We start from the raw sequence: 111,099 nt of genomic DNA on the forward strand, positions 1-111,099 counted from the left end.
CGGCGAGCGGTACCGATGCGGCACGCCGGCCGCGCGGCGTCCGCGCGTGGCCGCCGTCTCGTCCGAGGGTACGGATTGCTCGGCCGAAGCTGAGGCAAGATGAGGACATGCCCACCCTGCGTCTCGCCCTGTCACAGGTCAACCCGAGCGTCGGCGACCTCGCCGGCAACGCCGACCTGGTCCGCAGCTGGACCCGCCAGGCCGCCAACGCCGGCGCCCAGTTGGTGCTCTTCCCGGAGATGATGTTGACCGGCTACCCGGTCGAGGACCTGGTCTTCCGGCGGTCCTTCGTCGCCGCGTCCCAGGCCGCCCTACGGCAGCTCGCGGCCGACCTCGCCGGGGACGGTCTCGGTGACCTGCCGGTCGTGGTCGGCTACCTGGACGCCGACGGGCCCCCGCAGGTCAGCGGGGACGCCGAGCCGGGGCGGGGGGCCCGCAACGCCGCCGCGCTGCTGCACCGGGGCGAGGTGGTGGCCCGGTACTTCAAGCACCACCTGCCCAACTACGGCGTGTTCGACGAGGACCGCTACTTCGTCTCCGGGGACGAGCTGACCGTCGTGCGGATCGGCGGGGTGGACGTCGCGCTGACCATCTGCGAGGACCTGTGGCAGGCCGGCGGGCCGTTCACCGCCGCCCGGCAGGCCGGCGTCGGCCTCGTGGTCAACATCAACGGCTCGCCGTACGAGTTGAACAAGGACGACATCCGGCTGCCGCTGGTCCGCCGCCGGGCGGCCGAGGCGAACGCCACCATCGCGTACGTCAACATGATCGGCGGCCAGGACGAGCTGGTCTTCGAGGGCGACTCGATGATCGTCACCGCCGACGGCGACCTGCTCACCCGCGCGCCACAATTCGTCGAGCACCTGCTCGTGCACGACGTCGAGCTGCCGGCCGCCACCACGACCCCGGGCGGCGACAGCGTCGCCGACGGCATGCGGGTGTCGTACCACGCGGTGGAGGCGGCCCCGCCAGCGCCGTCCGGCCCGGCCGTCACCGGCGGGCTGATCGAGCCGGTCGCCGACGAGGCCGAGGTCTGGCACGCGCTGGTGCTGGGTCTGCGCGACTACGTCAACAAGAACCGGTTCGCGTCGGTGGTGCTCGGCCTCTCCGGTGGCATCGACTCGGCGGTGGTGGCCGCCATCGCCGTCGACGCGCTCGGCCCGGACCGGGTGGTCGGCGTGTCACTGCCCAGCCAGCACTCCTCCGAGCACTCCCGGGAGGACGCCGCCGACCTGGCCAAGCGCACCGGGCTCGACTACCGCGTCGAGCCGATCCAGCCGATGGTGGACGCCTTCCTGGCGAACCTGTCGCTGTCCGGGATCGCCGTGGAGAACCTCCAGGCCCGGGTACGCGGTGTCATCCTCATGGCGCTGTCGAACCAGGAGGGCCACCTGGTGTTGACCACCGGCAACAAGAGCGAGCTGGCGGTCGGCTACTCCACCCTGTACGGAGACTCGGTGGGCGGCTTCAACCCGATCAAGGACGTCTGGAAGACGCTGGTGTGGCGTCTGGCGAAGTGGCGCAACGCGGACGCGGCCCGCCGCGGCGAGACCGCCCCCATTCCGGAGAACTCGATCGGCAAGCCGCCGAGCGCCGAGTTGAGCCCGGGTCAGCTCGACAGCGACTCCCTGCCCGACTACGACGTGCTGGACCCGATCCTCATCGGCTACGTCGACGGCGACCTGGGGCGCGACGGGCTGGTCGAGTCGGGCCACGACCCGGCCGTGGTCGACAAGGTGCTGCGACTGGTGGATACCGCCGAGTACAAGCGACGCCAGTCCGCGCCGGGCACGAAGATCTCCATGAAGGCGTTCGGCCGGGACCGTCGACTGCCGATCACGAACCGGTGGCGCGAGCACGGCTGAGGTCCCGCGCCTCGCGAGTGACATCTTCCACTGGGCCCTGCCGCCAGGCTGTCGCGCGGTGCGACGATCGGCGGAGCCCGGGGACCGCGCAGGCGGCCTCGAGGAAGGGAGACAGTCATGATCGAGTCCACTCCGCATGAGGTGACCGCGCTGTACGGCGGACCGGCCACCCGTCGGGTCCGCACCCGCGACCTGATCGCCGCCAAGGAGCGCGGCGAACGGTGGCCGATGCTCACCTCGTACGACCAGTACACGGCGGGGATCTTCGACCGGGCCGGCGTACCGGTGCTGCTGGTCGGTGATTCGGCGGCGAACAACGTCTTCGGCTACGAGACGACCCTGCCGATCACCGCCGACGACCTGTTGCCGCTGGTACGGGCCGTGGTGCGCTCGACCCGGCAGGCCCTCGTCGTCGGTGACCTGCCGTTCGGCTCGTACGAGGAGGGCCCGGCCCAGGCGCTGCGCACCGCCGTCCGGTTCATGAAGGAGGGCGGCTGCCACGCGGTGAAGCTGGAGGGTGGCCGGCGCTGCGCCGCGCAGATCGCCGCGATCGTCGGCGCCGGCATCCCGGTGATGGCGCACATCGGCTTCACCCCGCAGAGCGAACACACCCTGGGCGGCTACCGGGTGCAGGGGCGGGGCGACACGGCCGACGAGGTGCTGGCGGACGCGCGGGCGGTGGCTGAGGCCGGGGCGTTCGCGGTGGTGCTGGAGATGGTGCCGGGCGTGGTGGCCAAGCAGATCACCCACGAGCTGCCCATCCCCACCGTCGGCATCGGCGCCGGCCCGGACACCGACGCCCAGGTGCTCGTCTGGCAGGACATGGCCGGCCTGCGCACCGGCAAGGCGCCACGCTTCGTGAAGCGGTACGCGGATCTCGCGGACGTCCTCACCGACGCCACCCGGCGCTTCGCCGAGGAGGTCCGGGGCGGCGAGTTCCCGGCCGCCGAGCACACCTTCTAGCCGTCCAGTGGCCTCGGTTGGCGGGGATGGGTCGCGCCCACCCCCGTCATCCGGCCCCCGCCCAGCCGGGAACGACGGTCCGAGCGCGGGTTACGGTCGGTGCGGGCCCCGGTGAGCGGTCGCGGCGGCCACCGCGTCACACGGTGACGACGATCTTTCCCGCCGGGTGCCCGTGCCGGAGGTGGCGGATCGCGTCCGCCGCCTGGGCCAGAGGATAGGTGCGGTCGACCGCCGGGGTGAGCGCCCCCGACTCGATGAGGTTCCCCAGCTCGCTCAGGTCCCTGGTGCGCTCGACCGCGCTCACGCTACGCAGGCGTTGACCGACGAACAGGGACAGCAGCGGCGCGCGGACCATCTGCCGGTCGTAGCCGCTGAGCACGGGGCCCTTGGTGTACGTGCCGCCGACCAGCGCCAGTGTCCCGTGTGGGGTGAGGGCGCGCCGCAGGAGAGACAGCGGGCGATCGCCGCCGGTGTCGATGACCACGTCGTGGATCGGGCCACGGCTGTCGACCTCCTCGCTGGTGTAGTCGAGGATGTCGTCGGCGCCGAGGCCGAGTACGAACGCCGCCCTGGCCGGCGCGCAGACGGCGGTGACCGTCGCGCCGTACGCCTTGGCGATCTGTACGGCGTGCGACCCGACGCCGCCGGATGCGCCGATGACCAGCACGCGCTGCCCTGGGCGTACCGCGCCGCTGTCGCGGACCGCACGCAGCGCCGTCATCCCGGAGACCGGCGCGGCGGCAGCCTGCGCGAACGACAGGTTGGCCGGTTTGCGGGCCAGCCGCGGCTCGGGCGCGCTCGCGAACTCGGCGTACGAGCCGCGCGGGCAGGTGCCGAACACCTCGTCGCCGGGCCGGAACCGGGTCACCCGGGCACCGACCGCGACCACCACCCCGGCCAGGTCCCGCCCCCGCACCGGAACCCGGGGCCGGCGCGGCCCTGCGGCCAGCCGTGCCAGGTAGGGGCGACCGGTCATGAAGATCCACACTCCGGGGTCGACCCCGGCGGCGCGGACCTGGACGAGGACCTCCTGGTCGTTCATGGCCGGTTGGTCGATGTCGCGGAGGTGGAGCACGTCGGCCGGGCCGTAGCTGTCCTGGACGATGGCCTTCACGGTGTCGCCTCCTCGGGGTACTGGAACACGTCGTCGAGACGTGCGTCGAACAAGCGCGCGATCTTGAACGCCATCTCCAGCGACGGCGAGTAGCGACTCTGCTCGATGGCGATGACGGTCTGTCGGGTCACGCCGATCCGCTCGGCGAGCTCGGCCTGGGTCATCTCGCCGTGCGCGAAGCGAAGTGCGCGGATGTTGTTCGTGACGCGGGTCGGCTTCACCACTGCGGGACACCCTTGCGGTAGACGATCACCTTCGCCAGGGCGCCAACCGCCGCCGACAGGACGAAGCACAGGTAGATGACGTTGGCGATCCAGAACCAGTCCCATTCGGCCAACGCCATCAGCATCGCCGACACCGCGCCGATGGCCACGAACGCCTGGCCGACGTGGTCACCGAGCCGTCCGATCTCCCGGTCCCGGACGTCCTTGGCCCGGGAGGCGCCCGGGCTCACCACACCCATCCCGATCTCGGCCACGATGCTCGCGACGACGGCTCCGCCGATGGTCCACAACAGCACCCCGACGTACGGGGTGGCGGTGAGCGGGCCACCATCGGCCCGGTTCAGGACCACGGCGGCGTAGGCGGCGTAGCCCACCACACTGACCACCAACATGATCCAGGCGCGTTTCTCCTCGTGCGTCACGACCGCCTCCTGCTGTAAAGAATTCTTGACACGCTCATGGTATGGCTTCTTTGACATCGTGTCTAGAAAGTTTTACATCGCCGCAGCGCGCCCCGCTCGGGCCGTGACGTCATCCTCATTGATCATGGTGACTAGTCTTGTCGTACACCTGTTCTAGTCTCGGGGTGTGATCGAGGAGTTGGCGCAGGCGCGGGGCGCGGTGGCGGATGCCGCCGCCGCGCCCGTCTGGGCCCTCGCGGACCATGACCTGGTGGCTGCGCTCGACGCCGCGCACCGGCTCGAGCAGCAGCTCGCGGCCGTCAAGCTGGCCCTCGTGCGCGAGCTGGACGGCCGGGGCACGGCTCAGGCGCAGGGCGCGTCGTCGACGGCGGTCTGGTTGCGCGACCGCCTACGGTTGACCGTTCCCGCGGCCCGCCGGTTGGTCGAGTCCGCTCACGCCCTCGACACGGGCGCTCCCGAGGTCCGCCGGGCGCTGGCCGACGGAGACGTCGGCCTGGAGCAGGCCCGCGTCATCGCCGACACCGTCGACACCGTGCGGGCCGCCGCCGGTACCGACGTCGCCAGCAGAGCGGTCGGCGTCCTCGTCGACTGGGCCGGCCAGTTCGACCCCACGCTGCTGCGCAAGCTCGCCACCCGCATCCTCGACCACGTCGCACCCGAGATCGCCGACGCCGCCGCCAAGGCCGCCCTCGACGCCGAAGCCCGCCGGGCCACCCGGGATCGTCACCTCACCCTGTCCGAGCTGACCGACGGCCGGCTGCGGTTGAGCGGCACCCTCGACGCGGAGACCGCCGGCCTGCTCCGCGCCGCCATCGACCCACTGACCGCACCCTCCGGTCAGGACGACCACCGGTCACCGGGGCAACGGCGGCACGACGCCCTCGGCGACCTCTGCCGACTCGCCCTGCGCACCGGTGAGCTGCCCGAGCACGGCGGCGAGCCGACCCAACTCGTCGTCACCACCAGCTTCGACGGCCTGGTCCGGCAGTTCGGCACCGGCACCCTCGACGCCGGCTTCGGGCTCACCGCCGAGACCGTGCGGCAGCTCGCCTGCGACGCCGCGATCCTGCCGGCCGTGCTCGGCAGCGCCGGCCAGCCACTCGACGTGGGCCGGCAACGCCGACTCGTCACCGGCCCCCTGCGCCGCGCCCTGGTCCTACGCGATCGCGGCTGCGCGTTCCCCGGCTGCGACCGACCACCCCGCTGGTGCGACGCCCACCACATCCGACACTGGGCCGACGGCGGCCACACCAGCCTGGCCAATTCGGTGCTGCTCTGCGGCCACCATCACCGACACGTCCACCGTGGCGAGTGGGCCGTCCAGTTGGGCGGCGACGGCCACCCCGAATTCGTCCCGCCGGCCTGGCTCGACCCGGAACAGCTCCCCCGCCGCAACCACTACCACCAGCGAACGTGACGGCAGCGGGTCAGCCACGCTCCCGATGACGGTGCCGTTCGACCTCTCCGATTCGTCGTGGCTGCGCCGCGCGTTCCGGAGCTGGCGAGCGGGGCACGGCCCGCACGGCGCACGGGCCGAGCCGCGGCGCGGTGCGCTCACCGCAGGCGTGCAGCCGTCGAGCGACGGTGCGGCGGGACACGGGTCGGCGAGCAGGGCCTCGGCTTGGTGCCGGTGTGCCCAGCGGTCGGCCCGTCCCCCGCGCAGGCTAGCTCTCGCGATTGTCGGGCAGGTCAAGGTACGCCAGCAGCCGCAGCAGCCCGCTCACGTGCGAAAGGTCGTGCCAAAGCGACACGAAGCCCTCTGGACCACCCCGCCGCAGGAGGCTCGTCAGCTCGGCGACATCGTCGCTGCTCTGCCCGCAGTCGATCTCCAACTCGGGACGCTGGACCATCCCGAACGCCGCACCCAGGTCCATGTCCCAGTAGTGGTCGACGCCGACCTGTGACAGCTGAATCTCCGGACCGAATCGGCGCTCGGCCGCATCCAACAACATCGAGCACGCTCGGCGCAGATCCGCGATCCGCAACACCGCGTCAGCATCGGTCATGCCCCATGATCCCCCCAGGGCACTGTCAGAGGTCGGTGACGCGGATGCCGGCGTGGGCCTTGTAACGCTTGTTGATGGCGATCAGGTTCGCGGTGAACGCCTCGATCTGGTGGGCGTTGCGCAGCCGACCGGCGTAGATGCCGCGCATGCCGGGGATCCGCGCGGCGAGCGCCCCGACGATGTCGACGAGTTCCCGGTCCTCGGTGCAGATCAGCACGTCGAGATCGATCCGGTCGACCTCCGGGTCGGCCAGCAGCGGGGCGCTCACGTGGTTGAACGCGGCGCAGACGCGGGAGTCGGGCAGCAGCGCGGCGGCCTGCTGGACGGCGCTGCCCTCGGCGACGGTCAGCGCGTACGGACCCTGCTTGTCGAAGCCCAGCGGGTTGACGCAGTCGACGACGATCGTGCCGGCCAGCGGCTCGGCGAGGGCGGCGACGGTGGCCGCGTGCCCGTCCCACGGCACCGCGATGATCACCACGTCGCTGCGGCGGGCCACCTCGTCGTTGGCCGCGCCGGTGATGCGCACGTCGGCCGGCATCCGGGGCAACGCGGCGATCTCGGCGGCGGACTCGGCGGCCCGCTCGGCCGACCGGGAGCCGATCAGCACCGTCTGGCCGGCCCGGGCGAGTCGGTAGGCGAGGCCGCGCCCCTGGTCGCCGGTGCCGCCGATGATGCCGACCGTCAGCCCGGAAACGTCGGGCAGCGTGCTCGCGTCGTATGCCATGGGCTCATCCTCGCAAATCGCTCGGCGCGCCAGAGTCGCCAGCCACTGTGACAATCCCCGCTGCCCGCGCGACCCGACCGCGCGGCCTCCTCAGGCCAGCTCGAACAGCACCGCGCGGGCCGCCGGGTCGGCGGTGACCAGGCGGACGCGGACCCGTTCGCCGAGGGAAGTTCACCGAGGCAGCGGCCGCGGACCGGCGGGGCGTCCAGGGCCACGGTTCCGCCGGGCGGGCGCGGCCGGGACTTGCCATTGGCGGGGGCGTCGACGTCGAGCACCGCCGCGTCGAAGGTCTCCCCCACCAGGTGTTCCAGGAGCACCGCCTCGGCCAGGTCGACCGCGCCCCGGCTGGCCGCCGAGGCGGTGCGGTCGGTGCTGGCCATCACCTCGGGCAGCCGGGGCAGCGCGGCGCGGGCCCAGTCGGGCACCTCCCGGCCCGCGTGCAGGGCCAGGCAGACCTCGGTGGCGTACCGGTCGGCCAGGCGCCGCAACGGCGCCGTGACATGGGCGTACGCGGCCGCGACCCCGCCGTGCTCCGGCTGCTCCGGGCGGCTGCCGTCGAAGGCGGTGTACGCGGCGCCGCGCATCAACTCGGCGGCCTGGTCGATGAACGCGGCGGCACGTGGCTGCGCGGGGTCCAGGCCGACGAGGACCTCGCCGGGGCTCACGCCGTCCGGCCAGCGCACACCCAGCGGGGCGGCGGCCGCCCGCAGGCGTTGCACCGCCTCCGGCTTCGGCGGGGGCATCGTCCGCAGCAGGCCGATCCCGCCGGCCAGCATGATGTCGGCGGCGGCCATCCCGGTCAGCAGCGAGATCTGCGCGTTGTGCTCCTCCATCGGCGCCGGCCCGCGTAGCACCAGCCGCCACCCGTCGCCCTCGGGCTCCACGTCCTGCTCGGGCAGCGGCAGATTGATGGCCCCCCTGCGCAGCCCCCGGGCGGTCAGCCGGTCGCCGATCTCGGGCAGCAGCGCGATCGGCTCGGGCAGCCGACCAGCGTCGGCCGCCGCCTGCACGCCGGTGTAGTCGAGTTTGGCCCGACTGCGGACCAGGGCGCGCTCCAGCTCGACGGCCACCGTGCCGCCGTCGGCGTCCAGGTCGATGGTCCACACCACGGCGGCACGGTCGTCGTCGGGCAGCAGGCTGGCCGCGCCCTCGCTGAGCGTCACCGGGTGCAGCGGCACGTTGCCGTCGGGCAGGTAGACCGTCTGCCCCCGCCGCCAGGTCTCCTCCTCGAGCGCGCCGCCCGGCTGGACGTGGGCGGCGACGTCCGCGATCGCGTACCGCACGCGGTAGCCACCGCCCGACCGGCGGGCCAGGTGCATCGCCTGGTCCAGGTCACGGGAGGTGGCCGGGTCGACCGTGACGAACGGTATGTCGGTGCGGTCGACGGCCGGCCGGGGCGGCGCGGCAGCCGCCGCGTCGGCCTCCCGCTGGGCGGCCACGGGGAAGCTCTCGGGCAGGCCGAGCTCGCGGCGCAGCGCGCCGAAGTCGATGCGGGGGCGAGTACGCGTCGGATGACCACGGGTCAATCCTGACAGCGCCGCCGGTGATCCGCTTCCGGTGACCGGCCGAGTCGGTACCGCGCCGCCCGGCCAGCCCGAGGCGACGACCAGCGCCAGCCCGGGCGACCAGCGTCAGACCCGGCGGCCCCGGGCAACCAGCGGTCAGCCCGGAGCGACCAGCGTCAGCCGGTCGCCCTACGCGCCGTGGTCCGCGTACCCCGGGGGCGGTTGCCCGTGCGGCGACCGGCGGCGACGGCGACTTGCGGGCGGTCACCTTGCGGGCCGGCGCCTTGGCGGCGGTGGTCTTCTTCGCCGGGGCCTTCTTCGCCGCCGCCTTACGGGCGGTCGTCGACGACGTGCCGGTCACCTTCGAGGCCGGGGCCTTCTTCGCCGCCGCCTTGCGGGCGCCGCCGGCCGGACGGGTCGCCGTCTTCTTCGCCGCCGTGGTCTTCTTGGCGGGAGCCTTCTTCGCGGGAGCCTTCTTCGCGGCCGTCTTCTTCACCGCCGACGCCTTGGTCGCGACCTTGCGGGCCGGCGCCTTCGTCGCGGCCGTGGTCCTCTTGGCCGCCGAGGCCGTGGTCTTCTTCGCCGCGCTGGTCGTCTTCTTCGCCGCGCTGGCCGCCTTGGTCGCGGTGGCGCTCTTGCGCGCCGTGGAGGCCGGGCTCCGCTTCGCGGCGGTGGCCGTCCCGCGGGCGGAGGCGGTCTTCGCGGGCGCCTTCCTGGCCGCCGTGGTCTTGGCCGCCGTGGTCCGGGCCGTGGTCGCGGTCTTCTTCGCGGGCGCCTTCTTGGCCGCCGTGGTCCGCTTGGCCGCCGCCGTGGTCTTCGTCGCCGTGGCCTTCTTGGCGGGGGCCTTCTTCGCCGCCGTGGTCGTCTTCGTCGCCGGGGCACGCCCCGCGCCGCCGGCCGCCTTGCGGGCCGGCGCCTTCGCCGCGCCCGTGGTGGACTTGCGCACGGGGGTGGTCCGGCTCGCCGACGTGCCACGCTCCGCCGCGGCGGTCTTCTTCGCGGTGGTCTTGCGGGCGGCCGGGCGGGTGGTGGCCTGCTGTGTAACGGCCATCGTGTTCCCTCCTTGGGGACGTGCTCTCGCGTGCGTCCTCGCGGAGCACGAACTACCGCGACGCGGGCCGTCCCGCGCCGTCTACCTGTCCTCCCCGGCCCAACGCGCGTCCTCGGCCTCCCACGCCTCGTTCCGCTCCTGCACTCGCTGCAGGGCGTTCTCCGCGTCGGCCGCCGAGTTGTACGGGCCGAGGACGTGCTTCGCCGGACACACGTCGGCGTCCGTCTCGACCCGGTGGTGTCGGGTGCACCAGTAGAACTGCCCACTACGTCCGCTGTCGCTCATGGGAAACACTGTGCACCGCGAACCGGTCGCCCGCCACCGGATCACGCAAGTCGCCTAACCCTCTCCACAGTAGAGACGCTCACCGCACCGCGGGCGAAAACGCCGAAAGAAGTGCAGGTGGGGGCATTGGAAAGCCGAACGGTTGATTCCCCGGTACGACGGCCCGGGGCAGGATTCGTGGCCGTGATCAACACGGTGACGGGCACGGGGGCGTGCCCGCGATGCGGCACGACCACCGCATCGCTGAGGGACGCGGCGCCGTGGTGCCCCGGCTGCGAGTGGAACCTGGACGCGTACGACCCCGGGCGGCGCGAGCGCGAGTTCGGCTGGACCTGGATCGACCGGCGGACCCACCGGTTGGCGTTCCGGGCGACCGGGCAGCAGTTCCGCCAGTTGCTCGGCCGTCCGCTCGGCGATGGCGGGTCGAACGCGGCACGGATGCTGACCGCGGTGGTGTCCCTGCTGCTGGTCACGGCCGTGCTCGCCCTCGCGGTCGTCGGCGGTTGGCTGATCGTGGCGTTCCCCTTTCCCAACCTGGCGATCGTGCTGGGTGTGGCGATGGTCGCCCTGGCGGTGGCTCTGCGGCCCCGCTTCGGCCGGGTCGACCCGGATCTGGAGGTGCTGTCCCGCGACCGGGCGCCGGAGCTGTTCGGGCTGATCGACGAGGTGGCCGCGGCGATCGGCGCGCCGGTGCCGGACGTGGTCGGCGTCGACAACGCCATCAACGCGTACGCGGGCGCGGTCGGGGTGCGACGCCGCAAGGTGTTGGCGCTCGGGCTGCCACTGTGGGGCTCGCTTCCCGCCGGCGAACGGGTGGCGCTGCTCGGGCACGAACTCGGCCACTTCGTCAACGGCGACCCGCGTCGGGGTCTGCTCACCCAACCCGCGTTCACCACGCTCGCGTCGGCGGCCGACCTGTTCCGGCCGGTACAGACCACCGTCGGGGCCGGGCTGGTGGAGATGGTGGGTGACGCGCTGGGCCGCGCGTTCCAGTGGGCGGTGTCCCGGCTGCTGTTCGGCGCGCACCTCGTGTTGGTGAGCGTGGCGCTGCGGGACAGCCAGCGCGCCGAGTACCTCGCCGACGACCTCGCCGCCCGGGTCGCCGGCACGACGGCCGCCGCCGACCTGCTCGACGCCCTGCTGGCCACCGAGTCGATGGCGCTGGCGGTACGCGTCCATGCCCGAGCGGGGCACGGCCCGGACCGTTGGCGGTCGGCGTTCGCCGAGGCCCGGGCGGCGAACACGGACCGGCTGCCGCTGCTGCGTCAACTGTCGGTCCGTGACGAGGCCTCGCTCTTCGCCGCCCACCCGCCGCTCGGGCTGCGTCGCCAGCTGCTCGCCGGACGGCCGTGGCAGGACCCGTCGGTGGTACTCACCCCCGCCCGGCTGGAGCGCATCGACGCCGAGCTGACCGCGGAGTACAAGCGCTTTCGTCGTACCGTCGAATGGTCGGGCTGAGCACGACGCGACCGCGACGGGACGGCGGTGGCCGCCGACGCGCGGCCTATGATCGCCCGATGGCGGTACCGGACTACATCGTGCGGATGCGCGAGCACATCGGCCACGAACTGCTCTGGCTGGCCAGCGTCAGCGCGATCGTCCGCAACGACGAGGGTGAGTTGCTGCTCGGCCAGCGCGCCGACGACGGCCGGTGGTCGATCATCAGCGGCTTCGTCGAGTCGGGCGAGCAGCCGGCCGCCGCCCTGGTCCGGGAAGTGCGGGAGGAGACGGGCCTGGTCGTGACGCCCATCCGGATGTCAAGTGCCGTCTCGCACCCGCACACCTACCCCAACGGGGACCGCTGCGAGATCCTCAACCTGGGCTTCCTCTGCCGGGTGGTGTCCGGCACCGCCCGGGTCAACGACGACGAGTCGATCGCGGTGCGCTGGTTCCCGGTGGACCGGCTGCCCGAGCTGACCCAGCATGACCTGCTCGTCATCGCCTACGCGTTGCGCGACAACCCGTCGGCCGGCTATCTACCGCCGGGCACCACCTGGGACGACGTACCCGACTGAGCCTCCGGCCGCGACGTCCTCAGACCGCGACCCGTTCGACGGGGATCCACAGCTCCGCGTCCGCCGTGGTTCCGTCCGCGGACACCCGCACCCGGGAGATCTCCGGTCCGGGCCGGCTGCGGTACGGGTTGGACGGGAACCACTGGGTGAACACGTCCCGCCACAGGAACTGCACCGCCTGTGGGAACGCGCCGGAGGTGGTGAACACCGCCCACGACCCGGCCGCCACGGGCAGCGCGTCCAGGTCGTCCGGTGGCGTGGCCCCGGTGACGGCCCCGTGCCAGTAGTCCAGCTCGCTGCCCTCGGCCCGGGTGTCGGCCAGGTTGTCGCTGACGTTGACGATCCCGGTCGGCTCCTGATCGGAGAGCGCCTCGATCCGGGCGGTCGTCTCCTTGTCGATGCTCCTGATGAACGCGACGATCGACGGGTTCATCCCCTCGTGCACCAGCGGAACCCGGGCCTTGCGCCCCACCAGCGCGAACGCGTCCTTACTGACGATTCGGTACTCCATGCTGCCGCTCCCTTCCACGGTGAGTCGGAAGGACATCCGGGGCTGGGAACGCAACGCCGCCCCCGTCCGCCGGGCTTCTCCGGGTCCCACGCCGTGCACGGCGTGAAACGCACGGGCGAACGCCTCGGCCGAGCCGTAGCCGTAGCGCACCGCGACGTCGAGCAGCGTCCGCTCCCCCGCCAGCACGTCCGCGCCGGCGACGGTGAGCCGACGTCGGCGGACGTACTCCGACAGCGGCATGCCGGCCAGCGCGGAGAACAGCCGCCGGAAGTGGTACTCCGACGTGAGCGCTATCCGCGCCAGGTCCGCCACCTCGATCTGCTGGTCGAGGTGCCGCTCGATGTGCGCCATGGCCTCGTTGAGCCGATCCAGCACCTGGGCCTCCTTCCCTTACGAGCAGCAACGCTAGGCGGCAGGGCAGGAGGCCCACCCGACATCCGATGCCCGCGATGATCGGGTGTCTCAGCGGGGCGGTTGCTGCATGATCCAGGTGGGGACCGGCTCCGGCAGGGTGCGGAGCACCTCCCAGCCGGCGCGGAGGTACAGCTCGACGTTCGCCGGGTTGCTGGTCTCCAGGATCGCCGGCACGCCGTCGGCGGCCGCGCGGGCCAGTCCGGCCCGCATGACCGCGCGGCCCCAGCCGCGTCCGGCGCTGTCCGGGTGGGTGCCCAGGACACCCAGATACCAGAAGGGGTACGTCGGCAGGGCCGCGTGTACGGCGTCGTCGTAGCCCTGGACGCGGGCCAGCACGTCGGCGGGGTATGCGGGAGCGGCACCGCCGTCCGGCGACGGGTGCCCAGCGGCGTGCGGCTCGGCCGGTGGGTCCCACAGGGCGACCGAGGCGCCCCCGCCGATCGCGTAGATCGACGACCGGTGTACCCGCTTGTCGAAGAGGTCCCCGAAGAAGGTCGCGGCGTGCCGCGGATAGGTCTCATCGTCGGGGAACAGGTGCCGCAGGATGGGGTCCGTCACGAAGGCGGCGACCAGCGTGCCGACGACGGCGTCCCGATCGGCGGCGGTGGCGACGGTGATGTCAGGCATGGTCACAGCGGTCGACACTATCGCCGGTGGGGTGCCCCGTGACCTACCCGAACGTGAAGGCGTACGCCTCGGTGCCCGGCGCGTCGAACCTGATCTCCACGGTCCGCTCACGGATCGCGCCGTCCTGCCGGATGAGCTGGTACAGACGCCCGTCCTGAAGGACGCCGTTGCCGTCGGCGTCGACGTCCACTCCGTGCGACGGGCCGGGCGGCCCGCCGTCGAGGAGCACCCGGTACGGGATCGGCCCCTGCCCGTCGGGCGACAGCACGAGGTGCGCGTCGCGGGCGTGGAAGCGGAAGGCGATGCTCCCGCCGGCCTGTGCGAGCACCGCCTTCTCGGGGCCGATCGTCCACTCTCCGGCGAGGGCCCACTGGTTGAGACCCAGGCTCTCCGGGAGGTCGTAGGCGCGGCGTTCGTCGAGGGCAGGTCCGTTCGGCGACGCGAAGTGCTCGCCGCGACCGAAGCCGAGGTACGTCTCGGGCGTGCGCACCTGGTCCCAGTCGGCCGCCGCCTCGACGCCGACCCCCTCGACGGGTACGAGGGCCCGCTCGATACCGAGCAGCCGCTGGATGACCCGTTCGGACTGCTCGTAGCGGCCCTCACCGAAGTGCTCGTCGCTGATCACGCCGTCGGCGTCGACGAAGTAGAGCGCCGGCCAGTACTGGTTGGCGAACGCGCCCCAGATCGCGTAGTCGCTGTCGACCGCGACCGGGTAGTCGATGTCGCGGGCCGCGACGGCGGCGCGTACCCCGTCGATCTGGCGCTCGAATCCAAACTCCGGCGTGTGCACCCCGACGACGAGCAGCCCGTCGTCCCGGTACGCCCGCGACCAGGCCCGCACGTACGGCTCCTGGCGCAGCCAGTTGATGCAGGTCAGCGTCCAGAAGTTCACGAGTACGACGCGTCCGCGCAGCTCGGCGGGGCCGAGCGGCGCGGAGTTGAGCCACTCGACCGCCCCGCCGAGCGGCGGCAGGTGCACCCGACCGAACGCCGCCATCTAGCGCAGCGACCGGAAGGCGGTGCGCAGCTCCTCGGAGAAGATCTTCGGCTGCTCCCAGGCCGCGAAGTGCCCACCCACGTCGAGCTTGTTGTAGTAGATGAGGTTCGGGTACGCCTGCTCGGCCCAGCTCTGCGGGGCCTCGTACAGCTCGTCGGGGAAGACGCTCACGGCGACGGGGACGTTGACGCCCTTGGTGGCGAAGAACGAGAGCTTGTTCTCCGCGTAGAGGCGGGACGCGGAGACCGCGGTGTTCGTCAGCCAGTAGAGCGAGATGTTGTCCAGGATGTCGTCGCGGGTCAGGCCCGCCTGGGCGCCGTCGAAGACCTTCGCGATCAGGGCGAGGCTCTTCGCGTCGTGGTCGAGCAGGAACGACGCCAGACCCACCGGGGAGTCCGCCAGGGCGGTCAGCGTCTGCGGGCGCGTCGCCATCATCAGGGCGTACGCGACGTGCTTCCAGACGTAGTCCAGCTCGGTGGCCGCGCGCATCTCGTCGTCGGACAGGCCCGCGGGCAGCGACCCCATGGCGTTGTTCGCCCCGGTGGTGTCGCCCTGGAACAGCAGGTCGATCTCGGGCGGGACCGCGCCGGGCATGTTGGTGTGGATGCCGAGCAGCTCCGGCGGGGCCTGCACGCCCATCTGGTCCACCACGACCGCTCCCCAGTCGCCGCCCTGGGCGACGAACCGGTCGTACCCGAGGCGCTTCATCAGCTCGGTCCAGGCGGTGGCGATCTTCTGCGGGTTCCAGCCCGTCGCGGTGGGCTTGCCCGAGAAGCCGTGCCCGGGCAGGGAGGGGATCACCAGGTGGAAGGCGTCCGACGCGCTCGCGCCGTGTGCCGTCGGGTCGGTCAACGGCTCGATGATCTTCATCTGCTCGATCACCGACCCGGGCCACCCGTGGGTGACGATGAGCGGGAGCGCGTCCTCGTGCTTGGAGCGCACGTGGATGAAGTGGATGTCCACCCCGTCGATGGTGGTCATGAACTGCGGTACGGCATTCAGCCGTGACTCGACCTTGCGCCAGTCGTACTCGTTTTCCCAGTAACGCGCGACGGCCTGGATGGTCGCGAGTGGCACGCCCTGCGACTGGTCGTCGACGATCTCCTTTTCCGGCCACCGGGTGGCGGCGATCCGCCGTTTCAGGTCGTCGAGGTCCGCCTGGGGGATTTCCACCGTGAACGGCCGGATCTCCGTGGTGCCGGGCCGCGTCTTCGTCTTGACCGCCATGCCTTCTTCCTCTCTGTCACCAGTTCGCGCCTCGCGAGGGGAATCATGGGGTGAGGGCACTGCCCGGATGTGTGCGCCAATTCGAGAAAGGCACGCCGCCGCCCTATCTCGGAGCCTAGAACGCAGCACCTCGCGGTCGTGGCGATACGAGCAGTCACGCGGTCGGCGGAGATTTCCTAGCGGGTGTCAAAGTCCTCGGTCGAGCCGAGGGCCTTGACCCACGCCCTAACTGCCCGTCCAGGTCACGGTGTTCAGCCGGGCACCGAGCAGCCGCCGCGCCCGGGTGACCTGACGGGCGTTCGCGTTGACCAGCACCGCCTGCTCCGCGGCGGCGAGGACGGGCAGATCCGACAGCGAGTCGCTGTAGGCCACCCGCCAGGGCGGCGTCACCCCGTGGGCGGCGAGTTGCACCATCTTCGTCGGCCCGTAGTTGTGCACGATCAGCTTCGGCCCACGGATGTGCGATGCCACCAGATCGACCTCGGCGAGGCCGATCGCGTCGAGCAAGGCGCGCGCCAGGGTGTGCTCGCACGCGGTCACCACGACGACGCGGTCTCCCGCCGCGAGGTGGGCACGAATCATCCGCAGACCCGGTCCGATGAGCCGACCTGGCTCGGCGCCGAGATCGGCGCCGAAACGCCGAAGCTCGGCCCGCAACCGATCCGCGTTCCGGCCCCACAGGCCGATCCGACTCATCCACCGCGCCGCCCGCACGCGGTAGGCGGGAACGGCGCTCATGGGCGCGAGGAGGACGAGCAGGCCGACGGTCAGCGGGAGCCGGGCACCCGTGAAGGCGACGCGCCGCATGAAGAGCCCGAACGCGTCCCCGCGCAGGAGCACGCCGTCGAGATCGAAGACGACGGTCGGGGTCGTTTCCTCGCGGTCCTGCCCCATCTCAGGTGGCGTTGGACGGTCGAGCTGGCCTGGTGCCGACGGCGGCGCTGGCGATCAGGAGCACGGCCGCCGGCAGGAACGCGGCGCCGATGCCCAGCCCGAGCAGCAGGCCCCACCCGCCGATGACCAGCGCGGCCACCAGGTCGACGACGCCGGCCAGCCGGCCGAACCGCTGCGCGAGAACCGGCAGTGACGCGGCGACGACCGGAACGCCGAGGAGGTAGCTGGCCGCGGGGCCGGAATCGTCCACGGTGAAGGGCGTCAGCGCGGCCGCCACCAGCACGGTGATCGCCAGGGTCGACCACCGCAGGACCCGCCGGGCGTCGACCGGCTTGCGGACCACGACCAGGACACCGACGAGCAGTACGCCCACAACCGCGCCGACCGTCACCAGACCAATCATCCGTACCTCCCTCGACAACACGGTACGGACCCGGAGCAACGCGGTCAGCCATGATCCACTCGCCCTCCGTGAAACCGGCCCATCCCAGGCCCCCGGACACCCCCGTTTCAGCGAAGTCGAGTGCACCTAGGGCGAGCCCGCGACCGACTGCGCACCCGCCGATCCGGCGCGTGACGGAATGCTTACGGGCTTTGCGCTGGCTGCGGATCATGCGGCAACATCAGGCGGCGTGACGGCACCAGGCACGGAACCGGCAAGCGAGAGCCCGGCCAGAACACCCCGGTCACGTCGGCTCCGGCACTGGTGGGCCGGTGCGGGGGTCGCCGCCCTGGCCGCCGTCCTCGGCATCACCCTCGCCGTACGCGGCGGCGCCACCCCGGCCTGCGCCGCGCCGCCCAGCGGCAGCACCGTCCACAGGGGAACGGCCAGCTTCTACGACGGGGGCCGCTCGGGCGGCACCTGTTCCTTCCCGGGCCCGCCGGCCGACTGGCTCTACGTGGCTGTCGGCTCGTCGCGGTACGCCAACTCGGCCGCCTGCGGCAGCTACCTGGACGTCACCGGCCCCAAGGGCACAGTCCGGGTGCTGGTCATGGACCAGTGCGGCGGCTGCGGAGGCAGCAAGATCGACCTGTCCGAGGAGGCGTTCGCCCGGATCGCCGACCGCTCGCAGGGCATCGCCTCCGTGACGTATCGGGCGGTCGTGAACCCGTCGCTCGACGGCGGCCTCACCTTCCGGATCAAGGGCGGGGCGTCGCAGTGGTGGTTCGCGGTGCAGGTCGGCAACCACGGCAACCCGCTGCGCTCGGTCGAGGCCAAGGGGCCGAGCGGCGGCTTCCGGAAGGCGGCCCGCCAGGTCGACAACTACTGGACCATCGACGACGGGATCGGCCCCGGCCCGTACACGATCCGGCTCACCGACGTGTACGGCCACCAGAGCACCGCCACCGGCATCCGCATGACACCGAGGAAGGTCCAGCGCACCACGGCGTCCCTCGTCGCCGTTCCGCCTCCGCCCTCGCCGACTCCCCCGCCGTCGCCGTCGGTCACGCCCTCGCTCTCGCCGACGCCGGCGGAGTCCGCCGCTCCCACGACGACAGTCGAGGCCCTGGCCGGCGCAGCCGCGCTGGCCGCCGCCGGCTGCTGACCCGCCAGCTGCGACGCTTGTAGTACCTGCGGCCAGCGCGCGGGCAGGCGGCTGTGATCGACTCCAGATCGCCGAAGTAGCGGCATCCGAGTGGCGCGACACCCCCACCTCGCCGACCTGGAGTGGATCACGTCGGCCGTTGGCGGGATCAGGTGTTGATGGCACCCATCACGGCGGCCGTGTTGCCGCGAGCGGCACGTTCACCGGCGGCCACCACCTCTTCCGGGGTGGCGCCGCGGGCCATCGCCTTGGCCATGGCCTCCTGACGCCGCTGCTCGATCTGCTCGCTACGCCTCTGTTTGAACCAGCTCCAGAAAGACATGCGTCCGACCATCCCCGCGCCCCGGCGGCGGCAAACCGGTCGAAGGTGTCGACCCGACGTCAGCCGCAGCCTACGCGGGCGCACAGGCGCAGCCTGGGGACCCGCGAAGGAGAGAAGAGAAACTCTCCGAGCCCGTTGACAGATGTTTCGGGCTAGTGACAGCGTTGTCATCGACTCATTTCCTCCATATGAGACGAGGAGCGCATCTTGCTCTATCGGAACTCACCCCGCCGCCGGGCGACAGCAGCCGCCGCGGCCGGCATTCTCGTCACGGGCCTGGCGCTCGCCCCCTCCGCGCCCGCCCAGGCCAAACCTCACGGTGCGCAGGACGACGCCGTACGCTCGGGCAACGCACGTTTCGAAGTGCTCTCCCCCACCCTGATCCGCACCGAGTACCAGAAGGACGGCCGGTTCACCGACGCCGCCACGTTCAACGCCATCGGGCGCGACGACTTCGCCCGTACGCGTTTCACCAAGCGCGTCGAGCACGGCTGGCTCACCATCGATACCGGCGCGATGACGCTGCGCTACCAGGTCGGCTCCGGTGCGTTCACCGCCGACAACCTGACCGTGCGGCTCACGACCGGCAAGCAGACCGTGCAGGGCCAGCCCTGGGCCGGCCACACCGCGCCGGCCTGCGCGTTCGGCGCGCTCTGCGAGGCCGAGTCGCTGCAACTCAACGGTCCCGGCGTGGCCACCGACCACCGGGGATACACCGGCCGCGGCTTCGCGGCGGGCTTCTCCGCGTCCGGCGACTCGGTCACGTTCGCGCTCGACGCCCCGCAGGGTGGCACCAGGCAGCTCGCCGTCCGCTACGCCAACAGCACCGGCGGCGACGGCCAGAACGTGGACCGCACCCTGACCGTTCAGGTCGACGGCGACGCCGGCCACCCGCTGACGCTGCCGCCCACCGCGAACTGGGACACCTGGGGCCTGGCCACCGTGCCGGTCGATCTCACCGCTGGCCGGCACGAGATCAGCGTCGTGCGAGGTACCAACGACTCCGGCAACGTGAACGTCGACAGCCTCGCCGTGGTCAACCCGGGTGACCCGTTCCCCGCGCCGGCCGCACCCCAGCCGCAGCCCCTGCCCTTCGGAACCCTGGGAGAGGCCGAGACCGGCGCGCTCGCCGGCGGCGCGCGGCCCGCGAACGACCACAACGGCGCTTCGGGTACGGGTTTCCTGGCCGGCCTGGAGAACACCAGCGCCGCCGTGGCGCTCACCGTGACGGACGTACCCGCCGCCGGTGACTACCAGGTGCAGATCCGCTACGCCAACGGCCAGGCCGGCGCCCAGCCGAGCCAGACGCGCACCATGTCGGTGACGCCGGGAACGGCGACACCGGTCACGGCGACCCTGCCGCCGACCAGCGGATGGGATTACTGGAACACCGTGGCCGTCCCGGTCCACCTCGGCCGGGGCACCAACACCGTGACGCTGGGCTGCCCCACCGACGCCAGCTGCAACGTCAACATCGACACGGTCGCCGTCACGGGCAAGGACTCCCCGCTGCTCGCCCCGCACGCGCCGCTCGGCGGCTACCGCCGGGGCCTGGACGGCGTCACCGGATCCGCGCTCACCGCCCCGGGCCTGCTCTACCAGGACGGCTGGTACCTGCTCGACGACTCGGCCTCGGCCCTGCGCACCACCAAGCCCCGGCCCGCCCCCGAGCAGGACGGCTACGTCTTCGCGTACGGGAGGGACTTCACCCGTGGCCTGGCGGACCTGTCGACGCTGACCGGCCCCACGAAGCTGCTGCCCAAGTGGGCGTACGGGGTGTGGTACTCCGAGTACTACGACCGCACGGCCACCGAATTCCAGGACATCGTGGCGCGGGCCAGGGCTGAGGGCGTACCCATGGATGTCCTTGTCCTCGACACCGACATCAAGGCGCCGGACAAGTGGAACGGCTGGAGCATCGACCCCACCCGCATCCCCGACCCGAAGGCGTTCTTCGACTGGGCGAAGAAGCAGGGCCTGCACACCGGCATCAACATCCACCCGAGCATCCTCGGATCGGACCCGAAGTTCGCCCAGGCGCAGGCCACCGCGAAGGGCAAGCTCCAGCGCGTCGGCTGCAACGGCGGCCCGGACTGCTACACGTTCGACTTCGGCGACCCGGACCAGCTCAAGGCGTATATGCAGCTCCACGACGGGATGCTGCCGAAGAACAGCAAGGGCCCGGACCTGTGGTGGCTGGACTGGTGCTGCGACAACACCACGTCATCCCTCGCCGGGGTGACCGCAGACGCGTGGATCAACCAGCAGTACGCCGACAAGACCGGCTTCGCCTTCTCCCGGGCGTACGGGTCGTTGCAGGCCGGCGGTTACAGCAGCCCCACCCCCGTGGCGACCGGACCGTGGGCCGACAAGCGCACCACGCTGCACTTCACCGGCGACACCACAAGCGACTGGTCGACCCTCCAGATGGAGGTCGGCTACACGCCGGGCGAGTCGGCCGCGACCGGGCTGGCAGCCGTCAGCCACGACATCGGCGGGCACACCGGCGGCCTACGGGAGCCGGGCAGCGAACCGGGCAGCACCAAGTTGCCCGACGACCTGTACGCCCGGTGGGTGCAGTTCGGTACGTTCCAGCCCATCGACCGGCTGCACTCCAACCACAGCGACCGGCTGCCCTGGCAGTACGGCCCGGCAGCCAACGCGTCGGCCAAGAAGTTCCTCAACCTGCGCAAGGAACTGCAGCCGTACACCTACGCCGCCGCCAAGGAGGCAACCCGCACGGGTACGCCAATCGTCCGCTCGATGTACCTGGCGTACCCGAACGAGCAGGCCGCGTACGCCACCGCCGGCTCGCAGTACCTCTACGGCCCGGACTACCTGGTGGCACCGGTGACGACGCCGGGCGACACCGCCACCACGTCGGTGTGGTTCCCGCCGGGCAACACCTGGACGGACATCTTCACCGGCAAGACGTACCGGGGCGGCACCACGCAGAACGTCACCACCACCCTGGACACCATGCCGGTGTTCAAGAAGCACTGACGTTTTCAGGAATCCGGACGGCCGGGCGGGGCAACCCCGCCCGGCCGGTTCGTCAGTAGGCGTGACGTTGCTCCGCGAGTTCGGCGAAGGGCCGCGGGCAGCACGGGCTTCCGGCGCAGGTGACCAGGTCGTCACAGCCGGCCGAGATGGCGTCCCGCAGGGTGTCGCGGATGACCGTCAGGTCCGCCAGCCTCTGCTCGATCGGTGCTCGCCCCCTTACCATCCCTCAGTGATCTCGGATGCCTTCGATACGCGCGGTGGGCTCACCTACGTTGACCGCCTCGACTTCACCCGAGGCAGCCCGCTCAGGGCTGTCCGCCGGATGGCCTGGCCAACGGTCAAGCTGCACGTTGACGAGAGCACATTGACCCTGTCATCACGTATCAGCTCGGACACCTTGCGGCACGTCCAGGTGGAGGCACTGCCGCACCGACCTCTGCACGGACGGTTTCCGCTGCCGGCGACCGCCGTCTCCTTCCAGGTCGAGGGACGCGACCAGGTTCTGCTCTTCTGGACTCCGCGCGTTGGCGCGGTCCTGCGTAAACTCGCCGATCTCGGCTGGGACGCCGAAGACCCTGGGTCCTGAGCCTCACCCCGTGGTGCAGTCGGGACGATCAGCCAGAGGTAGCAGCTCTGCTGCGCCTCAGCGGTCCGGTCAGATAGCCGGACACCTGACAACATGCCTCGCCAATGCTTTCCGGTCTCGGCTCGGAACTACGCCAGGACCAGCGCGATCACCAGGGCAGGCAGCATCAGGAGGGGCGCCGCAAGGCGGACGAGCTGCCACGCCCAGACGTTCCGGGGTGAACCGTGCTTCACGCGGCCGCTCGCGAGCCACATGGTCAAGAGCGCCAAGCATCCGGCCCACGTCCCGCAGTGAATCCCGACCACGAGGGCGTCTCCGTTCGGCACCCCGACCACGAGGTCTCTCATCCACGGCTCGTGGCCAGTCTTGTACGTGACGTCCGAGAGCAACAGACCTGGAACAACCAGCCCCACGGCTGGGAGCAGGAGAACGTAGAAGAGCCGTCGACGCGGCCGAAACGCGAGCGCAAGCACGGCCACGACAACGACAGCAGTCGCCCGCACACCCCAGCCGATCGTGGCCATCGGGAGCCGGCCGCATCCGGAGGCCTGGCAAGCCAGCTCGGCGAACCACGGAACGAAGCGTTGCCGGAAGTCGATCGCCGAGCCGAGCACAAACGTCGCTCCGGCCGAGACGGCGCACAGCATGACGACGGCCGCGAGACAGCCGACGTTGCCCTTCCACGCCGGTGTAGCCACCTCGCTGGGCGTCGCGTCGCGGTCGCTGGTCATAACGGCGGCGAACGTACACGGCGTGGTCAACCCCGGATGCCGGCACCCGGGGTTGACCTGCGCCGCCCTGCCGACGGGCACGTCCAGGTGCCGACCCTCAGGCGGTCAGGGGACGAGGGCTACGAAGCTGAGGCCCGTGGTGTGCTCCGCCAGGTCGAGGGCGGCCGCCGGGTCGTCCAGGCCGACCGTCCGCATCTCGATCGCGGAGAGGTCCAGCAGGCCAGAGCGGACCAGGTTCCACACTCTGGCCACGGTCTCGTCGTTGCTCATCCAGGAGCCGCGCAGGGTGAGCCTGCGGTGCATCAGGTCGCCGTACCCGATGGTGAGGTTCTGGCGTACGCCGCCGATGAGCACAAGAGTGCCGCGCCCCCGCAAGCTGTCGTAGGCGGCCATGGTCGCGTCCGCCGTTGGCGTAGCGCCGAGGGCGTCGAGGGCGATGTCGACCGGGCCGATACCCACCGCATCCGTCGTACGGTCGCCGGTCAGCCGGTGGATACGCACGCGGGGGTCGAGCTCGGCCAGCCGGTCGAGCGCCTCCTTGTTGCGGCCCACCGCGGTCACCGTCGCGGCGCCCTCAGCGAGCGCCATCAGCACCGCCGCGCCGCCGAGTTGGCCCGTCGCACCGATCACCGCGACGTCGCGGCCGGTCAGCGGACCGGCCGATTGCAGGCCCGTGGCGGCGATGCAGAGCCACGGCAGGAACGACAGCCGGGCCGGGTCCGGGTAGTTCTCCGCGCCGGGCAGCTTGACGAGCGTTTCCTTGGCGCACAGCGCCGTTTCCGCGAAGACACCGTCACGCCACACCGTACGCATGCGATCCGTCCGCGCGCTGCCGGCCCCGGAACCGCCCAGACCGACCCAGCCCACCAGGATCTCGTCTCCGCCGCCCGCGTCGAGCAGCGCCGTGTCCAGCACGACGTCGCCCGGGGCGACGTGGAACACGTCGGGCGCGACGTCAGTCACCCGGCCGACGCAGGAGGGACCCAGGATGAGCGGCACGGGCAGGCCGCCGCGGTTGCCCTTCACCACCATTTTCGTGTACGCCGGCAGGTGCGCGGCCAGCACCTCCACGAGCACGCCACCGCCCTGGAGTGTCGGCGGGGCAACATCGGAAAGTCGTACGTCGTCGTCTTCTGAAGCAACAGTCCAAGCACGCATGGGACAAGCCTGACGACTCGATAGAGTGGTATCCAGAGCCGCTTTATTCTGGTATTGGAGGTCCCAGGGTGAGCAAGGAGCTGGGCACGTTTCTTCGCAGCCGCCGCGAGCGGATAGCCCCAGCGGATGCGGGTCTGCCGGTCACGCGGCGACGCCGCACACCAGGGCTACGCCGGGAGGAACTGGCCCTGCTGGCCGGTATCAGTGCCACCTGGCTCACCTATCTCGAGCAGGGCCGCGACGTACGCCCCTCCGGCCAGGTGCTCGACGCCCTGGCCCGAGCGCTGCGGTTGACCGACGCCGAGCAGGAACACCTGCACCGCCTCGCCGGTGCGGGAGCCGAGCCGGGGCAGGACGTCCCGGAGGAGGCGACGCCCGAGATCGCGGGCGTTCCGGCGTTGCTCGGCAACAACCCCGCGTACATCACCGGCATCTGCTACGACCTCCTCGCGACCAACCACGCCGCAGCGGAGCTGTTCCAGGGCATGGGGCCAGGTGGCAACGTCGTACGCTGGGTTTTCACCGAGCCCGCCGCCCGCCAGGTGCTGGTCGACTGGGAGCAGGAGGCGCGCAGCATCCTGGCCCGGCTGCGGGCGATGGCCGGACAGCATCCCGGTCACCCGCGGGTAACCCGGCTCGTGGCCGAACTCACCGAGATCAGCCCCGAGGTACGCCAGTGGTGGCCGCAGTACGACATCCAGTTCAGCCACGCGGGCCGCAAACGCCTCCGGCATCCCCGACTGGGTGTGATCGCCGTATCGCACGCCGCGTTCCACGTCGCCGAGCGACCCGAACAGACGCTGGTGGTCTACCACCTGCCGGACAGCACCGAACTCTCTGCGGGAGCGACAGTACCCGCGTGAGCCGTCATGTGTAGGCCGCCGACAGGACCTCAAGCCCGACCGGACCGGCGATGCCGCCGGGCCTGGGACAACCACCCGAGGAACCTGGCGTGCATCGCCGGCAGGTTCGGGCGCAATCCCAGGCCGTACGCGTCGTCGACCGCGTCGTGCATCGACGCGGCCAGGTAGAACGCCAAGGCGATGGAGTGGCCGTAGAACTTGGCCGCGAGCGTGAGTTGAGCTGGACCGCACGGCCAGGGCGCGGCGCAGTTGCGGCACAGCCACCTCGGACGCATCGGCAGGTGCGGGCGGGGGCGGGCGTTCATCCGATCCGCACCGTGCCTCGCCGGTGTCCGGCCGGCAGGACCTGCGCCCGCACACCCGCCCGACGTACGTACAACTCGCGCCGCGCGACCGCGTCGCCCGCCGCGTTCAGCTGGTAGCCCTCGATCCAGACCCATTCGTCGTACGTGTGCCGCTCGGGCAACTCAAGGATGACGCGTACGACGATCGGACGCCGGAACTGCACGCTAGCGGCGGTGGTCAGGTGGATAACGTCGCCGGCCTTCATCAGCTGGTCTGACTCGACGGTGGGCACGGGTCCCCCTCGGTGGCGTGGGAAAGGGCCGCTCCCGTGAGTGCTCGCCCGCCGGGAGCGGCCCCGCTACGAACGCGACCGCCGGTCTCGTGGTCCCTACCAGCCGCGCCGCCTGGTGACACTCTGCTGTGGAGGCCACTACGCTCGGAAGGTGTTCCAGGTCGCCGGGCCGGAGCTGGCGGAACAGCCTCCAGGCGTGTGGCACCTCGGGTAGTCGATCTCCAAACTGAGGAGCGTTGCATGGCTGACGTGCCGAGCCCGCTGGCGGACTTCATCGTGGGCGAGATCCGCCGTGCTCGCGGAGCCTCCGGGATGACGCAGGAGGCGTTCGGTCGGGCGGCGGGCTTCAGCGCCTCACATGTGAGCGCCGTGGAGAGCGGCACCCGCGCCCTGACGATGGACTTCATCAAGGGCGCTGATCGGGCCTTCAGCAACGACGGGCTGTTCGGACGCCTCGTGATGAAGCTCGGCGCGCCGTCGTGGTTCCTGCCCTGGCTGGACGCCGAACGCGGCGCACGACAACTTCGTCTCTTCGAGCCGCTACTGATCCCCGGCCTACTCCAGACCGAGAACTACGCCCGCGTCGTGATGCGCTTGAACGACCTCATGTCCGCCACCGAGGTGGACCACCAGGTCAGTGCCCGCATGAGTCGGCACAAGATCCTGACCAGCGACGCTCCGCCGCAGGTGGTGGCCGTCCTGGACGAGTCCGCGCTCCATCGCGGTGGCGACGAGTACGCCGGCATCATGGCGGAGCAGATCGCCCACCTCATCGCAGTCGCCGAACTGCCGCACGTCCACGTACACGTGATCCCGGCGGGCGCGGGCCTACACATCGGGCTGTCCGGGCCGTTCGCGCTCGCGCGAGCCAGCGACGGGGTGTGGGTCGGGCACCTTGAGAATCAGCTAGGCGGGATCGTGGTCAACACAGAAGATGGGCTGGATACTCTCCAGGCGAGGTGGGAGAACGTTCGCAACGAGGCGCTCCCGCGCCGACAGTCCAACGAGCTGATGAAGGAAGTGCACAGCCATCATGGACCTCACTAACGCCGTCTGGCGCAAGTCCCGGCGCAGCGGATCGTCCGGCGGTAACTGCGTCGAGGTCGCCGACAATCTGCCGGGCGTGGTCGGCGTCCGGGACAGCAAGGATCCGACTGGCCCGGTCCTCACCTTCGGTCCGTCGGCCTGGCGGGCGTTCGTCACTCAGGTCGCCGCGCGGCCGTAACCGCGACCGTTGCAGGTCGCGCGATGCCGACGGATGTGGGAGCCGCATCGGCCGCCGTCTCAAGGTGCCGTGCGACCGTCAGCAGGTTGGAGGCTCGGTAGTAGGCGCGCGAGTCATCGCGCCACATCTCAGGTCTCATCCGCTGCCGCAGCGCTTCGGCGGTTGCGCTCAACGTTTCTCGTTGGGCGGGGAGCAGTGCGCCGCCGGCTTCCAGGGACGCGCTGACGCAGGCGACCAGCTCCAAGGTGGTCGAATCCGGCTCTGCCAGCAGCGCAGGTGCCTCATGACGTAGCCAGTACCGCACGGCGTGCAGGGCAGCCGGTCCGGGGGTGCCGTACCAGCAGCGAGGAGAGCCGTTCGGGTTAGGGTCAGTCGGGCGAGGGCTCCGCCGGCCACGGCGCTTGGCGAGCTTCCGTTCGGCGGTGTAGTCGCGGAGATCGGCATGCCAGCCCGCACGACTCGCCACGAGAGCGTCCAACGCGCGCAGCAACGCGGCCTCGTCGCGGTGAAGCGGTCCCGCGATCTCCTCGAGAAAACTCAGCGTGGCGTGGAAGCCGATCGGTCGGTACAACTGCACGCACGACCTCAACGCGCCGACCCGGTGCCGGTACGGCAGCTCAGCGTCGCGCACGCGGCGGGCGTAGGTGCCGAAGCTCACCCCGGGACGCTACCGCCCTCACGTCGAATACGCCGACACCACTACTTCCGACCGCGTGCTCTTCTAGTCTCGTCGACGTTATTGTTAAACCTGTCCCGGAGTCGGGTTCCGAACTTTTCATCGCCGTCGTAGGAAAAATGGGCCGTCCCAGTCATTTGCATCGAGGCCAATTCCACGAAGGCGGATGTTCCGATCTTAGCCTTCTCGCGCAAGCCGACCCTACGGCCGAGGTCTCCGCTGGCGGCAACCTCACCTTGCGACCGCAACGGATCGATATCGTTCGACGTCGGCGGTCGGTGGTACTTGTCGTGGACAAGTTGCGGAGAGTGCAGGTTATAGAACGCTTCAATCTTCTGGAACGTTGGCCCACTCGTCGGGTAATCACGTACGTTGACGCGAAGGTACCACATCATGTCGAATGCATGATCAGCGTTCCGTGGAGGCGTTCCGGAATCCATCTTTCCCACCAGCCTGACCAGATCATTCCGTTGATACTCTTGCAGCCCTGGATCCGAACCCTTCTTGACCGCTTCCTTCAACTCTTTCAGGGCTTTCCGGTACTCACGCGACTTGATGGCCGGGGCCGAGAATCGGATGGCCGCGCCCATCTCGACGGGACGATAGAACATGCCAGTGTTCGAAACGAAATCAGAAGGCCCGTTGTACAGGTCGGCGTTTGTCATGTATTCAAGGCCGACAGTTCCCGAGTTATTCATCAGCGCTGGCCCTCCCGGAGATGACTGATGCAGATGCTTGTCCGCACCTAAACGGGATGAGCGGCGCTGTGGTTCACCGGCCAGGCGACCTTTTTCCCTGAAGCGTGGAGCTCAGAGCCTCGATCACGGCCCTGAGCTGGTGGGCGACGGACGAGTCGACCTGCACACCGGATTATGAACGCGAAACGTGCCCTGAGCAGGCGTTCCGTTCGCCTGACACCTGCTCAGGGCGTCGCTAGGGCGTGCGGGCGCTACGGAGCGGGCACGCCGTCGGCTGAGCTGGCTATCAGTCGTCGAACTCAAACCCGCTCGCCTCGGCCCCCGAGACCAGCCGCCGCAAGCGTTCGCCGTCGGTCACGATCGCGTTCATTCGAGTTGCCAACTCCTCCAGCGCGTTCCGATCGGTGCTGTAGGCACAGAACATGCCAGCCTCGGAGTCAAGTTCGAACCGGCCTTCGAGCGTCTCGGCCTCGGTGCTCACGAGAACCTGTGCGACGCCTTCCCAGAAGTACCCGTTGGGCTCGTGCGCGAGCTGCCGGATCAGGTCGTCAACGGGCGTGGTACCCGCCTCCAGCCGCAGCGAATACTGCCCTGAAGTCGTTTCGATCAGGCTAAGCAAGGTCATCTGCGAAGCCTGGCACCGCTCGGTGGCCGGGGCAAGATCCGATAGCCGTGATCACGCGCAGCCCTGGGTCTTCAGCCGCAGGCTGAAACAGGTGGTCAACAGCCTGCCGAGTACGTTCCTCGCTGGCCGGCATCAGGTGCGTGTAGACCCGGAGGGTGAACCCCGGGTCGGCGTGGCCGAGGTACGACACGAGTGCCCTGATGCTCTCCCCCGCGTCGAACAGCGACGAGGCGTAGAAGTGCCGTAGGGCGTGCATCCCGGTGGCCCGGCTCGGCGTGATGCCGGCCGCCACCACGGCGGGACGGCCAACTCTTGTTATCGAAGGTACGCCGGTTGATCGCCCCCCGCCGGGTGCTGGTGAACAGCAGCGGCACCGTGACCCGCTCGTCGTCGGCTCCGTTTTCCCACGGCAGGGTGAGCGTCACCGGGTCGCAGTCCTTGATGTGCTGCCGCAGCACCTGGGCGACGGAGTCGGGCAGCGGCACCCAACGGTCCCGGTCGTTCTTGGGCAGGCCGAGGACGAGCCGGGAGCGGACGAGCTTGACCTGACGTGTGACGTGCACCCTTCCCACGCCGAGGTCGATGTCGTCGACACCGAGCCCCAGGATCTCGCCCTGGCGCAGCCCGCATCCGGTGCCCAGGTCGACCATCGCGCGGTACCGCTGGGCGAGGCGGGTTCTTGACGATCCGCTACCGCCCTCACGCCAGATGACGGCGGAGTCCTACGGTCACATGACGGACGACCCGATCGAGCTGCGTCTCGACCTCGCCACCGCCGAGGACCTTCGCATCGCGCTGTACGACCTGGGCGAGCATCAGGCAGCAGGTAGGCCGATCCCCTACATGGACGCCGAGACCAGCAGACGGCTCGGCGCCCTCCTGCGAGACCTGGATATCCGCTTGGGCGGCACCGGGAGATGCGCGTAGCCGGCTTGCCAGCGAGCGGTACGGAAGCCGGCACCTCGACCGCCATCGGGGGCAGGGCTTCCGACTGCCGCGCCAGTCCAACCCCGGGAGAGGCTTGCCACCGCATCACCGGGTCGCGGCACCGGCTCCACCGTCAGGACGTGCCCGCCCCTCCCCACAGCCGCCGGCCCCAACCTCAGGACCACCGAGCGCCGGCCGCTTCGGCCGCTGGTGGCGCGCCGCTCGCGGGCCCGTGGTCCGGCCGGATCGGAGCCACCCGCTCCATTGAGCGTGATGCCTGTAAGTCATCAAGATGACTCACAGGCATCACGCTCAATGTGGTGTCCGCCCTCGGCCGTCCGCGCCGTCCGCCGTCGACCCGCAGGGGCGCGGCCCACCCCCGCGAGGCACCCACAGCGGCACAGCCAGCCCAACGCGAAAGGGGGAGTCAACTGAGCTCGCGCTCAGGGCGTCTCCAGGGCGTCAAACGCCGCCCGATGTTGACCATGAACGACCATCAATGCCCGAACACAGAACCAGCTCAGAGCCTCGATCACGGCCCTGAACTGGTAGGCGACGGACGAGTCGACCTGTACGCCGGATTCTGTGCACGGCGCGTACCCCGAGGGGTTTCGCGCCGGCGGCGGCCATCCATCTCGGCCTGCCGTTGCCGGCAGGCTCTAGCGGCCTACCCGCAGACATCGGGCGGGCAGCCCTCAAGCGTCTGCGCCGGGTCGTCATCTTGCGGTGACGGCCCTTGCTTGGCCTTGCTCCGGGTGGGGTTTACCGAGCCACCCCGGTCACCCGGGGTGCTGGTGGGCTCTTACCCCACCGTTTCACCCTTACCGTCCCCGTTGGGGTCGGCGGTCTGTTTTCTGTGGCACTGTCCCGCGGGTCACCCCGGGTTGCCGTTAACAACCACCCTGCCCTGTGGAGTCCGGACGTTCCTCGGCGGCGGGCCGCAGCCCGCCGACGCGACCGCCCGGTCGACTCGTCCGTCGCGCCCCCATCCTAACGACGTGGTGGGGACGCCCCTTCCCACCCCGGCTCGGCCGATGACGGGGGCGGGCCGGCGCGGCCGACGAGGGCGAGACGGCGGGACGACGCAGGAACGACGCGCTACCGGTAGGAGATGCGCAACGGCGCTCAGGCCCCCAGGCGCGCCGTCCACGACACCACGTCGGCGACCGTCGAGTTGCCACCGCAGAGCACGAGGCCCAACCGGGCGTCGTCACCCACCCGCTCAAGTACCCGGCGGGCGGCCGGCAGCAGGCATCCGGCGGCCGGCTCGGCCCAGACCTTGGCGTGCTCGGCCAACTCCACCGTCCCCCGCACCGCCTCGGCGTCGGAGACCACGAGCACATCGCTCACCAGGGCGGTCACGTGGTCGTAGGTGAGCTGCGAGACGGTCGGCGCGCTGAGCGTGGTGACGATCGACGACAGCGGTACCTCGACCGGCCCACCCTTGGCCAGGGCCAGCGACATCGCCTGCGCGCCCTCGGTCTCCACGCCCCAGACGCGTACCCCCGGCCGGCGTGCCCGTAGCGCAGCGGCCACTCCGGAGATCAGCGCCCCACCGCCGACGCTGACCAGCACGTCGGTCAACTCACCGGCGTCGTCGGCGAACTCCAGTCCGACCGTGCCCTGCCCGGCGAGCACCACCGGGTCGTCGAACGGGTGCAGCAGGGTCAGTCCGTCCTCCCGCAGCCGGGACATGAGCGCGAACGCGGCGGACATGCCGTCGGTCAGATGGACGTCGGCACCGGCCGCGCGGGCCACCTCGATGGCACGCGCCGGCGCCGTCCGGGGCATCACGACGGTCGCCGCGACGCCCAGGGCGCCGGCCATCACCGCGACCGCGATGCCGTGGTTGCCACCACTGACCGCCAGCACACCCGCCGCCCGCTCGGCGTCGTCCAGGACGAGCAGCTTCGCCGCCGCGCCGCGCGCCTTGAACGACCCGGTACGTTGCAGCAGCTCCAGCTTGGCGGTGACGGGCACGCCGAGCAGCTCGGACAGGCCAGGGCTGGGAACGGTGGGTGTGTGAACCACATGGCCGGCGATCCGGCCGGCGGCCGCCTCGATGTCCGCGAGTTCGATCATCGCTGAAGCGTGCCACAACAGCGGCGCGCTGCCCCGGTCGCCTGGTATGCGCGCCGGGCTGACCTGCGGAACGACGTCACGCCGACCAACCCAGTGAGGTTTGGCGTCGGCGAGCGGGCGATTAGCCGGCCGATTGTGCGGGGGTTCCGTCGGCCGGGCTAGCCTCGTGGGGCTATGGATCTCTCCCACGCCGCGCTGCTGCTCGCTGCCGGTCTCGCCGCGGGCACTGTCAACGCGGTGGCCGGTGGTGGTTCCTTGATCACTTTTCCGGCGATGATCGCGGTCGGGTTGCCGCCGGTGCCGGCGAACGTCAGCAACTCCGTCGCCGTCTTCCCCGGGTACGTCGCCAGTGTGGCGGGCAGCCGCCAGGACCTGCCGCGCCCCCGCGCGCTCGCCACGCTGGTGCCCACCACGATCGTCGGCACGATCGTCGGGGCGCTGCTGTTGCTGGCGACCCCGGCCCGCGCGTTCGAGCTGGTCGTACCCTTCCTGGTTCTCGGCGCGACCGCGGTCCTGGCCTTCCAGGACCCGCTGCGCCGGCTGGTCGGCCACCCCCGCGACCTGTCGCCGCGCCAGCGGACGGTCGCGGTCCAGACGATGGTCGCGCTCGGTGCGGTGTACGGCGGGTACTTCGGTGCGGCCCTCGGGGTGATGCTGGTCGCCGGCCTGGCGCTGGTGCTCGACGCGACCCTGGCGCGGGTGAGCGCGATCAAGAATCTGCTCTCGGCCGTGGTGGGGTTGACCACGCTCGTGATCTTCGCCCTGTTCGGCCCGCTGAACTGGGCGGTGGTCGCGGTGGTCGCGCCCGCCACACTCCTTGGGGGGTACGCGGGCGCCCGGCTGGTCCGCCGGCTGCCGCCGGTGGTGCTCAAGACGCTGATCGTGGTGTTCGGTACGACGATCGGCCTCTACCTGCTCTACCGCGCCCTGCGCTGACGCGCTCCACCCGCCCGGCGTCGCTGCCGAGATCCGCGCAACATCCGGGATGTTGCTGCCTCAGCAGACCCGGAGGCAGCAACATCCCCGAAAGTGCGCGGATCTTGGGGCGGGCGGCGCGGGCGGCGCGGGCTGGGCCGGCGGGGGGGGGTCAGTAGGCCTCGCCTACCGGCTCCTCGACGGACTTCTCGGTGTCGGCGGCGGCGCGGTTCCAGCGGGACCAGAGGACCCGCTCGCCGTAGCCGGCGGCCATCATGTGCGCGCACGCCAGGTACACCAGCACCCCGACGGCGAGCACCCCGAACCCGACCCAGAACGGCAGCGCCAGGGACTGCTCGGCGAGCTTGCCGGAGATGATCGGGGCGGGCGCGGCGGCACCCCAGCGGACCAGGTTGAACGCGCCGGTGGCGAGCCGGCGGTCGCTGGAGCCGAGGCCGAGCGCCAGGTCGGTGAGGTTGGCGTTGGCGAGGCCCATGCACAGGCCGGCGAGCACCAGCACCACGAGCGCCTCGGCGGTGCTGGTCGAGGTCGCGAAGAGGACCATGCAGACCAGCAGCCCGGCGATGGCCACGCCGACGGTCTGCACCGCGCCGATCCGGTGGGCGAGCCGGTGGCCGATCACCAGGATGCCGGTGGCCAGGCCGAGGCCCCAGCCGGTGAAGGCGAGCCCCAGCGGGACGACGTCCAGGCCCAGGAAGAGCGGTGTGTAGCCGAGCACGACGAAGAACACGAAGTTGTACGCGGCGGTGACCACACAGAGCGCGATGAACGCCGGGCGGCGGTAGGTGGCGAAGATCTGGCCGACGCGTACCGGAGCCTGGCGGTTGGTGGGCTCGCGCAGCTTGCCGGCGGCCACCCCGAGGGCGAGGACCATGAACACGCCGCAGACGAAGAACGGCAGCCGCCAGGAGACCTGGCCGAGCAGGCCGCCGATCAGCGGGCCGACGGCGAAGCCGAGGCCGAGGGCGGTCTCGAACAGACCGACCACCCACTCCCGGTCGATGGCCAGGTTGACCAGCACCACCATGGCGGTGGCGAAGAACATGGCGTTGCCCAGACCCCAGACGCCGCGCAGCACCGAGAGCTGCACGATGTTGCCGCTGAACGAGGCGAGGATGGCGGCCAGGCCGACCACCGAGACGCCGGCGACCAGCACCGGCTTGAAACCGAACCGGCCGCTGGCGAGCGTCGCCGGGATCATGCCGAGGGCCATGACCGCGATGTACGCGGTGAACAGCAACTCGACCTGCCAGGCGGTGACCCCGATCGCCTCGCCGATGGCGGGCAGGATCGGGTCGACGACGGCGATGCCGGCGATGGCGAGAAAGGCCACCAGCGTGGTGGCGTAGATGGCACTGCGGTTTGGTTCGGATGACCGATCCACTCCGACTCCCCAATTAGCTGTATCGTACAGGTATTTACCCTGTATCCTACAGCTATGAGCGACGACGACGAGAGCACCCTCGGACTGATTGAGACCGAGGTGGCCCTGCTGATGCGCTTCGGCGAGGCCACCCGGCGGGCCACCGGGTCCGCCGAGCACCGGGTGCTCGACCGCGCGGCGTACGTCATCCTGCGGCACCTCGACGCCGCCGGCCCGCAGAATGTCTCCGCGCTCGCCGCGCGGCTCAACCTGGACGGCTCGACGGTGACCCGGCAGGTCTCCGCCCTGCAACGCGACGGCCTCATCGCCCGCGCCCCCGACCCCACGGACGGGCGCGGCACGGTCATCTCCCCCACGACCGCCGGCCTCCAACGGATGGCCGCCGTGCAGGCCGCCCGGACCCGGCTCTACGGCGACATGCTGTCCGACTGGAGCCCCGAGGACCGAGAAACCCTGGCCCGGCTACTGGGCCGTCTCAACCAGGCCCTGGTAAACCGCAACCGCCCCCGCTAACCGCCAAGATCCGCACAAACTTTGCTGCCTCCGGCGCAGCTGAGGCAGCAACATCCCTGAAGCTGCGCACACCCACCCGACCCCGGCCGGTCCCGAGCCCACGCGGCCCGCCCTGCCCTACCCACCCCTGCGGGGCCGGCCCACCCGACCCGACCCAGCCCGCCCCGGCCCGCCCCCGCCCGGCCCTGGCCCCGGCCCGACCCAGCCCGCCCCCGCCCGGCCCTGCCCCGGCCCGACCCAGCCCGCCCCGGCCCGCCCCCGCCGAGCTCTGCCCGCCCGGCCCGGCCCGGCCCCTGTCCGGCCCTGCCCGGCCCGGCCCTGCCCTGCCCGGCCCTGCCCTGCCCTGCCCTGCCCTGCCCTGCCCTGCCCTGCCCTGCCCTGCCCTGCCCTGCCCTGCCCTGCCCTGCCCTGCCGATCATGGAGTCGTGGTGGGGCACGAATAGGCGCAGTTAGCCATCAACCGGGCACCAGAACTCCATGATCGACGCGGGAGGTCGGCCCGCGGCCCCTTTCACCGCCACCGCCCAGCTTCCGAGCGCTGCGCCGCACCCGTTCGCCGCCAAGATCGCGCAACATCCTGGATGTAGTGGCATCCCCGCCGCCCGACACCACTACAACAAGGATCGAGCACGATCTTGACGGATGGTGAGGAGCGACGGGCGCACACAACAGGCGACGGGCAAGTGCGACAGGCGACAGGCGAGGGGCGACCGGCGACCGGCGACCGGCGACCGGCGAGGGGCGACAGGCGACAGGCGACCGGCGAGGGGCGACCGGCGAGGGGCGACAGGCGACAGGCGAGGGGCGACAGGCGAGGGGCGACCGGCGAGGGGCGACAGGCGAGGGGCGGCGGGCGAGGGGCGAGGGGCGGCGGGCGAGGGGCGACAGGCGAGGGGCGGCGGGACTGCTCAGCGGCCCCGGGCGCCGGCCTCGCGGCGGGCGCCCGGGGAACGGCAACAGCAACAGCAACAGCAACAGCAACAGCAACAGCAACAGCAACAGCAACAGCGAACGGCAACAGGGAACGGCAACAGGGAACGCGGTCAGGCGACTGGTTCGCGGGCCGCGTCGGCGTCGCGGTCGGCGCCGGGGGTGACGCGCGGGTCGCCCTCGTCGGCGAAGTAGTCGTCCGGCTCGGTGCCGTCGACTCCCTCGGGCGTCTTCAGAGCCCGCAGCGCCAGCGTCACCAGCGCCGCGACGGCCAGGTTGACCAGCACCGCCACGATGCCCACGTAGATCGTCTTCTTGGTGTCGAAGCCGAACTCGGACAGCGGGAACGCCGAGCCACCGAAGTGCTTCTTCGTCGGGCTGGCGACCTGGTACAGCATCCACATGCCGAGGCCCATGCCGGCGACCCAGCCGGCGATCAGGGCGGTGCGGTGGAACCAGCGGGTGTAGAGACCCAGGGCTACCGCCGGCAGCGTCTGGAGGATGATGACGCCGCCGATGAGCTGGAGGTCGATCGAGAACTGCGGGTCGAGGAAGACGATGCAGGCGACCGCGCCGACCTTGACCACCAGCGAGGTGATCTTCGAGACGTTCGCTTCCTGAGCCGGGGAGGCGTCCTTCTTCAGGTACTCCTTGTAGATGTTGCGGGTGAACAGGTTCGCCGCCGCGATCGACATGATGGCCGCCGGCACCAGCGCGCCGATGCCGATGGCCGCGTACGCGACGCCGGCGAACCAGTCCGGGAACTGCTGGTCGAACAGCAGCGGCACGATCGTGTTGTTGTCCACGCTGCCGGCCGAAGCTCCCGGCAGCGGCTTCACGCCGGCCGCGATGGCCATGTAGCCGAGCAGGGCGATCAACCCGAGCAGCAGGCTGTACGCGGGCAGCGCCGACATGTTGCGCTTGATCACGTCACGGTTCCGGCTGGCCAGGACACCGGTGATGCTGTGCGGGTAGAGGAACAGGGCCAACGCCGAACCGAGCGCCAACGTGACGTACTGCAACTGGTTGTTGCCGTTGAGCAGGATGCCGTCGTTCGGGTTGGGTGACGCCTGGAACTTCGCGTCCGCCGCGTCGAAGATGTCGCCCCAACCGCCGAGCTTGTACGGCAGGTAGATGACCGCCACCAGGATCACGATGTAGATCAGGCTGTCCTTGACGAACGCGATCAGCGCGGGCGCGCGCAGCCCCGACTGGTAGGTGTACGCGGCGAGGATGGCGAACGCGATGATGATCGGCAGGTGCCGGGCCAGGGTGCTGTCGCCCGTCACGCCCATTGTCTTGAGGACCGCCTCGATGCCCACCAGTTGCAGCGCGATGTACGGCATGGTGGCGACGATCCCGGTGATGGCGATGAGCAGCGCCAGTACCGGCGAGTCGAACCGCGTACGGACGAAGTCGGCCGGGGTGACGAAGCCGTGCCGGTGCGAGACGGACCAGAGCCGGATCAGCACCAGGAAGACCAGCGGGTAGATGACGATCGTGTACGGCACGGCGAAGAACCCGGCCGCCCCGGCCCCGAACATCAGGGCCGGCACCGCCACGAAGGTGTACGCCGTGTAGAGGTCACCGCCGACAAGGAACCAGGTGATCCAGCCGCCGAAGCTGCGCCCGCCCAGGCCCCACTCGTCGAGGTGCGCCATGTCCTTCGGCGCGCGCCAGCGGGCGGCCACGAAGCCCATCGCGCTGACCAGCAGGAACAGCAACGAGAAAACGATGATCTCGGTGAGATGGTCGCGCCACATCAGCGGACCCCCTTCGTTCGCGACTGCGGGGCTCGCAAAACCGGCTCACTCCTCGCGCTCACCGCACACCCCGCTTCTTCGTCATCTGGTAGACGAGCGTCGTGGTGGCGACGCCGAGCAGGATCCAGGCGAGTTGCAGCCAGTAGTAGCGCGGGAATCCGAAGATCCGGGGCGCGTCACTGTTGAAGAACGCCGGGACCAGCGGCACCACGATGGGGATCAGGAGCAACCAGTTCCAGGGGCTGTGGTCCTTCGCCCTGGATGACGCCGTGGTAGGCGCCTCCGGTTCGGGTGCAGCCATCTGACACACCTCCGGGGAGTCGAGGCACTCGATGTAACGGCCGGAGGCTACGACTCTGTGACCGCCGTCACGATCAGGGCGCGGACGGCTCTGCGCCGAACGGCGCATGGGCTGCGCCGAACGGCGGGGGGCGCGCTGCTCAGGCGGCCGGCAGGTGGGCGGTGTCGTTGACCGTGCGGACGGCGATGCCGCCGTCGGGCCACAGGTCGAGCACCGAGATGCCGGCCGCGTCCAGGAACAGCCGGTGCAGGAAGCCGTCGGTGGCGGCGAGGGCGTCGCGCAGCGCCAGCTTGATCGGCGAGACGTGCGAGACGACCACCACGGTCTCTCCGGGGTACGCCTTCGGCAGCGCCTCGACGACCCGACGCACCCGTTCGGCCACCTGGGTGAACGACTCGCCGCCCGGCGGGGCGATCCGCGCCGACGCGAGCCAGGCGTCCATCTCCCCCGGCCACTGCTGGCGTACCTCGGCGAAGGTGCGCCCCTCCCACTGCCCGAAGTCGCACTCGATCAGGTCGGCCTCGGTGCGGACCGGCACGTCGCCGACGGCGGCGGCGATCGCCGCCGCGGTGGCCGTACACCGGGACAGGGGTGAGCTGAGCACGGCCGCGACGGACGGGGCCAGCGCGGCCACGCGCGCGCCGGTAGCGGCGGCCTGGGCGCGCCCGCGCTCGGAGAGCGGCACGTCGCCGCGGCCGGAGTAGCGGCCCTGCTCGGTGTAGGCGGTCTCGCCGTGCCGCACGAGGATCAGCCGGGTGGCCGTGAAGCTCGGGCGGGGCTCCCAGGAGGCCGGCGCGGTCGCCGGGTCGCTGCCCGTCGACGCGCCTGCGGCCGGGGCGCTGGCCGAGGCCGGTACGCCGGGGGACGCCGGCGGGGTGGGTCGGCCGGCGGCGGCGTCCATCGCGGCGTTGGCGAGCGCGTCGGCGTGCCGGTTCTCCTCGCGCGGGATCCAGGTGAAGCGGACCGCGCCGAAGCGGCCCACCAGCGCGGCCGCCTGCGCGGCGAGCGGACGCAGGCCGGGGTGCTTGATCTGCCACCGGCCGCACATCTGCTCGACCACCAGCTTGGAGTCCATCCGGACGTCCACCTCGGTGGCGTCCAGCTCGGCGGCGGCCCGCAGACCGGCGATCAGGCCCTGGTACTCGGCGACGTTGTTGGTCGCCGTACCCAACGACTCGGCGCGCTCGGCGAGCACCTCGCCGGTCTCCGGGTCGCGCACCACCGCGCCGTAGCCGGCCGGCCCGGGGTTGCCCCGGGACCCGCCGTCGGCCTCGACGACGACCACGCGCGGCGCCACGACCTACAGGCCCGACTCGTTGGTACGGACCATGATCCGCCGGCAGTCCTCGCAGCGGACCACGTCGTCCGGGGCGGCCGCGCGGATGCGGGCCAGGTCGGCGCCGGAGAGTTCCAGCCGGCAGCCGCCGCAGCGGCCGGCGGTGAGCAGCGCCGCGCCCAGCCCGGTGTCCTCGCGGATCTTGTCGTAGAGGGTGACCAGCTCGGCGGGGAGGTCGGCCGCGAGCGGCTGCCGCGCGCCCCGCTTGAACTCCTCGTCCTTGGCGATCTCGGCCAGCGCGTCGTCCCGGCGCTGCTCGGTGGCGGCCCGCTTCTCCCGGGCGTCGGCCAGCCGCTGCTCCACACCGTCGAGGACGCCCTGGGCGGTCTCCCGCTGCTCCATCAACTCCAGCTCGGCGTCCTCCAGGTCACCCTGACGCCGGTTCAGCGAGGCCAGCTCGTGCTGGAGCGCCTCCAGCTCCCGGGCCGGACCGGTGCCGGCGGCGAGCCGGTTCTGGTCCTTCTCCTTGCGGGCCCGGACCTGCTCGACGTCCTTCTCCAGGCGGGCGATGTCCCGGTCCAGGTCGTCGACCGCCACCTGGGCGCGTACCCGCTCGTCCTCCAGCGACGACAGTTCCCGGGCCAGCGCCTCCAGTTCGGCCCGCTCCGGCAGTGACCGGCGGCGGTGCGCGAGCTGGGCGAGGTTGGTGTCGATCGCCTGAAGGTCGAGCAGGCGGCGCTGGACCTGGGGGTCAGCCTTCACGGTCGGGCTCCTTGTCGTCCACAACGGGTGCGGCGGCGTGCACGGTCCACGGGTCGGTGTCCAGGTCGGACACCAGCGTCTCGACGCCCGGCGCCTCCCGCAGGAAGGCGGCCAGGTCGTCCAGCCACGGTCGTTCGGTCGCCCAGTGGGCGGCCTCGATCAGGACGGGACCATCGGCGGCGACGTGCTCGCTGGCCGGGTGGTGCCGCAGGTCGGAGGTGAGAAACGCGTCCACCCCGGCGGCGGTCGCGGCGCCGAGGAAGCTGTCTCCCGACCCGCCGCTGACGGCGAGGGTACGAACCATACGCCGGGGATCGCCCGCGGCGCGAACTCCCCAGGACGTGACGGGAAGCACGGCGGCGGCGTGCCGGGTCAGCTCGGCGAGGGTCATCGGGTGGGGCAGGTCGCCGATCCGGCCGAAGCCACGGTCGTCACCATGGCCCGGCGAGCCGGGCGCGGGCCGTTGCAGCGGGCGCAGCCCGGTCAGACCGAACCGGGCGGCCAGCGCGTCGGAGACGCCCGGGGAGGCCACGTCGGCGTTGGTGTGCGCCGCGTAGAGCGCCACGCCGGCCCGGATCAGGTCGTGGACGATCCGCCCCTTGACGGTCGTCGGCGCGATTGACGACACCCCGCGCAGCAGCAGCGGATGGTGCGCGACGATCATGTCGGCCTCGACGGCGAGCGCCTCGGCGACCGTCTCGGGCACCACGTCGACCACGCACAGCACCCGGCGGACCGGGGCGGTCGGCTCACCGAGCACCAGGCCGACACGATCCCACTCTTGCGCCCAGACGGGCGGATAGCGGCGCTCCATCTCGGCCACCACGTCGCTCACCGTGGAGGCGGATCGGCTTGTGCTCACGGCGGGCCAGCTTACCGGCGTTGCGGCCATCGGGCGGTGACACCCGGCCCCGGCCGCGTCGGCCAGCGGTCCGGCCGCCCCTCGCCGGCCGCGTCGGCCAGCGGTCCGGCCGCCGCTCGCCGGCCGCGAGCTGGCGACGCCGTGCGAGCCGCCGGTCTGACCGGGCGGTGTGCACCGCCGGTCGGGCGACACCGCGCCGGCTGCCGGTGCGGCAGCGCCGTCGACCCGCCGGCCGGGGTCGGGCGGGCAGGCTCAGGCGGCGCGGTACGCGACGGTCCGCAGCGCGGCGAGCGGCATCGCCCAGGGGAAGGTGTGCATGTGCTGCTCCCCCGTACCGGGCGGGTGCAGGGCGACCACATGGTCACCGAAGAGCACCGTGATCCCCCAGTCCGCCAGCCGGGCCACGCCCGCCCGGAACGCCGGGTGGGCGGCCATCGCGACGTTGGTGTACGGCACGGCGACGATCGGGATGCCCTTGCCCTGCGCCTCGACGAGGAGGCCGAGCGCGAGGGTGTCGGCGATGCCGGCCGCCCACTTGTTGACCGTGTTCACGGTCGCCGGGCAGACGACCATGGCGTCGGCGGGCGGCAGCACGTCCGGGTCGCCGGGGTTCTTGTAGTGCGTCCGTACCGGGTGGCCGGTCTGTCGGTGAAGGGCGGCCTGGTCGACGAACTTCGCGCCGTCCGGCGTGGTGACCACGCAGACGTCCCAGCCGTCGGCCTGGGCCAACTCGACCAGGCGGCCGACGTGACGGGCCAACGGCGAACCGCAGGCGATGACGTAGAGCACCGCACGGTGCTCGCTGGTGTGTGGTTGGCCGGTCGTCACACCGGCTCCGCGCTCATACCCCTACTCCCATCTGCTCAGCCAACTCCGCCACCGGAGAAGGCGGCGCACCCCGTGTGCGACGAAGGACGTCGGACATCACCTCGTGGGCGATCGGTCGGCAGCGGATCTCCGACGGCGCGAGCCGGTCACCGAGCAGCAGCATCTCGCCGGCGTTGGCCACGTCGCCGATCTGGGCGTACCCGCGGGCGATGTCGAGCAGGTGGTGGGCCCGGCGTTCGGGCAGCAGCGCGTTGAAGTCGGGCTCGGCGATGCGCAGTTGGTGGACCTCCACCGCCCGGCCCCCGTCGCCCAGCTCGACGGCGGCGGCGGCCCGGTGCAGCTCGACGTTCGTCGGGCCGAACGACGTCCAGTAGTGGTTGTGGTCGCCGCCGAGCAGGGTGGCGGCCTCCTGCGCGCAGTTGATCAGGTCGTCGACGCTGGCCGAGTCGCCGATCCGGGACGCCGCCATGGCCCCCTGCAAGAGCAGCATCCCGTAGACGGACAGCCGGGCCGGCGAGACGTCGTTGCCGCCGCCCGGGGCCAGCCGGTTGGCGATCTGCACGTTCAGCTCCAGCGCCGGCCGGGCCCGGCCCATGGCGACCAGGGCGTTGCAGACCCGCGTGGTGGCGATGCCGGCCAGCAGCGGGTCGTCGGCGCGCTGGGCCACCGCCATCGACCGGTCGGCGGCCAGCCAGGCCAGCTCGAACTCGCCGAGCTTGCGCAGCACCGAGGAGGCGATCTGGTAGACCTGCCCGAGCAGGTGCGCCGCCTCCGGCGCCTGCGCCCCGCTGTAGGCGGCGTCGGCGGCCTGCGCGTCGCGCAGCAGCTTGGGCAGCGCGCGGGTGAGCATCCCGTAGCGGCCGTACTGGTAGGTGAGCCAGGCGTGGTTGACGGCCTTGCGCATGTCGTCCAGCGGCGGCGGGTACGGCACGGCGTCGAAGTACGCGCTCATCGAGTCGTACCGCTCCAGCGCGGCCCGGATCTCCTGCACCTCGATCTGGTCGATGCAGTTCAAGGCGTCCGTCCGCCGCTCCGGGTCACGGCCCATCAGCAGCTGCACGTCCATCTGGAGGATGTCGGCGATCTCGTAGAGGACCGAGAACTTGTCCAGCCGGCGGACGCCCCGCTCGACCTTGTCGACCCAGCTCTTCGACTTGCCCAGGCGGTCCGCGAAGACCTGCTGCGACATCTTGCGTCGCCCCCGCCAGTAGGCCACTCGCCGGCCAATGGGTAGCTCGTCCATCTCCCCATCCCTCCCCTGCCACCGCCAACGGGCGGGGCACTGTCCGCGGGTGCGGCGATCAGTCGTTCGTCTTGCAGTTTTCGCTGGTCGCACAGCCTGTACGTCAGCCAGACAGCCAGTCCTCGTACTTTTCGTGCAAGTTGCACGAGCCGTTCGTCAACCTCAACGATCGTGGGTTACGGCAGTGACGGCGCTCGAACTGCGACCTGGCGTCCGCCGGGCCCGACCGAGGGGAGATGGCACACATGTGGGGGAACGTCGGACCGCGCGTCGCCGAACTGTCGCCGCTGGAACGCGTCCGGCTGCGCCGGGTCGCCATCCGGTACGCCGTACACGGGTGGGAGGTGACGCCCGGCGCCTGTCTCGCCCGCAGCAGGTTCGTGTGCGGTCGGGCCGGCTGTCCCACCGTGGGTTGCCACCCCGCGCTGGAGAACTGGGAGCTGGCCGCCACCACCGACCCGGCCCGGGTGGCCACCTGGTGGCGGACGCGCCCACACGGCGTGCTGCTGCCCACCGGGCGGACCTTCGACGTGCTGGAGGTGCCGGCGCACCTCGGCCGGCACGTGCTCGACGCCGTGCAGACCCACCCGGCCGGCACCGGCGTACGCGGTCCCGTGCTGGTCACCCCCACCGGCCGGTGGATGTTCCTGGTGCGTCCCGGTGACCCGCTGCGGCCCGAGTTGGAGCACTGCTTCCACGTGGTCCGGCACGGGCCGGGCTCGTGGATCCCCGCGCCGCCGACCCGACTGCCGGAGGGGACCGTCCGCTGGGCGGTCGCGCCGGAGCAGGCCCGCTGGCAGCTCCCCGACTCGTACCTGGTGCAGAACACCCTGATCGAGGCGCTGCGCGCCAGCGGGGTGACGCTCACCCACGACCTGCTCCCCGGGCACCTGCCGCTGCCCCGCCGGGGAAGGTGAGCCGAGGGCCGGCCGACGATCCGATCCGGTGACCGACAGCGTCGCCCGGCCACCGGTCCTCGTTGAGCAGGTGACGGCGCGAACGCGCGCCACGAACGGGGGAACGATGTCCACACACGACCGGTCGCCGTATCCCGGCGGCACCGAGCCGCCCCGCCGCGGCCAACGAAGGCACCGCTGGGCCGGCACCCGCCCAACCGGCTCCCGCCCCGGCCGCCCCCGCCCCACCGGCACCCGCCCCGCCACAACCCACCGCCCCCTCCGCTAAACCCCCACCCCACCCCGCACCCTCCACGGCCCCCACGGCCCCCACCCCCCACCTCGTCGATCTTGCACTTTGTGTGGCGACATTCCGCATCACAAGGGGCGAATCGACAACCGAAACTGCAAGATCGCGGGGACAGAGGCGGGGCGCGGGGCGGGACGGGGACGGGGAGCGGGTCAGGCCGTTTGTGGGAGGGCGGCGGAGTGGAACTGGCGGGCGTCGTCGGTGACTACCGCGTAGGTGTGGTCGGTCAGGCGGTCCAGCCAGCCGATTCCCGCCGCGCCCATGGCCAGGGCGGCGGTGGCGTAGGCGTCCGCGACACCCAGGTCGCTGCCGACCACGGTCACCGAGCGCAGTCCGGTGGCCGGCGCGCCCCGGCGAGGGTCCTGCACGTGCCGGCCCCGCTCGTAGACGCCGGAGGTGGCCACCGCCAGGTCGGTGCCGGCGAGCACCAGGCAGGTCGCCATCTCGTCCCACGGGTGCCGGATGCCGATGCGCCACGGCTCGCCAGTGGGCGAGAAGCCGCGTACGCGGACGTCGCCACCGGCGTTGACGCAGTGGTTCGCCGCCCCGGCGGCGAGGAGCCGGTCGGAGGCGACCTGCGCCGCCCAGCCCTTCACGTACCCGGACGGGTCGAGCCCGCCGGTGGCGTACGCGTCGAAGAACCCGTCGGTGACGCCCCACAGGTCGGCGCAGGCCTCCAGCACGAAGCGCAGGTCCGCCGACGCCTCGGAGAGCAGCACCTCGCCCCGGTCGAACCGGCACACCTCGCTGTCCGGCCGGTACGTGCTGAACCGGGCGTCCACCTCGTGCATCCAGGTGAAGACGTCGTCGGCCAGCTCCCGCAGACGCGCCGGAGGCAGGTCGTCGGCGAGGTCCAGGGTGATCGTCGTACCCATGATGTGCTCGACCCGGCACAACCCGGGCCGGGTCATCGCGGCCGGCACGTCAGAACGCCTGCTCGATGGCGGCCCGCAGGGAGGTCTTGTAGGCGTTGCTGGTGGCGGTGGCGCCGGAGACGGTGTTGAGGTTGGCGCTCTGCTTCCGCACCACCTCACTGGGGGTGCCGGGAGCGCCGGTGCCGTTGTACGCGTCCCGCACGTCACCGCTGTGGATGTCGGACTCGCCGCCGCTCGGCAACGCCAGGGTGGTGGCTTCGATGATCTTGTTGCCGGAGACCACGATCTGCACCTGCACGTACCCGTAGTCGTCCGCCGTGTCCACCGGCGGCCCGGTGACCCGTCGGGTGGTCGACTGCGGCGCCTTGGTGGTGGTCTTCGGCGCGGTCGGCGCCTTCGCGGTGGTCTTCGTGCCGGACGGCTTGGCGGTGGTCTTGCCGGGCTTGGGCGACACCGACGCGTCGGCGGTCTCCGACGGCTTCGGCGCCGCACCCGACGGGTCGGCGGCCGGGGCGACGCTCGGGTCGACCCCCGGCCCGCTGGGGTTGACCGGTTGCGCTGTCGGCAGGTTCTGGGCGACCTGGGTGGTGCCCGGCGAGCCCTTGAGCACCACCAGGGCGGTGGTGCTGGCGGCCAGACCGGTGATCGCGAGCAACGCGCGACGCATGCGATGCCTTCCTACAGTTCGAAGGTGGCCAGGTGGATCTGCCGGCGGGGTACGCCGGCGCGGCGCAGCGCGCGCACCGACTGCTCGACGAGCCCGGACGGTCCGCACAGGTAGACGTCCCGCCGTGCCACGTCGGGCACCAGTTGGCGCAGCCCGTCGGGGCTCATGAGCTGGCGGGGGCCGGGGTCGTCGCGGGAGCCGATGACGTACCAGATCGACGTGTCGCGTTCCTGGGCCAGCCAGTCCAGCTCGCGGCTGAGCAGCACGTCGGCGGGGGTGCGGGCCCGGTAGATCAGGGCCGCGCCCGGCGGCAGCTCCTCGAGCATGGCCCGGATGGGCGTGATGCCGCTGCCCCCGGCGATCAGCAGCGCCCGTTCGCGCACCCGGTGCGCGGCGGTGAAGGTGCCCGACGGGCCCTGCGCCCACACCCGGGTGCCCGGTTCGAGGTCGCGCAGGTCGGCGGTGTGCCGGCCGACGACCTTGACGGTGAGCCGCAGCCAGCGGCCGTTCGCGGCGGCGGAGACGGAGAACGGGTGCGACTGCCACCAGCAGCCGGGGCTGAGGAAACGCCAGCGGAAGTACTGCCCGCCGAGCATCGCTAGCCGGCCCAGCCGCTCGCCGGTGAGGTAGACGGAGATCGTGTCCGGGCTCTCGGCGACCACGTCGGCGACGCGCAGCTTGTAGCGCAGGTTGAACGCCAGCGGCGCGATCACCCGTCCCCAGAGCAGCGCGGCGACCACCAGCAGGTAGAGCGCGATCCAGCCGGTGCGTACCGGGCCCGGCTTGTAGAGCTGCGCGCCGTGGCTGAACTGGTGCCCGTAGCCCAGCAGCAGCACCAGGTAGCTGGACCGGTGCAGCAGGTGCCACAGCTCGTAGGGCACCGCCCGTCGGATGGCCCGGACGCTGCTGAACCCGACCGCCATCATGATGCCGGTGGCGACGAAGGCCGAGAGCATGTCCTCGTAGCTGCCGAGCAGCGTGCCCACCTCGGCGAACACCGAGTGGTTCCGCAGGTCGGCGTACCCGACGAGGATCAACGACAGGTGCGCCAGCACGGTGACCAGCAGCGTCGCGCCGATGTCGCGGTGCCAACGGCCGATCTGCTCGCCGCCGATCCACCGTTCCAGCACCGGCAGGCGACTCATCATCAGCACCTGCACGAGCAGCAGGTAACCGGCGATCAGGCCGGTGATCCGGCCGCCGGCGGTGAGGGTCGAGGCGGTGCTGCGCAGCGAACCGGCGGGCGTACCCAGCCACCACGGCAGCACGCTGGCCAGCAGCCCGACCAGCAGCAGCGCGGCCAGCAGCCGTCGGCCGCCGGGTCCGCGCCGGTCCGGGACCTGCGGGGGTACGGGAGCAGCCGACCGGCCGCCGTGCCGGGACGAGGTCCCGGTGCGGCGGCCGGCGGCGTGGGTGCCCGGGTACGTCACGCGTACAGCTTCATGGGGGCGTACTTCATGCGCGGGAAGACCTTCTGCACCTCGGCGTTGGTGAGCCCGAAGCGGCCCTGCGCCAGGGAGCCGTAGACGTTGAACATGTTGTTGTATTCCGGCACGTCGCCGGAGTCCAACTTGCTGAGCCCGTTCCAGGTGCCGAGCAGCGAACCGGCCAGCTTCTTGCCGGACAGGACGGTGACCACGCCGCCGTGGCCGTGGTCGGTGCCGCCGGTGTTCGAGCCGACCCGGCGGCCGAACTCGCTGGACACCATGATCGTCACGTCGGCGGCCTGCGGGCCGAGGTCGGTGAAGAACGCCGCCATCGCGCTGGCCAGCTCGTTCAGCCGGCGGTGCAGCTGACCACCGCTCTGGGTGCCCTGGTTCTCGTGGGTGTCGTAGCCGCCCATCCCGACGGTGGCGACCCGGACGTTGGCGCCGCCCTTGATGAGCTGGGCGAGCTGCTGGAACGCGTTGCCGACGCCCTCGTACTTGACGCCCGCGGCGGGCTGGTACGGCTTGGCGGCGAGCTTCTGGGCGGTGGCGAGCGCGCCCATGCCCTCCTGCACGGCCTCCTCCACCGGGTGGTTGATCCCGGTGAAGAGCCCCTTGATGGCCTTCTCGGTGGCGGCCCGGAACTTGTCGTCGCCGTTGAGGCGCAGCGAGCCGACGCTGTTCAGCGAGAGCGCGCCGTTGTTGCCGACCAGCGAGCGGGGCAGCGTGCTGCCGATGCCGACGCTGCGGAACGCGGTGCCCTTGCCGAGGTTGTCGACCAGGCCGTCGAGCCAGCCCCGGCCGCCGGTCTCGTTGGGCAGGCCGCCCAGGTTGCAGGCGTCGGCGGCCTGGAAGTGGCTGCGGGACAGCCGCTCGTCCGAGACCGCCGGGATGAAGCCGAGCTGACCGGCCTTGAGGAAGCTCTCCAGCGGCTTGAACGCGCTGGTCAGCTTGAAGCCGCGGCTCAGGGCCAGCGAGTCGTTGCCGAGCAGCAGGTCGGGCCGGGCCTTGGCGAGCACCGCGTCGCCGTCCGGCGCGACGAGGCTCAGCCCGTCGAGACCGCCGTAGAGGAAGACGTGGATCAGCGTGCCGGTCTTGGTGGCCGCGAACGACGCGGAGGTGGTGACGAACTGGGCGGTGGCCAGCGCGGTGGCGGTGGCCGCGGCACCGGCGACGAACGTCCGTCGGGTGACGCCGCGTCCGTCCTGCTGGGCCTCCTCCAGGTCCTCCAGCCGGCGGTAGCGGTCGGCCTCGGCCGCGTTCTCGGCGGCCACGAGGTCGGCCTCGGCGCGCAGCAGCGCCTCGGCCGGGTTGTCGGCCAGCCGTCGCACGTCGGGGCATTCGGGGTGCAGGGGGAAAGAGTTGTACACAGTCTTCTCCATCGGGTGCCTCACCGGAGGTGGTGCTGGGGGGAAGCGAGGATCGCCCGCGCGACGGCGGTGATGGCCCCGTTGAACGTGGCGTCGACCTTGGCGGTCGCCGCCACACCGGCCACGCCGAGGATCAGGTTCTTCTCCCGGGTGCTCAGCTTCTGGCCCACGAGCCGCAGGGACAGCGCGTCCACGTACGCCCCGGCGGTGGCCGGCGCCTTGACCAGCTTGTCCGGCGCGGTGTACGTGAAGACGGTGCGGTAACCGGCCACGATCTCGCCGGCCTCGTTCCAGCCGTTGACCATCGTGCCCGCCGAGGTCCACGCGACGTAGACGTCGGGGTAGCCGTCCGGGGTGGGCTGACCCATCGGGTACTGGCCCAGCTCGCGCAGCTTGTCGTGGATCTGCCGCAGGCCCCGGGCGAACGGGGTGCGCTTGTTGTCTCCGTTGTTGTTCTTCGGCGACGCCTCGGGCGAGACGCCCAGGGTGCGGTACGTGGCGACCAGGTACTCCATCGGCCGGCGGACCTTCTGACCCACGGCCGCCCAGAACTCCGACGAGCTGAACAGCGTCATCAGCACCGGCTTGATCATGCCGTTGTTGCTGCTGTACGTCTTGGCCAGCCGGTCCACGAGGGACTTCGGCGGGGTGTCCGAGACGAACCGGGTCGCCAGGCTCTGCGCCACGTACTTCGCGGTCGAGGGGTGCAGCGCGATGTAGGTGATGTACTTGTCGATCGCCGCGTCGACGGCGGCGATCTCCTTGGCCGTCGGGTTGTTGACGTCCTTGATGCTGAACGTGTTGGCGTGGGTGAAGCCGAGGATCTTCACCTTGCCCATGTAGTGCTGGTTGACGCGCAGGACGTACTGGCCCTTGTCGTCGACGCCACGGCCGGTCTGGAGCATGGCGGCCTGCCGGACGTCACCCTCCTTGTAGCCGCCGTCGACGCCGACCGAGTACAGCTCGAGGTTCTCCCGGGCGAGGTTCTCGTTGATGGCGTCCTTGCGGGAGTCCTTCTGGTTCAGGTAGATCAGCAGCGCGGGGTGCTTGTTCGCCGCGACCAGCATCTCGGGGTAGCTGCCCAGCGCGTGCTTGCGCACGACGTCCTTGTCGAACGAGGTCCGGTAGACCTCCCCGCCGTCGAAGTCGGCGGCGACGTGCAGGAAGTCGTTCCAGAAGTCGACCATCACCTCGAAGAGCTGACGCTTCGACCAGATCTGCCGGGCCAGGGTGGCGTCGACCACCTCCCGCTCCGGCTGGGCGCCCTGGTCGTTGAGCTTGTCCCGCTGGTCACGCAGCTGCTGCACGGAGAGCGACTGGGTGGGCAGCTCGGCGAGCTTCAGCTCGGCCTTGCTCGGCTCGATCTTGTCCGGGTCGAGCTGCGTCCGGATCCAGGCGTCGATGCCCTGCTTCTTGATGTCGGCGACGACGGCGGGCGTCGCCCCGAAGGTGGTCCGCCGGGCCAGGTGCAGGATCGGGTCCTTGGCGAGCACCGTCTTGACGGTCACCTCGGTCGCCGCGGCGGCCGCGGCCGGACCGGAGAAGGTACGTCCACCGGCGGGCGCGTTCTTCTTCAGCGCCTCACCGGCGCGCGAGCCCATGTAGCTCTCGTTCTGCTCGGTGTAGGTACGCACCGTGCTGGGCTGCTGGCCGCTGGGGCGTGCCGCGGTACCGTCGGTCACCGTACTGCCGGTCGCGTCGGCCGCCGCCTCGTCACCGAAGAGGTCACGGAACTGCGGGGTCATGGCGAGCGCCGCGCCACCGGCCACGACGGCGGCGGTGCCACCGAGCGCGGCCATGGCCTTACGCCGGCCGACCTTGCGGCCCGGCTCGCCGTCGTCGTCCAGAGTGGGCAGTCCGGCGCCGGCCGGGCCGGACGGGGCGGGACGACCGAGGCCCTCCGGGCCGACCCACTGCGGCCCACGCGGGGCGGGGGCGGGCTGCGCGTTGTACGCGTACCCGTCGACGTACTGCTCGCGCGGGTCGCCCTGCGCCGGGTAGCCGCCCTGGTAGGGGTGGGGCGAGTCGTATCCGTACGACGCGGACGCGGTGGGGTCGCCGTACGTGTCCGAGGTGTGGTGCTGGCGTCCGTCCCAGCCGCGGTCGTCCCGCGGTCGACGTGGTGGCACATTCTGGTCGGCCATGTACCAATCCCGTTTTCTGATGAGCGCCGGAAAGCTGCGACCGGGCAGGTGCGGCAGGTGCGGCGACTGTTGCCTGAGGGGGTTGCTACGGCAAGGTAACCAAGCGCTCAGGTGCCTTCAAGGTGGGCCGAACACGCCCGTGAGGGCACTTAAGACAGCCCTCACCACGGCATTCAAGGTCGACGGGTCGGCGCGGGCGGTTTCCAACCTTCCCAGCAGGGCGGACGCGCGCCAGCCGGGTACGGATCGGACCACGCGGCCGTACGCGCCACGTTCACCGCTGTTCACCACCACAGACAAACTTAAGGTTCGGATAAGCCGGACGTGAGGTGCTCTCACGCTGGGGAAAAGTACGAGAAGCAGGAGCGTGAGCCGCCGTCGCAGCGGGTATGCCGCCGAACCGCTGAACGCGTGAGGGGAAGGCAGCGCCATGCTCAGCAAAGAGGATCAGCGCAGGTTCGACCAGATCACCCGTCAGCTCCGGGAGAGTGACCCGGCGTTCTTCGCCCGGCTCGATCATCGGGTCCGGGCCCGTCGGGGCCGTTATCTGATGTTGTTGACCATCGTGCTGTGGGCGTCGCTCCCGGCGATGGCCGTGTTCGCCGGCCGGCTGGCCGGCGCGATCTGCGCGGTGGTGCTGGTCGCCAACGCGGCGATCATGTGGCGGTTCCGCCGCCGCTGGACGTGACGGCTCACCCCGGTCCGAAGGCCCGGTACGCGCGGCGCAGCCGCTCCAGCAGGCCCGGCCCACCGATGGCCGGCGCCGGCGGACCGAGCTGGCGCAGCAGGAGGTCCGGCCCGGTCGCCAGTCGGGGTGGCCGGTCGGGCAGCGGCACGGGTGCCGTCCAGAAGCGGTCCACCGCCTCCGCGACCGGCGTGGCGGCCAGCCCGGCGAGCGCCCGGGACGCGCCGGCCGGTGGCAGCACGTCGACCGTCGACGGGCGGGTGTCCACGATGGAGGCCGGCGCGGGCGACGCCGGCGTGCCGGTCGCCCCGGCGCGGCGGGCGCGCAGCCGGTCCAGCAGGTCCGCCCGGGATCGGCCACGCCAGTGCAGCAGCTCGAACGGATCCGCGTCGAACGCCTCGGCGAGCAGGTAGAACGTGGCCGCCAGGTGCTTGCACGGCACCGCGAAGTCGGGACAGTTGCAGCGCTGCGTCAGCTCGTCGACGGCGGCGGGAAAGAGCGGGGCGCCCGCCGCGGCGAACAGCTCCTCCAACTCGTCGGGCAGGTCCCCGGCGAGCAGGCGGGCGCTGAAGAACGCCTGACCGGCCAGCTCGTCCTCGATCCGGGACCAGAGCGCCTCCGGGAACGCCGCCAGCGCGATCGAGACCTCGTACGGGCGGGGGCGGGAGCCCTGCACCTGGGCGGTGACCCGGCCGGGCGTGACGTCGAGCCGGAGCACCTGACCGGCCCGCGCGTACGACCGGCCCCGGGTCAGCCGGGTGCCGAGCGCGAACGACTCCAGCACTTCCAGGAAGCGCCGGGACCACCAGGACCGTCCGATGGCGCCCCGGGTGCTGCGCGCCTTCAGCCCTCCGTCGACCTTGCGGGGACGGCCGTAGTCGGCGAATCGGTCGGTCACTCCACCACCGCCCCGGCCTCCAGGGCGAACAGGTCCCGGAGCTGACCCGTGGACAGCTCGGTGATCCACTGTTCGCCGGTGCCGACCACCCGCTGGGCGAGGCTGCGCTTGTCGGCGATCAGCGCGGCCACCTTCTCCTCGACGGTGCCCGCGCAGACGAACTTGCGGACCTGCACGCGTCGCCGCTGCCCGATCCGGAACGCCCGGTCGGTGGCCTGGTCCTCCACCGCCGGGTTCCACCACCGGTCCACGTGCACCACATGGTTGGCGGCGGTCAGGGTGAGGCCGGTGCCGCCCGCCTTGAGGGACAGCACGAACAGCGGTGGACCGTCGGCGGACTGGAAGCGCTGCACCAGCGCGTCCCGCTCGGCCTTGCCGAGCCCTCCGTGCAGGAACAGCACCTCCCGGCCGAACCGCGCCGACAGGTGACCGCGCAGCATCGCCCCGAACTCGGCGTACTGGGTGAACAGCAGCGCCCGCTCCCCCGCCGCCAGCACCTCCTCCAGGATCTCGGTGAGCCGGGCCAGCTTGCCCGAACGTCCGTCCAGCGGGGAGCCGTCGCGCAGCAACTGGGCCGGATGGTTGCAGACCTGCTTGAGTCGGGTCATGGTGGCCAGCACCAGCCCTCGTCGCTCGATGCCGTCGCTGGTCTCGATCCGGGCGAGCATGTCGTCGACCACCACCTGGTAGAGGGCCGCCTGCTCCGCGGTGAGGTTGCAGACCACCTCCATCTCCAGCTTCTCCGGCAGGTCCGAGATGATCGACGAGTCGGTCTTGAGCCGGCGCAGCACGAACGGGCCGGTGATCCGGCGCAGCCGCTCGGCGGCCTCGGCGTCGCCGTTGCGCTCGATCGGCTCGGCGAACCGCTTGCGGAACGTCGCGGCCGGGCCGAGCAGCCCCGGATTGGCGAACTGCATGATCGACCAGAGGTCGGCGAGCCGGTTCTCCACCGGTGTGCCCGTCACCGCCACCCGCTGCCGGGCGGGCAGCGCGCGGACCGCCTCGGCCTGCCGGGTGGAGGCGTTCTTGATCGCCTGCGCCTCGTCCACCACCGCCCGGTGCCAGTCGATGCCGGCCAGGTCGACGGCGTCGCGGGCGGCCACCGAGTAGGTGGTGAGGACCAGGTCCGCGCCGTGCGCGGCCGCGGTGAACTCCGCCCCCCGCGCGCGCTCCGCGCCATGGTGTACGTGCACCCGCAGCCCCGGCGTGAACTTCGCCGCCTCCCGCTGCCAGTTGCCGACCAGCGACATCGGACAGACCAGCAGCGTCGGTCCGGCGTCCGGCGGGTCTCCGGCGAGCAGCGCGAGCAGCTGCACGGTCTTGCCCAGCCCCATGTCGTCGGCCAGCACCCCGCCGAGCCCCAGCGACCGCAGGAAGGCCAGCCAGGCCAACCCCCGCTGCTGGTACGGCCGCAGCGTCCCGGCGAATCCCGGCGGCGGGTCGAGCGGGGTGAGCCGGTGTTCGACCGCCCCGGCCAGCAGGTCGCCCAGCGCGCCGTCGGCGCTCACCTCCAGCACCGGCAGCGCCCCGCTGTCCTCGCCGTCGGTGAGCCCCAGGCGCAGTAGGTCGGCGACGGTCAGCTCGCCGGCCGAGCGGAGCAGCCGCAGACCGGCCGCGAGCCGTCCCGGGTCCAGCTCCACCCACCGGCCGCGCAGCCGGACCAGCGGGGTCTTCAGCTCGGTCAGCGCCGCCAACTCCTCGGCCGACAGCGGCTGGTCGCCCAACGCGATCTCCCAGCGGTAGTCGACGAGCGCGTCCAACCCGACGCCGGCCTCGGTACCGGCGACCGTGCCGGGCGCGGTACGGCTGCGGGCGCGCAGCCGAGCGCCGAGCCGCGCCGACGGGCGCTGCCACCACGAGGGCAGCAGCACCCCGAAGCCGGCGGCGTGCAGCACCGGCGCACCTTCGCTGAGGAACCGGTGCGCGCCCTCGACGTCCAACTCCATCGCCTCGGGGGCGGCCGTGCGCAGCGCGGCATCCAGGTCGGGCCAGAGCCGGCTGGCCCGGCCCAACTCGGCCAGCAGGGTCTCCTGCGGGCTGCCCGTACGGGCGGCCGGGTGCGCCCGCCAGACCTCGGCGGCGTCGACGTGCAGGCCCGGCTCGTCGGCGGCCTGCAACCCGAACTCCAACCGCCACCGCGCGGTCTCGGTCGGGGTGACGGGCGCGCTGTCCCCGGACGGGTGAGTGGCCAGGATCGGTTCGGTGACCTCGTCGGGGGCCGGCTCGACCAGCCGGAAGCTGGCCCGCACGGCCCCGCCGGCCGCGTCGCGCTGCCAGTCGTCCAGCTCGGTACGCAGCAGGTCCAGCGCCGCCTCGTCGACGGTGAAGTCGCGGCGGGGCCCGGCCAGCGCGGCCAGCCAGGCCGGGGCGGGCCCAGCCGGGCGCACTCCCGGGCCAGGGTGGTGTTGGCGAGAGCGGCCCGGGCGGCGGCGTCGGTGAGCGCGTCGAGCGCGTCCGCCACCAGCTCGGCGGCGGTCAGCTCGCCGTCGCCGCCCTCGGTGTCGACGGCGGGGGCGCGGGTGGCTGGCGGTAGGGCCAGGGCCAGCGAGCGGGCCCAGCCGGCGTCGGTGCCGGTCAGCAGCGGACGCCACACCGCCCAGGCGACCACCGGGGCGGTCCGCTCGTCGACCGAGCGGGCCAGGGCGGAAGCATCAGCCGGGGCGGTCGTGTCGATCGGGGTGCTGACGCCGGGCAGGACGCGGCCCCGGGCCACCAGGTCGGCGGCGAAGTCGGCCAGCTCGCTGAGGTGCCGCAGGGTCGCCCCGCACACCACGGGCAGGTCGTCCAGGGCGCGGAGCAGGGGCAGGGCGGCGTCTGGGGCGTACACCAGGGTGGGCACCCGCCACGCGGCGAGGGCGAGCCGGCCGCGGGCCGGGGTGCGACGGTGGTGCGGATCAGCTCGGGCGAGTCGGTCGGCGCGCCCGCCCGGGTGGGCAGGGTGAGCAGCGCGGTGGCCGGGTGGGCCGGCGCGGCGGCGTCGGCGAGGGCCGCGACCAGGTCGGCGTGCCCGGCGGCGAACGGGTGCGGGCGCTCCCGGGGAGGGCGGCCGGAGCGCGCGACGGCTACCGGCACCGCACTGTCCTCGGCCCACACGCCAAGCCCGGAGCCGGGCAGCCACAGCCCGTGGATGACCAGCACGTACTCCCCCTCGTCGCCGTCCGCGCCCAGGATAGGCGGCCCCGCGCGGAAAGCTCGCGCCGATCTTGCACTTTGTGTCGTCGACATGCGTGGTAATGCCCCTTGTGCCGGGACAGAAAGTGCAAGATCGCGGGGCCGAGGGCTAGCGTCGCGTCGTGGTCGATCTCCTGGTTCTGGGCGGGTTGGGGATGGATGTGCGGGTTCGGGTGGCCGCGCTTCCGCTGCCGGCCGCCGACTCGCACACCGTCGAGCCGATCGAGCTGCGGATCGGCAACACCGGAGCCGGGGTGGCGTTGGCCGCTCGGGCGCTGGGGCTGCGGGTGCGGGTGGTCGACACCCTCGGCGCGGATCCGGCCGGCGACGTGGTGCGGACTGCGCTGACCCGGGCCGGGGTGCCGGCGACGCTGGCCGAGGACCGGGGCGGCACCCGGCGATCGGTGAACCTGGTGGACCCGGGCGGCGCACGCACCTCCCTGTACGACCCGCGCCCGTGGCGGGGCGACGGCCCGCCGTTCTCGACGACGGAGGTGGCCGAGCTGGTGGCCGACGCCCGGCACGTCCACCTCTCGATCATGGACTGGACGGTGCCGTTGCTGCCCACCGTGCGGGCCGCGCTCGCGCCGGGCGTGTCGCTCTCCACCGACCTGCACGACTGGGACGGTGCCAACCCCTACCACCGGCCGTTCGCCGAGGTCGCCGACCTGGTCCTGGTCAGCGGGGTACGGCTGGCCGACCGGGCCGGGACGCTCGCCGAGGCGCTGACACCCCGGACCGTGGTCGTGACCCGGGGCGCGGACGGCGCGGAGCTGTTCCCCGGCGACGGCACGCGGGTGCCGGTGCCCGCCGCCGCAGCGCCCGCGCCGGTGGTGGACAGCAACGGGGCGGGCGACGCCCTCGCCGCCGGGCTGATCGCCGGGCGGCTGCGGGGCGATCCGCTGACGGAGGCGGCCCGGTACGCGGCACGCGTCGCCGCGGCGGCCTGCACCCACGACGGCATGGAATACCCGTCGGGCCTGCTACCTCTCCGATGAACGGCCGGGCTCAGAGCGCTCCGGTCGACCCGTCGGTCAGTTCACGCAGGATGTCGGCGTGGCCGGCGTGCCGGGCGGTCTCCTCGATGAGGTGGACCAGGATCCAGCGCACCGACACCTCACCGAGCTGTGGGTGCGGCACCACGTGGTCGAGATCGAAACGCGCGACGACCGCCCGGGACCGGTCACAGGCCCGCTCGTACGCCTCGACGAGCCCGTCGACCGTGTCCCGCTCGTCGAGGGTGAAGCTCGCTTCCGCGTCCTGGGCCGAGCGGAGGTAGACGTCGCCGGGCTCGGGGGCCAGCAGCACCGGGAACCAGTTCCGCTCGACCAGGGTCAGGTGCTTGACCAGCCCGGCGAGCGTGGTCGCGGTGGGCACCAGCCGGCGGGCGGCCTCGTCGTCGGACAGACCCCGCACCTTGCGCACCACCATCGCGCGGTGGAAGTCGAGGAACGACTCCAGGACGGCGCGCTCGTCGCCGACGCGGGCGAGCACCGGGCCGAGCGTCGGATCGATGGTCTGCTCTGCCATCCGCCGACACTAACCACCCGGCAGCCTTCGCGCTGCCCCGCATCCCGCTGCGAGGTGGCCGCACGACGGGCAGGATGGGCGCATGGCTTCATCCGTGCAGATTCTTCTCGTCGGCGGCGCGGCGGACGGGCAGACCGTGACCGTCGAGCTGGACACCAACGGCCGCCCGCCGCTCACCCACCACCACCTCGGGTCCGGTGGGCTGGCCGAGGCGCAGATCTACGAGTTGGAATCCGCCCGCGAAGAGGCCCGCGAGTGGCGCTACCGCTGGACCGGCCCGGCGGTGTGAGCGTCGGTCAGGCCCGGGTGAGGGTCTGGCTGCGCAGTTGGTCCAGCACGCCACGGGTGACCTCGGAGGTGCCCCGGGCCTGCTCACAGACCTCGGCGACCCGGCGGGCGGTGGCCTCGGCGCGCTGCTCGCGTTCGTCCCACAGACGGTCGACCTCGGCCAGCAGCGGCCCCTCCACCTCCCGTTCCACGCCCCGCAGCGCCGGCACACCGAGCCGTTGGGCCAGGTCGAAGACCTTTCCGGCGTACGGCAGCGGCAGGAACGGCGTACCCACCATCGCCGCGAAGATCAGGAAGTGCAGGCGCATGCCGACGGCCAGGTCGAAGTGGCGCATCAGCCCGAGCACCTGCTCCGGCGAGTAGGTGCCGTGCAGGATCCGCCCCCGATCCGCGGCGACCATGTGCGACAGCACCCCGTGCGAGTGCCGGATGTCGTCGCGTTCCATCGGCACGAACAGCACGTACGCGTCGATGCGGTGCACCAGGAAGTCACCGATCTGGGCCAACAGCCGGTGGTAGCCGTCGACGTCGAGGCGTTCGGCGGCCCGTCCCGGCTCCCGGACGCTGATCCCGACCAGCCTCTTGCCGACCGGCACGCCCTCCTCGCTGAGCAGGTGCGCGGGGAAGTCGGCCGGCTGCAACAGGAACGCCGGGTCGGCGGTGACCGTGATCGGGTTGAGCAGTCCGGCCTCCTCCAGGACCATCCGGGACTCCTGGTCCCGGACGGTCACCTGGGTGGCGCCGGCCAACGTCTCGCGGACCATGCCGGTGTCGACGGCGTCGCTGAGCGGTCCGACCCCCACCGCGTACGTGATCAGCGGCAGGCCGCGTTCCTGGGCGACCCGAACGACCCGCAGGTAGCGGCGGGCCTCCCGGTCGTAGAGAATCCCGCCGCCGCCCAGGATCAGCAGGTCGAGCTGGGCCAGCACCAACGCCGAGTCGGTACGGCTGACGCCCTCCCACGGCACCGCCTCGACGTCCGGATGCGCGGCCCGGGTGTGCTCCGGGTGGCGGGAAAAGACGATGATCCGGGCGTTCGGCTCCTGCGTGCGCAGATCGGTGAGCAGGCCGGTGAGGATCGCCTCGTCGCCGAGGTTCCGCCCACCGTACGAGCCGAGCACACCGATGGTCAGTCCGGCGCCGTGCGTCATCCGTCGCTCCTCCCCAGGTGCGGTCCGCGCGGGTTTCCCGCTGGGCAGGTGAACAGTCCCGGTTCAGCTCGGTGGGTCGATCCGCTTCGCCATCTGCTGCGCGGTGACCTCGAAGCCCAGGCTCCGGTAGAGGCCGATCGCCACGGTGTTCGTGCCGAAGACGTTCAACCCCAGCTCGGGTACGCCCAGTTCGGCCAGTTCGGCCTCGATGAGCTGGATCATCCGTCGTGCGTGTCCGCGTCCCCGGTGCGCCGGATGTACCTCGATGTTGTAGATCCACGCCTGTCGGGTGTCGGCGCTCGCCGGCAGGTTGACCCAGATCCAGCCGACCTCGGTGTCGTCGACCCGCCCCACCCGCAACAGCGCCCGCTCGGTGGCCGCGGCCTCCGGCAGCAGCTCCCGGAGCTGCTCGGCCGACCGCTCCCGGGCCGCCTCCGGGGTCAGGCCGCGGTGCGCGACCAGATCCTCGGCGTACCCGACCTGCAAGGGCTCCCACAGCCGGGCCAGTTCCTGCTCGGTCACCGGGGTCAATGTCAACTCCACCGTGGCCTCCCCTTCGATCTCTGATGCGGCACGTAGTGCAGCAGACCCACGCGAGACGTCGCCAGCGGGATACCCGCCACGCGGCCTCGACCCGCCCGATCTGTTGGGAAGTCCCGGGAAATGGGTTGTTCGTCGGGCCGGGCCCGGCGCACCGTAGCCGGATGCAGGGGACAGTGACGCGGATCGGTTGGGGTGATCTGCCGGCGACGGTACGGTCCGCGGTCGAGGAGATCATCGGCGACCGGGTGGTCGAGGCGGTCTCCCAGTCGGGTGGTTACTCGCCGGGCACCGCCGACCGGGTCCGTACCAGGACCGGCCGGCGGGCGTTCGTGAAGGCGGTCAACCCGGCGTTGAACCCGGACAGTCCGGTCATGCACCGTGCCGAAGCCCGTGTCGCCGGCGCGCTCCCGGCGACCGCGCCGACGCCCCGCCTGCTGGGTTGCCACGACGACGGCGACTGGGTGGCGTTGGTCTTCTCCGACGTGGACGGCCGACACCCGGCCACCCCGTGGCGGGCCGACGAGCTGACCCGGGTCATGGACGCCCTGGAGGCGATGGCCGTCGCGCTCACCCCGAGCCCCGTCGCACACGTGCCGACCGCCGCCGAGCTGCTTGCGGACGACTTCGCGGGCTGGCACCGGATCGCCGCCGACCCGCCGCCACGACTCGATCCGTGGGCCCGCGCCCACCTGGACGAGCTGCGCGCGGCCGCCGACGAGGGCGTCGCCGCGCTCGCCGGGGACACGCTCTGCCACGTCGACGTACGGGCCGACAACCTGCTGTTCGACGCCGCCGGCACGGTGACCGTGGTCGACTGGCCGTGGGCCTGCCGGGGGCCCGCCTGGCTGGACACGGCGCTGCTGCTGGTGAACGTCCGGCTGCACGGCGGGCACGACACCGAGGCGATGCTGCGCCGGCTGCCGCTCACCGCCGACGTCGACCCGGCCGCGATCACCGGCGTGTACGCCGGGCTGGCCGGCTTCCTGGCCGACCGCGCCCGCCGTCCGCCACCGCCCGGCATCCCCAACCTGCGGGCGTTCCAGCAGGCCCAGGCCGACACGCTGCTCCCCTGGCTGGCAGCCCGCCTCGGCTGACGCCCGACCGGTCAGCTCGCGGCCGTCGCCGCCTGGAACTGGCGGGCCAACTGCCCCAGGTCGTCCAAACGTACGTCGCCGTCGAGCCCTTTCAGCGCGGCGGTCATCGCGCCGGCCGCGCGCCCGGCCCGCAACCCCACCTCGGCGTCCTCGACGACCAGGCAGCGCGCCGGTGGCACGTCGAGCAGCGCGGCGGCGCGGAGGTAACCCTCCGGCGCCGGCTTGCCCTCGCGCACGTCCTCCACCGTCACCAACACGGGTGGCACGATGCCGGCGGCACCGAGCCGAGCCTCGGCCAACCGCACGTCGGCGCTGGTCACCACCGCCCAGGGCAACCCCGACCGGGCCAACGTCGACAGCAGCTCATGGGCGCCCGGGGTGGCGGTCACGTCGGACAGGTCGTCGTACTGCAACGCCAACTGCCGTGCCGCCGCCACGGCGACCGCCGCCTCGTCGAGCGCGGGAAGGAGCCGACGGATCGTCTGGTCGGCGGGTCTGCCGTGCGCGATCGCGAGGGCCGCCGCCGGTTCGACGGCGTACTCGGACGCCCACCGCTCCCAGGCCCGCTCGACGGCGGCGTCGGAGTCCACAAGCGTGCCGTCCATGTCGAAGAGCACCGCGCCGATGCCGGACAGGTCCACCTGACCACCTCCCCGCCCGAGCATAGGGGCACGCGGTCACCCTTCGCGGTCGACGGCGGGACGCGCGACGTCGACGAACGCGACGCGGCGGTCCGTGCGTACCTCGATGGCCGCGAGCCACCGCTCCCGGTGCCGGTCGCGCAGCGCCGCCGCCGCGTCGCCCGGCTCGTCGGCGAGCCGGCGCTGCTCGGCGTACTCCGTCGTCAGGCTGGCCACCACCGACCGGCCCGCCGCCGCGACGTCCGCCGGGCCCTGGAGCAACACCAGGTTGTACGCCTCGTCCACGGCGCGCATCGCCGCGTACGTCTCGTCGTAGCCGGGCGTCGCCGCGTCCGCGCCCGGCTCGACCCACCGCCGGTCCAGCCGCCGGTACGCCGCGTCGCAGGCGCCGAGGAACCCGACGTACACGTCGCGCCGCAGCTCCTCGCGCCGGGTCGCGGCCCGGTCGGCGCTCTCCTCGCGGGCGAGGGTGAGCTGGTGGGCGAGCTGCCGGCGGGTGCTGCGGGCGGCGATCAGCCCGGTCAGGGCGGCGGCGCTCAGCGTGGACAGTGACGTGATCAGCGCGATGGCGACGGTGTCCTGCACGCGCCCATTCTGGCGGTACGCGGGGCGCTCAGCGGGGCGGGTCCTCGCCGGTGAGCCCGTCCACCGACTCGCGGATCAGGTCGGCGTGTCCGGCGTGCCGCGCGTACTCCTCGATGAGGTCGACCAGGACCCGCCGCAGGCTGGGCACCTGGCCGTCGGGCCACTCGCCCCGGGCCAACTGCTCCGGACCACCGTCGGCCAGCAACTCGGCCACGGTGGCCCGCGACCGTGCCACGGCCTCCCGCCACAGCGTGTAGAGCTGCTCCGGGGTGTCCTCGGCGGCCGAACGCCACTCCCAGCCCGGGTTGGCGTCCCAGTCGACCGTCTCCCACGGTGGTCCCGGTGAGCGCCCGGCCAACTTGAAGGAGAAGTAGAGGTCCTCGACCAGGGCCAGATGCTTGAGCAGCCCGCCCAGGGTGATCGACGACGGGCCGAGCGTCGCCCGCAGGCCGGCCGCGTCGAGCCCGCCGGTCTTCCAGGCCAGGGTGGCGCGCTGCCGTTCGAGGGAGCCGAGCAGGGTGGTCGTCTCGTCGCCCGCGATCGGCGGCTCGGGGTGACCGTGGTGGTCGCCGCTGGTCATGCGGACCGAGGCTAACGGCGGACGGGGTACGTGCGCCACCCGTGGCGATGTTCAGCTCAGCGCCGCGCCAGGTGGCGAGGGCGAGGACCGTTCCGCCGATTACCGCTTCCGACGCCATTCGAGACGACCTCGATACACCATCGGCGCGCCTTCACCTCGCGCGACGCACAGCGCGTCGTCCTCAACCCACCAGAAGTCACCGACCTGGACAAAAACCGGAGCGTCCAACGTCAAGGCGAGGAGACAGCCGTCTGAGCTGCCGGGCAGCCCTTCCAGGTCGTCGATGAGTTGCAGTCGGCGCGCGGAGACGGGCTCGGTCAGCACGGGACAATTGTGCGCGCGGCGCACTGGGCGGCGGGAGGCCGAACCACCGTACGACCGGGAGTCAGCGTCGGTTGCGCTTGCGGAGGACGGCCCAAACTCCGCCCGCGACTGCGGCCGTGAACGGCAGCAGGCAACAAAGGCTGAGGACCGCAAGATGCCATGGTTTGATCGCGCCCATAGCCGCGAAGGCTATCGGGTGCGGTCAAGCGGCTCCGCGCGGCGGCATGGCCTGTGCGCGAAGCCCACACGGACAGGAGCGCGAGCGATGTCGAAGACGCCGGCCGCGAGCCGTACGGCGGTACTCGTCTGCCAGGGCCGCGCGGCGGCGGACGGCCTGGTCGCTTCCGGCCGGTTCGCGGACCCGACGGCCATGCGCCTGCTCCGCGCCGACGAGCGGGAGGCGGTCCAATGGGTACGCGATGCTGCCGCGCCCCAATCGTGGCGGCAACGGGTCGACTACGAGACGGTACGGGCCTGCGCCGACATGATCGTGCCGCGCACGGTGGCGATCGACGACGCCGTACGCGCCCACCACAGCGCGCAGGTGGTGATCCTCGGGGCCGGGCTCGACGGTCGGGCCTGGCGGATGCCGGAACTCGTGGGCAGGACGATCTTCGAGGTCGACCAGCCGAGCAGCCAACGCGACAAACGCGAACGCGCCGAGGTACTGGCCGGCACTCCCCCGACGTTCGTGACGGTGGACTTCGGCCGTGACCGGCTAGCCGAGGCGCTGGCCGTCGCCGGTCATCGCCCCGACGAGCCGACGACGTGGATCTGGGAGGGCGTCGTGCCGTACCTGACCACGACGGAGGTGTCCACGACGGTCGCCGCGGTCGCCGCCTGCTCGGCCCCGACGAGCCGCCTCGTCGTCAACTTCCAGCTACCCGGGACGTCCCTGACGCTGGGCCGGCTCGTCGCACGGTTACTGATGGCGTCCACCGGAAGGCGCAGCTTCTGGGCGACCGAGCCGTGGCGCTCGACCTGGACGCCGGCCGCCATGGCCGCGTTGCTCTCCCGGTACGGCTTCACGGTCACCGGCGACAACGACCTGCTCGAGACGGCGCGAGAGCTGTCCGTGCCGATCCGCAGGACCGCGTCCCTGGCACACAGCCGGGTGATGGTCGCCGATCGCGCGTGACGCCCGTCCCGGGTCAGTCGACCAGCCGACCGACCAGCGCGGCGAGCGTGTCGGGGTGTTCGTCGGTGACCAGGTGACCGGCGGCGGGGACGATGTCGACGCCGGCCTGGAGCCGCTGTTCCGCCGCCGCGCGCAGCCGGTCCGGGGGCAGGAACACGTCGTGGTCGCCGCTCGCGACCACGACCGGCGCCCTGCGCGTCGCCGCCGGCACCAGATCGTCGGTACTCACCGGACGGGCGTGTCGGGCGACGAGCGTCATCCACTCCACCAGCTCGGCGCGCGGCGTGCGGCCGGGCGCGGACAGCAGCCGCAGCAGCCGGAGGCTCGACGCCGCCCGGGGCCATGCGAGCCAGCCCAGGAACGCCAGCAGGACACGAGGGGTGACCTTGAGCCGGCACAGTCCGCCCGGCGCCACCGTGACCGTGCCGCTGACCCGGGGATGCTCGGCGGCGAGCGTCACCGCGCCACCGAACGAGTGCCCGAACGTCACGACCGGCCCGCTGGTGGCCTCCTCGACGACCTCGGCAAGCCACCTGCCGTACCAGGCGAGCCCGCCACCGGCGACGTCCGCCGCGTCGGAACTCAGCCCGGGCTGGCCCGGAATGTCGGCGGCGACCACCCGGTACTGCCGGGCCAGGGCCGTGAGTAGCGGCAGGTAGGCCGCCGTGCTGAAGCGGTCACCGGCGACGAAGACGACCGTCACCGGGCCCGCGCCGGCGGTGAGGAGGTGCGTGTCGTGGCCGTGGGCCCGGATGACGCGTCGCTCGTGCGGGGTCGACCACCCGGTGAACTGCTGCTCACACCACCGGCGGATGGTGTCCCTGCCCGCCGGGGTGCGGTAGATGGACGTCACTGCTGCATCCTGCACCACGCTACCGGCGATCGTTCTCGACCTTCACCCGACCGAAATAGATGTACATTGATGGACGGTCGCCGCCCGCCCACGGAAGGACGAACGTAGTGAGACGCAACAGACTGCTTTCATCCCTGGTGGCGGCGCTCACCCTGGTCGGAACGGCGATCGTCGCGGTCACCACCATGGCCGCCGCCCCGGCCCAGGCCGCGCCGGTCACGATCCCCAACGGCACGCAGTTCACCGACACCGCCGGCAACGTGCTGCACGCCCACGGTGGTGGGGTGCTCAAGGTCGGCGACTACTACTACTGGTTCGGTGAGAACCGCAACGCCAACAACACGTTCCGGGCGGTCTCCGTCTACCGCTCCACCAACCTGCGCGACTGGGAGTTCCGCAACAACGTGCTGACCCAGTCGTCGGCGGCGGAACTACAGTCGGCGAACATCGAGCGGCCGAAGGTCATCTACAACGCCAGCACCAACCGGTACGTGATGTGGATGCACAAGGAGAACGGCAGCGACTACGGCGAGGCCAGGGCCGCCGTCGCCTCCTCGGCCACCGTGGACGGCACCTACACCTACCACGGCAGCTTCCGGCCGCTGGGCAACATGTCGCGGGACATCACGCTCTACAACGACGGCGGTACCGCCTACATGGCCTCCGCCGGCGACGAGAACCGCGACCTGCTCATCTACCGCCTCAGCGCCGACTACCTCACTCCGGCCACGCTAGTCGGCAACTTCTGGAACGACGGCAACCGCGAGGCACCGGCCCTGTTCAAGCGCGACAGCACCTACTTCCTGCTCACCTCGGGCCTGACCGGTTGGAGCCCGAACCAGGCCAGGTACGCCACGGCGTCCAGCATTTCCGGTCCGTGGACCGGCATGACCAACGTCGGGGACTCGACCACCTTCCGCTCCCAGTCGGCCTTCGTGCTCCCCATCCAGGGCACGTCGACGACGAGCTACCTCTACCTTGGCGACCGCTGGGCCGGGGCCTGGGGCGGGCCGGTCAACGACTCCCAGTACGTGTGGTTGCCGATCGCCTTTCCCACCGCCACGACCATGAGCCTGACCTGGTATTCCACCATCACCATCGACGCCGCCGCGGGCACCGTCACCGGAGAGGCGCCGCTCTCCTACCGCATCACCAACCGCAACAGCGGCAAGGTGGTCGACGTGCTGGACCATGCCGTCAGCGACAACGCCGAAGTCAGACAATGGTCCTGGAACGGAGGCGCGAACCAGAAGTGGGAGTTCCGCGACGCCGGTAGCGGCTACTTCCGGATCGTCAACCAGAACAGTGGCAAATGCCTCGACGTCGCCAACGCCTCCACCGCGAACAACGCCAACGTCGTCCAGTACACCTGTGGCACCGGCACCAACCAGCAGTGGCAGTGGGTCGCCACCGGCAACTACTACCAGCTGCGCGCCCGACACAGCGGCAAGTGCCTGGACGTGGTGAGCAGCGGCACGGCAGACGGCACTGACATCACCCAGTACACCTGCGGAAGCGGTGCCAACCAGCAGTGGACCCGCACCCAGTCCTGACGCTGCTCTCGACACCGCTGAGCGCGTACGGCAGGCTGCGCCGGTGGCGATCGACAGGAGTGGCGAGTTCTGGCGGGGCGAGGACTTCACAGACCTTGCCGACTACCTCCGCGAGTTCAAGCCCGGCGGTTACCCGGTAGCGCGGATCAAGGAGATGGTCTGCCTCCAATGCACGGGCAGGACGTTCGCCGTCCTCGTCGACGACGAGGAGGGCTGCGCCGAGGTGACCTGCGCGGCCTGCGGTGCACGTGCGTTCGTCGCGGACAGCGCCGACTACTGGGCGGAAGCCGAGCCGGGCGACTGCGCGTGTCCGTGCGGCGGCGAAGTCTTCCACGTCACCGTCGGCTTCGCCCTGTACGCCGGTGGTGAGGTTCGCTGGATCAGTGTCGGACTGCGATGTGTTCAGGACGGCACGATGGGCGTCTACGCCGACTGGAAGATCAACTACAGCCCCACTGATCACCTTCTCGAAGGTGCCGCCTGACAGTTCGGGGCAGGTCGCGCACCCCCGCTCGCCCGCCTGGGCGCACCGTCCGCGCCGACGGTAGCTTCCGAGCGTGCGATGTCTCAGCCGGTCGTCGACCTGCTCGGCCAACAGCCCATCCCGGACCTTGGCGCGTACCCGGTAGCTTCGATGGCATGACGGGTCTGGTGATGTCTCTCGGAGCGCTCGTCGTGTTGCTGATGGCGGCGTTCGTCTTTTGTGGGTTGGCGCGATCGGAAGCGCCTCTCGTCGCCTGAGGACTCGGCTACGGGGCGCGATGCGAGATCGGCCCAGGAGCGGCACGCGGCTGAGCGACATGGCGCACAGGGCGACGTGTGGCGGCTGGGCCAGAATTCCAGCAGCACGTGAGGTGAAACGAGACCTGCGTGGCAATTGGCGAGGTCGGCCACGGCGAGCAGGTCAGCGGAGCCGGCTCACTGACTCGACTCTCTCTCCGCGCAGTCGGCGTACCGCCAGGTTGCGGCCAGGTCCTGGCTTGTCACGATCAGCCGTCCCGAGAGACAGACAACTTCGTGTCGGCACCCGTCTTCGTCGGCAGCACCTCGTCCAGCATCACGTCCTGGAGCCGGGCGACGTCCAGCCCATGGTCAGCCGGCTCCATGGTGACGCTGTGCACGCCGCTGTAGCGGATCGTCAGGTCTTCCTCGTGCTTCCAGCAGTTGTGCCGCAGGTGAAACTCCAGCCAGCGACTTCCGTCCGTCTCACCGGGTCAGCCGAGAGTGCGCGTCGCGGCTAGATCAGTGTGCTCGACCAACGTGTGCGCTAGGTTACGTCGTTCAATTTGTCGAGCGTGCCATCGTGCTGGTCGTCGTATCGGTGCAGGCGCGCCTTGCAACCGGCCGGCGCGAGCCATAGGAGGCGGCATGTCCGACGAGATCAGGCTCAGCGCGGTCACCCTGGACTGCCCGGACGCCGTCGCCTTGGCGGAGTTCTACGCCAGCATCACCGGCGGAACCCTGACACACGCCGGGGGCGGCTGGGCATGCGTGCTGAGCCCGACCGGGCGGATCAACTTCCAGACTGTGCCCGGATACACGCCACCCACCTGGCCCGACCCCACCTCGTCGGTCATGATGCATCTCGACTTCATGGTCGTGGACCGACACGCCGCCGAGGCCCGCGTGCTCGCTGCCGGAGCAACAAAGTACGACTTCCAGCCCAACAGCGAACAGTGTTATGTCTACGCCGACCCGGCGGGCCACCCATTCTGCCTGACCACCTGGGAGGCCACGGCCACACCAACTCAGCTCGGCTGATCGAGCCGCGCAGACGAAGGCCGCGGTGCTGCTCACGGGCGGATCACCGCACTCCGTAGCAGCCCCGAGGATCACGGCCTGGCCTTCCCCTCCGAGGTCGGCAATCCGATCTTGACGCACGTAGGGACAATGCGGGAACAGACGAGTCGGCTCTCGTGTCACGGCGGGGCCGCCCCCAGGAATCCCGCTGTCAACCCTAGGCAAACAACAGGATCGAGGCTCGGCTGGCCGGTTGCTGTACTTCGCTGCCGTCAGACGAGGCGCTGGATGCGGACCTTGGGGCACTCGTTCCGGAGGTGGCCGTGCTTGTGTGGCGGACCTGCTCGTCCCAGACCTCCTGGTCGTAGTCCGGGTCCGGTGGGATCCACCTGTGCGAGCCGTCGCTGTAGTGGAACTTCTCGTCGCCGGGCCGCAGGATGCTCATCGGGTCCACCCGAGGAAGCGGTAGTGCAGGTGGCCGGCGGGAACGTGGGCCAGACCCTGGGTGGCTTCGACGAGATGGGCGGCCAGGTAGAGAGTCAGCGAGACCGGGGCTCGGTCGTATTCGGCTCTCAGCTCTCGGCGCCGAGTCTGGCATGGCCACTCTTCCGCGCAGCCGCCGCACGTCCAGGCTGGCTTGATCGGGTGGTGAGCGGTCACTGCGGGCCGTCCTGATCGGGCCAATGGCCGCGGCTGATCGGAATGCGGTGGCGGCCTCGGCATGGCAGCTCGCAACCGCAGCGGCAGATATGCCGCCAATGTCGCCAGGACCAGACGGGCCGGTGACGGCGAGCCAGAGTCAACGCAACCGCCAAGACGTACTCGTCGTACGAGACTCGCTTCACCAGCTCGCCACTCCCGCTCGCGCCCTGGTCTGCCGTGTTGCCCAAGTCGAAGGACGCACTGCCGCCTCCTCGTGCCGCAGCAATCTGGAGGCGTGGATGCCCGAGCGCGGGGGACGCGCCGGACATCCACGCCGGCGAGGGCGGCCCACAGCGCCAACCGAGGGAATCGACCTCCTCGGCAACCTCCCACAGGGCTGACGTAGGTGGTCTACTCGTGTTGCCAACCGAGGAGAATCAGGTGCCACCGCGTTACCGCTACGAACAGATCGCCGACGACCTCGCCGAACGCATCGCGTCAGGAGAGTTCCAGCCCGGCTCCAAGCTGCCCAGTCGGCGAGAGTTGATCGAGCACTACGGGGTCACCGAGCCGGTGATCGACCGCGCCATGCAGGTATTACGGATCAAAGGGATGACCGAGACCCTGCCCGGCGTGGGAGTTTTCGTCGCGGAATAGCCGGGGCTGAACTTAGCCGCCGTGTTGAAGCGGTCACCAGCGACGAAGACGACCGTCACCGGGCCCGCGCCGGCGGTAAGGAAGTGTTCGTACATCCCGTTGATGTGCTCGCCATCCAGTTCGTCGACCAGTTCGGCCAACAGCTCGGACTCTGGCGTGTGCCCGGTAGCTTCGATGGCATGGCAAGTCTGGTGGTGTCTCTCGGAGCGCTCGTCGTATTGCTGATGGCGGCGTTCGTCTTTGTCGGTTGGCGCGATCGGAAGCGCCTCTCGTCGCCTGACGACTCGGCTGCGGGGCGCGATGCGAGATCCGCCCAGGAGCGGCACGCGGCCGAGCGACATGGCGCACAGGGCGAGGTGTGGCGGCGGGGCCAGAACTCCAGCGGCACGTGAGTAGGACGTGCTCGGGCCACGGTGTCGGCCCCGCCTGAAAAGTTTCAGCCGGCGTTGACGGCGGGGCGTACGGCCGGGCGCGGACAGCACGTCGAACCTGCGACCCGCCCGGTTGCTGTCGCCGTTGCTGTTGAAGCGCGACATGGCATCCGCTGTTGCGGCCAGTACCCTACTGGCGTGCGGGCCTGCCGGAGAGAAGTATGCGGACGTCGTCCGAGCCAGGAGCTCATGACTCCGACGGCATACGCCTTCGATCGGCTCACGGGAGGTAGAACATGGCCCTCAAGGCCGTCCTCGCGGCGCTGATCGTCATTGCGGGGTTGGGTGTGGTGATCTGGGTCGCCAACTGGCCCTTCAACACGCCGTGGGAGAAGAACCTCACCGCTGAGCAGCGCCAGATCAATGCCACACATAATCGGCGTCATCACCGCGCCGCGACACGAGTCGTGCTGCCCATTCTCGCCATCGTGTTCGGAGTGACGTCGGCGAGCCTCCTGTCCGGCCCGAAGAGCGATCCGCTCGCAGCACTGATCATGGGCACGTGTTCGATCTTGTGCGCGGGCGCTTTCGCCGCTCTCGTCAAGAAAGGGCGCGCGAGATCTTCGACAAGGCGCTGAGCATGCGGCTCGCGCATGCTCCGGACCTGTACCCGCTATCACCCACCGAACTCGATCCAGAGCGAAGGACGACGATGGAGAACCGGCCTGACCCGATCGAGATCATCGCTCAGGTGTCAGCAACTGACGGCAAGCGACGCGCCCTGGAGGTCTGGCTCTAGCGCGAGGGCCCAAACCGGGTCACCGTGGTGAAGCCCTTCACGGCTGGCGCTGGTGCACCAACTCGGGGATGATCATCGTCATGTCGGAGCAGGATCTGGCCGGAATTTGGCGTCGCATCATCCGAGGGGATGGCAAATCCTGGGTCGTGTTCGCCCACGGCACGGGCGTCGTACTACCAACTCCCGGACCCAGCGCCGACCTCGCCGCTCAGGCCATCGAGATCCTGCGCGAGTACGGCCCTGTTCACGTCGGCTCATCTGCCGGAGACTTCAGCACCATCACTCTCGATCCCGGTCCCGGATGGGTGGTCTACGGCCACCACAACGACGTGCTGACCTACGTGGGGCCCGACGAAGTCCAGGACAGCAGCGACCTGGCCGTTGGTCTCTATGGACGCCACAAGCGCGACCAGGACGGGCGTGAGCTCGACGTCATCCACGTCGAGGACAAACGGCCCCAGTAGCTGACTGACGTCGCTCGACCAGGCACTACAGGTTGCCCTCCGACGGCTGGAAACGGCATGAGCTTGTCCACGCTGGTGCCGCACCTAAGACGGGCCCAGGTGGCATGGCGAAACTGTTCAGGAATTTTCGGCACCGCAAGGAGAGCAGCCGCACTACCTGCCGCCACTGCTGGCCAGGCACGCCACCTGCCTCAGGCGCTGACCGTGGTTACCCGTCATCGACCGCGAGATCGGGCACGCAACGGGCAGGGCGGAAAGTCACCCGCGGCTGCCTGGCCGGTATCCCCCAGAGCGGATGGGACGCAGGTAATCTTCGCCGAGTGGTTCAGGTGCATTGGCGAACACTCCTCCCGGCAACGGCTCACGATCTTCTGGACGGGGTGGAGTTTGGCGATGGTTGCCTCAGAGAGTTGACCTTCAGGTCAAGCTACGGGGAAGGCGCTCAGCAGTCTGCGGTCGTACTCCTGGACGTCCGGCGTGTCGGTCAGACTCGATGGGTGCAGCTCCACATCGAGCTCTCGCGCCTTGCCCGTTGGAAGGTCGTGGACCTCGGCACCTTCTCCTGGGTGCTCGACGACAAACCCCAGCTCGTTCAGGACGAAGCCGGACTCCTCCACCTCGACTTGGACAACCCCGGCGAGGAGCGCGCAGTCGATGAGATGGCAGCGCGCTCCCACCTCTACCTCGCCGCTCGTCAGATCCGGTGGGCAATCACCGACACAGGATGATCCTCGGCTCGCGCGTGGAGCGACTCGTCATCCCGACGCTGCGCGACATCGCCCGCGAGACCTACCCTCACCTGACGGTGACGACCACAGCGAGATCAGGACTACGGAATGCATGATCACGACGAGCTGGCGCCGGGGGTCTGGTCCTGGCTGCAAGCCTGGTACGCGACTCAGTGCGATGGCGAGTGGGAACACGAGTACGGCATTCGGATCGAGACGCTCGACAACCCCGGGTGGTCGGTCCGCATCGACCTGGGCGATACGGCACTGTCGGGGATGGCCTATGAGCGGCAGGAGCTCCGTAGAAGCGAGCACGAGTGGGTCATGACCTGGGTCGACAAAGACCAGTTCAGGGCAGCGTGTGGGCCACTCAACCTCGGCGAGGCGCTACACCTGTTTCGGCAGTGGGTCGAGACTACGACCCGCGTGGCCAGGCCACAGGCTTGACAGAAATAGGCGCGTCCACTTCTCCGGCAGCCCGGTGTCGGGTCTCAGGACGTGCGTGACAGATCGGTATCAGAACCTGCATGACGCTCGTGCTGGTGTGCGGGTAGGTGAATCAGTAGCTGTCAGGGCTGACCTCGTGCATGGTTCCGTCTGGTCCCATGCGGTACCTCCGAGGCGGTCCCATGGTCTGTAGTGCCCCCGCGTATGCGGCCTCACGGGCTGCCTGTTCCTCGTTGGACGGGTCGGTCACGCGAAAGCCGTGCAGATGAACGGCGTCAGCGTCGATGTCGTCGGGGGAAGGATGGCCCTCGATGATGAACCCGAACAGCGCACGTAACGCTTCCTCGCCGAGGTCGAGGGGATGGAACGGCAGCGGGTAGGGGTCCTGGTTGTGCCAGCCCGGTATGGGCTCGACGGGATGTTCACCGGCCCAGTACGGCAACTCGAAGTCGTAGGGCTTGCCGATGTTCTCCTGGATGCCGCTATCGGGTGACAGGCTCAGCGATCTGATCAGCACGCCGTCCTCCCACACCGCGAAGCCGAGCCAGTCCACGACCGAGTGCATCCCGTGGACGATGATTCGGCGGCCCGCTCCAGCGCCGCGCAGGTGCTCCGGTAGCTCAGACGGGCGATCGAGCATGAACCGTCGGTCGCAGTACAGCTCTGCCCCGGCCATGACCGTGGCGTATATGAAGTCATCTGGCGGGTAGGCACCGTCGAGCAAGGTGTTGTCATCAGCGGGTGCGACCACGTAGCCGGGGTGGACCTGACGTACCAACGCTTCGGTCTCGGCTCGCTCCGACCGCGTCGCGCTGCGCAGCGCCGGACGGATGTCGCCGTCGGCGAACGCCAGAAGGGCTGTCTTCGCGCCCACGTCGCTTCCTCCAGTTCTGCGGCAGGCCACCTTCCGCACGCCACCTGGCGGACATGATCGTCTAGCCAAAGGGGTCACAGACGTCCTGAGACCGATCTGTAACCAAGGTCTCCGGGCAGTGATCCGGGGGTTTTGGCTGTTGGTGATGGGTGGGCGCGGCAGGTTTCGAACCTGCGACCCCTCGCTTGTAAGGCGAGTGCTCTCCCGCTGAGCTACGCGCCCCGGATCGCCCCGTGTGCGGCGGGCCGGTGGCTGGCAAGCCTACCTGCTCGCCGCCGGCCCGACCGCATCAGGCCGTCAGATCGGCGATGGCTTTGCGCCAGCCCTGCTGGTCGCGGGCCTCGCCGGGGCCGTTCATCTCGGCGAAGCGGACCACGCCGGCCTTGTCGATGACGAAGGTGCCCCGGTTGGCGATGCCGGCCACGTCGTTGAACACCCCGTACGCCGCAGCGACGCCACCGTGCGGCCAGAAGTCGGCCAGCAGCGGGAACTGGTAGCCCTCCCGGTCGGCCCAGATCTTGTGGCTGTAGACCGAGTCGACGCTGACGGTCAGCACCTGGACGTCGTCGTTGGCGTACTCGTCGAGGTTGTCCCGCACCTCGGCCAGCTCGCCCTGGCAGGTGCCGGTGAACGCGAGCGGGTAGAAGACCAGCAGCACGGCGCGCTTGCCGCGGAAGTCCGAGAGCCGGACCTGCTGGTTGTTCTGGTCCTTGAGCACGAAGTCCGGCGCCTCGGCGCCCACCTCGATCAGCATGCGAACTCCTCGGGTCGACTCGGGGGGACGAGGTCAGCCCAGCGCGCCCGGCGGCGGACCGCCGGGCCGCGAGGGGACGAGGGTGGGTTACTTCTTGCCCTTGGCCCCTCGGCGCAGCACCAGGCGGGCACCGCTCCAGTCCCGGCCGGCGTTGACGGTCGAGGTCTGCTGGAGGCCGGCGGTGGGCGCGGACTCCGCGACCTCGCTCGGCTCGACGTGCCCCTCGCGCCCCGCCTTCGGGGTGAGCAGCCACACGACCCCGTTGTCGGCCAGCGGGCCGAGGGCGTCGACGAGCAGCTCGAAGAGGTCACCGTCGCCGTCGCGGTACCACACGAGCACCGCGTCGACCACCTCGTCGGTGTCCTCGTCGACCAGATCTCCACAGCGGTCGGTCAGGGCGTCACGGAGATCCTGGTCGACGTCGTCGTCGTACCCCATCTCCATGACGACCATCCCCGGTTCGATGCCGAACCGGTCCGCCAGGCTGCGTACCCCGTCGGCGGCCTGACCAGCGGTCGCGCTCACTGTCGCGTGCCTCCTCATCTCGTCCCTGCTCGCGGCGTCGGACCGACGCCGTCAGGCAAAGTCCACACAGTTGTGGGTCTGCGCGCAAGTGGCGCACCGGGTGGAACGGAATTTACCGTGCCAGCAGCGTACGGGCACCGTCGGTAATGGCTTCCGGGGAGACCAGAACATGACGTGCCGCCGGACCTAATGGTACAAACGAGTCAACTCCGGCCACCCGCCGCGCTGCGCCCACATATCCACCATCGACCAGGGCGGCGATGACGCCCTCGCCGACCCCGCCTGACCGGCGTGTCTCGTCCACCACCAGCACCCGGCCGGTCGCCGAGGACTCCCGGATGATGTCGGCCACCGGCAGGGGCGCCAGCCAGCGCAGGTCCACCACGCGGGTGCCGACGCCCTCCTCGGCGAGCACAGCCGCAGCCCGCAGCGACATCCGCACGCCGTTACCGAACGTGATGATCGTCAGGTCGTCGGCCGACCCGACCCGGTAGACCCGGGCCCGGCCGATCGGCACGTGCCCGGCCACCCACGAGCCCGGCTCGGGATAGCCGGCCAGCCACTCACCGTCACCATCGGCGTACAGGTCGCGGGTGTGGTAGAGCGCGATCGGCTCCAGGAACACGCACACGCTGCCGTCCACCGCCGCGCTCGCCAGACAGGTTCGCAGCATGGGCGCGGCGTCGTCCGGCCGCGCCGGCACCGCGACCACCAGACCGGGCACATCCCGGAGTACGGCCACCGAGTTGTCGTTGTGGAAGTGCCCGCCGAATCCCTCCTGGTACGCCAGCCCGGCCACCCGCACCACCATCGGGTTGCGGAAGGCCCCCCGCGAGAAGAACTGCATGGTGGCGGCCTCGCCGCGGAGCTGGTCCTCGGCGTTGTGCAGGTACGCCAGGTACTGGATCTCCGGCACCGGCAGCATCCCGGCCAGCCCGGCGCCGAGGCCCAGGCCCAGCACCGACGTCTCGTCCAGCAGGGTGTCGAAGACGCGGGCCGCCCCGAACCGGTCGCGCAGGCCCTTCGTCACGCCGTACACCCCGCCCTTGGCGGCCACGTCCTCGCCGAAGACGGCCATCTGGGGATGGTCGAGCAGCCCGTCGGCGAGCGCCGCGTTGATGCTCTGCGCCAGGGTCATCGGGCCGACCAGCTCGGGCGGCTTGCCGCCGAACGCCTCCTCACGGGCCGCCGCGCCCGGCCCGCTGGCCCGGGCCGCCGCGTCGGCCACGGCCCGCGCCACCCGCACCGGGCGGCGGGGCGCCAACGCCGACACCACGTCGGCCGCCGAGGCCAGCTTGGGCTCGCCCAGCACCTCCTCGGCGAGCCGGCGTACCTGCCAGCCCGTCTCGTCGTACCGGGCCAGCGAGCTCGTCGGCGGTCGCCACGCCGGCGTCGACGAGCAGCCGCGCGGTGGCGACCAGAGGGTCCCGGTCCAGGTCCTCGGCCAGCTCGGCCGGGCTGCGGTACGCCGACTCCGCGTCCGCCCCGGCGTGGCCCATGAGCCGGACCGTGCGCAGGTGCAGCACGGCGGGCCGCCGGTACCGGCGTACCCAGGCCGCCGCCTCCCGCGCCACCGTGTACGCCCGCAGCGGGTCGGCGCCGTCGGCGCTGAAGTAGCGGATACCCGGCTTGGCGCGCAGCGTCGCCTCCACCCAGCCCTCCGGCGAGCGGACGCTGATGCCGAGCCCGTTGTCCTCGCAGACGAAGAGCACCGGGATGCGCAGGCCGGCGTGGTCGTACCAGCCGGCGGTGTTGAAGGCGGCGGTGGCGCTGGCGTGGTTGACCGACGCGTCGCCGAACGAGCAGACCACGATCGCGTCCGGCGGCCACGGGACGTGGGCCGCGCCGGCGCCGCTGCCGACCCGCACGCCCGTCCCGGTACGCCGCCCGGCGGTGTCCAGCCGGCGCAGCCGCTCCACGGCCAGTCCCATCCCAACCGCGCGGGGCAGGTGCGAGGCGATGGTGGAGGTGGTCGGCACGACGGCCAGGTCCGCCCGGCCGAACACCTTGTGCCGGCCACCGGCGATCGGCTCCTCGCTGGACGCGACCATGCCCCGCAGCACGTCCCGGGCGGCCTCCGCGTACCCCGCGAACCCACCGGTAGGGGTCGCGGACCCGGCCGGCTCGGCGTCGGAGGCCGACTCCGGGGCCTCGGCGGCGGGCTCCGGATCGTCCACGGCGGGCGTCGGGGTGTCGGCGGCGGACGCCGGAGCGGCGGCGGCGACCTGGGCCGCCCGCACGCAGTAGAACGCCCCGGAGCGGTAGTGCAGCAGCGCCGGATCGGTGGGGCGCAGCGCGGCGGCGACCGCCGCGTTGCCCTCGTGCCCGGACGAGCCGATGGTGTAGAAGCCCTCCCCGAAGCTGCGCAGCCAGCGCCCGGCCAGGTCGAGCTGCCGGCTGGCCACCTGCGCGTCGAACAGGTCGAGCAGTTGGGCGCCGGTCAGTGGGGCGTCGTCGGTGACCGGATCGGCGAGGTCACGCCGTTGCGGTGCGGCGGGCAGCGCCGCCAGCGTCTCGCGGAACCGGTCGTCGAGATCTTGCGGGGTGGTCACGTCCGACAGCATTACCGACGCGGGCCACCGTCGCCCAGTGGGACACGGCCGGCACGGGTCGACTCACTGCGGGTCGCACGGCTCCGGACAACCGCCGTCGGACACCTTCCACACCAGGTCACGCAGGGTGGACAGCTCCTCGTCACGCAGGCCGGCGAGGAGTCGGGAGTCGGACATCACCTCGGCCACCCGGTCCCGTACGACGCGGCCTTCCCCGGTCACCACGAGCGTCTTCTGCCGGCGGTCGGCCGGGTCGGTCCGACGCTCGACCAGGCCGGCCTGCTCCAGCTTGTCGACCAACGCGGTCACGTTCGACCGGTCACAGCTCAGCCGGTCGGCGAGGTCACGTGCCGGCAGGGGCCGGTCCGGGTCCAGCTCGTGCAACGCCCGGGCCGCCGCCGGGGTGAGCCCCAACTCGGCGAAGGCCGTGCCCTGCCGATGCCGCAGGGACGCCGTCAGGTGCGCCATCCGACGCACCACGTCGGCGGCCAACCCGGCGCGGTCCACCTGCCCGTCCGCTGGCGTCACGGTGACATCGTACGCAACGGGTCCGCCCGGCCGGCTCAGCGTTCGAGCTCGCTGACCTCGGCCGGCACGGCGACGGACGATGACACCGGGTCGGTCGTGGCGAACGACGGTCCCGCGGGCTGACGCAGGGCGCGGGCGCAGCGCCCGGCAGCCACCGGGACGGTCACCAGCAGGACGGCCGTCACCAGTGCGGCGGCAGGTGTGTCGGGCCGTGCCAGGTGCAGGCCACCGATGACGGCCACGCCGAGCACCGCGGCCAGCAGCGTGCCGGTGGAGATCAACGCGGAGAACGCGGTCGCCGCACCGGCCGGCAGGGCGGCAGCGAGCCGGTCGACCAGCGGGGTGAAGCCGGCGGCGTGTGCGGCACCGCCCACGAGCAGCAACAGGCTTCCGGGCAGCCAGGGCCAACCATGCCGCGTCAGCATCGCGACCAGCAGCACGACGGCCGCCAACAGCGGCGGGCCGAGCAGCGGCAGCACGTCGCGCAGTCGCGTGGTCAGGCGGGACACCGCGAGGCCGCAGAGCGCGAACCCGGCGGCGTAGGGCAGGAAGGCCAGCCCGGCGGCGAGGGCGGTGAAACCGAGCCCCTCCTGCAACCGCAGGGTGAGGGTGAACAGGAAGCCGGCGTAACAACCCATCACCAGACAGGCGGCGAGCAGCCCGGCCGGCACGCCGGCACGGGTCAGCACCGCCACGTCCAACAGCGGTGTGCCTCCGCGCCGGATCACGCGGTTCTCGTGGCGCAGGAACACGCCGACGCCGATCACGCCCGCCGCCACCCCCGCCGGCGTCGACCAGTCCGGCCAACCGAGGTCCCGACCGAGCACCGCCGGCGTCACCAGGGCCAGCATCGCGGCGGCCAGCAACAGCACCCCGGCAGGTCGAGCGCCGCCGGCCGGACGGTCGCCGTCGGCACGGCGGCCAGCGCCCGCCGACCGGCCACCAGCAGCACCGCGCCGACCGGCACGTTGACCAGGAACGCGGTACGCCAGGCCAGTCCGCCGGCATCCAGGGTGACGAGCAGGCCGCCGGCCACCTGCCCGGCCGCGACGCCGAGCGCCAGGATCAGCGAGTACGCCCCGATCGCCCGACCTCGGGCAGCGCCCACGTAGGTGGCCTGGATGAGGGCGAGGACCTGCGGCACCATGAGCGCCGCCATGGCGCCCTGCACGACGCGGACGCCGACCAACGTCACCGGACCCGGCGCGAGGCCACAGGCCAGCGACGCCACGGTGAACCCGGTGAGGCCGAGCAGGAAGACCCGGGCCGGCCCGTGTCGGGAGCCGAGCCGGGCACCGGCGACGACCAGCACGGCGAAGGCCAGGGTGTATCCGGCCAACACCAGCTGGGCCAGTGCCGGCGGCCCAGCCAGGTCGAGCCGGATCGTCGGGGCGGCGACCGCCGCGATCGAGGTGTCCATCGAGGCCATCGCCTGCCCGGTGAGCAGGACGACGAGCGGGGCGCGGCGTCCCTGCGTGGTCGTGGTGGAAGTCATGCCGGCCACCCTGTCGACCTGGGCGGCCGCGTGTCTTGACGATCCTTGCGGCCGCCAGATCCGACGTACGACGTCGCGTGTCGTGTCGGCGGGTGGGCCTAGCCTGACGGCATGCGCAGCAGCCACACCCTCGTGCGCCAGCCCGACTTCGTGGTCCACGCGGTGCGCTGCCGGGACGACCACACCGGCTGGTCGCGCCCGGAGCCCGCCACGGCGCACGGCATCGTGTTGGCCCGCCGGGGCGGCTTCCGGCGGCGCGGTCGGGGCGGGGAGGAGTTCGTCGACCCGACCGTGGGCTACCTGACGGTGCCGGGCGAGGAGGAACGGTTCGCCCACCCGGCCGGCGGCGACGACTGCACCTCCGTGCATCTCTCGCCCCGGCTGTGGCGGGAACTGCTCGCCGGCCGGTCCGCCACGTCGGTGCTGCACCTGGACGCCCGCATCGACCTGGCGCACCGGCGACTGCTGCGGGCGGTACGCCTCGGCGACGCGGGCTTCGCCGCCGCCGAACGCCTGGTTCGACTGGTCGGCGCCGCCACCGGTCCGTCGGCCGACGCGCCGCCACGGGACCGGGCGATGGTGGAGGCGGCCCGCTCGGCACTGCACGACGGTGGGCCGCACACCGACGGCCTCGTCCCGCTGGCCCGCTCGCTCGGCGTGTCGCCGTACCGGCTGAGCCGGTCCTTCCAGGCGCTGGTCGGTGTGCCGGTGACCCGCTACCGCAACCGGCTGCGGGTGGGGCGTGCGCTCGACCGGCTGACCGAAGGGGTGCCGAGCCTCGCCGTACTGGCGGCCGAGCTGGGCTTCGCCGACCAGGCGCACCTGACCCGGACGCTGCACGCCCACCTGGGCCACACGCCCGGGCAGCTACGTCGGGCGCTGGGAGAGGTCTGACCCCCACCGGGCGGGGCGACCCGCTCGATCGTGAGAGGCGGGCCGTCAGGCGGGCAGGAACGAGAAGCGGACCTGGCGGGTGGGGTTGTCGCCGTTGGTGTCGACGAGGCAGATCGACTGCCAGGTGCCCAGGGCCAGCCGGCCGTCGAGCACCGGCAGCGTGGCGTACGGCGGGACGAATGCCGGCAGGACGTGGTCCCGTCCGTGACCGGCCGAGCCGTGCCGGTGTCGCCAGCGGTTGTCGGTGGGCAGCAGCGCGTCGATCGCGGTGAGCAGGTCGTCGTCGGAGCCCGACCCGGTCTCGATGATCGCCAGCCCGGCGGTGGCGTGCGGCACGAAGACGTGCAGCAGACCGTCCCCCTCGCCGGAGACGAAGCTCTGGGCCTCGGCGGTGATGTCCCGGACGGCCGGCCGGGACCCGGTCTGGACGGTGATCACGTCACTGCGCATACGTCGCATTCTGCCGCAGCCGACGATCAGGAACCGCCGCCACCGCCACCGGAGTCCCCACCACCGCCGGAGAAGCCGCCGCCGGAGTCACCGCCGCCGCCGAAGAAGCCGCCGCCGCCGGATTCACCGCCGAAGAAGCCGCCCCCGGAGTCGCCGCCGTCGGAGCGGTCCCCGCCGCCCGAGTCGCCGTAGTACATCAGGGGGACGCTGGTGTCGGCGTGCCGTCGGCGCGGACCGGGCACCCGACGAGGCGCCCGTCGGGGCGCGGACGCGCGCAATCCGGCGCGGAGCTGGACCGCGCCGAGCGCCGCCGCCACGACGCCGAGAACCGTGATCGGCAGCACGGCGGTGTCCCCGGCCAGGAGAACCGGCACGGACAACAGCGCCCCGAGCGCGCCGACCGAGAGGATCACGCCGCCGCTGACCACCCGCCGCCCGTTCATATTCGGCACCGTAGCGAGCCCGGGCAAGCGGGCGGGCCGGCCGCCGTAGCGCTAAGTTACCGGCGGGTACCTGTGTTCAGCATCGCGTCCGGGGGACCTAGACGTGACGACGGGTGCCACCAGGGGGCAGGATGGCGCTAGAGACCTATCCCACACACAACCGAGGGAACGCCTGTGGCTACGGAACGCAAGCGCCCGGTGATCAGCGACGGCCTACCGAGCCAGCTTCCGGACATCGACCCTGAAGAGACAAGCGAATGGGTCGAGTCGCTTGACGGTGTCATCGACGAGCGGGGAGCCAAACGCGCCCGCTACGTCATGCTGCGCCTGCTGGAGCGGGCCCGTGAGCGCCAGGTCGGGGTTCCGCCCCTGACCACCACCGACTACATCAACACCATCCCGTCCGAGCGCGAGCCGTGGTTCCCGGGAGACGAGCACGTCGAGCGGCGCATCCGGGCGTACGTGCGGTGGAACGCCGCGATGCTGGTGCACCGGGCGCAGCGCCCGGAGATCGGCGTCGGCGGTCACATCTCCACCTTCGCCAGCTCGGCGTCGCTCTACGAGGTGGGCTTCAACCACTTCTTCCGGGGCAAGAACCACCCGGGCGGCGGCGACCAGATCTTCTACCAGGGTCACGCCTCGCCCGGCATGTACGCGCGGGCGTTCCTGGAGGGGCGGCTCAACGAGCACGAGCTCGACGGGTTCCGCCAGGAGCTGTCGCACCCGGGCGGCGGTCTCCCGTCGTACCCGCACCCGCGGCTCATGCCGGACTTCTGGGAGTTCCCCACCGTCTCGATGGGTCTCGGCGGTCTGAACGCGATCTACCAGGCGCGGTTCAACCGGTACCTCCAGCACCGCGGCATCAAGGACACCTCGCAGCAGCACGTGTGGGCGTTCCTCGGCGACGGCGAGATGGACGAGCCGGAGACGCTGGGCGCGATCGGTGTGGCCGCCCGCGAGGAGCTGGACAACCTCACCTTCGTGATCAACTGCAACCTGCAGCGGCTGGACGGCCCGGTCCGGGGCAACGGCAAGGTCATGCAGGAGCTGGAGGCGTTCTTCCGGGGGGCCGGCTGGAACGTCATCAAGGTGGTCTGGGGCCGCGAGTGGGACCCGCTGCTCGCCGCGGACACCGACGGCGCGCTGGTCAACCTCATGAACACCACGACCGACGGCGACTACCAGACCTACAAGGCGGAGTCCGGCGCGTACGTGCGGGAGCACTTCTTCGGCCGTGACCCGCGTACCCGCAAGATGGTCGATCCGCTGAGCGACGACGAGATCTGGAACCTCAAGCGGGGTGGGCACGACTACCGCAAGCTCTACGCGGCCTACAAGGCGGCCACCGAGCACACCGGTCAGCCGACGGTCATCCTGGCCAAGACGATCAAGGGCTGGACGCTCGGCTCGCACTTCGAGGGCCGCAACGCCACGCACCAGATGAAGAAGCTGACGCTGGAGGACCTGAAGACCTTCCGCGACCGGCTCTACCTGGACATCCCGGACAAGGCGCTGGAGGACAACCCCTACCTGCCGCCGTACTACCACCCGGGCGAGAAGTCCGAGGAGCTGGCGTACCTGCAGGAGCGCCGCGAGCAGCTCGGCGGCTACCTGCCGACGCGGCGGACCAGCACCAAGCGGCTGACCATCCCCGGTCCGGAGCGGTTCGCCGACGTCAAGCGCGGCTCGGGCAAGCAGAAGGTGGCCACCACGATGGCCTTCGTCCGCCTGCTCAAGGACATCATGAAGGACAAGGAGTTCGGCAAGCGCTGGGTGCCGATCATCCCGGACGAGGCACGCACCTTCGGTCTCGACTCGATCTTCCCGACCGCGAAGATCTACTCCCCGCACGGTCAGCGGTACACCTCTGTCGACCGGGAGCTGTTCCTGTCGTACAAGGAGTCGACCACCGGGCAGATCCTGCACGAGGGCATCAACGAGGCCGGCTCGGTCGCCTCGTTCACCGCCGCGGGCTCGGCGTACGCCACCCACGACGAGCCGATGATCCCGATGTACATCTTCTACTCGATGTTCGGGTTCCAGCGGACCGCCGACGGGCTGTGGGCCGCGGCCGACCAGATGGCGCGGGGCTTCCTGCTCGGCGCCACCGCCGGGCGCACCACGCTCAACGGTGAGGGCCTGCAGCACGAGGACGGGCACTCGATGCTGATCGCCGCCACCAACCCGGCGGTGGTCGCGTACGACCCGGCGTTCTCCTTCGAGATCGCGCACATCATGGAGAACGGCCTGCACCGGATGTACGGGGACGCGCAGGAGAACGTCTTCTACTACCTGACGGTCTACAACGAGCCGATCCTGCAGCCGGCCGAGCCGGAGGGCGTGGACGTCGAGGGACTGCTCAAGGGCATCTACCGCTACTCGCCGGCGCCGCAGGTCGACGGCCCGAAGGCCAACGTCCTCGCCTCCGGGACGGGCATGCAGTGGGCGCTCAAGGCCCAGCAGTTGCTCGCCCAGGACTGGGGCGTGGCCGCCGACGTCTGGTCGGTGACCTCCTGGACCGAGCTGCGCCGCGACGCGGTGGAGACCGAGGAGTACAACCTGCTCAACCCGGGCACCGAGGCCAAGGTGCCGTACATCGCGCAGAAGCTGGCCGACGCGGACGGGCCGAAGGTCGCGGTCAGCGACTGGATGCGTGCCGTACCGGACCTGATCGCCCGCTGGGTACCCGGCGACTACACGTCGCTCGGCACCGACGGCTTCGGGATGTCGGACACCCGGCACGCGCTGCGGCGGCACTTCCACGTCGACGCCGAGTCGATCGTGGTCGCCACGCTGCGGCAGCTCGCCCGCAGCGGCGCGGTCGAGGCCACCGTGCCGGCCGAGGCCGCCAAGAAGTACGCGATCGACGACGTCAACGCCGCCCCGGTAGGCGAGACCGGCGGCGACAGCTAAACCCGCACGACCGTAGAAGGGCCCGGCGCCAACGCGCCGGGCCCTTCTACGCTGTCCCCCGCACCGCCCCGTCCCTCCCCGCCGATCATGGAGTTGTGGTGGGGGACGAAGCGGTGAAGTCGCCTCGTTCCGGGCACCACGAGTTCATGATCGACGGGGCGGGAGCGGGGCGGAGCGGGGGCGGCAGAGATGCGGCGGCGGTGGGCCGACGTTCCTGGTGGGGACGCCGGGCCACCGCCGGGGCGGGTGACGCCGGAAGGACGGCTGGTCAGCCGACGGCGGCCAGGTCGGTGAGCCGGGCCAACGAGTCCTCCAGGTCGGCGCCGACCCGGCGCAGGCCCAGGCGCAGCAGAGCCGCCTTGACGGGGCCGGCCGGCCAGCGGACCACGATGAGCCGCACGACCGTCCCGCCCTCCTCCTCGTCCTCGGTGAGCTGGACGTAGATTTCGGTGCGCGCCTCCGCACGGGCACCGGCCCCCTTGGCCCGCTCCCGCCAGCCGATCAGCGTCGGCTCCTGATAGGCGATCACCTCGGCCTCATGCGCCGAGCGCCCCGCCTGGACCAGTTGTCGCCGTCCGAAGCCCTCCCCCGAGAGCACTTCGGCCGCGCGAACCCCCGCCAGCCAGGCCGGCAACTGCTCGGCCCGCTGCACGACGTCCCAGACCACTTCCATCGGCGCCGCCACGTGCGCACTACGTTCCACGAGGATCATTTCCGTCTTGCCTCCAGTGAGGACATCCCACGATATCGGCACTCTATGCGTCAAATCGGACTTACCCGGACGGGTTCGGAAAAAGACACGCCGATTAACCATTGCGGATTACGCCAGCCCGGCCTATGGCGCATTCATCGACGGCGTCCTAGAGTCCCGAACACGTTTCACGTTCACCGGGAGGGCGCATGTCAACCGCACCGATGCCCGAGTTCCCCGACGGCTTCCGCTGGGGCGTCTCCACCTCGGCCCACCAGATCGAGGGCGCCACCACGGCCGACGGACGCGGAACGTCCATCTGGGACACCTTCGCCCGCGAGACCGGCCGGATCAGCGACGGCAGCAGCGGCGCGGTCGCCTGCGACCACTACCACCGGTACGCCGAGGACGTGGCGCTGATGGCCGGGTTGGGCGTCGGGGCGTACCGGTTCTCGATCGCCTGGCCCCGCGTGCAGCCGGACGGTAGCGGCGCGACCAACGCCGCCGGCCTGGACTTCTACGACCGGCTGGTCGACGACCTGCTGGCCGCCGGGATCGACCCGGTGGCCACCCTGTACCACTGGGACCTTCCGCAACCCCTCGAGGACGCCGGCGGCTGGCTGCACCGCGACACCGCAGCCCACTTCGCCGAGTACGCCGAGCGGACCGCAGCCCGCCTCGGCGACCGCGTCCGGCTCTGGATCACCCTCAACGAGCCGTTCATCCAGATGAGCCTCGGCTACGGCATGGGCGTGCACGCCCCCGGCCAGATGCTGCTCTTCGACGCGTTTCCGGTCGCCCACCACCAACTGCTCGGCCACGGGCTCGCGGTACAGGCGCTGCGGGCGCACACCACCAGCCCGGTCGCGATCGCCAACAACTACTCGCCGGTGCGGGTGCTCGGCGACAGCGACGCCGACCGGGCCGCCGGGGCCGCGTACGAGACGTTGCACAACCGGCTCTTCACCGACCCGCTGCTCGGACGCGGGTACCCCGACCTGCCCGGCCTCGACCCGACCGTCGTCCGCGCCGGCGACCTGGACACCATCGCCGCGCCCATCGACGTGCTCGGGGTCAACTACTACAACCCCACCGGGGTACGGGCAGCCGAGGAGGGCTCGCCGCTGCCGTTCGACCTGGTGCCGCTGGACGGCTACCCGCGTACCGCCTTCGACTGGCCGGTCGCCCCGGACGGGCTGCACGAGCTGCTCCGCTGGCTGCGGGACACGTACGGCGACGCGCTGCCGCCCATCGAGATCACCGAGGGCGGCTGCGCGTACGACGACGAGCCGGACGCGCACGGGCAGGTGGCGGACCCGGAACGGATCGCGTACCTCGACGGGCACCTGCGGGCGGTCCGGGCCGCCATCGACGACGGGGTGGACGTCCGCGGGTACTTCGTCTGGTCGCTGCTGGACAACTGGGAGTGGGCCGAGGGGTTCACCAAGCGCTTCGGTCTGGTGCACGTCGACTACGCCACGCAGAGGCGTACGCCGAAGTCGTCGTACACCTGGCTGCGGGACCTGATCGCGGGCAGCGCGCCGGGGTCGGCGCGGTGACCACCGTGGACCCGACGGCAGCGTCGCTGCCGGCGGCGCTCGCCGAGCCGACCGTGCCGGTGCGGCGCGGCTGGATCGGCCTGGTCTTCGCCGCCAACCTGGGCGTGTGGATGGCGTTCTTCACCCCTATCCAGGTGCTGCTGCCACAGCAGATCGAGCGGATCGCGCCCGGCGACAAGGAGACCATGCTGGCCGTGGTCACCGGCCTGGGCGCGTTGGCGGCGGTGCTGGCCAACCCCCTGGCGGGCGCGCTGTCCGACCGGACCTGCCTGCGGATCGGCGGTCGGGAGTTCGGTCGGCGGCACGTCTGGACCGCCGGCGGCGCGGTGCTCGGCGCGGCGGCGCTGGTGCTGCTGGCCCAGCAGCGGACGATCCTCGGGGTCGCCGTCGGCTGGGTCGCCGCACAGGTGTGCTTCAACGCGATGCTGGCCAGCCTCACCGCCGCCATCCCGGACCGGGTGCCGGTGACCCAGCGCGGCGGCGTCTCGGGCTGGGTGGGTATCCCGCAGGCGCTCGGGCTGGTCCTCGGGGCGGTGCTGGTCACCGCCGTGGTCACCGGGAACGCCGCCGGCTACCTGGCCATCGCGGTGGCCATCCTGCTGCTCTCGCTGCCGTTCGCGCTGCTCACCCCCGACGACCCGCTGCCCCGCGCGAACCGCCCGGCACTGCGCGTCCGCACGCTGTTCGCCTCGATGTGGATCAGCCCGCGCCGGCACCCGGACTTCGCCTGGGCGTGGATCACCCGGTTCCTGGTCCAGCTCGGCAACGCGCTGGGCACCCTGTACCTGCTGTATTTCCTCACCGACGGGGTTCACTATCCCGATCCCGAGGGCGGCCTGCTGGTGCTGATCCTGCTCTACACGCTCGGCATGATGCTGACCGCCGTGGTCTCCGGCCGGCTGTCCGACCGCTCCGGGCGGCGCAAGATCTACGTGATCGTCTCCGGCCTGATCATGGCGGTGGCGGCGCTGTTGCTCGCCGTCGCGCCCACCTGGCCGATGGCGATCGTCGCCGCGCTGCTGCTCGGCGCCGGCTACGGCGTCTACCTCTCGGTGGACGCCGCGTTGATCACGCAGGTGCTGCCACGCGCCACCGACCGGGCCAAGGACCTCGGCGTGATCAACATCGCCAACTCGGCGCCCCAGGTGCTCGGTCCGGCGCTCTCCGCCCCGCTCGTGGTCCACCTGGGCGGCTATCCGACGCTCTACGCGGTCACCGCCGTGGTCACCGTGGTGGGCAGCGCCCTGGTGGTCAAGATCCGCTCGGTCGCCTGAGGTGAAAGGGAAGGGCACCTTGTACAACACCAGGCGATAAGAAGGGGCCCTTCCTTACTCGGTCGACGGTCGCCGTAGGCTGGAGGACGTGACGGTACGTGTGCGCTTCGCCCCCTCCCCGACCGGTATGTTCCACGTCGGCGGCGCCCGCTCGGCGCTGCAGAACTGGATCTACGCCAAGCAGCAGGGCGGGGTGTTCGTGCTGCGCATCGAGGACACGGACGCGGCGCGCAACAAGCCCGAATGGACCGAGGGCATCCTCTCCGCGCTGGACTGGATCGGCATCTCCCGGGGCAGCTACGAGGGGCCGTACTTCCAGTCCGAGAACGCCGGCGAGCACCGGGCCGCCGCCACCCGGCTCTACGAGTCGGGCCGGGCCTACTACTGCGACTGCACCCGCGAGGACGTACAGGCCCGCACCGGCTCGCAGTACCAGGGCTACGACGGCTATCACCGCGACCGTGGCCTCGGGCCGGGGCCGGGCCACGCGCTGCGCTTCCGTACGCCCGACGAGGGCACGACCGTGGTCGTCGACCTGATCCGCGGCGAGCCCACCTTCGAGAACAAGCTCATCGAGGACTTCGTCATCGCCCGGGGCGACGGCTCGCCGGTGTTCCTGCTGGCCAACGTCGTGGACGACATGACCATGGGCATCACCCACGTGATCCGCGCCGAGGAGCACCTGCCCAACACGCCCAAGCAGCAGCTCCTGTGGGACGCCCTCGGGGTCAAGCCGCCGGTCTGGGCGCACGTGCCGGTGGTCGTCAACGAGAAGCGGCAGAAGCTCTCCAAGCGCCGCGACAAGGTCGCCCTGGAGGCGTACCGCGACGAGGGTTACCTCGCCGGCGCGATGCGCAACTACCTCATGCTGCTCGGATGGGCGCCCTCGGGCGACCGGGAGATCGTGCCCTGGTCGGTCATCGAGGACGAGTTCCGCCTGGAGGAGGTCAACCCCTCCCCCGCGTTCTTCGACGAGAAGAAGCTGCGCGCCTTCAACGGGGAGTACATTCGGGCGCTGCCGGTGCCCGAGTTCATCGACGCCTGCCAGCCGTGGCTGACCGGCACCGGCACCATCGCGCCGCCGCCGTGGCAGCCCGAAGAGTACGACGCCGACGCGTTCGCCGCCGTGGCGCCGCTGGCCCAGACCCGGATCGCGGTGCTCAGCGAGATCGTGCCGAACGTCGACTTCCTCTTCCTGGCCTCGCCCACGATCGACGAGGCCGCCTGGACGAAGACGATGAAGGACGGCTCGGGCGAGCTGCTGGACGACGCCGTCGCAGCCTTCGAGGCGCTGGAGTCCTGGGACGCCGAGTCGCTGAAGTCGACACTGGAGGCCGTCGGCGCCGAGCGCGGCCTCAAGCTCGGCAAGACCCAGGCGCCCGTACGCGTCGCGGTCACCGGCCGCACCGTGGGCCTGCCGCTGTTCGAGTCCCTCGAGGTACTAGGCCGCGAGCGCACCCTGACCAGAATGCGCGCAGCCCGCCTCCGCCTGACCTAACCCCTGCCCTGCCCTGCCCTGCCCTGCCCTGCCCTGCCCTGCCCTGCCCTGCCCTGCCCTGCCCTGCCCTGCCCTGCCCCGCCCCGCCCCGCCCCGCCCCGCCCCGCCCCGCCCCGCCCCGCCCCGCCCCGCCCCGCCGATCATGGAGTTGTGGTGCCGGGCTGGGCACCTTTACGACGACTTCGCCCCCACCACAAGTCCCTGATCGGCCCAGACTGAGCGGGCCGGCGGCGGCGGAGCCGCAGCGCGGCGCGGCAGGGGCGGAGCCGCGGCGGGGCGGAGCCGCGGCGGGGCGGAGCCGCGGCGGGGCGGAGGGACGGGGCGGCGAAGGGTCGGCTCGCTTTAGGCGGTGTCGCGTCTGCGCTCCCCCCGCTACGCCGATCTTGCAGTTTCGGCTGGCGATATGAGTGGGACGCGAGCTATGTCGCCACAGAAAGCGCAAGATCGGCGCCGGGATGCAGCGGCTGTCGCCGAGCCATGCCCTGCCGTCGCACACCGCCCCGCCGATCTTGCAGTTTCGGTTGTCGGTATGGGGTTGGATGCCCGTTACGTCGCCACAGGAAGTGCAAGATCGGCGCGGGCGGGGCCCCGAGGGCGACGCCCCGGGCCGGGGCGTGGGGGGCGTGGGGGCGGGGCCTGGGGCGGTTAGCGGGTTCGGCGCCGGAGCAGCAGGGTGACTGTCAGGGTGGCTAGCAGTACCGCGCCGCCGAGGGCCCAGGGCCACCAGCGGCTACCGGAGTCGGATCGTTCCTCGGCGGCTGGTACGGCGGACACGGTGTCGGCCGACGGCGACACGGGTCCGGCCGGGAATGCCGTGGGCGAGCCGGGCGCTGACGGGCTGCTGGCCGCTGAAGGGCTGCCGGACGGGCCGGGGGCTGCGGGGCTGGCGGACGGGTCCGCAGGGCTGGCGGACGGGTCGGCGGCCGTGCCGGTGGTGAGGGTGAACCGCACCTCGCCCTTGATCGGGTGGCCGTCGTTCGACGGCAGCTGGTAGGCGACGGTGTAGAGCCCCGCCGCGCCGGGCGTGAACGGCACGCGCACCCGGGTGCCGTCGAACGTGGGCCGCCCGCCGGCGACCACATTGTCCGGTCCGGTTATTGTGATCTTCGTCGTAGCCGGCGGTGGCTTGGCCAGGAAACGAAGCTCGATCCGGGTGGGCGCGGTGGCTACCCGGGCGCCGTCGCGCGGATCGCTGCCGGTCAGCGAGTTGTGCGCGGCGGCTGGCGTCGCCGGGGCCAGTAACGACACACCGAACGCCACGCCGAGTACCACTGGCACGACCCGTGCCATCCGTGTAACCCTGCCCCCCATGAACCCCTCCGTAAGGGTACGATCCGCCCGCTGATCAAACAGCTCCTCATTAGTCGAGCAGAGATCGCAGATAGTTCCAAATACTGTTCCACAAGCTGCAATCCATCGACGTTCTGCGGAGTCTGTGAGAGTGGGACCGACCCGGTCGGTGCCGTCACCGGCCGACCGACCCGGACGTCACGGCGAAGCCATCCATCGAACGGGGCGAGGAGGCGGGATGGTCCGACAGATGAGGCGGTGGCTCGCCGTGCTGGCGGGCACGCTGGCTGCGGCAGTGCTGGTGCTCGGCGTCGCCGTTCCGGCGAGCGCGGCGCCCAAGCCTGCGCCCGCCGGCGTGGACGTCACCGGCGAAGGGCTCACCGAGCCTCTGCGGCTACGGTCCGAGACCCAGCCCGCGCACGTCCTCGCGGTCATCGACCAGGTCAACTTCTTCGGTCGTACCGGAATGCCGACCGGCCCCAAGGCGGCCGACCTCGGTCCGAAGTACACGGTTGTGGTGTTGGCCGGGGAGACCCCGAAGCAGACCTTCGACCTCTACCCCAAGGCGGCCGGCGGCCCGCGCGTCTATCGCCCGGCCAAACAGCCGGACGGTCGCCGGACCAACGCCGGCTGGTTCCTGGGCCGACTCAGCATGTCCGAGACGCTGCGCACCGCCGGGGTGCCGCTGGAGCGGCAGTTCGACACGGTCAGTGGCGGCGTGGGCGGCGGCGAGCGGGTGCTGCCGGAGGACACGATGGATCCGGTGCGGGACATCGACGAAGCGCTCGGTGAGTTGCAGCGACTGCTGCTGCTCAACGTCGGGGTGATGCTGACCATCACGGTCGGCCTCGCCGGGATCGCCCTGCTGATCCGCCGCCGGACCCGCTGACACGAGCGCCGGAAGACGCCGCCGGCCCGCTCACACGACCGCCGGAAGACGCCGCCGGCCCGCTCACACGACCGCCGGAAGACGCCGCCGGCCCGCTCACACGACCGCCGGAAGACGCCGCCGGCCCGCTCACACGACCGCCGGAAGACGCCGCCGGCCCGCTCACACGACCGCCGGAAGACGCCGCCGGCCCGCTCACACGACCGCCGGAAGACGCCGCCGGCCCGCTCACACGACCGCCGGAAGACGCCGCCGGACCCGCTCACACGACCGCTGGCGCGGGTTCAGCGGGCCATAGTGCTCGGCCCCCTGGGGTCAGCACCAGCGGCGTGGCGGGCGCTCCCGTCGAGTGCCCCGCTGACGTGGGCGGACCGGGCCGTGCCGGTGGGCGCCCGCCCATCCAGGAAGTTCACTGAGGCAACCAGCGGGGTCACTCGGCTCCGGCTCGCCCAGGGTCACCGGCTCGGCGGCCCGCTGGCGTGGGATCTCCTCCTCCGGCCGCCCGGCGGGCGCCTCGCTCGGGTGCGCCGCCGCCGGGCCGACCGGCCGGCGAGGCTTGCCGGCCAGCTGCGGGTCGTGGTGCCCCAGGCGGCAGGGCTCGCCCTGGGCGCAGCCGTGCTCGGCCTCCCCGTGCGCCATCCCCGGTCTCCTCACGCTCGCACTCACGCGCAGGTGCTGCCCCCGTACGTGCCCTGTCACCGTACTGGCCGGGACCGACGGCCTGCGCACGGCGTACCCCGGGGTCAGCGCTTCGGGCGACCGGGGAAGAGGGTCGCCCAGACCGGGAAGGCGACCAGCCAGATGAGGATCACGGTGGTCAGACTGCGTATCCAGTTGCCCAGTTCACGGGTTCTTTCCGCATCGTTCACCCAGAGAATCGCCGCGCCGAGCAGGCCGCACGCGACGGCCCAGCCGAGGAGTGCCTTGGCCCACTCCCGCCACTCGTGCCGGGCGCGGGCCCAGCCGTGGCGGGGAGGGCGCACGGGCGGCGGGCCACCGGCGAACCGGTGGGCGAAGCGCTGGTCCGCCCACCGCACCATCGAGTGCCCAAAGGCCACCGAGAAGCCGAGGTAGCCGGCGGCGAGGCCGTGGCCGAAGTCGGCGGTGGCACCGCGCCGCAGGTCGATCACCGACGCGGCGAGCAGCGCCAGATCAACAAAGGGTACGCAGAGCAGCAGCACCGCACCGACCCGTGGCCGGCGCAGCGGATACCGGGCGATCAGCCCGGCACCGATCAGCACCCAGAACGCGATCTCACAACCGATGATCACCGCGACCACCATGGCGGCCTCCCCCGTCGACGCCACCAGCGTCGCCTACCGGCAGGGCCCGGACCTCGACACCGGAGACGAGATCCGGGTCCTCCCTTCGATGGACCGACCGTCCGGCGTACCCCTTTCGGCGCATGCCGGAGCGACCGGGCTCCTCCCCCGGTCGGAGTCGGAGGGCCGCCGGTTGTGATGGGATCGGGGCATGCGACCGCCACCGTGGCTCGGCTCCGGTACGCCCGGCCGGGACCTCACGCTGGCCGGCGCGTCGCTGGCCGGTGGCCTGGTGCTCTACGGCCTGGGCATGCAGCCGCAGATCGTCCCGCACCCGGACGTGCCGCCCGCCCTGTTCCTGGGGCCCCTGCTGGCGGTGTGTGTGGCGGTCGGCCTGCGCCGGGTGGCGCCACGCGCCAGTCTGGCGGTGGGCACCGTCGCGCTCGTCGTGGACACTGCGCTGGGTAACTCGCTGGGCACGGTGGTGGTCTATACGCAGGTGCTCTACGACGCCTGCGTATACGGTCCGCCCCGGCTCTGGCGGTGGCTGCTGGGGATCACCGTGACGCTGAGCGTGATCGGGGCGGTGGCCGGCGTGCTCGGCTTCGGGCAGTGGCGCGGGGCCGCCGTCGGGGTGCCGGTGGTGCTGGCCGGGCTGCTGCCGGTGCTGACCGGGATCAGCGTGCGGCAGTACCGCGACCAGGCCGCCGCCGAGCGGACGCGGGCCGAGCAGACCGCCCGGCTGGTCGAGTTGGACCGTCGGCAGGCGGTCAGCGCCGAGCGGGCCCGGATGGCCCGGGAACTGCACGACGTGGTCGCCAACCACCTCAGCGCGGTGGCCATCCACGCCACCGCCGTGCTCTCCGTGCCGAGCCTGGAACGTGGTCAGGTGCAGTCCGCGTTGCGGGTGATCCGGGAGAGCAGCGTGCAGGGTCTGGCCGAGATGCGGCAGATGATCGAACTGCTGCGGGAGCCGGATGGTGGCGAACAGGGCGGGGTGGGCACGGAGGCGGTCACGGCGCGGCTCGCCGAGGCCGACGGGTTGATCGAGCGCATCCGCGCGGCCGGCCTCGCGGTGCGGTTCCGCACCGACGGCACGCCGGGTCCGCTGCCGGTGGGGGTGGATCTCGCCGCGTACCGGATCGTCCAGGAGTCGCTGACCAACGCCCTCAAGCACGGCACCGGCGAGGCGGAACTGACGATCGCGTACGGCCCGGCGGAGGTGGTGCTGACCGTGGAGAACCCGGTACGTCCGGAGGGGGCGGGGCTGACGGGCGCCGGGGCCGGGCTGATCGGGATGCGGGAGCGGGCGGCGCTGCTGGCCGGACGGTTCACCGCCGGGCCGCGGGACGGCCGCTGGCAGGTCCGAGCCGCGCTCCCCACCGGAGCGGGCCGGTGACCGTGCCGGTACGGGTGGTGCTTGCGGACGACCAGCCGGCGGTACGGGCGGGCCTGGTCCTGATCCTGGCCGGCTCGCCGGGCATCGAGGTCGTCGGCGAGGCGGCCGACGGCGACGAGGCGGTACGGCTGTGCCGGGAGGTACGCCCCGACGTGGCGGTGCTGGACGTGCGGATGCCACGCCTCGACGGCATCGCCGCGACCAGGGCGATCGTCGCCGACCGGCTCGCCGACGTGCTGGTGCTGACAACCTTCGACCGGGACGAGTACGTCTTCGGCGCGCTACGCGCCGGCGCGGCCGGTTTCCTGCTCAAGGACACCGACGCCGCGGGGCTGGTCGCGGCGGTACGAACCGTGGCGCGCGGCGACGGCTTCATCGCCCCCGCGGTGACCCGCCGGTTGATCACCGCCTTCGCCGCCACCGCTCCGGGCGCGTCGGCCGCCACCCGGGGCGCCCTGGACACGTTGACACCGCGCGAACGCGACGTGCTGGCCTGTCTCGGACTCGGCCTGTCCAATCAACAGATCGCCGACCGGCTGGTGCTGGCGGAGAGCACCACCAAGACCCACGTGAGTCGCATCCTGGCGAAGCTGGACCTGCGCAGCCGGGTGCAGGCCGCGATCCTGGCCCAGGAGCTGGGCCTGTCCGCGCCGCCGCAGCCCTGAGCCCGGCGCAGCCCTGAGCCCGGCGCAGCCCTGAGGCCGGCGCAGCCCTGAGGCCGGCGCAGCCCTGAGGCCGGCGCAGCCCTGAGGCCGGCGCAGCCCTGAGGCCGGCGCAGCCCTGAGCCCGACGCAGCCCTGAGCCCGCTGACCGGTGCCGGCGTTCGTGGCCTGCTCACGACGTGTCAGGCTAGAGCGGTGACCACGGCCGAGGGTGGGGAGCTGGCGGCCACGCTGCGCCGGATCGAGCGTTCGGCGGGAGCGTTGGCCACTGCCAGCGTGGCCCGGATGGACGAGACGCTGCCGTGGTTCCGGGCCCTGCCGGCCGACCAGCGCTCCTGGGTGATGCTGGTGGCCCAGGCGGGCGCCCGCTCGCTGGTGCAGTGGCTGCGTGAGGGCGGCGGCACGGCGGACAGCACGCAGGAGGTCTCCGACGACGTGTTCGACGCGGCGCCGCAGGCGCTGGCCCGGTCGATCACCCTCCAGCAGACCGTGGCGCTGATCAAGGTGACCATCGACGTCGTCGAGGAACAGGTGTCACAGCTCGCCGCCGAGGGCGAGGAGCAGTTGCTGCGCGAGGCGGTGCTGCGCTTCTCCCGGGAGATCGCGTTCGCCGCCGCCCGGGTGTACGCGCGGGCCGCCGAGTCGCGCGGCGCGTGGGACGCCCGGTTGCAGGCGCTGCTGGTCGACGCGCTGTTGCGGGGTGACTCGCCGGACGTCCTGGCGAGCCGGGCCGCCGCGCTGGGCTGGGCGGACGCACCGCCGGTCGCGGTGGCGGTCGGCCACTCCCCGGGCGGGGAGGTCTCCGCCGTGCTGCACGTGGTGTACCGGCTGGCGCGGCGGATCGGTGTCGAGGTCATCGGCGGGGTGCACGGCGATCGGTTGGTGATCGTGCTGGGTGGCGCGGCGGACCCGCTGAGCGCCACCGCGAAGCTGCTGGACGCGTTCGGTGACGGCCCGGTGGTGGTCGGTCCGGCCGTACCCAGTCTGGACGAGGCGACGGAGTCGGCGCGGTCGGCGCTGTCCGGCTTCCGGGCGGCGCCGGCCTGGCCGAGCGCCCCCGGCCGGTCGCGGCCGCCGACCTGTTGCCGGAGCGGGCCCTCGCCGGGGACGCGGAGGCCCGCCGGCGGCTGCGTCACGACGTGTACGCGACGTTGGTCCGCGCCGGTGGCGAGCTGCTGGAGACCCTGGACGCGTTCCTGGCCGCCGGTGGCACGCTGGAGAGCGCGGCGCGGGCGCTGTTCGTCCACCCGAACACGGTGCGGTACCGGTTGCGCCGCATCGCCGAGGTGACCGGTTTCTCGCCGCTGTCGCCCCGGGACGCGTTCGCCCTCCAGGTGGCGTTGACTGTCGGTCGGCTGGACCCGGTGGTCCCGGCGGCCTCGGCGGTCCCGACCCAGACATTGACCCCGGCCGCCCGGAAATCCGCCCAAACCAGCGATGATCCCCGCCGATCTTTGTGAGAAACCTCCAAAGGTTCTAGTGCGGTTTGGTCGGCCCCGGCACAGCGCTACCCACGCGTATCCGGGAGAGTCATAGGCGTGCTCGCCGTACTTAGTCCCGGCCAGGGTTCCCAGAAACCCGGCTTTCTGACCCCCTGGCTCGACCTGACCGGCACCGAGGCGCGCTTGCGCTGGTGGTCCGCGCTGGCCGGCGTGGACCTGGTGCACCTGGGCACCGCCGCCGACGCGGACGAGATCAAGGACACCGCCCGTACCCAGCCGCTGCTCGTCGCGGCGGCGCTGCTCGCCGCCGAGCACCTGCCGCTGGACGGCGTGGCGCTCACCGCCGGGCACAGCGTCGGCGAGCTGGGGGCCGCGGCGGTGGCCGGGGTGCTGTCGGCCGAGGCCGCTCTCACCCTCGCTGGAATCCGTGGCCGCGAGATGGCCGCCGCCTGCGCGCTGGAGCCGACCGGAATGGCGGCCGTGCTCGGCGGCGACCCGGACGAGGTGCTGGCCGCGATCAGCGCCAACGGGCTGCACCCCGCCAACCGCAACGGCGCCGGCCAGATCGTCGCCGCCGGCTCGCTGGACGGGCTGGACGCGTTCGCCGCGGCGCCACCCGCGAAGACCCGGGTCATCCGGCTCCAGGTGGCCGGGGCCTTCCACACCCCGTACATGGCCCCGGCCGAGACCGCGCTGGCCGCCGTCGCCGCCGGAATCGCCCCCGTCGACCCGGCGCGGACCCTGCTGTCGAACCTCGACGGCACCGCCGTCACCGACGGGCACGAGCTGGTGCGACGCCTGGTCCGCCAGGTCACCGCGCCGGTGCGCTGGGACCTGTGCATGCGCGCCCTCGCCGAGCACGGTGTGACCGGCGTGATCGAGCTGCCCCCGGCCGGCACCCTCGCCGGCCTGGTCAAGCGGGAGCTCAGGGGCGAGGGCGCCCCGGAGATCGTCACCCTGAACACCCCCGACGACCTGCCGGCCGCCCGGGACCTGATCGCCCGCCACGGCACCGCGGGCCAACCGCTCGCCCCCATCGGAGGACACTCATGACCGGCAGTCGCATCGTCTCGATGGGGCACTACCAGCCATCCCGGGTGGTGACCAACGACGACATCGCCCAGCTCGTCGACACCAACGACGAGTGGATCCGCGACCGGGTGGGCATCGCCACCCGGCGGATCGCCGACAGCGAGACGGTGGCCGACATGGCCGCCGCGGCCGCCGGCAAGGCCCTGGCCAACTCCGGGCTCAGCGCCGCCGACATCGACCTGGTCGTGGTCGCCACCTGCTCCTCGATCGACCGGAGCCCCAACGTGGCCTGCCGGGTCGCCGGCAAGCTGGGCATCGCCGCACCGGGCGCGTTCGACGTCAACACCGCCTGCTCGGGCTTCGCGTACGCGCTGGGCACCGTCGACCACGCCATCCGGGCCGGCGCGTCGCGTAACGCGATCGTCATCGGCGCCGAGAAGCTGTCCGACTTCACCGACTGGACCGACCGCTCCACCTGCATCATCTTCGGCGACGGCGCCGGCGCCGCGGTGGTCACCGCAACCGCCGACGACGAGCCCGCCGGCATCGGCCCGGTGGTGTGGGGCTCGGCGCCGGAGAAGAGCGACGCGGTACGCATCGAGGGCTGGCGCCCGTACATCCAGCAGGAGGGCCAGTCGGTGTTCCGCTGGGCCACCACCGCCCTGGCGCCGCTGGCCCTGCAGGCGTGCGAGCGGGCCGGGGTCGACCCGTCGGAGCTGGCCGCGTTCGTGCCGCACCAGGCCAACGCCCGGATCATCGACGGCATCGCCAAGCGGCTCAACATCCCCGACGCGATCATCGCGAAGGACATCGTCGAGTCCGGCAACACCTCGGCGGCGAGCGTCCCCCTGGCCCTGTCGAAGCTCGTCGAGCGGCGGGAGGTGCCCTCGGGCGCCCCGGTCCTGCTGTTCGGTTTCGGCGGTGGCCTGACCTACGCCGGTCAGGTCGTCCGCTGCCCCTGAAGCCCCCTTGAGGCGCGTACGCGCTGAAGGAGTGGCGGTCGGCGCGGCCGGCCGCCGGAGAACCCCCTATGAGAGGAACCAACCGCAATGACCCGTGACGAGATCACCACCGGCCTCGCCGAGATCCTCGAAGAGGTTGCCGGGGTGAACCCGGACGACGTGGCCGAGGGGAAGTCCTTCACCGACGACCTCGATGTCGACTCGCTCTCCATGGTGGAGGTCGTGGTGGCCGCCGAGGAGAAGTTCGGCGTCAAGATCCCGGACAACGAGGTGCAGAACCTCAAGACCGTCGGGGACGCCGTCAGCTTCATCGAGGCGCAGTCCTGATCATGAGTCGTCCTGACGTCGTCGTCACCGGGCTCGGCGCGACGACCCCGCTTGGCGGGGACGTCGCGTCGACCTGGGACGCCATGCTCGCCGGCCGCTCCGGGGTGAGTGCCCTCACCCAGGAGTGGGCCGCGCAACTGCCGGTGCGGATCGCCGCCCAGCTGGCCGTGGAGCCGTCCGAGGTGCTGGACCGGGTCCGGCTGCGCCGGCTGGACCGCTCCGAGGCGATCGCCCTCATCGCGGCACAGCAGGCCTGGGCGGACGCCGGACTGGCGGACTCCGGCCTGGACGGGGAGCGGTTGGCCGTCAGCGTCGGCTCCGGCATCGGTGGCGCCACCACCCTGCTCGCCCAGGACGACATCCTGGAGGCGTCCGGGCCGCGGCGGGTGTCCCCGCACACGATCCCGATGTTGATGCCCAACGGACCGGCCGCCTGGGTCGGGTTGGAGTTGGGCGCCAAGGCCGGCGTGCACACGGTGGCCAGCGCCTGCGCGACCGGCGCGGAGGCGATCGCGCTCGGCCTGGACATCATCCGCGCCGGCCGGGCCGACGTGGTGGTGGCCGGCGGCACCGAGGCCGTGATCCACCCGCTGCCGATCGCCGGCTTCAGCTCGATGCGGGCCATGTCGACCCGCAACGACGACCCGGAACGTGCCTCCCGTCCGTGGGACACCGGCCGCGACGGCTTCGTCCTCGGCGAGGGCGCGGGCATCGTGGTGCTGGAGCGGGCCGACCACGCCGCGGCCCGGGGCGCCCGGGTGTACGCGCGCCTCGCCGGCGCCGGCATCACCTCCGACGCGTACGACATCGTGCAGCCGCACGCCGAGGGTGAGGGCGCCATCCGGGCCATCGCCAAGGCGATCGCGGACGCGGACATCGCCAAGCAGGACATCGTGCACGTCAACGCGCACGCCACGTCGACCCCGGTCGGCGACATGCTGGAGATCGGCGCGCTGCACAAGGCGCTCGGCGACCACCCGGTGCTGGCCGCGACGAAGTCGATGACCGGTCACCTGCTGGGCGCTGCCGGAGCGTTGGAGTCGATCGCCACGATCCTGGCGATCCGCGACAGCGTCGTACCCCCGACGATCAACCTGGACGACCCGGAGCCCGGGCTCAGCCTGGAGGTCGCCGCGCACAAGCCACGCCACATGGACATCCCCGCCGCGCTGAACAACGCGTTCGGCTTCGGCGGTCACAACGTGGCGCTGGTGTTCGCACGGCCGTGAGACAGCGGCGGTGAGACAGCGGCCGTGAGCTGGCCGTTCTGAAAGGGTCCCCTCTCCCGAGGGGGCCCTTTCGCGTTCAGCGTCGGTTGCGGGGGTGCTGCCGGGCGGTGCGCTCGTTGCCGTGGCGGTAGTTGCCGGTCCAGCGGGCCATCACCAGTTGCGGGTCGTCGTCGATCTCGGCGAGGAACTCTGCCGCGCGGGCGCCCCGCAGCGTGCCCGCCACCCGGCCGTGATGGGTGATCACCACCGTGCCGTCGGCCCGCTGGTCGTACCGGAAGCCCTGTGCCTGACCCATGGCGACGCTGCCACGGTGGCGCCACGGGCGCGACCGGATTCCCGGGCCGAGGCCTATTGCATAGACCGTGAATATAAAAGCGCTATGCTTTTGGCGTGAGTCGTCCAGACACTCCTCCTGGCCCGTCCGCAGCCATCGGGGCGGCCCTCTACGGCCTGGCCACCAGGGCCGCGAGACGCCTGCCCCGGGACATGAGCCTGACGTCTGCCGCCACCCTGGCGACCCTGGACCGGACGGGTCCGCGGCGCATCACCGACCTGGCCGCGGTCGAGGGCGTCACCCAGCCCGCGATGACCACCCTGGTCCGGGTGATGGAGGCATCCGGCCTGGTCGAGCGGCGGGGCGACGCGTCCGACAAGCGGGTCACGCTGGTGTGCCTGACCGAGGCCGGCGCCTCCTACGTCCGGACGCGACGCCAGGCGGGGATCCACGCGTTCGAGCGGTTGATCGGCCGGCTCACCGGCGACGAGGTCGAGGCGCTGGTGACGGCCCTGCCGGCGCTGAAGCATCTGGCCGAGCTCGAAGGTCAGGACCGCGAAGGGCCGAAGCGGTGACCGGGCAACCGGTCGGCGGAGGCGCGCTGGAGGCGTTCCCGGTGCCCCGTTCCGAGACGCGGCTCCTGGTCCCCGCCCTGTTGTTCATCGCTCTGGTCGTGGCGGCGGTCGCCAGTCTCGGGACGCCGCTCATCACCAGCGTGGCGACCTCGTTCCACGTCTCGCTCGGCAGCGCGCAGTGGACGCTGACCGTCGCGCTGCTCAGCGGCGCCGTCGCCACGCCGGTCCTGGGTCGGCTCGGAGCCGGTCCACACCGGCGGGCCACGATCCTCGCCACGTTGGCCGTCGTCGTCGCCGGCAGCGCGCTCACCGTGCTGCCACTGCCGTTCGCGTGGCTACTGACCGGCAGGGCGGCCCAGGGGGTCGGGCTCGGGCTCACCGCGCTGATGATGGGCGTGGCCCGGGACCACCTCCCCGAGGAGCGCAGCGCGGCCGTGATCGCTCTGATCTCGGTCGTCTCGATCATCGGCGCCGGCGTCGGCTACCCGCTGGCCGCACTGCTCGCCGAACTCGGCGGAGTACGGGCCGCCTACGGCCTCGGCCTGGTCGTCACCGCCGCCGCCCTCCTGACCGCGTGGCGGGCCATGCCCGAAGCTCCCGAAGGCCGGTCCGCCCACGTGGACGTGACGGGCGCGGTCGTCCTGAGCACTGCGCTGCTCCTGGTGCTGTTCCTCGCCGGTGAGCGGAATCTGTGGAGCCGGCACCTCGCCGTGGCGGCGGGCCTCGCCGTCATCGCGGTGGTGCTGCTCTGCGTCTGGGCCGTCATCGAGCTGCGCAGCCCGACACCCCTGGTCGATGTGCGGGCGGTACGGCACCCGGCGGTCGCCGGGGCGAACCTCGCCATGTTCGTCGCCGGGATCGGCATGTACCTCCTGCTCACGCTCATCACCCGGTACGCGCAGACGCCGCCCGGCGTCGGCTACGGCTTCGGGCTGACGACCTTCGTCGCCGGGCTGGTCCTCATCCCGTTCTCCGTGCTGGGGTTCGTCGCCGGCAAGCTCACCCCGCGGGTCCGCACGCGGATCGCCGACCCCCTGCTCCTGGCCGGCAGCGCCATCGTGGTCGGCGTCGGGTTCGCCCTGTTCGCGGCGGCCCGGTCGGACCTGGTCGAACTGTTCGCGGCGATGGGCGTGCTCGGCTTCGGCGTCGGCGGCTTCTCCGCCGCGATGCCCGGCGTCATCCTGGCTGTCACTCCGAGGAGCGAGACGTCGAGCGCGATGAGCTTCAACTACGTCGTCCGCAGCGTCGGGTATTCGCTGGGCAGCGCTGTCGGCGGCCTGGTCCTGGCCGCGGGCACCCGCCCCGGCCACCTCTTTCCCGACGACCGCGCCTACACCACGGCGGCGCTGGTCGGGATCGGCGCCATGGCGATCGCGACGCTGACGAGCCTCGCTCTCGCTCGACGACGAACGTCCACGACCAACAGGTGAGTCGGACGCACTCCCTGAACACAGGAGGTTCCATGCCCAAGGGCTACTGGGTCAGCGCCTACCGCACCATTTCCGACCCCGAGAAGCTGGCCGCCTACAACGAGCTGGCCGGTCCCGCGGTCCGGGCTGCTGGCGGTCGGACCCTCGTCCGGGGCGGTCGGATCGTGGCGCACGACGCCGGGATCGCCGAGCGCACGGTCCTGGTCGAGTTCGACAGCTTCGAGCAGGCCGTCGCGGCGCACGAGAGTGCGGCCTACCAGGAGGCGCTGGCCGCACTCTCCGACGGCGTCGAGCGCGACTTCCGCATCGTCGAGGGCGTCGACTGACCGGGGCGCGGTCGGATCTCCCGCCGGTGCCGTCAGCTCTTGCAGGTGGTGGCCGGCAGGCCGGGCACCACCACCGGTGACCGGCCACCCGGGCGGGCCTTGCCGGCCAGTACGGCGGCGAGCGCGGTCATCGACGCCCGGCTTGAGGAGTACGTTGCCAGCAGCGTCGGCGACTTGGCCTTGGCCAGCACGTACGGCGTGTCCATGGCGACGGTGACGGCCGCGCTGGCGCTGAGGTCCTTCTCCCCGTCGCCGTAGCCGACCAGGTGCACCACCGTCCCGCCGCTCGGCTTCACCGTCACGCCGGCCGCGGTCAGCGCGGCGGTGAGCGCCGCCCGGGTGCCGTCCCGACCGGCGGAGGAGGTGACGGTGACGGGGCCGTGCACCGCGCCGCCGCAGGCACCGCGCAGCACGGTGACCGCTCCGGCGGCCAGCGCGTCGGCCGCCGCCCGGTGCGCCGGGGTGTTGAGCGTGGACATCGGCTCGGCGGGGCCCGCCGCCAGCCGGAACTTCATGGTCAGGATCCGGGTCACCGCGTCGACGAGGCGGGCCCGGGGCAGCGACCCGCCGCGCAGGGCGGCGAGCAGCCCGTCGTACGCCTGACCGACGTTCGGGGTCATGAGGATCAGGTCGTTGCCGGCGTTCAGCGCGCGGACGGCGGCCTCGCCGGGCGCCCACCGCTTCGCCGGCGGCATGTTCATCCCGTCGGTGATCACCACGCCCTTGAAGCCGAGCTGACCGCGCAGCACGTCGGTGAGCAGCTTGTGGGAGAAGGTCGCCGGGGTGCCGGGGTCGATGGCCTGCGCGTCCAGGTGGCCGGACATCACGGCCATCGCGCCCGCGTCGAACCCGGCGCTGAACGGCGGCCACGCGCCGCTGCGCAGCGCCGCCTCGGACTGGGTGAGCACCGGCAGGTCCTTGTGCGAGTCGTCGGCGCTGTGGCCGTGCCCCGGGAAGTGCTTCAGGGTGGCCGCGACGCCGCTGGCCTGTAGACCACGGACCGCGCCGCCGACCTGCGCGGCGGCGATCTTCGGGTCGGCGCCGAACGACCGGGAGCCGATCACCGTGCTGCGGGTGGCCAGCACGTCGGCCACCGGAGCGAAGTCGATGTTGATGCCCATGGCGGCGAGTTCGGCGCCGGCGGCCCGCCAGGCGGCCTCGGTCAGCTTCGGGTCACCGGCCGCGCCCGCCGCGAGGGCGCTGGGCAGGATGGTGACGCCGTCGGTGACGCGGGTGACCACGCCGTACTCCTGGTCGGTGCCGATCAGGAAGGGCGCCGGGCCGGCGGCCAGCCGTCCGGCGGCCCCGCGCAGCCCGGTGGTCAGGTCGTGGACCTGCTTCGGGTTGTCGACGTTCGTGGTCTCCTGGTTGCCCTTGGTGGGGTCGTCGGCGCTGAAGCCGACCAGGATGAGCCCGCCGAGGCGGTACTTGGCGATCATCTCGGCGGGGGTGTCGACGCCGGCGAGCGCCTGGTTGCCGGCCGCCGAGCCGGTGGAGACCTTGGTGGCCGAGTCGCCGTACGCGTACGGCATCAGCACCTGCCCGACCAGGTCCTCGTCGGAGAGCGTCGCGACCAGCGCGGCGGCCCGCGCGGCCGGGTCGTCGGTCGGCGGCGAGGCGGGTGCGCTCGGGGCCGCCGACGCGCCGGTCGGGCCGGGCGTCGGGTCGGGACGATCCGGGGTACCCGAGCAGCCGGAGACGATCAGGGCGGTCAGGGCGGCGACGGCGACACCGGCGTGTCGCGAGCGAATCGGCACGCCGACCATCCCACCAGTTCCCCCTTATCGGGGCAACTTGACCTTACCGGTCGCCACCGTCAGGGTGACGCGACACCCAGGTCGGCAGCGCGGAAGGCCCCGCCGTCAGCCGACCCGGGTGAGCAACGTCACCGGAGCGCCGTCACCGGCGTACCGGTAGGGCTCCAGGTCAGCGTCCCATGCGGTGCCGAGCGCCTTGTCGAGGGCGTGCGAGAGCGCCTCCGGGGCCCGGGCGGAGGCCATCAGGGCCCGCAGCCGGTCCTCGCCGAGCTGGATGTCACCGGCCGCCCCGACGGTGGCCCGGAACAGGCCACGGGCGGGCACGTACATGAAGCGCTCACCGTCGACGCCGGGACTCGGCTCCTCGGTGACCTCGAAACGGATCATGGGCCACTGCCGGAGGGCAGCAGCCAGCTCGGCGCCCGTCCCCGGACGGCCGGTCCACCCGCACTCGGCCCGGCGGGCGCCGGGGTCGACGGGCTGAGCCGTCCACTGCAGGTTGACCGGCGCGGCTAGGACGCGCGCGATCGCCCACTCGACGTGCGAGCACACGGCGAGCGGGGTCGAGTGGACGTATACGACGCCACGCGTTGGCACGGTGACCTCCCGGAGAGCGAGGTGCGTCTTCCCCTACGACCTCGTCCACCCGAGTGGTTGCTGCAACACATGATGACTGCTGTGACGGATGGTGCGCCAGGGAATCGGAAAAAACGCCTCCCGGAATAGCCGGACGGGTGGTCTCCGTTGCCTCTCAGGACACCGCGACGACCAGCCTGATGTCGTGGTCATGTACAGTTCCATCGGCGGCTTCTGCCGCGTTCCACCTCTGCGGGTCGACGCAGTGTCACCCGCACACAGCCCCCGGACGTCCAGTCCTCCCGTACGTCTTGCAAGGAGTACCTCCGTGGCGAGCAACACCTCTAAGACCGCGCGCGCGTCCGTCCGGGCCGGCCAGGCTGGCCAGGGTGGCGCCCTCAGCGTGCTGGGCGAGTTCAAGTACCTCATCCCGCTCAACGGCGGCAAGCACGCCTACGTGCGTAACCTGACCAACGGCAAGACCGCGCACCTGCGTACCGACTCCGACGCCTTCGTCGAGGAGATCCGGGCGCTGGCCGCCGCCGGCCACGCCGCCAAGATCCGGGCGGAGATCAACAACCTGGCCACCGTTCACCCGAACGACGGCTGGGAGGCCACCGAGAAGCGTCTGGTCGCGGCCGGCGTCTTCGAGGGCTGAGCCCTCCCCCACCGCACCATCGACCGCCCGCCGGGAGTTCCCGGCGGGCGGTCGTTCGTTTGTCAGGACGTTTCGAGCAGGGCGACCTCGCCGGTGCTCAGGTCGTAGAGGCCGCCCACCACGGCCACCCGGCCGGCGGCCACCGGCCCGGCCAACAGGTCGTCGACCCGCAGCGCGTCCACGGTGCGCCGGACGTGTCGGCGGACCGTGAGAGCGAGCACCGCCGGATCGTCCAGCCCCACCTCGACTACCGCCGGAGCGATCTCGTCGACCAGGTGGGCCAGCGACCCACCGGGGCGCTCGCCCGTGCGCAGGGCGTCCACGGTCGCGCCAACCGCACCGCACCGCTCGTGCCCGAGCACCATGACCAGCGGCACGCCGAGCTGGCCCACCACGTACTCGATGGAGCCGCACACCGCGCGGTCGAGCACGTGCCCGCCGGTGCGGATCACGCAGATCGCCCCGAAGGTCTGGTCGAAGATCGCCTCCAGCGGCACCCGCGAGTCGATGCAGCCGAGGACCACCGCGTACGGCTGCTGGTCTCCGGAGGCGGCCGCCGCGGCGGCGGTGACGTCGTGCCCGTGGATCGGCTGGCCGCTGACGAACCTCCGGTTGCCACCGAGCAGGTCGGCCAACGCGGCCCGGGGCGTGCCGCCGGCCTGCCGTCCCCGCCCCCCGGACCCGCCCGTCGGCGGAACCGGCGTCGCCCGCGCCGACTCCATGCCGTTCAGCTTGGCCCGCCGGCACACGGCCATGGGCGGGTCCGGGAATGTTCGCTCGACCGCGATTGGCGTGGCGTTCCGACGGGTAGCCGGTGTTACCGCCGGGTATCGGAGGTACGGCTGATGCCTGGGTGGCCCTGGGAGGTGGCGATGCCGGAGCGATTCGAAGTCGGTATGCCCGACGGCGTACGGCTGCACGTCGAGACCAGCGGTCCCGTGGACGCCCCGGTGACGGCGGTCCTCCTGCACGGCTGGACGCTGGACGGGCGCAGCTGGCACCGGCAGCTCGACGCGCTCACGTCGTCCTTCGGCGACTCGGTGCGGGTGGTCACCTACGACGCGCGGGGTCACGGCCGGTCGAGCTGCATGGCGCTGCCCACGGCCACCCTGGCCCAGCTCGGGGACGACCTGGCCGCCGTCCTCGACGCGGTCGCGCCGAGCGGTCGGGTGGTCCTGGTCGGGCACTCGATGGGCGGAATGACGATCATGGAGTACGCGCACCGCCACCGGGAGCACTTCGCCGCGCGTACGGCCGGCCTGGTCTTCGTCTCGACCACCGCCGAGGGGCACACGCACACCGTGTACGGGCTCTCGCCACGCATCGCCCGGCTGATCCGGCTCGCCGAGACGACCGGCGCCGGCGTGCTGGCCCGCTGCGGCTCGTGGCGAGCGCCCCGGGCGCTGCTCAACGCGCTGCAGCCGAGCATCCGGTGGATGCTCTTCGGCGACCGCTGCGATCCCTCCGACATCCGGTTGGTCACGTCGGCGGTGGCCCGCGCCTCGCTGCGCTCGATCGGCGGTTTCCGCGCCTCGATCGGCGCTCAGCACCGTCTGGACACCCTCGCCGCCCTGGCGCACCTGCCGGCCGCCGCCCTGGTCGGCGACCGGGACCGACTGACCCCGCCGCCGTGCGCCGAGTCGATCGCCGCCGTCCTGCCGGCCACCGAGCTGACCGTCTGCCCGGGCGCCGGCCACATGCTGATGATGGAGCGTCCGATTGAGGTGAACGCGGCCCTGACCGGCGTCCTGGGCCGGGTGCTCGCCGCGCCGCCGCACGGGCCCGGCCCGAGCGCCGCGCCGCCGCCGCGCGGTCAGGTCGTGGGCGCCGTCGCGGCGGGTCGCTGAGCACGTTCGCGCACCTCGGGCGCGGCGGGTCGGGTCGGGGGCCGTACCCTTCTGCGGTTGGCCCGCGCGGTTCGCGCCGTTTGCCGGCGACATCGAAGGAGCGTGCGTTGACCGACCAGACCGCCCTGGAGCAGGAGATCGCCGTCGAGCAACGGCACCTCGACCGGGTGTACGCCCGACTGGCCGAGCTGCGGCAGTCGGCGGTGCGCGCCGAGCGGGACGGCTACCGGATGGCGCGGGTGGGCACGTTCGGCGCGCTCGTCGAACGTGACGCGATGGTCTTTCACGCGGCACAGCGGCGGCACACCCTCGACGCCGAACACGAGGGGCTGGTCTTCGGCCGCCTGGACCTGCGCGACCGGCAGGTACTGCACGTCGGACGGCTCGGCATCCGTGACGAGGACGCCAGCACCCTCGTCGTCGACTGGCGGGCGCCGGCCGCGTCGGCGTTCTACCAGGCCACCCCCGCGCAGCCGCTGGGCGTCGTACGTCGCCGCACCATCCAGTCCCAGCGGGAGCGGGTCACCCGCATCGAGGACGACCTGCTCGATCCGGAGGCCGCCCCGGAGGGGATGACGGTCGTCGGTGACGGCGCGCTGCTGGCCACCCTCTCCCGGGCCACCGGTCGGGGCATGCGCGACATCGTGGCGACGATCCAGCGGGAGCAGGACGAGGCGATCAGGTCGCCCGGCTCCGGGGTGACGATCGTCGCGGGCGGTCCGGGCACCGGCAAGACGGCGGTCGCCCTGCACCGGGCGGCCTTCCTGCTCTACTCCGACCGCAGCCGGTACGCCGGTGGCGGCATCCTGGTGGTCGGGCCGTCGACCGTCTTCGTCGAGTACATCGCCTCGGTGCTGCCGTCGCTCGGTGAGGACACCGCGACCCTGCACTCGCTGGGCACCCTGTTCCCCGGGATGACGGCCACCCGAACCGATCCGCCCGAGGTGGCGGCGGTGAAGGGCTCGCTGCGCATGCGCCGGGTGCTGGAACGGGCGGCCCGCGACGCGGCACCGGGGGCTCCTGGCGAGCTGCGGCTGCTCTACCGGGGAGGGCTGCTGCGGTTGGACCGCCGCGAGCTGGACGCGATCCGGGACCGCGCGCTGCACCGTGGCGCCCGACGCAACGAGGTTCGCCGCGCCGGCTTCGACGGTGTCTTCGCCGCGCTGTGGGCGCAGGCCCGGCGCGTGAACATCAGCCGGCTGCCCGAGCAGCGGGCCTTCGAGGACGAGATCGCGGAGCGGCCGGAGTTCCGGGAGTTCCTCAAGGCCTGGTGGCCACGCCTGCACCCCCGGCACGTACTCGGCTGGCTGGCTCGACCGGATCGGCTGCGACGGTACGCCGGTGGGATCCTCTCCGGCGCGGAGATCCGGCTGCTCGGCACGGCGTACCAGAGTCTGGATTCCGAGGGCCTGACCATCGCGGACGTGGCGCTGCTCGACGAGCTGGACGCGCTGCTCGGCAAGCCGGTGAAACCGGCGCGGGCCCGGCGCGACCCGTTCCAGCTCGCGGGCGGCGTTCGTGAGCTGAGCACCGCGGCCGACCGGCAGCGGGCCGCCCGCGCGGCGGCCCGGGAGCGGCCGGAGGACTACCGGGAGTACGCGCACGTGGTCGTCGACGAGGCGCAGGACGTCTCGCCGATGCAGTGGCGGATGATCGGTCGGCGTGGGCGGTTGGCCTCGTGGACGGTGGTGGGCGACCCGGCGCAGACCGCCTGGACCGGTGACCCCGAGGAGCTGACCCGCTCCCGCGACCAGGCGCTGGGCCGGCGCAAACGGCACGAGTTCACGCTCACCACCAACTACCGCAACTCGGCGGAGATCTTCGCGGTGGCGGCGGCGGAGATCCGCCGGCTCTACCCGGACCTGCCCCTGCCGAGGGCCGTCCGCTCCACCGGCGTCGACCCGGTCGAGCTGGTGGTGCCGCCCGCCGGGCTCCAGGCCGCCGCCGTGCAGGCGGCCACCGGCCTGCTGGGCGAGGTCGACGGCACGGTCGGGGTGATCACGCCGGTCACCCGCCGCGACGAGGTCGCCGGTTGGCTCGACGCGCTCGGCGCGACGCGCTTGCAGGTGGTGACCAGCCTGGAGGCCAAGGGCATGGAGTACGACGGAGTCGTGCTGGTCGCACCCAGCGAGATCCGGGCCGATCCGGGCTCGGGTGTACGCACGCTCTACGTGGCGCTCTCCCGCGCCACCCAGCGGCTCACCACCGTCGACCCGACCGGCTGACCGTCGCGTTGGCATCGCCCGTGGGCGGCCCGCGCCCTACACTTGCACACATAGCGATGTGAGCATACATTTGACCGGGTCCCGGGCGGCGTCGGAGGGTGGGTTCCGTGGGAGCAGGACATGACCACCACCACGGGTCGGTCGCCAACGCCGCCCACCAGCATCGGGGACGGCTCTGGGCGGCCTTCGGACTGCTCGCTGCCCTGATGGTGGTCGAGGCGGTGACCGCCTTCCACACCGGCTCACTGGCACTGCTCTCCGACGCCGGGCACATGTTCACCGACGTGCTCGGCATCGGGATGGCGCTCGCCGCGATCACCGCCACGCGGCGGGCCACCGGCGACCCGCAACGCACCTTCGGGCTCTACCGCCTCGAAGTGCTCGCCGCGCTGGCCAACGCCGTCCTGCTCTCCGGCGTGGCGATCTACGTGGTGATCGAGGCGATCGGCCGGTTCGGCAACCCGCACCAGGTGCTCAGCGGTCCGATGCTCACGGTGGCCATCCTCGGCCTGCTCGCGAACGTGGTCGCCTTCGGGCTGCTGCGCGCCGGCGCCCGGGAGAGCATCAACCTCCAGGGCGCCTACCTGGAGGTGCTGGGCGACCTGCTCGGCTCGCTCGGCGTGATCGGCGCCGCGCTGCTGATCGCCGTCACCGACTGGTGGTGGGCCGATCCGCTGGTCGCGGTCGGGATCGGCGTGTTCATCCTGCCGCGCACCTGGCGGCTGGGGCGGGCCGCCGTACGCATCCTCGTGCAGGCCGCTCCGGAACACCTCCAGGTCACCGCCGTGCACGACCGACTGGCCGCGGTGCCCGGCGTGGTCGAGGTGCACGACCTGCACGTCTGGACGCTCACCTCGGGCATGGAGGTGGCCTCCGCACACCTGACCATGGCGCCCGGCGCGGAGGTCGGCGCGGTGCTCACCGCGGCGCGTACGGCCCTGCGCGACGACTTCCGCATCGAGCACGCCACGCTGCAGACCGAACCCGGTGCCGCCCCGGGCGCCTGCGGTTCCGTCGAGTGGTGACCGTCATCCTTCGTGACCGCGCAAGCACCTTCCGTCACAACGGCTGCACAGACCCCACCAGCACCGGTAGGCTCTGTCCCGGCCACCACCCGGCGGCGCCTCCCGGCGCCGGTGGCGGCCGTCGCCTAATCGCCCGACAGGGCGAACCGGGGAACCATGTTCCTGGGGTGCATCCGCGTCAGCGGTAGGGATCTTCCGTCCCGAACCCGTCAGCTAACCCGGTCGGCGGCTGACGGAAGGACATGCGTAGTGGCCCCAGCACGCCCACCCGCCGCCCGACTTGCGGCACTGATCGTCATGATGGTCACCCTCGGCGTCGCGCTTCCGGTCGGCGCCGCCACCGCCGCTGCCCCCGGCGGCCTGCGGGCCGCCGCCGCTCCCGACGGCGACGAGGAGGGCGGCACCCCGGCGCTACGGGCCCAGCTCGAGGCGGCCAGCAAGGGCTACCTGGACGCGAAGCGCGCGCTGGACACCTCGGTCCAGCGGCAGCAGCAGCTCGCGGTCAAGCTCAAGACCACCGAGGCCGAGATGACCGTACGCAACGGCAAGGTCGGCGAGATCGCCGGCGTCGCGTACCGCACCGGCCGACTCAGCACCGTCTCGGCCCTGCTCAACAGCAACACCCCCGAGGGTTTCATGGACCGGGCAGCCGCCCTCGACGTGGTGGCCGCCAACGAGGACCGGGTGCTGCGCGACCTGCACGCCACCCGGGACGAGGCGAACCGCACCCGCGTCGCCCTCGACGGCGAGATCCGGGAGCAGCGTAAGCAGGTCGAGGTGATGGCCAAGCGCAAGGAGCAGGCCGAGCGGGCGCTGACCGTCGCCAACGACAAGGCACGCGCCACCGCCGCCGCCGACACCGACACCGACTCCAACCGTGGCACCTCCACCGCCAACGCTCAACCCGCCCCCCGCAACTCCGACGGCTCCTGGCCGTCCGAGTCGTGCAGCATCAACGACCCCACCCCGGCCAGCGGCTGCATCACCCCCCGCACCCTGCACGCGCTCAACCAGGCCAAGGCCGCCGGCTTCACCCGGTACGTCTCCTGTCACCGCAACGGCGGCTCGGGCGAGCACCCCAAGGGCCGGGCCTGCGACTTCGCCGCGCAGAAGGGTGGCTTCGGCGGGATCGCCAGCGGCGGCGACAAGACGTACGGCAACAACCTGGCCGCGTACTTCATCCGCAACGCCGACCGGCTCGCGGTGCTCTACGTGATCTGGTTCAAGCAGATCTGGCTACCCAGCAGCGGCTGGAAGTCGTACAGCGGGGGGAACGGCGACCCCTCCAGCGACCACACCAACCACGTGCATCTGTCGGTGTACTGACCGCCGAGGCAGTCCGGGGTACGTCAGCGGGCGTACCCCGGACGTCGTCGCTGGTCGGACGACCACGCGGGATCGGGCCGGGAGCATTCGGGTATGCCGCGAATCGCGCCCCGCACCCGCAAGGCCCTGCTCACCCTGCACCTGGTCACCTCCCTCGGCTGGCTCGGGGCCGACCTGGTGCTGCTCACCCTCGGCATCGCGGCACAGCGCGGCGCCGACCCGGCGGTGCTCTACCCCGTCGCCGGGCTCGTCGGCACCGTGCTCTTCGCGCCGCTGAGCGTGCTCGTGTGGCTCGTCGGTGTCGCCAGCGCGCTGCTCACCCCCTGGGGCCTGCTGCGCTACCGCTGGGTGGTGATCAAGCTCGTGATCACCACGGTGATGGTCGGGCTGGTGCTGTTCCTGCTCACCCCGAACCTGCGGCACGCCGGCGCGCTGGGCGCCGCGCTACCGGCGCGGGACCGCGCCGACCTGGTGATCGCGCCCGCGGTGTCGACCAGTCTCATGATCATCGCGACGGTGCTGTCGACGTACAAGCCCTGGGGACGCCGACCCGCGCGACCCCGCCGCCCCGAGGCGACACAAGCCACGACGCATGCTCCTCACGCCGGCAGCACCGGCAGCACCGGTGCGGTAACGCGGTCGCCATCACGATCAGGGCGGTCGGCGCAGTAGGAGCCTGATCACGACGGCCGCACGTCGGGTGCCGGAGGGTGTGCACGCGCCCTTTGCTCTGCTTCAGCGGAGGCAACACAAATGGCCCCCGACTGTTGCCTCCGCTGAAGCAGAGCAAAGGACCGAACTGAGGCATCCGGTCGCCGGGCCGAGCCGCGCCGGGCCAGGCCAGGCCAGGCCGCTTTGCCCGGCGTCAGGCCGAGCCGAGCCGAGCCGGGGCGGGGCGGGGCA

111 protein-coding genes, 1 tRNA gene, 1 other RNA gene, 6 pseudogenes and 1 riboswitch are annotated in these 111,099 nt (G+C 71.8%); of the genes and pseudogenes, 53 read left to right on the plus strand and 66 right to left on the minus strand.

Features of this window, described 5'->3' with window-relative positions; all coding sequences use genetic code 11:
* The first annotated feature begins 107 nt into the window (after positions 1–107).
* Positions 108–1,865, plus strand: a complete 1,758-nt coding sequence (locus ACQP0N_RS24690) for an NAD+ synthase (RefSeq protein WP_355051477.1) — start codon at positions 108–110, stop codon at positions 1,863–1,865.
* 117 nt (positions 1,866–1,982) lie between these two features.
* Entirely contained in the window at positions 1,983–2,828 is an 846-nt protein-coding gene (gene panB / locus ACQP0N_RS24695) for a 3-methyl-2-oxobutanoate hydroxymethyltransferase (protein ID WP_433114450.1), read from the plus strand.
* Between the two features lie 136 nt (positions 2,829–2,964).
* Here panB and ACQP0N_RS24700 read toward each other — a convergent pair whose 3' ends face one another.
* Genes ACQP0N_RS24700 through ACQP0N_RS24710 form a run of 3 tightly spaced genes read right to left on the minus strand, consistent with a single transcriptional unit; the run spans position 2,965 to position 4,588 of the window.
* Complete coding sequence (locus ACQP0N_RS24700) at positions 2,965–3,942, minus strand: NAD(P)-dependent alcohol dehydrogenase (RefSeq protein WP_433114452.1); 978 nt, start codon at positions 3,940–3,942, stop codon at positions 2,965–2,967.
* Positions 3,939–4,166, minus strand: a complete 228-nt coding sequence (locus tag ACQP0N_RS24705) for a helix-turn-helix transcriptional regulator (protein WP_433114454.1) — start codon at positions 4,164–4,166, stop codon at positions 3,939–3,941. The genes ACQP0N_RS24700 and ACQP0N_RS24705 overlap by 4 nt, the downstream gene beginning before the upstream one ends.
* On the minus strand, positions 4,160–4,588 hold the full coding sequence (locus ACQP0N_RS24710; protein ID WP_433114456.1) for a hypothetical protein: 429 nt from the start codon (positions 4,586–4,588) through the stop codon (positions 4,160–4,162). The genes ACQP0N_RS24705 and ACQP0N_RS24710 overlap by 7 nt, the downstream gene beginning before the upstream one ends.
* 166 nt (positions 4,589–4,754) lie before the next feature.
* On the opposite strand from ACQP0N_RS24710, the gene ACQP0N_RS24715 reads away from it, so the two are divergent.
* Positions 4,755–6,005 carry a DUF222 domain-containing protein gene (locus tag ACQP0N_RS24715; protein ID WP_433114458.1) on the plus strand — a complete coding sequence of 417 codons (1,251 nt, stop codon included), beginning with the start codon at positions 4,755–4,757 and terminating at the stop codon, positions 6,003–6,005.
* Positions 6,006–6,252: 247 nt separating this feature from the next.
* Here the strand turns inward: ACQP0N_RS24715 and ACQP0N_RS24720 are convergent, their stop codons facing one another.
* From ACQP0N_RS24720 to ACQP0N_RS24730, 3 genes and pseudogenes are all read right to left on the minus strand, one after another.
* Positions 6,253–6,594: a hypothetical protein gene (locus tag ACQP0N_RS24720; protein WP_433114459.1), complete on the minus strand. Its 342-nt coding sequence runs from the start codon at positions 6,592–6,594 to the stop codon at positions 6,253–6,255.
* A 25-nt stretch (positions 6,595–6,619) separates the two neighbouring features.
* A complete protein-coding gene (gene npdG, locus ACQP0N_RS24725; protein WP_007463329.1) occupies positions 6,620–7,318 on the minus strand; it encodes an NADPH-dependent F420 reductase in 699 nt (232 codons plus the stop codon).
* Between the two features lie 90 nt (positions 7,319–7,408).
* Positions 7,409–8,837, minus strand: a pseudogene (locus ACQP0N_RS24730) (RNB domain-containing ribonuclease).
* A gap of 240 nt (positions 8,838–9,077) precedes the next feature.
* Here ACQP0N_RS24730 and ACQP0N_RS24735 point away from each other — a divergent pair.
* The 3 genes from ACQP0N_RS24735 to ACQP0N_RS24745 all read left to right on the plus strand — a co-directional run bounded on the left by ACQP0N_RS24735 (position 9,078) and on the right by ACQP0N_RS24745 (position 12,174).
* Positions 9,078–10,130, plus strand: coding sequence for a hypothetical protein (locus ACQP0N_RS24735; RefSeq protein ID WP_433114461.1), 1,053 nt, complete (start codon positions 9,078–9,080; stop codon positions 10,128–10,130).
* A gap of 212 nt (positions 10,131–10,342) precedes the next feature.
* On the plus strand, positions 10,343–11,617 hold the full coding sequence (locus ACQP0N_RS24740; protein ID WP_433114463.1) for a M48 family metallopeptidase: 1,275 nt from the start codon (positions 10,343–10,345) through the stop codon (positions 11,615–11,617).
* A gap of 59 nt (positions 11,618–11,676) precedes the next feature.
* Positions 11,677–12,174: an NUDIX hydrolase gene (locus ACQP0N_RS24745; RefSeq protein WP_433114465.1), complete on the plus strand. Its 498-nt coding sequence runs from the start codon at positions 11,677–11,679 to the stop codon at positions 12,172–12,174.
* Between the two features lie 19 nt (positions 12,175–12,193).
* Here ACQP0N_RS24745 and ACQP0N_RS24750 read toward each other — a convergent pair whose 3' ends face one another.
* The 6 genes from ACQP0N_RS24750 to ACQP0N_RS24775 all read right to left on the minus strand — a co-directional run bounded on the left by ACQP0N_RS24750 (position 12,194) and on the right by ACQP0N_RS24775 (position 17,247).
* Positions 12,194–13,060 (minus strand): helix-turn-helix domain-containing protein, encoded by an 867-nt coding sequence (locus tag ACQP0N_RS24750; RefSeq protein WP_355051465.1) that lies wholly within the window; start codon positions 13,058–13,060, stop codon positions 12,194–12,196.
* Between the two features lie 87 nt (positions 13,061–13,147).
* Positions 13,148–13,732, minus strand: coding sequence for a GNAT family N-acetyltransferase (locus ACQP0N_RS24755; protein ID WP_433114467.1), 585 nt, complete (start codon positions 13,730–13,732; stop codon positions 13,148–13,150).
* Between the two features lie 37 nt (positions 13,733–13,769).
* Positions 13,770–14,723 carry a redoxin family protein gene (locus tag ACQP0N_RS24760; protein ID WP_433114469.1) on the minus strand — a complete coding sequence of 318 codons (954 nt, stop codon included), beginning with the start codon at positions 14,721–14,723 and terminating at the stop codon, positions 13,770–13,772.
* Positions 14,724–15,950 (minus strand): epoxide hydrolase family protein, encoded by a 1,227-nt coding sequence (locus ACQP0N_RS24765; RefSeq protein WP_433114471.1) that lies wholly within the window; start codon positions 15,948–15,950, stop codon positions 14,724–14,726. It lies immediately after the preceding gene.
* Positions 15,951–16,175: 225 nt separating this feature from the next.
* Entirely contained in the window at positions 16,176–16,844 is a 669-nt protein-coding gene (locus ACQP0N_RS24770) for a haloacid dehalogenase-like hydrolase (protein WP_433114473.1), read from the minus strand.
* 1 nt (position 16,845) lies between these two features.
* Positions 16,846–17,247 (minus strand): hypothetical protein, encoded by a 402-nt coding sequence (locus ACQP0N_RS24775; protein WP_433114475.1) that lies wholly within the window; start codon positions 17,245–17,247, stop codon positions 16,846–16,848.
* Between the two features lie 229 nt (positions 17,248–17,476).
* On the opposite strand from ACQP0N_RS24775, the gene ACQP0N_RS24780 reads away from it, so the two are divergent.
* A complete protein-coding gene (locus ACQP0N_RS24780) occupies positions 17,477–18,391 on the plus strand; it encodes an expansin EXLX1 family cellulose-binding protein (protein ID WP_433114477.1) in 915 nt (304 codons plus the stop codon).
* Positions 18,392–18,539: 148 nt separating this feature from the next.
* Here the strand turns inward: ACQP0N_RS24780 and ACQP0N_RS24785 are convergent, their stop codons facing one another.
* Complete coding sequence (locus ACQP0N_RS24785; RefSeq protein WP_433114479.1) at positions 18,540–18,713, minus strand: hypothetical protein; 174 nt, start codon at positions 18,711–18,713, stop codon at positions 18,540–18,542.
* A gap of 207 nt (positions 18,714–18,920) precedes the next feature.
* On the opposite strand from ACQP0N_RS24785, the gene ACQP0N_RS24790 reads away from it, so the two are divergent.
* Positions 18,921–21,716, plus strand: a complete 2,796-nt coding sequence (locus ACQP0N_RS24790) for a TIM-barrel domain-containing protein (RefSeq protein ID WP_433114481.1) — start codon at positions 18,921–18,923, stop codon at positions 21,714–21,716.
* A gap of 229 nt (positions 21,717–21,945) precedes the next feature.
* Positions 21,946–22,302, plus strand: a complete 357-nt coding sequence (locus ACQP0N_RS24795) for a hypothetical protein (RefSeq protein ID WP_433114483.1) — start codon at positions 21,946–21,948, stop codon at positions 22,300–22,302.
* Positions 22,303–22,430: 128 nt separating this feature from the next.
* Here the strand turns inward: ACQP0N_RS24795 and ACQP0N_RS24800 are convergent, their stop codons facing one another.
* The gene (locus ACQP0N_RS24800; RefSeq protein WP_433114484.1) at positions 22,431–23,033 is read right to left on the minus strand and encodes a hypothetical protein; all 603 of its coding nucleotides are present in this window, start codon (positions 23,031–23,033) and stop codon (positions 22,431–22,433) included.
* A 105-nt stretch (positions 23,034–23,138) separates the two neighbouring features.
* On the minus strand, positions 23,139–24,110 hold the full coding sequence (locus tag ACQP0N_RS24805) for a zinc-binding dehydrogenase (protein ID WP_433114486.1): 972 nt from the start codon (positions 24,108–24,110) through the stop codon (positions 23,139–23,141).
* Positions 24,111–24,259: 149 nt separating this feature from the next.
* Here ACQP0N_RS24805 and ACQP0N_RS24810 point away from each other — a divergent pair, with 149 nt between their 5' ends.
* Complete coding sequence (locus tag ACQP0N_RS24810; protein ID WP_433114488.1) at positions 24,260–25,054, plus strand: helix-turn-helix transcriptional regulator; 795 nt, start codon at positions 24,260–24,262, stop codon at positions 25,052–25,054.
* A gap of 29 nt (positions 25,055–25,083) precedes the next feature.
* Here the strand turns inward: ACQP0N_RS24810 and ACQP0N_RS24815 are convergent, their stop codons facing one another.
* Together ACQP0N_RS24815 and ACQP0N_RS24820 are read right to left on the minus strand one after the other, a co-directional pair.
* Positions 25,084–25,359, minus strand: coding sequence for a hypothetical protein (locus ACQP0N_RS24815; RefSeq protein ID WP_433114490.1), 276 nt, complete (start codon positions 25,357–25,359; stop codon positions 25,084–25,086).
* A complete protein-coding gene (locus ACQP0N_RS24820; protein ID WP_433114492.1) occupies positions 25,356–25,631 on the minus strand; it encodes a hypothetical protein in 276 nt (91 codons plus the stop codon). The genes ACQP0N_RS24815 and ACQP0N_RS24820 overlap by 4 nt, the downstream gene beginning before the upstream one ends.
* 240 nt (positions 25,632–25,871) lie before the next feature.
* On the opposite strand from ACQP0N_RS24820, the gene ACQP0N_RS24825 reads away from it, so the two are divergent.
* Complete coding sequence (locus ACQP0N_RS24825) at positions 25,872–26,678, plus strand: helix-turn-helix domain-containing protein (protein WP_433114494.1); 807 nt, start codon at positions 25,872–25,874, stop codon at positions 26,676–26,678.
* The gene (locus tag ACQP0N_RS24830) at positions 26,665–26,856 is read left to right on the plus strand and encodes a DUF397 domain-containing protein (protein ID WP_433114496.1); all 192 of its coding nucleotides are present in this window, start codon (positions 26,665–26,667) and stop codon (positions 26,854–26,856) included. Before ACQP0N_RS24825 ends, ACQP0N_RS24830 begins: the two co-directional genes overlap by 14 nt.
* Here the strand turns inward: ACQP0N_RS24830 and ACQP0N_RS24835 are convergent.
* From ACQP0N_RS24835 to ACQP0N_RS24855, 5 genes and pseudogenes are all read right to left on the minus strand, one after another.
* Positions 26,831–27,514: a hypothetical protein gene (locus ACQP0N_RS24835; protein ID WP_433114498.1), complete on the minus strand. Its 684-nt coding sequence runs from the start codon at positions 27,512–27,514 to the stop codon at positions 26,831–26,833. The genes ACQP0N_RS24830 and ACQP0N_RS24835 overlap by 26 nt on opposite strands.
* A gap of 41 nt (positions 27,515–27,555) precedes the next feature.
* Positions 27,556–28,197 carry a hypothetical protein gene (locus ACQP0N_RS24840; protein WP_433114500.1) on the minus strand — a complete coding sequence of 214 codons (642 nt, stop codon included), beginning with the start codon at positions 28,195–28,197 and terminating at the stop codon, positions 27,556–27,558.
* 319 nt (positions 28,198–28,516) lie between these two features.
* Positions 28,517–28,855, minus strand: coding sequence for an Imm51 family immunity protein (locus tag ACQP0N_RS24845; protein ID WP_433114502.1), 339 nt, complete (start codon positions 28,853–28,855; stop codon positions 28,517–28,519).
* Complete coding sequence (locus tag ACQP0N_RS24850; RefSeq protein WP_433114504.1) at positions 28,842–29,111, minus strand: hypothetical protein; 270 nt, start codon at positions 29,109–29,111, stop codon at positions 28,842–28,844. The genes ACQP0N_RS24845 and ACQP0N_RS24850 overlap by 14 nt, the downstream gene beginning before the upstream one ends.
* A gap of 118 nt (positions 29,112–29,229) precedes the next feature.
* Positions 29,230–29,505, minus strand: a pseudogene (locus tag ACQP0N_RS24855) (tyrosine-type recombinase/integrase); the annotation flags it as partial.
* An 82-nt stretch (positions 29,506–29,587) separates the two neighbouring features.
* Here ACQP0N_RS24855 and ACQP0N_RS24860 point away from each other — a divergent pair.
* The gene (locus ACQP0N_RS24860) at positions 29,588–29,782 is read left to right on the plus strand and encodes a hypothetical protein (RefSeq protein WP_433114506.1); all 195 of its coding nucleotides are present in this window, start codon (positions 29,588–29,590) and stop codon (positions 29,780–29,782) included.
* A 556-nt stretch (positions 29,783–30,338) separates the two neighbouring features.
* On the opposite strand, the gene rnpB is transcribed toward ACQP0N_RS24860, so the two are convergent.
* An RNA gene (gene rnpB, locus ACQP0N_RS24865) (RNase P RNA component class A) lies at positions 30,339–30,755 on the minus strand.
* Between the two features lie 152 nt (positions 30,756–30,907).
* A complete protein-coding gene (locus ACQP0N_RS24870) occupies positions 30,908–31,864 on the minus strand; it encodes a threonine/serine dehydratase (protein WP_433114508.1) in 957 nt (318 codons plus the stop codon).
* Positions 31,865–32,038: 174 nt separating this feature from the next.
* Between ACQP0N_RS24870 and ACQP0N_RS24875 the strand changes: the two genes are divergently transcribed.
* Positions 32,039–32,800: a sulfite exporter TauE/SafE family protein gene (locus ACQP0N_RS24875; RefSeq protein ID WP_396799013.1), complete on the plus strand. Its 762-nt coding sequence runs from the start codon at positions 32,039–32,041 to the stop codon at positions 32,798–32,800.
* 151 nt (positions 32,801–32,951) lie between these two features.
* Here ACQP0N_RS24875 and ACQP0N_RS24880 read toward each other — a convergent pair whose 3' ends face one another.
* Entirely contained in the window at positions 32,952–34,184 is a 1,233-nt protein-coding gene (locus ACQP0N_RS24880; protein ID WP_433114510.1) for an MFS transporter, read from the minus strand.
* 54 nt (positions 34,185–34,238) lie between these two features.
* Between ACQP0N_RS24880 and ACQP0N_RS24885 the strand changes: the two genes are divergently transcribed.
* Positions 34,239–34,697 carry a MarR family winged helix-turn-helix transcriptional regulator gene (locus ACQP0N_RS24885; RefSeq protein ID WP_396799009.1) on the plus strand — a complete coding sequence of 153 codons (459 nt, stop codon included), beginning with the start codon at positions 34,239–34,241 and terminating at the stop codon, positions 34,695–34,697.
* Positions 34,698–35,740: 1,043 nt separating this feature from the next.
* Here ACQP0N_RS24885 and mctP read toward each other — a convergent pair.
* The 7 genes from mctP to ACQP0N_RS24920 all read right to left on the minus strand — a co-directional run bounded on the left by mctP (position 35,741) and on the right by ACQP0N_RS24920 (position 42,662).
* Positions 35,741–37,390: a monocarboxylate uptake permease MctP gene (gene mctP, locus ACQP0N_RS24890; RefSeq protein WP_433114513.1), complete on the minus strand. Its 1,650-nt coding sequence runs from the start codon at positions 37,388–37,390 to the stop codon at positions 35,741–35,743.
* A gap of 58 nt (positions 37,391–37,448) precedes the next feature.
* Positions 37,449–37,691: a DUF3311 domain-containing protein gene (locus tag ACQP0N_RS24895; protein ID WP_357132638.1), complete on the minus strand. Its 243-nt coding sequence runs from the start codon at positions 37,689–37,691 to the stop codon at positions 37,449–37,451.
* A gap of 139 nt (positions 37,692–37,830) precedes the next feature.
* Complete coding sequence (locus tag ACQP0N_RS24900; protein ID WP_433114515.1) at positions 37,831–38,988, minus strand: bifunctional RNase H/acid phosphatase; 1,158 nt, start codon at positions 38,986–38,988, stop codon at positions 37,831–37,833.
* A gap of 3 nt (positions 38,989–38,991) precedes the next feature.
* Positions 38,992–39,729, minus strand: coding sequence for a zinc ribbon domain-containing protein (locus ACQP0N_RS24905; protein WP_433114517.1), 738 nt, complete (start codon positions 39,727–39,729; stop codon positions 38,992–38,994).
* Positions 39,719–40,555: a Nif3-like dinuclear metal center hexameric protein gene (locus tag ACQP0N_RS24910; protein WP_433121799.1), complete on the minus strand. Its 837-nt coding sequence runs from the start codon at positions 40,553–40,555 to the stop codon at positions 39,719–39,721. Before ACQP0N_RS24910 ends, ACQP0N_RS24905 begins: the two co-directional genes overlap by 11 nt.
* A gap of 288 nt (positions 40,556–40,843) precedes the next feature.
* Positions 40,844–41,419 (minus strand): flavoprotein, encoded by a 576-nt coding sequence (locus ACQP0N_RS24915; RefSeq protein WP_433114519.1) that lies wholly within the window; start codon positions 41,417–41,419, stop codon positions 40,844–40,846.
* A gap of 13 nt (positions 41,420–41,432) precedes the next feature.
* Complete coding sequence (locus ACQP0N_RS24920) at positions 41,433–42,662, minus strand: helix-turn-helix domain-containing protein (protein ID WP_355051441.1); 1,230 nt, start codon at positions 42,660–42,662, stop codon at positions 41,433–41,435.
* 245 nt (positions 42,663–42,907) lie between these two features.
* Here ACQP0N_RS24920 and ACQP0N_RS24925 point away from each other — a divergent pair, with 245 nt between their 5' ends.
* On the plus strand, positions 42,908–43,579 hold the full coding sequence (locus ACQP0N_RS24925; RefSeq protein ID WP_355051440.1) for a bifunctional DNA primase/polymerase: 672 nt from the start codon (positions 42,908–42,910) through the stop codon (positions 43,577–43,579).
* A gap of 441 nt (positions 43,580–44,020) precedes the next feature.
* On the opposite strand, the gene ACQP0N_RS24930 is transcribed toward ACQP0N_RS24925, so the two are convergent.
* Genes ACQP0N_RS24930 through ACQP0N_RS24950 form a run of 5 tightly spaced genes read right to left on the minus strand, consistent with a single transcriptional unit; the run spans position 44,021 to position 50,351 of the window.
* Positions 44,021–44,743, minus strand: coding sequence for an FAD:protein FMN transferase (locus ACQP0N_RS24930; RefSeq protein WP_433121801.1), 723 nt, complete (start codon positions 44,741–44,743; stop codon positions 44,021–44,023).
* 49 nt (positions 44,744–44,792) lie between these two features.
* Entirely contained in the window at positions 44,793–45,410 is a 618-nt protein-coding gene (locus ACQP0N_RS24935; RefSeq protein WP_433114522.1) for an FMN-binding protein, read from the minus strand.
* An 11-nt stretch (positions 45,411–45,421) separates the two neighbouring features.
* Positions 45,422–46,840 carry a ferredoxin reductase family protein gene (locus tag ACQP0N_RS24940; RefSeq protein ID WP_433114524.1) on the minus strand — a complete coding sequence of 473 codons (1,419 nt, stop codon included), beginning with the start codon at positions 46,838–46,840 and terminating at the stop codon, positions 45,422–45,424.
* Complete coding sequence (locus ACQP0N_RS24945) at positions 46,837–48,219, minus strand: DUF1501 domain-containing protein (RefSeq protein ID WP_355051437.1); 1,383 nt, start codon at positions 48,217–48,219, stop codon at positions 46,837–46,839. The genes ACQP0N_RS24940 and ACQP0N_RS24945 overlap by 4 nt, the downstream gene beginning before the upstream one ends.
* Before the next feature lie 8 nt (positions 48,220–48,227).
* Positions 48,228–50,351 (minus strand): DUF1800 domain-containing protein, encoded by a 2,124-nt coding sequence (locus ACQP0N_RS24950; RefSeq protein WP_433114527.1) that lies wholly within the window; start codon positions 50,349–50,351, stop codon positions 48,228–48,230.
* 430 nt (positions 50,352–50,781) lie between these two features.
* On the opposite strand from ACQP0N_RS24950, the gene ACQP0N_RS24955 reads away from it, so the two are divergent.
* On the plus strand, positions 50,782–51,039 hold the full coding sequence (locus ACQP0N_RS24955) for a DUF3040 domain-containing protein (protein ID WP_234586377.1): 258 nt from the start codon (positions 50,782–50,784) through the stop codon (positions 51,037–51,039).
* Positions 51,040–51,043: 4 nt separating this feature from the next.
* On the opposite strand, the gene ACQP0N_RS24960 is transcribed toward ACQP0N_RS24955, so the two are convergent.
* From ACQP0N_RS24960 to ACQP0N_RS24970, 3 genes and pseudogenes are all read right to left on the minus strand, one after another.
* Positions 51,044–51,934: an SWIM zinc finger family protein gene (locus ACQP0N_RS24960; RefSeq protein ID WP_433114529.1), complete on the minus strand. Its 891-nt coding sequence runs from the start codon at positions 51,932–51,934 to the stop codon at positions 51,044–51,046.
* A pseudogene (locus ACQP0N_RS24965) lies at positions 51,931–54,069 on the minus strand (DEAD/DEAH box helicase); the annotation flags it as partial. The pseudogene ACQP0N_RS24965 and the gene ACQP0N_RS24960, both read right to left, overlap by 4 nt.
* A gap of 74 nt (positions 54,070–54,143) precedes the next feature.
* Positions 54,144–55,072 (minus strand): annotated as a pseudogene (locus ACQP0N_RS24970) (ATP-dependent helicase); the annotation flags it as partial.
* Positions 55,073–55,227: 155 nt separating this feature from the next.
* Between ACQP0N_RS24970 and ACQP0N_RS24975 the strand changes: the two are divergent.
* The gene (locus ACQP0N_RS24975; RefSeq protein WP_433114531.1) at positions 55,228–56,103 is read left to right on the plus strand and encodes a carbohydrate kinase family protein; all 876 of its coding nucleotides are present in this window, start codon (positions 55,228–55,230) and stop codon (positions 56,101–56,103) included.
* A gap of 10 nt (positions 56,104–56,113) precedes the next feature.
* Here ACQP0N_RS24975 and ACQP0N_RS24980 read toward each other — a convergent pair whose 3' ends face one another.
* The gene (locus ACQP0N_RS24980; RefSeq protein ID WP_433114533.1) at positions 56,114–56,635 is read right to left on the minus strand and encodes a DinB family protein; all 522 of its coding nucleotides are present in this window, start codon (positions 56,633–56,635) and stop codon (positions 56,114–56,116) included.
* 82 nt (positions 56,636–56,717) lie between these two features.
* Here ACQP0N_RS24980 and ACQP0N_RS24985 point away from each other — a divergent pair, with 82 nt between their 5' ends.
* Entirely contained in the window at positions 56,718–56,924 is a 207-nt protein-coding gene (locus tag ACQP0N_RS24985; RefSeq protein ID WP_355051431.1) for a hypothetical protein, read from the plus strand.
* Between the two features lie 7 nt (positions 56,925–56,931).
* Here the strand turns inward: ACQP0N_RS24985 and ACQP0N_RS24990 are convergent, their stop codons facing one another.
* Positions 56,932–58,074: a polysaccharide pyruvyl transferase family protein gene (locus tag ACQP0N_RS24990; protein ID WP_357132596.1), complete on the minus strand. Its 1,143-nt coding sequence runs from the start codon at positions 58,072–58,074 to the stop codon at positions 56,932–56,934.
* Positions 58,075–58,137: 63 nt separating this feature from the next.
* Positions 58,138–58,617 (minus strand): GNAT family N-acetyltransferase, encoded by a 480-nt coding sequence (locus ACQP0N_RS24995; RefSeq protein WP_433114536.1) that lies wholly within the window; start codon positions 58,615–58,617, stop codon positions 58,138–58,140.
* Positions 58,618–58,778: 161 nt separating this feature from the next.
* Between ACQP0N_RS24995 and ACQP0N_RS25000 the strand changes: the two genes are divergently transcribed.
* Complete coding sequence (locus ACQP0N_RS25000; protein ID WP_433114538.1) at positions 58,779–59,711, plus strand: phosphotransferase; 933 nt, start codon at positions 58,779–58,781, stop codon at positions 59,709–59,711.
* An 11-nt stretch (positions 59,712–59,722) separates the two neighbouring features.
* Here ACQP0N_RS25000 and ACQP0N_RS25005 read toward each other — a convergent pair whose 3' ends face one another.
* From ACQP0N_RS25005 to ACQP0N_RS25020, 4 genes are all read right to left on the minus strand, one after another.
* Positions 59,723–60,352: an HAD-IA family hydrolase gene (locus ACQP0N_RS25005; RefSeq protein ID WP_433114540.1), complete on the minus strand. Its 630-nt coding sequence runs from the start codon at positions 60,350–60,352 to the stop codon at positions 59,723–59,725.
* Between the two features lie 36 nt (positions 60,353–60,388).
* Positions 60,389–60,937 carry a hypothetical protein gene (locus ACQP0N_RS25010; RefSeq protein WP_433114542.1) on the minus strand — a complete coding sequence of 183 codons (549 nt, stop codon included), beginning with the start codon at positions 60,935–60,937 and terminating at the stop codon, positions 60,389–60,391.
* A 28-nt stretch (positions 60,938–60,965) separates the two neighbouring features.
* Entirely contained in the window at positions 60,966–61,517 is a 552-nt protein-coding gene (locus tag ACQP0N_RS25015; protein WP_433114544.1) for a DinB family protein, read from the minus strand.
* Between the two features lie 99 nt (positions 61,518–61,616).
* Positions 61,617–61,841, minus strand: a complete 225-nt coding sequence (locus ACQP0N_RS25020) for a hypothetical protein (protein ID WP_433114546.1) — start codon at positions 61,839–61,841, stop codon at positions 61,617–61,619.
* A gap of 265 nt (positions 61,842–62,106) precedes the next feature.
* Between ACQP0N_RS25020 and ACQP0N_RS25025 the strand changes: the two genes are divergently transcribed.
* Entirely contained in the window at positions 62,107–62,979 is an 873-nt protein-coding gene (locus ACQP0N_RS25025; protein WP_433114548.1) for a class I SAM-dependent methyltransferase, read from the plus strand.
* Positions 62,980–62,992: 13 nt separating this feature from the next.
* Here the strand turns inward: ACQP0N_RS25025 and ACQP0N_RS25030 are convergent, their stop codons facing one another.
* Complete coding sequence (locus ACQP0N_RS25030; RefSeq protein WP_433114550.1) at positions 62,993–63,832, minus strand: alpha/beta fold hydrolase; 840 nt, start codon at positions 63,830–63,832, stop codon at positions 62,993–62,995.
* 107 nt (positions 63,833–63,939) lie between these two features.
* Here ACQP0N_RS25030 and ACQP0N_RS25035 point away from each other — a divergent pair, with 107 nt between their 5' ends.
* The 9 genes from ACQP0N_RS25035 (at position 63,940) to ACQP0N_RS25075 (ending at position 71,233) form a co-directional block, all read left to right on the plus strand.
* On the plus strand, positions 63,940–65,385 hold the full coding sequence (locus ACQP0N_RS25035; RefSeq protein ID WP_433114551.1) for an RICIN domain-containing protein: 1,446 nt from the start codon (positions 63,940–63,942) through the stop codon (positions 65,383–65,385).
* Between the two features lie 43 nt (positions 65,386–65,428).
* A complete protein-coding gene (locus ACQP0N_RS25040) occupies positions 65,429–65,869 on the plus strand; it encodes a hypothetical protein (protein WP_433114553.1) in 441 nt (146 codons plus the stop codon).
* Between the two features lie 884 nt (positions 65,870–66,753).
* The gene (locus tag ACQP0N_RS25045; RefSeq protein ID WP_433114555.1) at positions 66,754–67,146 is read left to right on the plus strand and encodes a VOC family protein; all 393 of its coding nucleotides are present in this window, start codon (positions 66,754–66,756) and stop codon (positions 67,144–67,146) included.
* 1,038 nt (positions 67,147–68,184) lie between these two features.
* Complete coding sequence (locus ACQP0N_RS25050) at positions 68,185–68,424, plus strand: winged helix-turn-helix domain-containing protein (RefSeq protein ID WP_210865708.1); 240 nt, start codon at positions 68,185–68,187, stop codon at positions 68,422–68,424.
* A 104-nt stretch (positions 68,425–68,528) separates the two neighbouring features.
* On the plus strand, positions 68,529–68,816 hold the full coding sequence (locus ACQP0N_RS25055) for a hypothetical protein (protein ID WP_433114557.1): 288 nt from the start codon (positions 68,529–68,531) through the stop codon (positions 68,814–68,816).
* 275 nt (positions 68,817–69,091) lie between these two features.
* Positions 69,092–69,433: a hypothetical protein gene (locus ACQP0N_RS25060; RefSeq protein WP_433114559.1), complete on the plus strand. Its 342-nt coding sequence runs from the start codon at positions 69,092–69,094 to the stop codon at positions 69,431–69,433.
* A gap of 229 nt (positions 69,434–69,662) precedes the next feature.
* The gene (locus tag ACQP0N_RS25065) at positions 69,663–70,058 is read left to right on the plus strand and encodes a hypothetical protein (protein WP_433114561.1); all 396 of its coding nucleotides are present in this window, start codon (positions 69,663–69,665) and stop codon (positions 70,056–70,058) included.
* Between the two features lie 497 nt (positions 70,059–70,555).
* Positions 70,556–70,786 (plus strand): hypothetical protein, encoded by a 231-nt coding sequence (locus ACQP0N_RS25070; protein WP_433114563.1) that lies wholly within the window; start codon positions 70,556–70,558, stop codon positions 70,784–70,786.
* A 108-nt stretch (positions 70,787–70,894) separates the two neighbouring features.
* Positions 70,895–71,233 carry an immunity 53 family protein gene (locus ACQP0N_RS25075; RefSeq protein ID WP_433114565.1) on the plus strand — a complete coding sequence of 113 codons (339 nt, stop codon included), beginning with the start codon at positions 70,895–70,897 and terminating at the stop codon, positions 71,231–71,233.
* Positions 71,234–71,345: 112 nt separating this feature from the next.
* Here ACQP0N_RS25075 and ACQP0N_RS25080 read toward each other — a convergent pair whose 3' ends face one another.
* From ACQP0N_RS25080 to ACQP0N_RS25115, 8 genes and pseudogenes are all read right to left on the minus strand, one after another.
* Entirely contained in the window at positions 71,346–72,107 is a 762-nt protein-coding gene (locus ACQP0N_RS25080) for a DUF6928 family protein (RefSeq protein WP_433114567.1), read from the minus strand.
* Positions 72,108–72,257: 150 nt separating this feature from the next.
* A tRNA-Val gene (locus tag ACQP0N_RS25085) sits at positions 72,258–72,329 on the minus strand.
* A gap of 67 nt (positions 72,330–72,396) precedes the next feature.
* On the minus strand, positions 72,397–72,861 hold the full coding sequence (locus ACQP0N_RS25090) for a peroxiredoxin (RefSeq protein ID WP_433114568.1): 465 nt from the start codon (positions 72,859–72,861) through the stop codon (positions 72,397–72,399).
* 87 nt (positions 72,862–72,948) lie between these two features.
* Positions 72,949–73,386, minus strand: coding sequence for a DUF3052 domain-containing protein (locus ACQP0N_RS25095; RefSeq protein WP_132237238.1), 438 nt, complete (start codon positions 73,384–73,386; stop codon positions 72,949–72,951).
* Positions 73,387–73,498: 112 nt separating this feature from the next.
* Positions 73,499–75,701, minus strand: a pseudogene (locus ACQP0N_RS25100) (thiamine pyrophosphate-dependent enzyme); the annotation flags it as partial.
* A gap of 300 nt (positions 75,702–76,001) precedes the next feature.
* Positions 76,002–76,406 carry a MarR family winged helix-turn-helix transcriptional regulator gene (locus ACQP0N_RS25105; protein WP_433121803.1) on the minus strand — a complete coding sequence of 135 codons (405 nt, stop codon included), beginning with the start codon at positions 76,404–76,406 and terminating at the stop codon, positions 76,002–76,004.
* Between the two features lie 95 nt (positions 76,407–76,501).
* Positions 76,502–77,338: a hypothetical protein gene (locus ACQP0N_RS25110; protein WP_433114571.1), complete on the minus strand. Its 837-nt coding sequence runs from the start codon at positions 77,336–77,338 to the stop codon at positions 76,502–76,504.
* Positions 77,302–77,961, minus strand: a complete 660-nt coding sequence (locus ACQP0N_RS25115; RefSeq protein ID WP_433114573.1) for an MFS transporter — start codon at positions 77,959–77,961, stop codon at positions 77,302–77,304. Before ACQP0N_RS25115 ends, ACQP0N_RS25110 begins: the two co-directional genes overlap by 37 nt.
* 111 nt (positions 77,962–78,072) lie before the next feature.
* On the opposite strand from ACQP0N_RS25115, the gene ACQP0N_RS25120 reads away from it, so the two are divergent.
* Entirely contained in the window at positions 78,073–78,855 is a 783-nt protein-coding gene (locus tag ACQP0N_RS25120; protein ID WP_433114575.1) for a helix-turn-helix domain-containing protein, read from the plus strand.
* Positions 78,856–78,900: 45 nt separating this feature from the next.
* Here ACQP0N_RS25120 and ACQP0N_RS25125 read toward each other — a convergent pair whose 3' ends face one another.
* Both ACQP0N_RS25125 and ACQP0N_RS25130 read right to left on the minus strand, forming a co-directional pair.
* Complete coding sequence (locus tag ACQP0N_RS25125) at positions 78,901–79,305, minus strand: secondary thiamine-phosphate synthase enzyme YjbQ (protein WP_355051416.1); 405 nt, start codon at positions 79,303–79,305, stop codon at positions 78,901–78,903.
* A 26-nt stretch (positions 79,306–79,331) separates the two neighbouring features.
* The gene (locus ACQP0N_RS25130) at positions 79,332–79,748 is read right to left on the minus strand and encodes a hypothetical protein (protein WP_433114577.1); all 417 of its coding nucleotides are present in this window, start codon (positions 79,746–79,748) and stop codon (positions 79,332–79,334) included.
* A gap of 174 nt (positions 79,749–79,922) precedes the next feature.
* On the opposite strand from ACQP0N_RS25130, the gene aceE reads away from it, so the two are divergent.
* Complete coding sequence (gene aceE, locus ACQP0N_RS25135; protein ID WP_433114579.1) at positions 79,923–82,661, plus strand: pyruvate dehydrogenase (acetyl-transferring), homodimeric type; 2,739 nt, start codon at positions 79,923–79,925, stop codon at positions 82,659–82,661.
* Between the two features lie 268 nt (positions 82,662–82,929).
* Here the strand turns inward: aceE and ACQP0N_RS25140 are convergent, their stop codons facing one another.
* A complete protein-coding gene (locus tag ACQP0N_RS25140; RefSeq protein WP_355051413.1) occupies positions 82,930–83,373 on the minus strand; it encodes an SRPBCC family protein in 444 nt (147 codons plus the stop codon).
* Positions 83,374–83,561: 188 nt separating this feature from the next.
* On the opposite strand from ACQP0N_RS25140, the gene ACQP0N_RS25145 reads away from it, so the two are divergent.
* The 3 genes from ACQP0N_RS25145 to gltX all read left to right on the plus strand — a co-directional run bounded on the left by ACQP0N_RS25145 (position 83,562) and on the right by gltX (position 87,683).
* Positions 83,562–84,911 (plus strand): GH1 family beta-glucosidase, encoded by a 1,350-nt coding sequence (locus tag ACQP0N_RS25145; protein WP_433114581.1) that lies wholly within the window; start codon positions 83,562–83,564, stop codon positions 84,909–84,911.
* Entirely contained in the window at positions 84,908–86,185 is a 1,278-nt protein-coding gene (locus ACQP0N_RS25150; RefSeq protein WP_433114583.1) for an MFS transporter, read from the plus strand. The genes ACQP0N_RS25145 and ACQP0N_RS25150 overlap by 4 nt, the downstream gene beginning before the upstream one ends.
* A 127-nt stretch (positions 86,186–86,312) precedes the next feature.
* Positions 86,313–87,683: a glutamate--tRNA ligase gene (gltX, locus tag ACQP0N_RS25155; RefSeq protein ID WP_433121805.1), complete on the plus strand. Its 1,371-nt coding sequence runs from the start codon at positions 86,313–86,315 to the stop codon at positions 87,681–87,683.
* 645 nt (positions 87,684–88,328) lie between these two features.
* Here gltX and ACQP0N_RS25160 read toward each other — a convergent pair.
* On the minus strand, positions 88,329–88,973 hold the full coding sequence (locus ACQP0N_RS25160; protein WP_433114585.1) for a copper resistance CopC family protein: 645 nt from the start codon (positions 88,971–88,973) through the stop codon (positions 88,329–88,331).
* A 238-nt stretch (positions 88,974–89,211) separates the two neighbouring features.
* On the opposite strand from ACQP0N_RS25160, the gene ACQP0N_RS25165 reads away from it, so the two are divergent.
* Positions 89,212–89,862, plus strand: coding sequence for a hypothetical protein (locus ACQP0N_RS25165; protein ID WP_433114587.1), 651 nt, complete (start codon positions 89,212–89,214; stop codon positions 89,860–89,862).
* A 315-nt stretch (positions 89,863–90,177) separates the two neighbouring features.
* Here the strand turns inward: ACQP0N_RS25165 and ACQP0N_RS25170 are convergent, their stop codons facing one another.
* Together ACQP0N_RS25170 and ACQP0N_RS25175 are read right to left on the minus strand one after the other, a co-directional pair.
* On the minus strand, positions 90,178–90,501 hold the full coding sequence (locus ACQP0N_RS25170; RefSeq protein WP_433114589.1) for a hypothetical protein: 324 nt from the start codon (positions 90,499–90,501) through the stop codon (positions 90,178–90,180).
* A gap of 104 nt (positions 90,502–90,605) precedes the next feature.
* Positions 90,606–91,145, minus strand: a complete 540-nt coding sequence (locus ACQP0N_RS25175; protein WP_433114591.1) for a hypothetical protein — start codon at positions 91,143–91,145, stop codon at positions 90,606–90,608.
* Here ACQP0N_RS25175 and ACQP0N_RS25180 point away from each other — a divergent pair.
* From ACQP0N_RS25180 to fabF, 8 genes and pseudogenes are all read left to right on the plus strand, one after another.
* Positions 91,144–91,323, plus strand: a complete 180-nt coding sequence (locus ACQP0N_RS25180) for a hypothetical protein (RefSeq protein WP_433114593.1) — start codon at positions 91,144–91,146, stop codon at positions 91,321–91,323. The genes ACQP0N_RS25175 and ACQP0N_RS25180 overlap by 2 nt on opposite strands.
* A gap of 12 nt (positions 91,324–91,335) precedes the next feature.
* Positions 91,336–92,523, plus strand: coding sequence for a sensor histidine kinase (locus ACQP0N_RS25185; RefSeq protein WP_433114595.1), 1,188 nt, complete (start codon positions 91,336–91,338; stop codon positions 92,521–92,523).
* Positions 92,524–92,525: 2 nt separating this feature from the next.
* On the plus strand, positions 92,526–93,188 hold the full coding sequence (locus ACQP0N_RS25190) for a response regulator (protein WP_433121807.1): 663 nt from the start codon (positions 92,526–92,528) through the stop codon (positions 93,186–93,188).
* 165 nt (positions 93,189–93,353) lie between these two features.
* Positions 93,354–94,645, plus strand: a pseudogene (locus ACQP0N_RS25195) (PucR family transcriptional regulator).
* Positions 94,646–94,723: 78 nt separating this feature from the next.
* Positions 94,724–95,680, plus strand: a complete 957-nt coding sequence (locus ACQP0N_RS25200) for an ACP S-malonyltransferase (protein WP_433114597.1) — start codon at positions 94,724–94,726, stop codon at positions 95,678–95,680.
* Positions 95,677–96,621, plus strand: coding sequence for a beta-ketoacyl-ACP synthase III (locus ACQP0N_RS25205; protein WP_355051401.1), 945 nt, complete (start codon positions 95,677–95,679; stop codon positions 96,619–96,621). The genes ACQP0N_RS25200 and ACQP0N_RS25205 overlap by 4 nt, the downstream gene beginning before the upstream one ends.
* 87 nt (positions 96,622–96,708) lie before the next feature.
* A complete protein-coding gene (locus tag ACQP0N_RS25210) occupies positions 96,709–96,948 on the plus strand; it encodes an acyl carrier protein (RefSeq protein ID WP_007463517.1) in 240 nt (79 codons plus the stop codon).
* 2 nt (positions 96,949–96,950) lie between these two features.
* Positions 96,951–98,177, plus strand: coding sequence for a beta-ketoacyl-ACP synthase II (fabF, locus tag ACQP0N_RS25215; protein WP_433114599.1), 1,227 nt, complete (start codon positions 96,951–96,953; stop codon positions 98,175–98,177).
* A 76-nt stretch (positions 98,178–98,253) separates the two neighbouring features.
* On the opposite strand, the gene ACQP0N_RS25220 is transcribed toward fabF, so the two are convergent.
* Positions 98,254–98,472, minus strand: a complete 219-nt coding sequence (locus ACQP0N_RS25220; protein ID WP_433114601.1) for a hypothetical protein — start codon at positions 98,470–98,472, stop codon at positions 98,254–98,256.
* Between the two features lie 95 nt (positions 98,473–98,567).
* Between ACQP0N_RS25220 and ACQP0N_RS25225 the strand changes: the two genes are divergently transcribed.
* From ACQP0N_RS25225 to ACQP0N_RS25235, 3 genes are read left to right on the plus strand one after another with little or no spacing between them, the layout of a single operon-like run.
* Positions 98,568–99,026, plus strand: coding sequence for a MarR family winged helix-turn-helix transcriptional regulator (locus ACQP0N_RS25225; protein ID WP_433114603.1), 459 nt, complete (start codon positions 98,568–98,570; stop codon positions 99,024–99,026).
* Positions 99,023–100,456, plus strand: coding sequence for an MFS transporter (locus ACQP0N_RS25230; RefSeq protein ID WP_433114605.1), 1,434 nt, complete (start codon positions 99,023–99,025; stop codon positions 100,454–100,456). The genes ACQP0N_RS25225 and ACQP0N_RS25230 overlap by 4 nt, the downstream gene beginning before the upstream one ends.
* Positions 100,457–100,488: 32 nt before the next feature.
* Complete coding sequence (locus tag ACQP0N_RS25235; protein ID WP_433114607.1) at positions 100,489–100,782, plus strand: DUF1330 domain-containing protein; 294 nt, start codon at positions 100,489–100,491, stop codon at positions 100,780–100,782.
* A gap of 32 nt (positions 100,783–100,814) precedes the next feature.
* Here ACQP0N_RS25235 and ACQP0N_RS25240 read toward each other — a convergent pair whose 3' ends face one another.
* Positions 100,815–102,548, minus strand: a complete 1,734-nt coding sequence (locus tag ACQP0N_RS25240) for a glycoside hydrolase family 3 protein (protein WP_433114608.1) — start codon at positions 102,546–102,548, stop codon at positions 100,815–100,817.
* 96 nt (positions 102,549–102,644) lie between these two features.
* A complete protein-coding gene (locus ACQP0N_RS25245; protein ID WP_355051394.1) occupies positions 102,645–103,136 on the minus strand; it encodes a DUF3145 domain-containing protein in 492 nt (163 codons plus the stop codon).
* A 307-nt stretch (positions 103,137–103,443) separates the two neighbouring features.
* On the opposite strand from ACQP0N_RS25245, the gene ACQP0N_RS25250 reads away from it, so the two are divergent.
* On the plus strand, positions 103,444–103,773 hold the full coding sequence (locus tag ACQP0N_RS25250) for a hypothetical protein (protein WP_355051393.1): 330 nt from the start codon (positions 103,444–103,446) through the stop codon (positions 103,771–103,773).
* A 62-nt stretch (positions 103,774–103,835) separates the two neighbouring features.
* Here the strand turns inward: ACQP0N_RS25250 and ACQP0N_RS25255 are convergent, their stop codons facing one another.
* Positions 103,836–104,528, minus strand: coding sequence for a carbonic anhydrase (locus ACQP0N_RS25255; RefSeq protein WP_433114611.1), 693 nt, complete (start codon positions 104,526–104,528; stop codon positions 103,836–103,838).
* A gap of 117 nt (positions 104,529–104,645) precedes the next feature.
* Between ACQP0N_RS25255 and ACQP0N_RS25260 the strand changes: the two genes are divergently transcribed.
* The 5 genes from ACQP0N_RS25260 to ACQP0N_RS25280 all read left to right on the plus strand — a co-directional run bounded on the left by ACQP0N_RS25260 (position 104,646) and on the right by ACQP0N_RS25280 (position 110,868).
* Positions 104,646–105,620, plus strand: coding sequence for an alpha/beta fold hydrolase (locus ACQP0N_RS25260; protein WP_433114613.1), 975 nt, complete (start codon positions 104,646–104,648; stop codon positions 105,618–105,620).
* A gap of 107 nt (positions 105,621–105,727) precedes the next feature.
* Positions 105,728–107,845, plus strand: coding sequence for a HelD family protein (locus ACQP0N_RS25265; RefSeq protein ID WP_433114615.1), 2,118 nt, complete (start codon positions 105,728–105,730; stop codon positions 107,843–107,845).
* Between the two features lie 107 nt (positions 107,846–107,952).
* Positions 107,953–108,870 carry a cation diffusion facilitator family transporter gene (locus ACQP0N_RS25270; RefSeq protein WP_433114617.1) on the plus strand — a complete coding sequence of 306 codons (918 nt, stop codon included), beginning with the start codon at positions 107,953–107,955 and terminating at the stop codon, positions 108,868–108,870.
* A 112-nt stretch (positions 108,871–108,982) separates the two neighbouring features.
* Positions 108,983–109,114, plus strand: a riboswitch (cyclic di-AMP (ydaO/yuaA leader).
* Positions 109,115–109,119: 5 nt separating this feature from the next.
* On the plus strand, positions 109,120–110,196 hold the full coding sequence (locus tag ACQP0N_RS25275) for a coiled-coil domain-containing protein (RefSeq protein ID WP_433114619.1): 1,077 nt from the start codon (positions 109,120–109,122) through the stop codon (positions 110,194–110,196).
* Positions 110,197–110,289: 93 nt separating this feature from the next.
* Positions 110,290–110,868 (plus strand): hypothetical protein, encoded by a 579-nt coding sequence (locus ACQP0N_RS25280; protein ID WP_433114620.1) that lies wholly within the window; start codon positions 110,290–110,292, stop codon positions 110,866–110,868.
* Positions 110,869–111,099 lie beyond the last annotated feature (231 nt).

The organism is Micromonospora sp. CA-246542, from assembly GCF_050942905.1.
Taxonomy (GTDB): Bacteria; Actinomycetota; Actinomycetes; order Mycobacteriales; family Micromonosporaceae; genus Micromonospora.

Bases quoted from the DNA above. Each gene is read 5' to 3' on its own strand.
- ACQP0N_RS25120 (WP_433114575.1), top strand. From the start codon at position 78,073: ATGCGCAGCAGCCACACCCTCGTGCGCCAGCCCGACTTCGTGGTCCAC.
- ACQP0N_RS25140 (WP_355051413.1), bottom strand. From the start codon at position 83,373: ATGATCCTCGTGGAACGTAGTGCGCACGTGGCGGCGCCGATGGAAGTG.
- ACQP0N_RS25220 (WP_433114601.1), bottom strand. From the start codon at position 98,472: ATGGGTCAGGCACAGGGCTTCCGGTACGACCAGCGGGCCGACGGCACG.
- ACQP0N_RS25170 (WP_433114589.1), bottom strand. From the start codon at position 90,501: ATGGCGCACGGGGAGGCCGAGCACGGCTGCGCCCAGGGCGAGCCCTGC.
- gltX (WP_433121805.1), top strand. From the start codon at position 86,313: ATGTTCCACGTCGGCGGCGCCCGCTCGGCGCTGCAGAACTGGATCTAC.
- ACQP0N_RS25000 (WP_433114538.1), top strand. From the start codon at position 58,779: ATGCAGGGGACAGTGACGCGGATCGGTTGGGGTGATCTGCCGGCGACG.
- ACQP0N_RS24765 (WP_433114471.1), bottom strand. From the start codon at position 15,950: ATGGCGGTCAAGACGAAGACGCGGCCCGGCACCACGGAGATCCGGCCG.
- ACQP0N_RS25125 (WP_355051416.1), bottom strand. From the start codon at position 79,305: ATGCGCAGTGACGTGATCACCGTCCAGACCGGGTCCCGGCCGGCCGTC.
- ACQP0N_RS25165 (WP_433114587.1), top strand. From the start codon at position 89,212: ATGGTCCGACAGATGAGGCGGTGGCTCGCCGTGCTGGCGGGCACGCTG.
- ACQP0N_RS25175 (WP_433114591.1), bottom strand. From the start codon at position 91,145: ATGGTGGTCGCGGTGATCATCGGTTGTGAGATCGCGTTCTGGGTGCTG.
- ACQP0N_RS25025 (WP_433114548.1), top strand. From the start codon at position 62,107: ATGTCGAAGACGCCGGCCGCGAGCCGTACGGCGGTACTCGTCTGCCAG.
- ACQP0N_RS25115 (WP_433114573.1), bottom strand. From the start codon at position 77,961: ATGACTTCCACCACGACCACGCAGGGACGCCGCGCCCCGCTCGTCGTC.
- ACQP0N_RS24745 (WP_433114465.1), top strand. From the start codon at position 11,677: ATGGCGGTACCGGACTACATCGTGCGGATGCGCGAGCACATCGGCCAC.
- ACQP0N_RS25260 (WP_433114613.1), top strand. From the start codon at position 104,646: ATGCCGGAGCGATTCGAAGTCGGTATGCCCGACGGCGTACGGCTGCAC.
- ACQP0N_RS25015 (WP_433114544.1), bottom strand. From the start codon at position 61,517: ATGACCAGCGGCGACCACCACGGTCACCCCGAGCCGCCGATCGCGGGC.
- ACQP0N_RS25090 (WP_433114568.1), bottom strand. From the start codon at position 72,861: ATGCTGATCGAGGTGGGCGCCGAGGCGCCGGACTTCGTGCTCAAGGAC.
- ACQP0N_RS24925 (WP_355051440.1), top strand. From the start codon at position 42,908: ATGTGGGGGAACGTCGGACCGCGCGTCGCCGAACTGTCGCCGCTGGAA.
- ACQP0N_RS24945 (WP_355051437.1), bottom strand. From the start codon at position 48,219: ATGGAGAAGACTGTGTACAACTCTTTCCCCCTGCACCCCGAATGCCCC.
- ACQP0N_RS25185 (WP_433114595.1), top strand. From the start codon at position 91,336: ATGCGACCGCCACCGTGGCTCGGCTCCGGTACGCCCGGCCGGGACCTC.
- ACQP0N_RS25065 (WP_433114561.1), top strand. From the start codon at position 69,663: ATGATCATCGTCATGTCGGAGCAGGATCTGGCCGGAATTTGGCGTCGC.
- ACQP0N_RS25130 (WP_433114577.1), bottom strand. From the start codon at position 79,748: ATGAACGGGCGGCGGGTGGTCAGCGGCGGCGTGATCCTCTCGGTCGGC.
- ACQP0N_RS24770 (WP_433114473.1), bottom strand. From the start codon at position 16,844: ATGGGGCAGGACCGCGAGGAAACGACCCCGACCGTCGTCTTCGATCTC.
- ACQP0N_RS24875 (WP_396799013.1), top strand. From the start codon at position 32,039: ATGGATCTCTCCCACGCCGCGCTGCTGCTCGCTGCCGGTCTCGCCGCG.
- ACQP0N_RS24985 (WP_355051431.1), top strand. From the start codon at position 56,718: ATGGCTTCATCCGTGCAGATTCTTCTCGTCGGCGGCGCGGCGGACGGG.
- ACQP0N_RS24955 (WP_234586377.1), top strand. From the start codon at position 50,782: ATGCTCAGCAAAGAGGATCAGCGCAGGTTCGACCAGATCACCCGTCAG.
- ACQP0N_RS24990 (WP_357132596.1), bottom strand. From the start codon at position 58,074: ATGACGCACGGCGCCGGACTGACCATCGGTGTGCTCGGCTCGTACGGT.
- ACQP0N_RS24815 (WP_433114490.1), bottom strand. From the start codon at position 25,359: ATGAACGCCCGCCCCCGCCCGCACCTGCCGATGCGTCCGAGGTGGCTG.
- ACQP0N_RS24850 (WP_433114504.1), bottom strand. From the start codon at position 29,111: ATGCACGCCCTACGGCACTTCTACGCCTCGTCGCTGTTCGACGCGGGG.
- ACQP0N_RS24895 (WP_357132638.1), bottom strand. From the start codon at position 37,691: ATGGCTGCACCCGAACCGGAGGCGCCTACCACGGCGTCATCCAGGGCG.
- ACQP0N_RS25180 (WP_433114593.1), top strand. From the start codon at position 91,144: ATGGCGGCCTCCCCCGTCGACGCCACCAGCGTCGCCTACCGGCAGGGC.
- ACQP0N_RS25280 (WP_433114620.1), top strand. From the start codon at position 110,290: ATGCCGCGAATCGCGCCCCGCACCCGCAAGGCCCTGCTCACCCTGCAC.
- ACQP0N_RS25240 (WP_433114608.1), bottom strand. From the start codon at position 102,548: ATGGTCGGCGTGCCGATTCGCTCGCGACACGCCGGTGTCGCCGTCGCC.
- ACQP0N_RS24785 (WP_433114479.1), bottom strand. From the start codon at position 18,713: ATGTCTTTCTGGAGCTGGTTCAAACAGAGGCGTAGCGAGCAGATCGAG.
- ACQP0N_RS24935 (WP_433114522.1), bottom strand. From the start codon at position 45,410: ATGCGTCGCGCGTTGCTCGCGATCACCGGTCTGGCCGCCAGCACCACC.
- ACQP0N_RS25205 (WP_355051401.1), top strand. From the start codon at position 95,677: ATGACCGGCAGTCGCATCGTCTCGATGGGGCACTACCAGCCATCCCGG.
- ACQP0N_RS25045 (WP_433114555.1), top strand. From the start codon at position 66,754: ATGTCCGACGAGATCAGGCTCAGCGCGGTCACCCTGGACTGCCCGGAC.
- ACQP0N_RS24830 (WP_433114496.1), top strand. From the start codon at position 26,665: ATGGACCTCACTAACGCCGTCTGGCGCAAGTCCCGGCGCAGCGGATCG.
- ACQP0N_RS24920 (WP_355051441.1), bottom strand. From the start codon at position 42,662: ATGGACGAGCTACCCATTGGCCGGCGAGTGGCCTACTGGCGGGGGCGA.
- ACQP0N_RS24720 (WP_433114459.1), bottom strand. From the start codon at position 6,594: ATGACCGATGCTGACGCGGTGTTGCGGATCGCGGATCTGCGCCGAGCG.
- ACQP0N_RS24930 (WP_433121801.1), bottom strand. From the start codon at position 44,743: ATGGGTACGACGATCACCCTGGACCTCGCCGACGACCTGCCTCCGGCG.
- ACQP0N_RS24860 (WP_433114506.1), top strand. From the start codon at position 29,588: ATGACGGACGACCCGATCGAGCTGCGTCTCGACCTCGCCACCGCCGAG.
- ACQP0N_RS24870 (WP_433114508.1), bottom strand. From the start codon at position 31,864: ATGATCGAACTCGCGGACATCGAGGCGGCCGCCGGCCGGATCGCCGGC.
- ACQP0N_RS25075 (WP_433114565.1), top strand. From the start codon at position 70,895: ATGCATGATCACGACGAGCTGGCGCCGGGGGTCTGGTCCTGGCTGCAA.
- mctP (WP_433114513.1), bottom strand. From the start codon at position 37,390: ATGTGGCGCGACCATCTCACCGAGATCATCGTTTTCTCGTTGCTGTTC.
- ACQP0N_RS24760 (WP_433114469.1), bottom strand. From the start codon at position 14,723: ATGGCGGCGTTCGGTCGGGTGCACCTGCCGCCGCTCGGCGGGGCGGTC.
- ACQP0N_RS25160 (WP_433114585.1), bottom strand. From the start codon at position 88,973: ATGGCACGGGTCGTGCCAGTGGTACTCGGCGTGGCGTTCGGTGTGTCG.
- ACQP0N_RS25105 (WP_433121803.1), bottom strand. From the start codon at position 76,406: ATGGCGCACCTGACGGCGTCCCTGCGGCATCGGCAGGGCACGGCCTTC.
- ACQP0N_RS24950 (WP_433114527.1), bottom strand. From the start codon at position 50,351: ATGGCCGACCAGAATGTGCCACCACGTCGACCGCGGGACGACCGCGGC.
- fabF (WP_433114599.1), top strand. From the start codon at position 96,951: ATGAGTCGTCCTGACGTCGTCGTCACCGGGCTCGGCGCGACGACCCCG.
- ACQP0N_RS25145 (WP_433114581.1), top strand. From the start codon at position 83,562: ATGTCAACCGCACCGATGCCCGAGTTCCCCGACGGCTTCCGCTGGGGC.
- ACQP0N_RS25210 (WP_007463517.1), top strand. From the start codon at position 96,709: ATGACCCGTGACGAGATCACCACCGGCCTCGCCGAGATCCTCGAAGAG.
- npdG (WP_007463329.1), bottom strand. From the start codon at position 7,318: ATGGCATACGACGCGAGCACGCTGCCCGACGTTTCCGGGCTGACGGTC.
- ACQP0N_RS24800 (WP_433114484.1), bottom strand. From the start codon at position 23,033: ATGACCAGCGACCGCGACGCGACGCCCAGCGAGGTGGCTACACCGGCG.
- ACQP0N_RS24775 (WP_433114475.1), bottom strand. From the start codon at position 17,247: ATGATTGGTCTGGTGACGGTCGGCGCGGTTGTGGGCGTACTGCTCGTC.
- ACQP0N_RS24690 (WP_355051477.1), top strand. From the start codon at position 108: ATGCCCACCCTGCGTCTCGCCCTGTCACAGGTCAACCCGAGCGTCGGC.
- ACQP0N_RS25255 (WP_433114611.1), bottom strand. From the start codon at position 104,528: ATGGCCGTGTGCCGGCGGGCCAAGCTGAACGGCATGGAGTCGGCGCGG.
- ACQP0N_RS24845 (WP_433114502.1), bottom strand. From the start codon at position 28,855: ATGACCTTGCTTAGCCTGATCGAAACGACTTCAGGGCAGTATTCGCTG.
- panB (WP_433114450.1), top strand. From the start codon at position 1,983: ATGATCGAGTCCACTCCGCATGAGGTGACCGCGCTGTACGGCGGACCG.
- ACQP0N_RS24980 (WP_433114533.1), bottom strand. From the start codon at position 56,635: ATGGCAGAGCAGACCATCGATCCGACGCTCGGCCCGGTGCTCGCCCGC.
- ACQP0N_RS24885 (WP_396799009.1), top strand. From the start codon at position 34,239: ATGAGCGACGACGACGAGAGCACCCTCGGACTGATTGAGACCGAGGTG.
- ACQP0N_RS24840 (WP_433114500.1), bottom strand. From the start codon at position 28,197: ATGACAAACGCCGACCTGTACAACGGGCCTTCTGATTTCGTTTCGAAC.
- ACQP0N_RS25235 (WP_433114607.1), top strand. From the start codon at position 100,489: ATGCCCAAGGGCTACTGGGTCAGCGCCTACCGCACCATTTCCGACCCC.
- ACQP0N_RS25060 (WP_433114559.1), top strand. From the start codon at position 69,092: ATGGCCCTCAAGGCCGTCCTCGCGGCGCTGATCGTCATTGCGGGGTTG.
- ACQP0N_RS24825 (WP_433114494.1), top strand. From the start codon at position 25,872: ATGGCTGACGTGCCGAGCCCGCTGGCGGACTTCATCGTGGGCGAGATC.